The sequence below is a fragment of the Pseudomonas benzopyrenica genome, from assembly GCF_036884265.1.
Classification (GTDB): domain Bacteria; phylum Pseudomonadota; class Gammaproteobacteria; order Pseudomonadales; family Pseudomonadaceae; genus Chryseomonas; species Chryseomonas benzopyrenica.
Map to the genome: position 1 here is coordinate 2,107,501 of NZ_CP145723.1, position 112,933 is coordinate 2,220,433.

Here is a 112,933-nt window from a genome sequence, read left to right on the forward strand (position 1 = left end):
TGAACCAGTACCGTGAGGGAAAGGCGAAAAGAACCCCGGAGAGGGGAGTGAAATAGAACCTGAAACCGTATGCGTACAAGCAGTGGGAGCCCACTTTGTTGGGTGACTGCGTACCTTTTGTATAATGGGTCAGCGACTTATTTTCAGTGGCGAGCTTAACCGAATAGGGGAGGCGTAGCGAAAGCGAGTCTTAATAGGGCGTTTAGTCGCTGGGAATAGACCCGAAACCGGGCGATCTATCCATGAGCAGGTTGAAGGTTAGGTAACACTGACTGGAGGACCGAACCCACTTCCGTTGAAAAGGCAGGGGATGACTTGTGGATCGGAGTGAAAGGCTAATCAAGCTCGGAGATAGCTGGTTCTCCTCGAAAGCTATTTAGGTAGCGCCTCATGTATCACTCTGGGGGGTAGAGCACTGTTTCGGCTAGGGGGTCATCCCGACTTACCAAACCGATGCAAACTCCGAATACCCAGAAGTGCCGAGCATGGGAGACACACGGCGGGTGCTAACGTCCGTCGTGAAAAGGGAAACAACCCAGACCGTCAGCTAAGGTCCCAAAGTCCTGGTTAAGTGGTAAACGATGTGGGAAGGCTTAGACAGCTAGGAGGTTGGCTTAGAAGCAGCCACCCTTTAAAGAAAGCGTAATAGCTCACTAGTCGAGTCGGCCTGCGCGGAAGATGTAACGGGGCTCAAACCAGGCACCGAAGCTACGGGCATCACCTTTGGTGATGCGGTAGAGGAGCGTTCTGTAAGCCTGTGAAGGTGAGTTGAGAAGCTTGCTGGAGGTATCAGAAGTGCGAATGCTGACATGAGTAACGACAATGCGAGTGAAAAACTCGCACGCCGAAAGACCAAGGGTTCCTGCGCAACGTTAATCGACGCAGGGTGAGTCGGTCCCTAAGGCGAGGCTGAAAGGCGTAGTCGATGGGAAACGGGTTAATATTCCCGTACTTCTAGTTACTGCGATGGGGGGACGGAGAAGGCTAGGCCAGCTTGGCGTTGGTTGTCCAAGTTTAAGGTGGTAGGCTGACTGTTTAGGTAAATCCGGACGGTCAAGGCCGAGAGCTGATGACGATCCTTCTTTTAGAAGGAGAAGTGGTTGATGCCATGCTTCCAGGAAAAGCCTCTAAGCTTCAGGTAACTAGGAACCGTACCCCAAACCGACACAGGTGGTCGGGTAGAGAATACCAAGGCGCTTGAGAGAACTCGGGTGAAGGAACTAGGCAAAATGGCACCGTAACTTCGGGAGAAGGTGCGCCGGTGAGGGTGAAGGGTTTACCCCGTAAGCTCATGCCGGTCGAAGATACCAGGCCGCTGCGACTGTTTATTAAAAACACAGCACTCTGCAAACACGAAAGTGGACGTATAGGGTGTGACGCCTGCCCGGTGCCGGAAGGTTAATTGATGGGGTTAGCGCAAGCGAAGCTCTTGATCGAAGCCCCGGTAAACGGCGGCCGTAACTATAACGGTCCTAAGGTAGCGAAATTCCTTGTCGGGTAAGTTCCGACCTGCACGAATGGCGTAACGATGGCGGCGCTGTCTCCACCCGAGACTCAGTGAAATTGAAATCGCTGTGAAGATGCAGTGTATCCGCGGCTAGACGGAAAGACCCCGTGAACCTTTACTGTAGCTTTGCACTGGACTTTGAGCTTGCTTGTGTAGGATAGGTGGGAGGCTTTGAAGCGTGGACGCCAGTCTGCGTGGAGCCATCCTTGAAATACCACCCTGGCAACCTTGAGGTTCTAACTCTGGTCCGTCATCCGGATCGAGGACAGTGTATGGTGGGCAGTTTGACTGGGGCGGTCTCCTCCTAAAGAGTAACGGAGGAGTACGAAGGTGCGCTCAGACCGGTCGGAAATCGGTCGTAGAGTATAAAGGCAAAAGCGCGCTTGACTGCGAGACAGACACGTCGAGCAGGTACGAAAGTAGGTCTTAGTGATCCGGTGGTTCTGTATGGAAGGGCCATCGCTCAACGGATAAAAGGTACTCCGGGGATAACAGGCTGATACCGCCCAAGAGTTCATATCGACGGCGGTGTTTGGCACCTCGATGTCGGCTCATCACATCCTGGGGCTGAAGCCGGTCCCAAGGGTATGGCTGTTCGCCATTTAAAGTGGTACGCGAGCTGGGTTTAGAACGTCGTGAGACAGTTCGGTCCCTATCTGCCGTGGACGTTTGAGATTTGAGAGGGGCTGCTCCTAGTACGAGAGGACCGGAGTGGACGAACCTCTGGTGTTCCGGTTGTCACGCCAGTGGCATTGCCGGGTAGCTATGTTCGGAAGAGATAACCGCTGAAAGCATCTAAGCGGGAAACTTGCCTCAAGATGAGATCTCACTGGAGCCTTGAGCTTCCTGAAGGGCCGTCGAAGACTACGACGTTGATAGGTCGGGTGTGTAAGCGCTGTGAGGCGTTGAGCTAACCGATACTAATTGCCCGTGAGGCTTGACCATATAACACCCAAACAATCTGACCGCAGGTCAGAGCGTGAGGAAGACGACGCCGAAAACGGGCGCGTGGGTTCGCAAGACCCAAGACGAGTTGTCTACTTCGATCACCGACCCAATTGGGCCAGCCAGGTAAGCTCCAACGCCTGGCCAGCCAACCGAATTGCTTGACGAACATAGAGCATTGGAACCACCTGATCCCTTCCCGAACTCAGAAGTGAAACGATGCATCGCCGATGGTAGTGTGGGGTTTCCCCATGTGAGAGTAGGTCATCGTCAAGCGCCTAACACCCAGCACCCCCGCTCAGTTCACTCTGGCGGGGGTGTTGTCTTTGGGGCAGGAAAAGTTTGGCTGGACGCCAAGGCATTTGGGCCGATAGCCCTGCCAGCGGAAGCCGGGCAGTCATGCGGCTGAGGTTGCCCTCACCCTAGCCCTCTCCCGGGGGAGAGGGGACGTGAGCGGAGTGGCTGAGGCTTGAGCTGTGCTTGCTGGATCAGGTGCGGCTTGAGGTCTGCAAGAGCACCGACAGCCCGGCTGCGCCGGGCTGTCGTGTTTGAAACGCGGCACAGACCCGGCGTAGGTTGGTGCTGAGCGCAGCGAAGCCCAACAGGCCGCAGACCACCTGGCTATCGCCGCGATCACGTTGCTGCTGCCAGGGCGCTGCCGAAGCAGATAGAGCGCATCGCCGTATGAAAGACATCGTAATAGTGCTGCGATAGGCAGGCTTCGTCGTACCACTGGTAGGACTGTCGATACTCTAATCTGTAATGATTCTGGATCTGCTTCAATCTCATGCGTTTTTTCGGTATACAATGCCCAGTGGCCTAAGGCCGGTAGGCAAGGGGTGCGCAGCGTCGTACCCCTTTTTTCTTTGCCTGACCAATCAAATTTATAGCGTAGCCTAGGATCCTATCCCTTGAACGTTGGGATCCGCGGACTGTTGTTTAGGTGACGCAAGCGATGAAAGCGCAAGCGAAGGGGATTCGATTTTGATCAAGGTGCTGGTTGTCGACGATCATGATCTTGTTCGTACTGGCATCGTGAGGATGTTGGCGGATGTGGCAGGAATTCAGGTCGTCGGCCAGGCCGACAGTGGCGAAAATGCGCTAAAGCTGGCTCGCGAGCTGGAGCCGGATGTCGTCTTGATGGATGTCCGGATGCCTGGTATCGGCGGGCTGGAGGCCACTCGCAAGCTGCTGCGCAGTCGCTCCGATCTGAAGGTGGTGGTCGTGACCGCCTGTGAAGAAGATCCCTTCCCGACCCGGCTGCTGCAGGCCGGCGCGGCAGGGTATCTGACCAAGGGGGCGGATATCGAAGAGATGATCACCGCCATCAAGCAAGCTTTCGCCGGGCGGCGTTACATCAGTGCGCAGATCGCTCAACAGCTCGCCCTGAAGCCTTTTCAGTCCAAGGCAGAGGCCTCGCCGTTCGATCAGCTGTCCGAGCGCGAGATCCAGATCGCCCTGATGATTGCCGGCTGCCAGAAAGTCCAGGTGATCTCTGACAAGCTCTGCCTGTCGCCCAAGACCGTCAACACCTACCGCTATCGGATCTTCGAGAAATTATCGATTACCAGCGATGTCGAATTGGCCATGTTGGCTGTTCGCCACGGCATGGTAGATGCAACGAGTTGATATGAGTCAATCTTTCGATGCTGCGGCCTTTCTATCCGGTTGCAGTGGACGTCCGGGTGTCTACCGGATGTTCGATGGGGGCGGTAAGCTCCTCTATGTAGGCAAGGCCAAGAATCTCAAGAACCGCCTTTCGAGCTACTTCAGGAAGACTGGTCTAGCGCCGAAAACGGCGTCCATGGTGTCCAAGATCGTCCAGATCGAGATCACCATCACCGGCAACGAGACCGAAGCGCTCCTGCTGGAACAAAACCTCATCAAGCAGTGGCGCCCGCCCTACAACATCCTGTTGAGGGATGATAAGTCCTACCCCTATGTCTATCTCTCCACCGAGGATCAGTATCCTCGGCTGACCATTCATCGTGGCGAGAAGAGAGGGAAGGGGCGTTATTTCGGACCCTATCCCAGCGCCGGTGCCATTCGCGAAAGCCTCAATCTGCTGCAGAAAGCCTTTCAGGTACGGCAGTGCGACGATAACTACTTCCGCAATCGGACGCGTCCCTGCCTGCAGTATCAGATCAAGAGATGCAAGGGCCCTTGTGTCGCGCTGGTCAGCGAGCAGGAGTATGGCGAGGACGTTCGCCATTCGGCCATGTTTCTCGAAGGCCGCAGCAATGCCCTGGCCGAAGAGCTGCAAGCCAAGATGGAAACCGCCTCGATCAACTTGCAGTTCGAGCGAGCAGCGGAGTTGCGTGATCAGGTGGCCCTGGTCAGACGGGTGCAGGATCAGCAGAGCATCGAGGGTGGGACTGGGGATGTCGATGTCATAGCCGCCCTGGTCAACCCGGGTGGGGCCTGTGTGCATCTGGTCAGTGTTCGCGGCGGGCGGGTACTGGGCAGCAAGAATTTCTTTCCGGAGGTGGGGATCGAGGAAGACTCCAGCGAAGTGCTGGCCGCCTTCCTGGAACAGTACTACCTCGCCTACCTGGAGCGGGACCTGCCGGACGAGATCATCGTGAACTCCGTCCATGAGGACTTCGCCACCCTGATCGACGCCTTTGCCGAGGTTCACAAGCGCCAGCTGGTCATTGCCCATCGCGTCCGGGGTACCCGGGCACGCTGGCAGCAGTTGGCGGTGACCAATGCGGAGCAGGCCTTGAATACGCGTCTCGCCAATCGTCAGCACATGGGGGTGCGTTTCGATGCCCTGGTGCAGGCGCTGGATCTGCCAGAACCTCCGCAACGGCTGGAGTGTTTCGACATCAGTCATTCCAGCGGCGAAGCGACGGTGGCGTCTTGCGTGGTCTTCGGGCCGGAAGGGCCGCTCAAGTCGGATTATCGTCGCTACAACATCGAAGGTGTGACGGCCGGTGACGACTATGCGGCCATGCACCAGGCGCTGACGCGGCGCTTCAGCCGGCTGAAGGCCGGCGAGGGCAAGTTGCCCGACATTCTGCTGGTGGATGGCGGCAAGGGCCAGTTGGCTATGGCCCGCGAGGTGCTCAGGGAGCTCGCCGTGCCGGACCTGGTCCTGCTGGGGGTCGCCAAGGGCGTTACTCGCAAGCCGGGGCTCGAAGTGCTGTATCTGGACGATCCTTCCAACGAATTCACCCTGCCGGCTCATTCCCCCGCGCTGCATCTCATTCAGCAGATTCGCGATGAGGCGCACCGTTTCGCCATCACCGGACACCGCGCACGTCGCGGCAAGGCACGCAGGACGTCCTCGTTGGAGGAGGTCGCCGGCATCGGACCCAAGCGCCGCCAGGAGCTCTTGAAGCACTTCGGCGGACTGCGTGAATTGCAGCGCGCCAGTATCGAGGAGATCGCCAAAGCGCCAAGCATTAGCAAAAAGCTGGCCGAGCAGATTTATGCGGCCTTGCACAGCGAGTAGAATCGCCTCACGTTCACCAATAGCCGCGCCAATGAATATTCCAAATCTGCTTACCGTACTGCGCGTCTTCCTCATTCCGCTCTTCGTCATCCTGTTCTACCTGCCAGTCCATTGGAGTTACTGGACCGCCAGTGCCGTCTTCGCCATCGCCTGTGCGACCGATTGGCTGGATGGCTACCTGGCCCGTCGCCTGGGGCAGAGCACGCCCTTTGGCGCCTTCCTGGATCCGGTGGCGGACAAGCTCATCGTCGCCGTGGCGCTCGTGCTGCTGGTGCAGGAGCATGCCAACGCCTGGCTGACGTTGCCTGCCGTCATCATCGTCGGTCGCGAGATCGTGGTGTCCGCACTGCGTGAGTGGATGGCCGAGCTGGGTGCGCGTGCCCAGGTGGCGGTATCCAATCTGGGCAAGTGGAAGACGGCGGCGCAGATGCTGGCCCTGGTCATTCTGCTGGCCAATCCGCCGCAGATGACTTTCTGGGTGATCAGTGGTTATGCCTTGCTCATCGTCGCGGCGGCCTTGACCCTGTGGTCCATGTGCACCTATCTGATGGCGGCCTGGCCGCACCTGATGAGCGCCGAAAAAAAGAAATAAGTTTTTTGAATCAATGGCTTGACATAAAGGGTAGCTCAGATAGAATGGCGCCCGTCACCAAGCGGGAATAGCTCAGTTGGTAGAGCACGACCTTGCCAAGGTCGGGGTCGCGAGTTCGAGTCTCGTTTCCCGCTCCATGTTTTACATGAGTGTCGCAAGACATTCAGGTTTGAGGCCGGGTGGCAGAGTGGTCATGCAGCGGATTGCAAATCCGTGTACGCCGGTTCGATTCCGACCTCGGCCTCCACTATTGAAAGCCCCGTAGATCAACGATCTACGGGGTTTTTCATTTGTGCCTTGGAAAGGTCGGTTTCCGCAACTATCGACATCGTTTCCGCAACCGACCGTTACTTGGTCGGTGCCACGACCTCGCCCAGGCGCCGATACACCCGTTGGGTGATGGCCTCCTTGGTGTGCCCGAGCAGCTTGCTGGCATGGCCAAGGTCCTCGATCTCTGTCGCCGCTTTCGGCCGGATGTCCCTGAATTGGAATTGCCGGATCTGACCGGCCAGCGGGCCGTCGCCTTTCTCCTCGGCTGCCTTCGCAGCTGCCTCTCGCGCCTCATCCCATCGGTTCCTCAGCATCGCGGCACTCATGCGCAAGCCAGTCGCGTTGGTGATCAGCGTCGAGGTCCGGATCCCCGCCAGGGCGCGCCGCTCCATCAATCCTTCCAAGAACACCCCCAGGCCTGTTGCCGCCTCACCATCTCGCAGGCAGATCCGGAGCCGCTTGTCCGTCTTGTTCTGGCCCACGAGCAGGTAGCCGCCGGCAATATCGGTGGTCGCCATCTTGATCGTGTCGGCTGGGCGCTGGCCCGTCAGGTAGGCCAGGTCCATGGCATCCCGCAGCTCAGGCGGAGCCGTCTGGTATACGGCGGCCCACACCTGCTCGCCAGCGTAGTAGTCGCGGACCTTCTCCTTGTTCCGACGGACCCTGGTGCAGGGGTTCTCCTTTTCCGTCAGGCCCCATTCCCTCGCGATGTTCCAGACGTGAGAGAGCAGGGCGATCTCGCGGTTGCCCCGAGTCTTCGCTGTCCTGGCGTCCCGGTACTGGGCGACGACCTGGGGCGTGATAGCGTCGATGGGGGCCTGGTCGAATGCCTTACGCAGTTGCTTCATCTCGGCGCGGTTGTCGTGCTGGGTCCGCGGCGACTTCGTTGGAATGATCTCCCGTTCGTACCGATCGAAGACGGCACCCATCAGCCGCATCAGCTTCGGCTGCGTTTGGCGCTCCAGACGAGCCCACTCGACACGAGCTTCGTCCAGGTCGGAGCCGAGCGGAATCTCCTTGCGGTTTCCCTGGTCGTCCCGGCCGTTGTAGTAGTAGCCGATCCAGATTTTTCCGGACTTCAGTGTCCGTTCGCGCTTCACCATCCGCGGTGGTAGGGCGCGGTTCCCTGCTTTCTTCGGACGCATGTCAACTCACTTTCGATAGATCCAGGGCCCAGGTCTCAGCCGCTGCGTTGGCGGCGTTCGGTTTGACGCCAGCCAGCTTCAGCCGGGCATACACACGCCCGACGACGGGCCGGCCTGCGGCATTGATCTCGTAGCGCCAGCCGTGGGAGTCGAGCCATGCACGCTGGGCGCGGGTCTGCTTCCGGCCGATCATGGTGGCCAGCTCCTGGCCGTCGAGGAACTCAGATACTTCAGGCATAGGAAGTCCTTCGCCGGCCTGTGGTCGGCGGTGCAGGATGATTGGAGAGGGGTTAGCCGAAAAGCGGGCGCATTCAGCGCAAACAATCAGGAAGCTAGAACGGGGTCTAGCAGCAGGCATCTGGATAGCGGGGCGCGATGGCGATGGTTCGCCATGCCTCGCGCGTAGCGTTACTCTGACGAGGTGAGGCCTTTACAAATGGCGTCCGACTGCGATCGAAGGCGTCGATCTCGAGGTATCTCAAATTTCTAGCGGGGACGGCTACACAGCTAATGCACTAGCTGTGTAGCGCTTCATCATCCAGCTGATGCTCGACGTCGTGATATATTTCCACCGCGAGGCTGATGGCGCAATCCAGACGCCAGCATAGGAAACTCTATTGAAATAAGTGCCAGGTATTGGGTGAGGGGCGGCGATGCTTCGTCCTTTACAGTTGTAGTCATATTTTCGTCAGGAGTTTGAGTTTTGAGAGTTAATAAAAAGCGCGCACGGATGGTGCTTTCTGTATTGAGTTTTGTGGTCATCGTATTTTCACTTGCTGCAACTATCGGTGCTCAGACTTATGAGGATATAGCTAGAAGGAGTTCTCTAGCGACGACACTGGAAGCTGTCGAAGGCAAGCTGGGAGATACTATCGGAAACTCAGGCTTGGAGTTGCAGGATGCGTGCAACAAGACCGCTCGGGATGAGACCTCTGAGAAGATAAGGCTTTCTAAGCAGGCAGATGATGAGCGCGCCAGAATTGTAGGGTTTAGGACCTCTAATATAGATTACGAAGGTGAAGATGACCGCCTTTATCGAATGGCTTTTAAGGATTGTGCTGAGCATGATCCCAGATATACGGCCTATCTTTATAAAGGTTATGAATCGGCCGCGAATTATAGAGGGATGATAAAGGAGTCTATTTCAAAAGCAGGTCTGATTTCAGCAATTGCCCTTATATTCGCCACGATAATATCAACCGGTATCGGGTATCTGGTTGTTAACTGGATACCGGCTGCAATAAAAGCTGCTTATAAGTGGATTGCTGCACCAGAGAATAGCTAGCAACTCTTATGAGTCAGCCTTGTAGGCTTGCTTGCACTTTATAAGAAGGCAAGCCACGCGCTCTAATGCATTGGTGGCTTTAAATGATTGGGTTTTGCAAGTTGTGCGGTTTAGAAAGAGCGCTTAAGAACAGTCATCTAATTCCTAAAGCTGCCTATCGCTTGATTCGGGGGCCTACTCAAGGAGGTGATTCTAATCCTGTGATGCTATTGCCTGGAGAAGGGGTTGCGATCCAAACAACGGAGCAGATTGCTGACTATCTCCTATGCGAAGACTGCGAGCAGCTTCTATCACGCCAAGGAGAAAACGATTTAGGACGTCTATGGGCAAATCGCGAGTCTTTTCCTGCCCTAGAGCTTATAGACGGGAAGCTGCCGGTAGCTAAGTTAGGAGATGTGGATGTTTTCCATCCGGATTTACTCGGCGATAAGTCGAAAAGGGCGCTTTACTACTTCGCCGTAAGCGTTTTCTGGCGCGCGCATGTTTGGGATTGGAAAAGGCAAAAGGTTAGCTACGGTCGAGCGTTAGGCACGACCCACGAACAGAGCTTTCGAAGTTTCCTACTCGGCGAGTCTACGAGTGTAAATATGCTGCTTAATCTGTCAATAAATAAAGACGACAGCACTAGGTTTGCAGTGCACTTTCCTAGAAAAACTCGAATCTATGGCACTTGGCTGCATCGATTTGAGGTTCCTGGGTTGAAGTTTGTTGCATATGTTGGCGGTAACGTCTCTCCTGTCTTTAGTAGTGTTTTCGAAAGTCTTCAAACTAACATGATTTTGACGGCATATGATTTCAGAAGCGGAGGGCTGTACCAGGACGCGGCTAGGGCCGCACCTGGCTTGAAACTGAAAGGTAGACTTTCAAAAGACCTCCGTTTTAGTAGCTGAGGTCACAGCTTCGAAACTATGCCGCCGCCTGCTCCTGGTTGGTGATGACGCCACCCTGGATCCACACCTGCTGGATGCCCGCCGGCACCTTGGCCATGGGCTCCTTCATCGTCCCGGCCATGACCGCGCTATCGAGGTCGCCGGAGCGGGTCAGGGCCAGCAGCAGCTTCAGTGCCTGGGGGCGGGCGGTGGGCTGCAGCACGTCGAAGCGATCCAGCAGCACCAGGCGGATGCCGGACAGCCGCGCGATTGCGATGGCCAGCAGGGTGTCGGCGCGCCACTTCTCCGATTCCGAGAGCAGGCCGTAGAGGCGCCCGCCGTAGGTGATCTCGATCTCGGGGGTGATGACCACTGGGTGCCAGGTGGCCACCGCGGCCTGGGCCGCCAGCAGCTCATTGAACGGGTCCAGCGCGCCGGCGAGGATCTCGGCCGGGATGCCGGTGGGCGCCAGGGCCTCAGCGATCAGCGACCAGGCCACGACATCGGCATGGTGCTGGGCGGCATTGGCGATCGCCGCGTCGCGGCCGGCGATGGCGCCGTGAGCCTCCACCAGGGCCTGGTGCTTGGCCCGGGCCTTGTCGCGCTCCTGGCGGAGTTCGCTGATGGCTTGCTCGGCGTTCTGCATCGCCTCGGAATCAGGCGCCGCGGCGGCCTGCTGTTCCAGGCTGGCCAGCTGCTCGGCCGCGGCGCGGCACTGGTCGACGTCGCGCTGGCTGTTCGCCACGGCGCGCTGGGCACTCTGCAGGTAGCCCTGGTATTCGGTCAGGCGGCGGGCGGCCTCGGGGTCGGCGACCTTCTCCGATGCCACATAGGCCACCAGCTGGCCGCGCTCCATCAGCACCTGGCCCTGGCAGTGCGGGCAGGCCAACGGATCGTGTGCCGGCTCGCCGGCGGCGGCGCGCTGAGCCTCGGCTACCTTCGGCTCCCACTCGGCGACCCGGGCCTGGTCGGTGCCGAGCTTCTCCTGGCGCCGTTGCAGCAAGTCCGCGGTGTCGCGCAGCTCGGCCATGTGCGCCTGGCGCTGGGCGGCGGCCTGGGCGTTGGCCTTGTGCCCGCCCAGGGTCTGCTGCGCCTCGGCCAGATCGCTGTCGAGATCGGCCAGGGCCTTGGCGGCCTCGGCGATCTGCTCCTGGGTGACGGTGGTGGGCGGCAGCTCCGGCTTCCAGGTCTCTGCCTTCTGGCTGCCGTAGTTCTCGCCGGTGATGGCCTTCCAGGCGCCGCGCGACTCAGCGGCATATTCCTTGGCCTGGGCCTCGGCAGCAGGGAAGCCACCGCGCAGCAGCGGCTTCACCTTCTCGAACTTTGCCAGGTCGGCGCCCTTGGCTTCCAGGCGCCTGGCGACTCCGGTCGCTCCGGGGCTCGCACCGGTCAGGTCGAACAGCACTTTCCGGCGCTCCTTACCATCCAGGGCCGCGAACCTCGCGGCTTCCAGGACAAAGGGAAGGAACGGCGCATCAGGAAGCACCGCCGCTTTACCACCCGGTAGCATGATCCAGGCGGTCTGGCTTTCGCCGGCGGCGTCGACGTAGGCGACGTGGGCCTCGCCTTTCTTGGCATCGTCATTGACGAGCTGGCCCAGGTCCTTTTTCAGGGACACCCGGCGCGGCTGGCCGGTGAACGCCATGCTGATCGCGTCCAGCAGGCTGGACTTGCCGGCGCCGTTGTCACCGGACACCAGCAGCAGGGGCTCAGATACGGCAAGGGCTGCATTTCGCAGCCCCTGGACGTTGGTAACGGTGATATTCGTGATGCGCATGCTGGTTACTCCATCGAGACGACTTCGTCGAGGTCCTTGGTGACGCGGTAGGTGTTGTGCAGCGGGTTCTCCGCCTCGCTATCGACGGCGATGACCTTGTCATCGAGCAGGCGGACCACCAGGGCGCGGGCGGCGTCGCTGCCGATGGCGAATCTGCTCTGCAGGTAGTCGATGGTGACCACCGGGGTGGCGCGGGCCAGGACGGCGCAGACGTCGGAGTAGGGCACGACGCCGTAGGCCGCGGGCTGCGGTGCGGCGGCGTCCTCCGGGGTGTCGTCTTCCGGCTCGGCCTCGTTGGCCTGGCCGTCTGCGGCGCCGCCCTCAGGAATAGGGGCGATCACCTCGCGGCCGCCGGTGCTGTCCATGGCCGAGACGGTCCCGGCGATCTCCATTGCCTCGACCAGGCGGGCGGCGCGGTTGTAGCCGATCTTGAGCGCGCGCTGGATGGCAGAGATCGATGCCCGGCGGCTGCTGATGACGAAGCGGGTCGCCTCTTCTAGCAGGACGTCGTCTTCCAGGTCGTCGCGGTCACCGCCGCCACCTAGGCGCTTCTCCAGCTCCTCTGGGCTGCCCAGCAGGTCGGCAGCCGCCAGCGGCAGGTCCGACTGATCGCGGTCGGGCTGGATGCCGTCCAGGCCATCGTTGTAATCGTTCGGCGCTAGCACCAGCAGGCAGAGCTTGCCGGCGGACTTCGTCAGCTCGGCGTTCGATGGCTCGTTGGCGTCGACCTTGGCCGTGACGGTCAGGGCCTTGGCCTCCACCTTGATCGAACGGATGTCCATCGGTACCGACACAACGTCGCGCGCGGCGATGATCCGGACGGCCAGCTCCACGGCTTCCTCGACCTTCTCGGTGAGGCGGTCAATCACCTCCTGCTGCTGGCCCTCGTTCAACTTGTGATAGGGCGCCTTGAGGTTGTGCAGCTCGAAGCGGCAGGTCTCGATTAGGTCGTGCACCAGCAGCTGGTGGGCGAGTTCGGAGGGGCGGCAGCCGTGGCGCTCTGCGCTTTCGATGATGGCGCGGTGTTCCATTTTCATGGGGCGGGTTCCTACTGGTGGGCGATCTTGTTGAGCGACTGCAGCTGGGCGTCGCTGAGGTAGGTGTGGGCGCCGTAGCGCTCGAACTGGTCGCGGATATCGGTGGTGAACTGGATCTCCCAGTCGGTATCCGCGCCGTCCTCAGCGGCGGCCAGCAGGGCGGTGAACTGCTCGGCGCGGTCGAACAGCTCCTCTACGGTCCGGCTGGCCATGGCCATCACTCCATGCTGATTTCGTCGTCGACGACCTGGCCGGCACCGGTGTCAGCCTTTTCCGGCTTTGTGTCAGCCTTTTCGGACGATTTGTCGCGTTTCTCGGCCTCGGTGTTAACCAATTCGGCCTTTTCGTCACGCTTTTCCGGCTCGGTGTCCAGGATCTCGCCGGTGGCGGTATCGACGTTCAGGGGCGCGGCCTCGGCCTGGCGCAGGGCGTCGATGTCCACCGCGTAGTTCCCGCCGGCATCAGGCTTGGCGTCGAAGACGTCGCGGACCTCTTCCTCGGTCTGCAGGCCCATGCCCAGGTCCGGCGCGTAGGCGCGCTGCCAGAACGCCGCGGCGCGGTAGACGAACATCTGGTCGGGCATCGTCTTCCACTTGCTGCCGCTCTTGCTGGCCCAGCCCTCGGCGTTGACCATCTGCCAGGTGACCCAGATACCGTCGAGGCGCTCGCCGGTCTCCTTCTCGATGGCCCAGGCGCGGCAGCCGAAGTCCGGCTTGCCCGCTTCGCCTTTCCACTCGTAGCGCAGCGCGCTGAAGCGGCCGCAGGTGTTCACCGTGGCGATCAGGAATTTGCTCGACCAACTCGGGGTGCCGTGCACCACGTAGAGGTTCTGCATGACCATCAGCGGGTTCGCGCCGATACGCTGGGCCATGTCTAGGGCGATCAGGCAGTTCGGCAGGTTGCCCTGGTACTGTTTGGGCACCAGATCGGACTGCACGAAGGCCTTGGCGATGCGCTGCATCAGCTCGAAGCCTTCCAGGTTGAAGAAACTCATGGACACCGGCATCTGCTGGCGCGCCGGGCCTTGCTGCAGCGACTGCAGCGTCTGGGTGTTACTCATGGGGTCACCCCTTGTAGGGACAGGTGGGATAGCGCGGGCAGTACCGTGCGGAGCACAGCACCGATTTCGGGTTGCCGTAGAACAGCCCGCCATGGATCAGGCGGGAGGCCATCTGGAGCAGGCCGGGGTTGTCTTCGTCGCCGACCAGGGCCTGACGGGCCCCGGTGACCTCACCGCGGCCTACGCACGGGCCGGCGCCGGTCTTCAGGCCGATGATCTCGGCCGGTGCGGTCAGTGGCTGGCCGATGGCGAACTCGGCGAGTAGCTCGTAGACGCCAAGCTGCGGCCGGTGGCCGGCGGTGACCGCGACGCCGGTAGAGCCCACGGCGCGGGCGCCGCTTTTCAGGTCGCTGATGCCCAGTTGGCCATCCACCCGGCGGATGCGGTCAGTGGTGCCGGTGAGCGCCAGGCCCAGGTCGCTAATCTCCAGCCGCTCGCACGTCACCTCGATGCCGACATAGTCCTGGGTGGGCGCGATGTCGGCGCAGTAGCGGCTGTGCAGCGTCAGGCCGATGCACTCGACCTGCTGCGGCCCACTGTCTTCCCAGTCGACCTCGTGCTCAGGGTTGTAGAGGGTGTCGACGAACAGGCCGGCCGCGTCGTCCGCACTTATCGGCGCGCCGTCCATGATCGCCTGGTCGAACAGGGCGGTGGATGCGTGGATCGACGTGCCCAGGTGCGCGGCGCCGCTGGAGCGGCTGCGCATGCCGAGGAGGTGCTTCGCCTCCCAGCGCGCCGGGCAGTCGAACAGCTCGGCCAGCGAGCTGGCGCGGATCGTCACGATTTGCATTGTCGCTTCTCCTGCCGCGCCTGGATGGCGCAGGTCGCGTGCTGGGTTCGCCATCCACCCTGGTGCCGCTCGAAGTGGCCATCGCCTTTCGGGACGTGGCCGCCGCAGCGGTAGCAGGTGCCGGGGTACTTGTTCCTCACGACGCCACCTCCACCGACCAGCGCCGACCGGGCCGGCGCATCATCGGGGAGCGGATCGGGGTGTCGATCAGCCGGGTCTCCGGCGGCAGGCCCAGGGCCTCGGGCAGCGACTGCCTGGCGCGCAGCAGCAGGGTGTGGCGCGCTTCGGCCTCGGCGACCTGGTCGGCGGTGATGGCGGAGGAGGGGGAGGCGGTCATGACATCGACCTCCCTATCTGCGCGGCGGCGAGGACGATCGCGCGCCGGGTCGCGGTAAGTACGCAGCCCCGAACCGCGCATGAGGTGGTGCTGCTCGCGGAACGGCTTGGATTCCCATCTGCGGGAAACCAGACCTGAACAACTCTGCCGATCGATCTGGCTTTGCTGGGCCGCCGAACTTCAATTCCCAGCTTTACCGCCAGCCGCAGAGCGTCACCATCGTCATCCAGGGGATTCCACCAATGGCCGGTGTCAGCAGTGCCCACCCACGCGGAGAAGACGCCGTGCTGGTCATAGGGCGGTGCCAGACCGGCAGCTTTGGCCGCTGGCTCCAAGATCTTCCGCTCGCTGCTCATGCTGCAGCACTCCCAAACACTCGGCCGCGATACAGCGTGTCGGCCTGATTCATGAACAGCAGCCACTCGCGGCTGCTGATGAGGAGCTGGTCGCTGGCCAGCTCGATCTTGGCGTCCGCCCGGGCCTTCACGATGGAAGGCTCGATAGCGGTATCAATGGCGTTGATCTCGCGGCGGATCGATTCACGGGCGCGCTCGGCGCGTTCGATGTGGTCCATCAGGCGGCATCCTTTCTGCGTTGGTATTCGATCCAGCCGCGCTCGTCTTCCTCGTCGACCAGATGTTTGGTGTAGGCGCGGTCGGCGTGCGGCTCGCACAGGCCGGCGGCGATGGCCAGCACTTCGGCCCGACCGCCCATGACGGCAAACAGGTGGCCGTCTGCAGGGTCGCCGCGGCTGTTCAGCACCGCGCCGAGTAGCAGGGCCTCGCGGTCTGCCTGGAAGTGGTTGTCGGCTTCGCGCTTGGCGTCGAAGGCGAGCAGCAGGGCCATGTAGAAGTCGAGCGGTTCAACAGCGGTGGCGCCGTCGATCTTCACCGGGTGGCCGGCGAGCAGATCCTCGGCCGCCTCGTCGAGCCATTGCTCGACCCATGCGGTCTTGGTCATGGTTGGGGTCTCGATGGGCGCCGGACGGCGCGGGGGGAATGGGTGATGCAGTGCCAGCACCTGTTGGCGTTGCTAGCTGGCGCGACGTCCCGTCTTCTGCATCGGGGTGTGATCTGTGCGGAAGGCAAGCCCCGCTTGACGCCTCAGAAGTGCGCCCCCTCAAGCCACGCTCCGGTGATTGCTCACTGCCTGGTCGTGGTCTCGCTTTCTTCCCGAGGTTGCGAACCCTCGTGTCTCGGCTAGGTGCCAGCGCCTTAATGTCTGCTGGCGGTTCAGATGACACCCCGATGCAGCCTGGCGAACCAGGCGATCGGTATTGCTGGCCTCCGTTTTAGGCCACGGTGGGCTGGGCGCTTGTTGCTCTCCACCACGCGCATCGCCCGGGTCGTCCCTCTGGTCATCGCGCCTGCTGGGCGGTGGATGACTGGCTTGCGTGGATTCGCTCGGCAGGGTGGATTGCCGAGGCCAGTTCCAGAGCTGGCATGGATGACGGTTTAGCTTGGTCGCCACCGGCCGGGGCCGGTACGTCATGGGGTCACGTCGAATTGTCGTAAAGAGCAGGGGCGGTTGAGCTGCCCAGCCAGTGGTTGCTGGCGATGGGTGAACATTACGCAATGTAATTCATTCGGTCAATACGTCGTGTAATAAAAATGCTTGTGACATGAAAAAGCCCGCACTTGGCGGGCTTCTATTAGGGTTTCAGGCTACCCATTCAGCTCCGGATTCTCCCACGCGAACTCCACGTCATCCCCTCGGCATGTCACCTGGACGATGTCCACCTCTCGCATCTCGTCCAGCACGCGCTCCCAGTCGTCCTCGCAGTCTGTGTCTAAGCGCCTGACAGTGCATCGCTGTTCGAGCTGGGCATGGGGCTCGGCGATATGGGCATTGATCCGGCGTGACAGGCGCTCATAGCTGGTGGTCATGGACTGGGCGGCGATTGCAGGGGTATTGCGACGGGACATCGGACATCTCCTCTCTGTGATACTGTTCAAATATACAGTATGCGACAGGAGGCGAAGCGGCTAGGTTCCGGGCATGAAAAAGCCCGCGCGGGGCGGGCTTACTAAAGCTTGTCACCTACTTGGTCGCATCGAGAACCTGTCGGATACCTGCCATGTCAGCTTTGCTCACGACCTGTTCGTCATTGCACACCTTGTACTCTGCCACTTTAGCCGATGCCAACTTCTCAAGCGTTTCCCGTGATGGGCGATACACGAAACGCTCGACGGTCGCCCCACCAGCCATGCTGTGGTCGTATTTGGCTTCCAAGCTTTCCTCACGATTGCCGTCCAGTAGCCAGGCGTCAGAGTTACAGTCTAGGTATCGCCACTCGTTACTCCATGTGAGGATCTCCATCACGTAGGTCGGTGTGCGATCGTCTTTCCCGTAGTAGGCCGCTAGGGAGACTGTGTAGCCATCCTTCTTCGGCAGTGCGCTGTAGCTGACGGACCTCACGCCAGTGAACCGGTCCGTTTTGTCTTGGATAGAAGCCGCGCTGGCCGCTCCGACAGAAAACGCGAAGATTGCAGCCGCTGCGAGTACCCTCATCGTACCTACCTCCATGGCATAGAAGCCCTCAGTCTAGCCGTTCGATCCGACCTGGGCCCAGAACGTGACGGGCTGTGCAGATAGCGGAGTGGGCGGTAGATACAGAAAGCCCGGCGCGGTGCCGGGCTTTACTAGCGGTTGACTGGTATCACCGGAGGCCTTGAATCTTCTTTACGCCCGTCCTCGCGCCCCATCTGATAGGACGATTGGACTGTCTGTGCAACGCTCTGATTAGATTGATGAAGCGCAAAATATCCACCGACCACAATCGCCGCCACGGCCAGCAGCTGCACGCCCACCGCAGCCCAGTAATTTGATTTCACTGTGGCAGCAGACTCTGCAGCCTTGGTTGCCCTGGCTGCGATGTCTTCCATCTGCTTGTCACGTTCTACCTGAGCAGCATAGAACCCAGAGAACCGTGCATCCAAGGCCTTATCGCGCTCGGCTTGAGCAGCGATAAAACCGGCCAGCCGTTCATCTAGGGCTTTATCGCGGGCAGCCTGCTCCTGCCTGGCATTCTCATGACGCAGGTCCAATTCGCGCCGCAGTTGTTCGTCGCGAAGTGAAAGCTCGTGGCGGTAATCATCGTTGGCCATAAGGGAAGTATCCGTTTTCCGTAAGGGCGTGTCAGCCATAGTTTCGCGACTGTTGGGTTTAGGTCGAACAAAGCTACTAGTGCAACGCTCTAGCTGGGCCTGGATGTCTTCAGGCCTACGATAGTTGCTAGTCACTCCCTTTCTCTCCGGCGGAAGGCGTGTCTGGAGTGGGGTTTTCGTCGAGCCAATCCTTGATGACTCGAGCCGCATGCTGCCTTATAAAGCCACAGTTTTCGCATTGTACGCCGCAGACAGGCAAATGCTCTTCGACGCCCCCATCAAGCGCTGGTATCGCTAGCTGAACGCAGACGTTTGATTCTGAATTTCCAATCAGGACCCACTTATCATGAGAACAGGACGGGCACTTGGAACTGCTGGATTTCGCCATCAAAAATCTGATGAAGTCGTCCATGCTGATTGGGTTCAGAAGGACAGTTTCTCGACCGGATGCCACTCTGTAGCTCCTCCAATAGGTTCGGTTAACCGCTACTGCACGATCTTGCTCGGCGCCACGATGAAAGGCACCGGGTGGATGTATTCAATGTCGGCCAGGGCCAGGGTCCGCCGGCCAAAAGCGTCGTTGATCGACATCACGCTGATCTCCTCCTCATTGGCGTAGAGGAGCTCCTTGACCATGCTCTCGCCCTCGCCATCGAAGCCCTTGAGCTTGATGTGCACGTACTCGCCTGGGATCAGCTGGGAGTTCGGCTCGCACACTGCCACCCAGCCGGAGCGGATCGCAGGGGACATCGAGTCGCCGCGGAGGCGCAGCGCGTAGGCGTCCTTGTCCTTGGTCGGGATGTCGACGTGGCCATCACTGGGCGAGAGCGCCGTCCAGTAGCCTTCAGCGCCGAGCTGGGCCGTTCCCGCGATCTTCACTGACCGGAACGGGGTAGTGAGCGTGGGGCCAGGGTCTGCGTTGGAGTCGCTCCCCATCTGCAGCTCTGGCAAGCCCACAGCGGTGAGAATGCGATTGATCGTCGCCAGGTCCGGTTCGCGTCGTCCACTTAGCCAATGCGCGATAGCGCCCTGAGTTACGCCAAGCGTTTCCGCCAGCTTCTCCTGGGTGAGCTTCTGCTCTTTCATCCTGGCCTTAGCCAGCTCGTTCCATTTCTTCATGGTCGCAACATTACGCTGCGTATTTACCTCTACCAGCGACATGGCGTAATAATCCCTTGCGATCAAAAATTACCAAACGTAATATCTCCGCATCCAACCGGAGAAACCCCCATGACGACCCTGAAGCAAATCCGCGAGAAGGCAGGGATTACCCAGCTAGCTCTCGCAAAGGAGGTCGGCCTCACTCAGGGCGCTATCGCGCACTACGAGATAGGCCGCCGAACCCCTGGCCTCAGTGCTTGCCGGCGAATCGTCGCCGCGCTGAATGCACTGGGCGCTGAGTGCAACCTGGCCGACGTGTTCCCCGAACCGGGCCACGAAGACCAAGCCCCGGCTGCCTGACCATGAACACAACCGCATTGAGCCCTACCAGGGATGACATAGCACGGGAGATCGAAACCCTGATCTTGCAGCGCGTTCCGCGCGTAAGTCAGAAGCAGATCGCCCTGGAAGTCGGTTGCAGTGAATCGACGGTTTCTCGATGGAATGAGGACGAGTACCAGCGCTGGGCGAAGGTGCTCGCGCTATTGGGCCTGCGTGTCGTTCCAGATAGTGCGGTGGTGGTGACGGCCGAGTACCTCTCGGCGCTCGAAACCATGGCACGCATCGGCCTCAAGGCTGAGAAGAAGCGCCCAGGACCCCTGGGCTGGGATTGAGTCATGACCGCAGTTCTGGTCAACGATGATGAATGGGCCCTGTTCGCTGGCGAGCCGGCGGAGCTGCTGAAGCTCTACGTGGCCCTGAAGCGCCGCATGGACTTCGCATCTGGCATTGCCGGGCTCCAGACCAAGATCAACGAGATCGTCTTGCGCGAAGGCTTCACTGTCGACCCCATTCCTGGGCGGCCGGCACCGAAGACCATCACGCGGGAGCAGTACCGATCCGCCGTGCGCCGCATGGAGAAGATCGGTGCGGTAAAGGTCATCGGGCCCCTGGTGTTCGAGTTTCCCCATGCCCGGACGGATCAGTCCGCCCAAAAGAGCTACAACCGAGCTACAACCGAGCTACAACCAGGGCAACAACCGAACAACAACCAGCCAGAACCCAGCAATGGCGCGGGTTCTAGCAAGGAAGAGGGCGGAGCTGCAACCGGGTTATTTTTTGAGCAACCCGCTAGCAGCAACCTACTTCCGGAGTCCGGTAATACACCACCACCATCACCGCGTGCGTGCGCAACCGACTCCCGCACCAGGTTCGCCATGACGGCGGACTGGGAGCCGAACCCGCAGACCTTCAAGGCCACGCTGACGATGAACGCCATGGCCGGCGTGCAGATCCATCCCGACCAGCTCCTCGAGTTCCGGTCGTTCTGGATCGCCAACCCTGATGAACACAGAACCCAAGCCCGCTGGGAGCACGCGCTCGCCCAGCATCTGAAACGGGAGCACCGCCATGCACAAGCCGACCCCGGAAGAACACAAGCCCAAGCCGGTGCTCATGCTGGTCGACAACGCAGCCTCTCTGCTGTCGACCGGGTCCGCCAAGGCATCGCCGACCGAAAAGCCCGAGAAGCTGCGGCAGGAGCTGCTGGACAAGCTCTGGATGAAGATGGCGGAGATGTACGGCCACCGCTGGACGTCGAGTTTTGGCGAGAAAGCTGACCAGGACAGCGTCTGGGCGACCGTGCTGCACGACGTGAGCGGCCGCCAGATCGCCAACGGGCTGACCCTGCTGGTCGAGAAGGGCGACGAGTTCGACTGGCCGCCGCCGGCGAACGTCTTCCGCCAGCTGTGCCTGTATGTGCCCGGTCTGCCCACCGAGGAGGAAGCCTGGGACCAGGCGCTGCGCGGCGAGTACAAGCACGACGCTGTCCGCGTCGCCGCCAAGCAGACAGGTACCTACGACCTGCGCACAGCGCGGCCAGACAACAACACCCTGCGCAAGACCTTTGCGCGGAACTACTCGATCGTCCGGGCCCGTGCCGTCATGGGCAAGCCGCTTGAGGACACGATCCCCCTGGGCATCGAGCACGAGCACAAGTCGCCGATGCAGGTGCAGTTCGCCCACAGCCATCAGCAGGCCCGGGACCTGATGCAAGCCCAGGGCATTCCCAACGACCCCAAGCAAGCCCGCGCCATGCTGCTGGCCAAGATGGGCATCCGGAGAGACAACCATGCGTGACTTCAAGCCAGAGGACCTGGCCCTGGTGACCGGCTGCCGCGTGTCGCCCCATCTGATCGGCTCCACCGTCGAACTGTGGCTCCGCGCCGAGCCGGGCGAGGACTTCATCGGTCCGGACGGGAAGTGGTGGGTCAGCAAGGGCCAAGGCGCTGCCTGGGTGGTAGTCGTCAACAGCAATGGCGGCTGGGACTTCGTGGAAGAGCGCCACCTGATGCCGCTGCGCGGCGACTGCGCCCCGGCGCGCCAGGCTGCCAAGGAGCAGGACCATGCGTGAGTTCGCCGCGGTGGAGTTTGTGGTGCCGGGCAAGCCCCAAGGGAAGGGCAGGCCTCGGATCGGCCGCATCGGCAATAACGCCCGGATGTTCACGCCCAAAGAGACGGTCGCCTACGAAGGGCTCATCTCGCACGCAGCGCAGCTGGCGATGGAAGGGCGGGAAATGCTGCAGGGCCCGGTGCTGCTGGAGATGCACATGTGCCACCCGGTGCCCGCCAGCTGGTCGCGGAAGAAGCAGGCCCAGGCCCTGGCCGGTGAGGTGATGCCGACCGTGAAGGTCGACGCTGACAACTGCATCAAGGCGGTCTGCGATGCCCTCAATGGGGTCGCGTGGCGCGACGACGTGCAGGTCGTAAACCTGGTGCTGAGCAAGCGGTATGCGGCGACGCCTTGTGTCCGCGTCCGAATCGTCCCCCTGATGACGGAGGCAGCATGAGCACCGAGCATGACTTTTCGCTGTACATACAGCTCATCGCAGAACGTCGGTTCGAGGAGCTCGCGGTCCGCGGAGTGACTATGAGCGGCGGCCCAACAGAGGCCCTGAAAGGCTGGCTTCGTGCGCCGTTGACCGGCATGCGCGCTCACTACTTCAAGCAGGTCCGGGCCGACATGATTGGCCCGGACGGTCATGGCCGGCTTCGCTTGTGGGAAGCGATGTGCGGTGTGGAAGCGGTCACCTCGGACCGAGTGCCGATGTTCGAGCCCGGTAACTGGCCGCAATGCCAGCGCTGCCAGCAGAAGCTCCGGAGGAAGCGTCCATGACCGAACGGATCAGCGTCAACTCCAGCGCCAAGCTATCGGAGGCCGTTTCCCGCCTGACGAAGCTCTGGCGCGACAGCCACTACGTGGTGGTCTCGCTGCGGGTGGGCAAAGATCGCACCCTGGACCAGAACGCTCTCTGGTTCTCCCTGTACCAGCGCATCGCCGAGATGACTCAGATCGGTGAGGTCGAGGACGCCAGGCGCTTCTGCAAGCTGCACCACGGTGTCCCGATCATGCGTCGCGACGATCCCGACTTTAGGGACGGCTGGAACAGGATCTTCCTGAACCTGACCTACGAGGAAAAGCTGACGCTGATGGGGGAATGCTCCCTGTTCGGACCGGATGGCTTCCCGGTCACTCGCCTGTTCAACCGCGCCCAAGGCGTCCAGTACACCGACCGGGTGCTCGATGACTTCCGCGCGAAGGGCGTGTTCTTCGACGACCTGCTCAAGGACAAAGCAGCTTGATGCCAATGGCAGGGACGCCTGCAGTTGTCTGCGCCGCCAGGTGGCCGCGCAAGTCGCAATCCAGATTTCCGAGGTATCCCCGATGCGCCTGAGTTCAGCCCGAGAAGAGTGGCACAAAGCGTTCTACCGCCCGGGCGATGGCACCAATCGCCATTGCGAGTCCCTCGCCCTGGTCGGGCAGTTCCAGGACACCGAGCGCGTGCGCGGCGTTGCCGGCCTGGTGAACGAGACTATCGGCGCCCACGTCCGCAACGTGGTCGATCGCCTGCCGGCGGACCTGTTCGCCTTCGGCAACCACATGTACCACCCGGAGAATAACGACCTCTGGCGCGAGGCGGCCGAGGAGTTCGTTTTCCAACTGGCCTACCAGCGCGGCGCCCGGATGTACGACAAGAAGTACCGCAAGGCCGAGTTTGTGGCCATGGCCGTTCTCTATCGGTACCGGCGCCAGCACCAGGGCGGACAGAGCGCGGCGCCGGATCCGCTGCCGACGCCGGAGCGGTTCAGGGACTACCTGGATTACACCTATGGGGTGGAGCTCGATAGGCGCAACTGGGACAGGGAATGGGGGGGCTTCGTCCAGGCCTGTTTCGATGCGTGCAACGACCTTGATCAGCTGGCGCTGAGGCCTGTCGCGACACTGCTGAGAGAGATGAAAAGCGCCGCTTGACAGAAATGTGCCACATATCGCACTATTTTCTCACGTTGCGAAGTTGCACCCAAATCCTAGAAACCCGGCTCCGGCCGGGTTTTTTATGCGCGCTGTTTCGCCTCAATGCGCGATTTCCGCGGACCAGTCGCCTGATCCGCGAGCTGGTTGCACATGCGCGCCGCAATATCTCCCATCGAACAGATATCGAGGAGCGCAAGCAGCGGGCCTTCGAATGTGGCTGTGTTGTGAGTTATGGCGTCACGAACGGTCAGGACCCGATCATCTAGGTCCTTGCGGCTGCGCCTGAGGCTCACCTCAAAATTAGATGGGAAAAACGCCTGGGCATAGGAGAGCAGACTTAGCCGTTGTATTTCGTTGCGCATCGCTCTGTCCCTTCTCCATTGAGGAGTTAGTCTGCCTGCGATAGGTACGCTTCGATCAAGCGTAAGCGAATTGAAATGCACGCGACGATGCGCAAACCTTCAGACCACCGGTGATAGTGGCCACTGAACGGTGCAGCCATCGACCCTTCCCATGCAGGGCACATATCGCAAACATGGGAGACGATGATGTCTGATATTCGAAGACCTAGAATTGATGCAGGGGCGGCGCCTGAAGACCTCCCGCCTACGCTGGAGGAAACTCAGGCGAGGAACGCTCAGATCCGTTTGACGAAAATTGCAAAGCTTCGTCAACAAGCGCTTTCCGACCGTTCGAAGGCAGCCGATAGGAACGAGAAAGTGGATCCCTAACAATAAGGACCATCGGTAATAGTGGCCACTGAACGAGCGGGTGCTTTCCACTTCCAACCTTATGAGGCCATCCCCGGCCTCAATGTGAGGTGGTAAATGATCACTACGTCCAGAGTCTTCCAACGCTTCAGTTCGCCGATTGCCCCGGCCATGATAGCGAGATCGCTATTTGGAGTTGACGCGGCTATCGCAGGTTCTCGTTTCGCTCAGGCTACTGAGCCTGACACGATCGAACCCCTGGACCCTGATCAGGCCGACCCAGAAAATCAGCCTGATTCTGATTCGGACGTTCCGGAAGATCCGGTGACGGGCGATATCGACGATCAAGAGCCAGCGCCCCGCTAGCTCTGTTGCAAACCAATCAAAGCCCGGCCACTGCGCCGGGTTTTTTCGTTTCTGGAGTACGCAAATGGACCCATCTGACCTGGGCGGTGGAAACCCGGTCGGGTGGTTCACGGCCGGAGGAATTGGCCTGGCCTGGGGCCTTACCTGGCTCCGCAAATTCTTTTCGAGCACGAACGCCGCTGTCGCCAACGACCGCGCCGAGAAGGACATGCTCGAGCGCCTCACCGACGAGAACAAGACGCTTCGGACGGACTTGGAGACGGTGACGAAGGAGCGCAACGAGATGTACCGGACGGTGGGAGAGCTCACCGGCACCATGAAGGCGATGAAGTCGCAGCTCGACCTGCAGGAAGCCCAGATCAGCCAATTGACCAGCGAGGTCTCGCAGCTACGGCAGGCCTTGCAGAGGACCGGTTATGAACGGCGAAACCCTGAAGCGAGCTAAAGCCTGGTGGCGCCGCTACGAGCTATGGGCGCTTGCTGCGCTGCTGGTGCTCAGTGGCGCCACAGTCGGCTACCAGGCCGCCATGTACAACGCCCACCGCATCATGCTCGTCGAGCTGGCGGCCATTCGTGCTGCCTACGACCAGGCCCTGGGCAAGAAAGATCAGCGCCTCGAAACGCTGGCCAGCCAGACCGGCAAGGCCGCGCAGGTCGCCGCCGATGCAGCGAAGCAGGCCAGTGAGGCCGCAAGCAAGGCCGCAGAGGCCGCGGTGACCCCGATCCCCGATACACCCTAACCAGTAGCGGCCCGAGCTGTGCATTCCGGCGCCCACAACCCCCGGAGTGCAAGCACCATGACCGACGCCGTAGGCGCTGCCAGCGCGAAGCTCGCGCAAGCCATCGCTGATGTCCAGACCGCAGGCAAGGGCCTGATAGAGGCAGCGCTCGCCGCGGCCCAGCCCGTGACCCCTGACCCGGTACCGGAGCCGACGCCTGATCCGGCGCCAGTGCCACCCGCCGCCAGCCTGCCGCTGACCACCGAGGTCATCAACGCCTACGACAAGTCGCTGATGCTGCCCATGAGCGAGCTCATCGTCGCCGACCGGGTCGTGGTGCAGCTCGCAACCGGCCAGGCGGTGAACGTGCTGGGGGTCGTCGAGGTTCAGCCGCTGGCAAACCGTGACCCCATGTTGCTGCTGGCAATCGACCAGACCATCGCCAACCCGGGCAAGGTGGTAGGCAAGCCCGCCACTGTCCGCGAGCGCTACGCCAAGCCCGCGCCAACCCTAGCGCCGCAACCGGTACCGGAGACGCCCGTTGTGGTGACCCCGGCAGATCCGAAGCCGGACCCGGTCGCTGGTCCTGCGGTGCTGCGCAACATCCCGTTCCTCGGTATCAACCTGGCCGCGCACTCGAATGCCAACCAGGTGCTGCCAGGCGAGGCGGGGACCCACTTCAAATGGCCGAGCCGCGCAGATGTCCGCCTCTACGTGCGTGACCTGGGCGTCCGGCTGATCCGTTTCCCCTATGCGCTCCAGCGCGCCACGCTGATCGACTCGACCGGCCTGCCGGTGAAGGGTGGCCAGCTTGATCCGACTTTCGTCGCCAAGATGAAGACCGTGCTCGGCTGGATTCGTGAGGACTCGAACGGCGAGGCGCTGGTCATCTTCGACCCGCACCACTACTGGCGTATCTACCGCAACCAGACCGCGCTGGTGGATGGTGTGCGCAAGCAGACCGGCGCGCTGCTGCCGGCCGGTGAGGCAGCCGGGCAGGGCGGTCGCTGGAAGCGCCAAGAGCAGGTGCTGATCGACGACGCCAACGGCTGGGGCGCGGCTGATCTCGGCGACCACATCGCCTCGATGGCGGCGACGTTCGATGAGGCGATGATCCTGGGCTACGGCCTAGGCAATGAGCCCTACGCATCGGGCGGCGCCCTGGACAGCCTCACGGTCACGGCGATGGAAGCCAAGGTGGTCGCCGATGTGAACATCATGCTGCCGATCATCCGCAAGGTGACGAGCAAGCTGGTGTTCATCTGTGGCAACCAGTGGGCCTCCGCTCGCAACTGGGCAGCCGTCAGCGGCTCGTTCGCTGCTGGCATCAAGGACCCGGCGAACAACTGGATCCCGGAGGTTCACGGCTACGGCGATCTCGACGGCGGTTCGAGCGGCAGATACTCCAGCGGCAACCTCAACGCCTTCCCGGCCGAGCAGGTCGCCCAGGTGTTCCGCCCGGCCTACAGCCACTTCGCCGCCAAGGGCCTGCGCGCCTTCGTCGGTGAGACCGGCATCCCGCCCACCGACTCTGGTCGTGCGGCACTGGCCCGGGCGCTGAATGAGGCCAAGGCCAACGGCGTCCCGGTCACCCTGTGGATCGCTGGCGGCGATGGCGCAATGGGCGGCGAGAAGATGAACCTGGACGACGCTGTCCATGCTGCGACCCGCGACCTGATCAAGGCCCGCGCCGGTGAACGCATGGCCGAGTGGAAGGCGCCCAGGTCGTAACGCACCACCAGGAGCCCCCATGGATCGTCCTCAGCCACCCGCCGCGCACTGGCCGGAGATTGTCCCGGCGCCCGAGCTGCGGGAATGGGCCATGGACACCTTTGTCCGTGAGGGTGGGAGGCTGCGCAACGAGGACCACATCCACCTGCTCGATGCCGACATCGGTTTCCTCTGGGCCAGGACAGGCTTCGTCAAGGCGAGCCGCCTGGTGCTGGGCCAGGCCGAGCAGGTCGCGTTCCGGGCCGGCGGCTGGCAGAAGGCGAGGGCAGAGCAACAGATGGTGGAGTGGTTCGGGGACATCCCGGACTTCCTCATCACCCTGGCCGCCGACTACTGCGCCGAGTGCAGCGACACCGAGTTCTGCGCCCTGGTCGAGCACGAGCTCTACCACATCGCCCAGGAGCTGGATGGCTTCGGTGCTCCAGCATTCACCCGGGACGGTATGCCCAAGCTCAAGCTGCGCGGCCATGACGTCGAGGAGTTCGTCGGCGTGGTGCGTCGCTATGGCGCCAGCCCGGACGTGCAGCGCCTGGTGGAAGCCGCGAACAGCCGCCCCGAGGTGGAGAAAATCAACATTGTGAGGGCCTGCGGAACCTGTCTGCTCAAGTCGGCTTGACCTCTGACAGACCCTTGACGGAAGTAGAACCATGGCCACCCTGAGCAACGATGTGAAAGCCTTCATCGTTCAGGCCCTGGCCTGTTTCGACACGCCCTCCCAGGTGGCAGCAGCCGTCAAAGAGGAATTCGGGATCGAGGTCAGCCGCCAGCAGTGCGAAAGCCACGACCCCACGAAGTACGCCGGGCGGGACCTGGCCAAGCGCTGGAGAGTCCTGTTCGAGGACACCAGGAAGCGCTTCCGCGAGGAGACCGCCGACATCCCGATCGCCAACCGGGCGCACCGTCTCCGCACCCTGGGTCGCATGGCCGAGAAGGCCGAGGGGATGCGCAACCTGGCGCTGACTGCTCAGCTGCTGGAGCAGGCCGCCAAGGAAGTGGGCGATGTCTACGTCAACCGTCAGACCAAGGCCGAGATGCCGCACGACGATCTGCCGCCGACCCGCGTGCAGGTCGAGGTGGTGGACGCGAGGGTCCGCGATGCCGACGCTTAACGTGCCCCAGGCGCAGTTCCTGCAGCTGCCCAACAAGTTCCGAGGGTTCGTGGCGGGGTTCGGTTCGGGCAAGACCTGGGTGGGCTGCGCCGCACTGTGCAAGCACGTCTGGGAGTGGCCCCGGATCAACTCCGGCTACTTCGCCCCGACCTATCCGCAGATCCGGGACATCTTTTTCCCGACCATCGAGGAGGTCGCTTTCGACTGGGGCCTCAAGGTCCGGACGAAGGAGAGCGACAAGGAGGTCGAGTTCTACAGCGGCGGCCAGTACCGCAGCACCACGATCTGCCGATCCATGGAGAAGCCCCAGACCATCGTCGGCTTCAAGGTGGGCCACGCCCTGGTGGACGAGCTGGACGTGCTGCCCGCGGCCAAGGCCCAGCAGGCCTGGCGCAAGATCATCGCGCGCATGCGCTACAAGGTGGACGGACTCAAGAACGGGGTGGACGTCACCACGACCCCCGAGGGCTTCAAGTTCGTCTATCAGCAGTTCGTCAAGCAGCTGCGCGAGAAGCCGGCGATGGCCGGCATGTACGGGCTGGTGCAGGCCAGCACGTTCGACAACGAACTCAACCTGCCGGACGACTACATCCCCTCGCTGATGGAGTCCTACCCCGAGCAGCTGATCATGGCCTACCTCGATGGCCAGTTCGTGAACCTGACCTCAGGCACGATCTACACCGCCTACGACCGCAAGCTCAACGGCAGCCAGGAGACCATCCAGGCCGGGGAGCCGCTGTTCGTGGGGATGGACTTCAACGTCGGCAAGATGTCGGCCATCGTCCACGTCAAGCGCCTAGGCCTGCCGCACGCGGTCGACGAGATCATCAACGGCTACGACACGCCGGACATGATCCAGAAGATCAAGGAGCGGTACTGGCTCTACACCGGGACCGAGTACCGCAACACCCGCCAGATCCGGATCTACCCGGACGCCAGCGGCGACTCGCGCAAGTCGGTGCGCGCCAGCGAAACGGACATCTCCCTGCTCAAGCAGGCCGGGTTCATCGTGGTAGCGCCAGGCGCTAACCCCCCGGTCAAGGACCGCATCAACGCCATGAACGCCATGTTCCGCAACGCAGCGGGCGAGCGGCGCTATCGCGTGAACGCGGACCGGTGCCCGACCTATGCCGACGACCTGGAGCAGCAGGTCTGGGCCGAGAACGGCGAGCCCGACAAGAAGCAGGGCAACGACCACCGGCCCGATGCCGGCGGCTACTTCATCCACAAGGAATACCCGATCACCAGGTACTCCCTCGCAGGCGTCGCATAATGGGTTTCAAACAGTTCCTCTCCGACAAGCTGGTCAATCTCGTGGCCAACCTGGGCACCGAGCGGGACAAGGCTGCACATTCCGGCTACGCGCTGCCGATCCTGACGGACGAGCAGATGCTGGCGGCCTACCGCGGCAGCTGGCTGCCCAGGAAGATCGTCGACATCCCCGCGCTCGACGCCTGCCGGCGCTGGCGCGGGTGGCAAGCCTCCAAGGAGCAGATCCAGGCCATCGAAGCCGAGGAGAAGCGCCTGGCCCTGGTGGCGCGCATCCGTACCGCCATGATCCGGGGGCGCCTGTTCGGTGGCGCCGCGGTGTTCATCGGCACCGGTGACCGCGACACGTCGACCGAGCTACGGCCGGATCGCATCGGCAAGGGCGGGGTGAAATACCTCACCGTGATGAGCCGGCGCCAGCTGCAGGCCACCGAGATCGAGCGGGACGTGATGTCGCCGCTCTACGGCAAGCCCAAGGCCTACCGGCTGGCTGGCTCCCAAGTCGCCATCCACCCCTCGCGGCTGGTGGTCTTCCAGGGCGCCGAGCACGCCGACCCCGAGCTGGTGCAGGGCGAGGCCTTCGGCTGGAGCGACTCGGTGCTCACCGCGATCATGGAGGCGATCAAGCAGAGCGACGGCACGATGGCCAACGTGGCCAGCCTGGTGTTCGAGTCGAAGGTCGACATCATCAAGATTCCGGACCTGATGCAGAGCCTGCAGGACCCACGCTATGAGCAGCAGCTGCTGGAGCGCCTGCGCCTGGCGGCAATGGCGAAGGGTATCAATGGCTCCCTGATGCTGGATTCCATGGAGGACTATCAGTCCAAGACGGCCAACTTCAGCACGCTGCCCGACATCATGGACCGCTTCCTCCAGGCAGTGGCTGGCGCCGCTGACATCCCGGCTACCCGACTGCTGGGCCAATCGCCCGCCGGCATGAACGCCACCGGTGACAACGACCTCCGCAACTACTACGACCGGATCCAGGCTGGCCAGGAGCTGGATGCCCGGCCCGCGATGGCGGTGCTCGATGAGTGCCTGATTCGCTCCGCCCTCGGCAGCCGGCCCCCGGAGATCCACTACAACTGGAACAGCCTCTGGCAGCCCACAGCGACCGAGCGCGCCACAATCGGCAAGACCATCGCCGACACCCTCAAGGTGATCAAGGACACCAGCCTGTTCCCGGAGGCTGCGCTCTCCCAGGCCGCCGAGAACGTGCTGGTAGAGAACAGCGTCCTGCCCGGTCTGGAGGCAGCCATGGAGGAGTACGGCACAGCGCTGCCAGACGAGGAGGGCGGCGAGGGCAACGAGGAGTTACCACCTGGTGGTACCCAGCTGCAGGACGCCGCGCCGCGCCCGCTGTACGTGCAGCGCAAGGTGGTCAACACCGCCGAGCTGCTGGCCTGGGCCAAGGGCCAGGGCTTCGACGTCACGGTCCCTGCGGACGAGCTCCACGTCACGATCGCCTACAGCAAGCAGGCGGTGGACTGGATGAAGGTGGGCACTGCCTGGAGCGACGGCCCGGATGGTTCGATGACCGTCCCACCAGGTGGCGCGCGGCTGGTCGAGCCGCTGGGTGACGAGGGCGCCGTGGTGCTCCTGTTCAACAGCTCCGAACTCGCCTGGCGCCACATGGCCATTCGCGAGGCTGGCGGGTCCTGGGACTTCGAGGACTACCAGCCCCATATCACCATCACCTACCAGCCCGGCGCGGTAGACCTGGCCAAGGTCGAGCCGTACCGCGGCCGCATCGAGCTGGGCCCGGAAGTCTTCGAGCCCCTCGACGACACCCTCTGACTAGGCGGATCACGCCAAGGAAAACGCCATGCTGCTGCACGACTCTGTGTCGGTTTCGGCTGTCCGCCGAACCACTGACGGCTACCTCGTGGCCGAGGCCCGGGTAGCGCGCACTGGCATCCAGGACTACCTCGGCACCGAGGTGGGCAAGCCTGAGATGCCCATCGTTCGGCTGTACCGCCCGCCCGAGGCCGTGTTCGCCGAGGACGCCATGCGCTCCTACGCCTACCGCCCGATGACCAACGGCCACCACGGCGACGTCAACGCCGCCAACTGGAAGCAGCTCGCCGTGGGCCAGACCGGCGCCGAGGTGCTGCGCGATGGCGAATTCGTCCGCGTCCCGATGGTGGTCATGGACGCCGCGGCGATCCAGGACGTCGAGGACGGGCGCCGCGAGCTCTCCATGGGCCTGGAGGCCATCGTCGTCTTCGAGGACGGCCTTACCCCCGAGGGCGAGCCCTACGACGCCCGCGTGGAAAGCATGCGGATGAATCATCTGGCGCTCGTCGATCGGGCGCGAGGTGGCGAGCAACTACGGATCGGGGACCAGCGCAGCCCCGGGCCGAATACCCCTGCGCACCCCACTCACAACGGAGGCCATCCCATGGCTGATTCTATGCGCACGGTCTTGGTCGATGGCCTGTCCGTACTGACCACCGACCAAGGCGCCCAGGCGATCGAAAAGCTGACCAAGCAGCTGGCCGACGCAGGCTTCAACGTCAAGACGCTGACCGACGCCCATACCGCGGCTATCGCCGGCAAGGACCGCGAGCTGGCTGGCAAGGACAACGAGATCGAGAAGCTGAAGGGGCAACTGCTCACCGACGCCCAGATCGATGCTCGCGTCCTGGCGCGTGGCGACCTGATCGGCAAGGCCAAGTCCATCGCCGACGCTGACTACAGCGGCAAGAGCGACGACGAGATCCGCAAGGCTGCCGTGGTGGCCAAGCTGGGTGACGCCGCGGTGGCCGGCAAGAGCGCCGACTACATCACCGCCCGCTTCGACATCCTGGTCGAGGACTCCAGCGATCCGGTGCGCACGCACCTGAAGGCGCAGGACGGCCAGATCCAGAACCCCAACGACAACGGCCAGGCAGCCTACGAGACCCGCCTGACTGATGCCTGGAAAGGAGGTGCCCAGTAATGCCTGCCATTCAGACGAACTATTCCGAGAACATCCGCGCCAGCGTGCCGGGCCACATCCCGGACATGACGCCCGCCGACCTGGTGTCCCGCACTGTTCAGGACGCTGCCGGCCTGGGCTTCGGCCTGCCGGTATTCCAGGGCACCACTGACAAGTCGGTCCGCGCCTTCGCCGCCGGCGACACCGCGGCCAAGTTCGTGGGCGTCTCCGTCCTCGATCGCTCTGCTGGTGGCCCGAACGGGTACCTGCAGTACGAATCCGCGCGGATCCTGCTCACCGGTCCGATCAGCGTCACCGCGACCGTCGCAGTGGCGGCGGGTGACCCGGTCACCGTCAGCGCTGCCGGCTTCAGCAACACCGGTGGCATCACTGTTCCGAACGCACGCTGGGACACCAGCGGCGCGGCCGGCGCCGTCGCCAACATCTTCATCAAGTAAGGAGCGAACATGCGCGCCCCCTTTCAGCTGCTGGACGCCCAGGCCGCCCTGGCGTTCGTGATCTCCCAGGCCACGCACATCGAGCGTGGCGTCAACGCCATCGTGTACCCGGATATCCAGTATCCGGAGCTTGTGCCGGTGGACACCTCCGCCAACCCCTGGGCCAAGACGGTCACCTACTTCTCCTCGGACAAGTACGGTAAAGCCGGCTGGATCAACGGCAACGCCGACGACATTCCCCGCGCCGGCACAGAGCTGTCGAAGTTCGAGACCTCGGTCTACACCGCAGGTATCGGCTACGGCTTCGGCCTCGAAGACATCAGCCAGGCCCAGATGCTGGGCTACAACCTTGACGCCGAGGAGGCCTCCGCGGCTCGTCGCGCCTACGAGGAGATGGTCGACCGGGTCGCGATCTACGGCGATGCCGAAAAGAACTTCTACGGCCTGATCAACTGCCCAGCCGTGACTGCTGGCAGCGCGACCTTCGGCAACTGGTTGACCGCCACCTCGGACAAGATCCTGGCCGACGTGAATAACGCGCTCACCGGCCAGGCCCAGGGCACGCTGTACATCGTCGTGGCTGACACCCTGCTGATCCCCCAGGCCCACTGGAATCTGATCGCCACCCGCATGGTCACCGAGCTGTCCACCCAGACCATCCTGGCCTGGCTGCAGCAGAACAACGCCTACACCGCCAAGACCGGTCGCCCGCTGACTATCCGTGCCGTCCGCGGCCTGGAGAAGGCTGGCGCTGGTGGTACCGCGCGGATGGTCGCCTACCGCCGCGACCCCTCGGTAGTGAAGATGCACATGCCGATGCCGCACCGCTTCCTGCCTGTGTACCAGGCCGGTCCGCTGCGCTTCGAAGTGCCCGGCATCTTCCGCCTGGGCGGTGTCGACGTTCGCCAACCCACCCAGATGCGCTACATCGACGGGATCTAAGGAGATCGCCATGCCTGTAATCACCAACACCAGCACCACCCCCATCGGCCTGCCGGACGGCGGCGTCATCGGTCCCAAGCAAAACCTGGACGTGGACAACTGGGACGACATCAAGGACCGGGTGAACCTGGCCCATTACGTCCGCATCGGCGTGCTGACCGTCGAAGGCGGCCAGGTCGACGGCGATGGCTCTTCGGTGGAGGACATCGAGAAGCAGGACCTGACGGCCAAACTGAAGGCCTTCGGCGTGAATCCGCACCCGAACACCGGTGTGGAGAAGCTGCGCAAGCAGCTGGCCGATGCCCAGGAAGCCCAGGAGCGCGAGGCTGTCGTCTCCGCGCTGCAGGCCAAGAACGTCGAGTTCGACGCCAAGGCCAAGCTGGACGACCTGAAAAAGCTGTTGGCCGAGCAGCCGCAGTAACACCCCGGGCGGTTCGCCGCCCACCTATTCGAGATCGACGCCATGGCAGACTTTTACGGCTCCCTGCTGGGCGCCGACGCCTATCACGCCGCCCGCGCCAACACCGGCTGGGCGGGTGACAACGACCACAAGCTGGCCGCGCTGCTGCGGGCGTCCGTCTACATCGACGGTCGCTACCGGAAGCACTACCCATCCGGCCGCTGGGTCTCCCTGTTCCCTGGCGAGAAAGCCCAGGGCAGGGCCCAGGCCCGCGAATGGCCGCGCACCGACGCCCAGGACTACACCGGGGCCGCCATCAGCGCCACCGAGGTCCCGGCCGAGGTCGAACAGGCCACCTATGAGGCCGCGCTGCGCGAGCTGGTGACCCCGGGCAGCCTGAGCCCCGACTTCGTGGCCACCAGCCTGATCAAGAGCGAGAAGCTCGGGCCGCTGGAGACCACGTTCGCGGTACCGGACGCCAGCGCGCCAGGTGCGGCGCCGACCCGGCCGGTCATCACCCTGATCGACGAGATCATCGCCCCGGTGCTGGTGGCCCGATATGAGCTGCCCGCCATGGTGGTGGTGTGAACGAGGCCGAAATCCTGGCCGCGATGGATGGCATGACGCCAGCCCTGCAGCGCGCCTACCTGGACCAGATCCGGGCCACGGTGGACGCGGCGACCATCGTCGAGGTCGAGCGCCTGATCGCACAGCAGGATGACCAGGGCTTGGTGGCCACGCTGGCGCTGGGCGCCTTCGCCGCGCTGCTGGAGGCGATCCGGACGACCTACATCAAGGGCGGCACCCTGGTGGTGATCAAAATGCCAGGCGGGCGCCGAGTGCAGTTCGATCAGCACGCGCCGGTCGCGCAGCAGTGGCTGACCCAGAACGCCACCGACCTGATCGCGACGATTGCGCGGGAGCAGGCAGAGGCCATCCGAGTGACAACCGCAGCAGGCCGCGCCGCTGGGCGAACGCCGCGGCAGATCGCCCTGGACGTAGTGGGGCGCCTGAATCCCAGAACCGGCCTACGAGCTGGAGGTGTGCTCGGCCTGTCGGCACCCGAAGCCCAGGCCATCGCCAGCACCCGCGACCAGCTCAGCAGCGGCGTCGCCGAACGCATGCGCCAGTACCTGGCCAAGGCCGACCGCGACCAGCGTCTGGACGGTATCGTCCACCGCGCCATCCAGCTGCAGAAGCCGGTGGCCGCCGCAGATGTCCAGAAGATCGCCACGGCCTACGCCGACCGCAAGATCAAGACCCACGCGCTGCTGGTGGCCAAGGCCCAGGCCCACGAGGCGCTGAACGCCGGCTTCAACCGCCTGCACGCCCAGCTGCTGGAAAACCCGGTTCGCCCGGTGAGCGTGGAGAAGATCTGGCGCAACAAGGGCGACCTGCGCGTCCGCCATGCCCACGTCACCCTGGGCGGTGTCCGCGTGGGCTTCAACCAGCCGTTCCAGTCGCCCACCGGCGCGCGGCTGAACTATCCCGGCGACAAGACGCTGGGCGCTTCCTGGGCCGACCTGGCGAACTGCCGGTGCACGGTCTCCTATCGAGTGACCTGGAAATGACCGACATCCACGACCGCGGCCGGGCGATGGCCATCCGCATGCTGGCGCCGCGCCCGAAAGGCAAGGGCATGGCGCTGGTGCTCACCCAGGCCACCGTCGGCACCTATGACCCCGTCGCCGGCGGCTCGGTCATCGGCTCCAAAGCCTATGACGGCTCGGGCCTGCGCTACAGCTACACCCAGGACGAGATCGACGGCACCGCGATCCAGCAAGGCGACGTGAAGCTGCTGGTGTCGCCCGTGCAGCTGGCCGGCATCGATCTGCCGAAGCCTGCCACCGGCGACACCGTTCGCTTTGACGGCGTGCTCTACCGCGTGATCAACGTGAAGGCCTGGAACTTCGCTGGAGTCGACTGCGGCTACGAGGTCCAGGGGAGGGCGTAGGCCATGGCCAGGCAGCACCACATGACCGCGCGCTATGGCGACCTGTCCGGCGACTTCGAGGCGGATCTGGATCAGTTCCGGCTGCAGGCCCTGGCCGCCATCGAGCAGACCATCCAGGACATCGTGATCCAGATCGGCGAATCGCTGATCAACCTCAGCCCGGTAGACACTGGACGTTTCAAGGGAAATTGGCAGTTCACCATTGGCTCCCCAGCGGACAGTAGCCTTATCACTACAGATCCAGAGGGCGACGCGACGATAGCCAAGCTGGTCGCCGCGGTGAACGCGCTGGAGCCCGGTCAGGTGGCCTACATCGTCAACACCTTGGTGTACGGCATCCCTCTGGAATATGGACATAGCCAGCAGGCGCCACTTGGGATGGTGAGAAGAACCGTCGCTGAATTCGAGCGGATCGTCGCAGACGTTGTCGCCGGGAGAGCCGTATGAGTCATGCACTGGCACGCCAGGCCATCGAGACCAAGCTGGCGGCCTGGGCCACGGCGAAGGGCATCGGTGTGGCCTATGGCGTCGAGCCATTCAAGCCGCAGGCGGACCAGCTGTACCTGCGCGCCTTCCTGTTGCCGTCCAGCACCACCTGCCGCTACCTGCACGCCGATGCGCTGGAATACCGCGGCATCTACCAGATCAGCGTGGTGACGCCGAAGGGGCAGCCACAGAGCGTACCCGAGGGCCTGATCGCCGAACTGAATACCCTGCTACCGCTGGACTCATTCCTGGACCAGGGTGCGTTCGAGGGCCAGGTGGTCGAGCCGCTTGCCCAGGGCCCGGTGATCCCGGAAGACGCCGTCTACACCATCCCCGCCACCCTGACCTACCAGGGCAGCGCCCCGACGTAGGTGACCCATGCAGAAGATCCTCCCGCTACCCAACGGGACAACCGTCTACGTGTCGGCGAGCATCGACCCCAGGTCAATGCTGGTGCCTGAGCCCACCGATTCAACCTGGGTCGAGGTGAAGAAGGTCACCGGCTCCGGCCTGAGCCCCTCCGGGGGTGAGGAGAAGTGGTCGTCCTACCAGCCGCTCTCCGGTTACGAGGACAAGCGCTTCCCGACTGGCCGCAGCCTGCACGACATGGCCTTGGAATTTCAGGACGACCCTGACTCCATCCACGCAACCCTGATCACCGATGCCCGCGACGTCCGGCGCCTGCTGGCGTGGCAGATCAAGTTGCCCAGCGGCGCGCTGATCACCTTCCCGGCCTACGCCACGGGCGGCTACATCCCGACCCTGAACCGAAACGAGCTGATGGTGGTGACGTTCACCCTCGGCCTGACCGCTATGCCGAAGCGCCGCCGCCCGGCCTGAGGCAATCCCTCCGCCCCGGCGGAACACCCCGAAGAAGCCCGCCTTGTGCGGGCTTTTCCATTTCCAGATAGAGGACCGCCTCAATGGCAACCCGCATTCCGCTTCCCAACGGCTCCATCATCCAGGTCGCCAACACCCTGTCGGCGGCCAAGACCATCACCGCGATCAGCAACGCCGTGCCGGCGGTCGTCACCTCGACGGCGCACGGCCTGAGCAATGGCGACATCGTCGTGCTCTCCAGTGGCTGGAGCAAGCTGGACAACCGAGTCGCCCGGGTCGCCGGCGTGACCACTGACACCTTCCAGCTGGAGAAGGTGGACACCTCGAATATCCAGCTCTACACCCCGAACGGTGGCGCCGGCAGCTTCAGCAAGGTGATGACTCGTTCCGAGATCACCAAGGTGACCGACTTCACCACCAGCGGCGGCGAGCAGCAGTTCCTGACTGTCGGCTACCTGAGCGAGGACGACGATCGCCAGTTCCCCAGCAACCGGAACCCGATGAGCGTCTCCATCCCCGTCCAAGACGATCCAGATGCCCCCTACGTGGCCGTTGTCGAGGGCTACCAGGAGGCGAAGCTGGGTACCGTCCTGTTCGTTGTTCTGCCTGGCGGCGGCCTGATCCTGATCCCTGGCTCGATCAGCATCACTCAGCTCCCCACCATGGGCCGTAACCAGCTGATGACCCGCACCATCAGCTTCGCCCTGTCCAGCCGCAGCACCCGCTACACCGCCTAACCGGCGGTGTGGTACCCCCTCATTCCCTTCGGAGCCCAGTAAATGGCCAAGATCAGCATCAAGCAAAAGCCCACCTTCCAGCGCGAAGTCGAGATCCCGCGCGTCGGCGACAAGCCCATCAAGGTGCTCTTCACCTTCACCTTCCTGGATCGGGCGAAGGTCGCCCAGATGATCGACAGCGAGATCCTGCACTCGCAGAAGGTCGCCGAGCAGCTTGCTGCTGGTGGCATTAGCGCCGCCGACATCGCCGTGCAGATGGAGGACTTCCAGGTCTCCTACTTGACCAAGATCGTGGCCGGCTGGGGCTTCGAGGAGGAATTCAACGAGGAGAACCTACGCGAGCTCGTCAGGGGCTGGGACGCCGTACCCACGGCGATCATCAACACCTACAAAACCTCGTACCAGGCGGCGCGCGAGGGAAACTGACCGAGGTCGCCCACCTGCTCTACGTGACCACCGCCAGCACCGACCAGCTGTCGGCGCTGGGCTTCCTGCCCGAGGACATGGGCGAGGAGGTGATCGAGATATGGGCGGCCAACGAAGAGTCGTTCGCGGTGTTCGAGGGGATGATGACCCAGTGGCGCACCGGCATGGGTGGCGCCACTGGCCTCGACTACAGCGCCGTGCCAATGGTCATGGACATGGTCGGCGTCAAGGGTAAGGTCCGACGCCGCGAGGTGTTCCGCGACATCCGGGTGATGGAGAAAGAAGCACTGCGGACCATGGCTGATAATCGTCAGGAGTGATATTGGCGAACGTCTTGCTCGACATCCCGGCTACTATCATCACCTCTTTGGAAGGCCCTAGGGCGGCACTCGCAGTGAAGCGAAGCGGGCGGTAAAATCGTCACTCCAGCAAAGGAGCGCCACCATGCCACGCATGTCCATTTACGATGAGAATGACGACCCCGTGTACGTTGGCGAGGCAGTCGAGCCTGCAGGCTCCGACCCCTCTTTTACGGTTGCCTTCGCCTCGGAAAGCCCTGGATATGCACTCATGCGACAAGCCGCCGATGATCGCAGGAATCACAATTACACCTTTGCCCTTGAGTCGTACGGTAAGACAACCCTCTTCGAGGGGAAGGTGTTTTCGTTCAAGAAGTCAAACGGCGTCATTACCTCCCGGATCATCTTCGACTTTAAGCGATAACGTGATTCCCACCCGGGCGGCCTGAGCAGCCATATAAATAAAGATCCTTGACCATCAAACTGCCCAAACCTGGGCAGCAAACTGAAACCCGCTTCGGCGGGTTTTTTTATGCCCGGAGAAAAGCATGAGCGGACCGTCCATTGCACAACTCGGCATCCGCGTAAATTCCGAGGAGGCCGATCAGGCCTCTGATGCGCTCGACAAGCTGGTCCAGTCTGGCGCCCGCACCGCCCAGGAGATGGCGGCGCTCAATCTGAAGCAGCGCGAAGCCGCGAAGTCGGCTGGCGATACCGCTCGGGCGATGGGTGAGGTGGCGCAATCCGCCAACCGTGCCAACGCCGAATTGGCCGCGCTGAACCTCAAACAGCAGTACGCCGCCCAGGTCCTGGGCGACCTGGCCAAATCGTCTGGCCTGACCGTCACCGAGCTGCGGGAGCTGAATGCCCAGCAGCGCCAGACCGCGCAGCTGCTGCAGAACCTGGGCACCGTGGTGGGCCAGTCCACGGCCGAAATCCGCGCCATGACCTTCTCTCTGCAGGCAGTTGCCGCGCAGAACCAGGCAGTGGCCACCACCGCACCCAAGACCACGCGCGCCATCAAGGAGCAGGGCGACCAAGTCGCACGTCTGCTCGGCCAGATCGACCCTACTGTCGCGGCCCTGGACCGCCTGGATGCCCAGCAGCGCAAGCTCCAGAGCTTCAAGAAGTCGGGCCTCATCGATGCCGACACCTTTGACCAATACAACAGCCGCCTGGAGCAGACCCGCGCTGGCCTGGGCAGCTTCGACACCCAGCTCGACCGCACCGGCATGTCTGCCAAGGCGACCGCCGCGGCGATGCGTGGAGTGCCTGCCCAGCTGACCGACATCGTCGTCAGCCTCCAGGCCGGCCAGGCCCCCCTGACCGTACTGCTGCAGCAGGGCGGCCAGCTGAAGGACATGTTCGGTGGCGTAGGGCCGGCTGCGAAGGCTCTGGGCGGCTACGTCCTCGGCCTGGTGAACCCGTTCACCCTCGCGGCCGCTGCTGTGGCGGTCCTTGGCGTGGCCTATTACCAGGGCAGCGAAGAGGCAACGCGCTACAGCAAGGCGATCATCCTGACCGGCAATGCCGCTGGGATCTCTACGGACCAGATGGCCGACATGGCGGCGTCGATCTCGCGCACCACCGGTACCACTGGACAAGCCTCCGAGGCATTGGTCTTGCTGGCCGAGAGCGCCAAGATCCCCGCCTCTCAGTTCGAAATCATCGGGAGGGCTGCAGTCGCCTTCTCCAGCGCCACTGGAAGGGCAATCGAAGATGTGATCGGTGAGTTCGTCCGTCTTGCGGATGAGCCATCGAAGGCTGCGGCCACGCTCAATGAGAAATACCGCTTCCTCACCCTGGCTGTGTACGAGCAGATCAAGGCGCTGGAGGAGCAGGGCAACAAGCAAGAAGCTGCTCGGGTCGCCGAGGAAGCCTATGCGAAAGCCCTGACAGAGCGCTCGGCCGAGATAAAACGGAACCTCGGGGGCATTGAAAGCGCCTGGGCTTCGCTCGGCAACATGGCCAAAACCGCATGGGATTCCATGCTCAACATCGGCCGTCCTGACACCATGCAGGACAAGATCAACAATCTGAAAAAGCAGATTGCTGAACTGGAGAGCGTCACCAGTAGCACGGGCGGACTGCAGGCGTCCCGAGAGGATGCAAAGCGCAAGGTTCAGATTGAGCAGTTGCGCGCTCAGCTGGTTCTGGCTGAGCAACAAAGGGACACCGAGGATGCCATCGCGAAGGCCCGCGGAGTTGCTGCGGACAATCAGGCGAAGGCCATCAAGGCCTCGGACGATTGGTCAAAGCGGGAGGAGGCGAACCGCTCCAAAGAGCAAAGATTCGCTGATGAAGAGAAGAAGATCCGCCAGGACGCGCTGCTGCTAGGCAAATCCGAGCTCGAGATCACCAATCAGGTAGCAGCCGCAAGGGCGAAGATATTCGGCGATGCCAGGAAGGCGAAGGCAATCGCCCTTGATACCGCTTCCGTCAACCAGCTGCAGAACAACCTCAAGCTGATCGTCGGCGAATACGACTCGGCCGAGAAGAAGATCGAGGCCCTGGGTCGTGCCGGGCTGATCAGCCAAGCCGATGTCTATCAGCAGCGCGTCACGCTGCTGGACCAGGAGCGCGGCAAGGTCACCGAGGCCTATGGCGCCCAGATCGCTGCGATTGAACAGCTGCAGGGTCGTGCCAACCTGTCGGCCCAGCAGCGCATCCAGCTGACCAACCAGCTCAACGATGCGGAAACCGCGCGAACCAAGGCTCTCGCCGATCTCGACACCAAGCGCGCCACGTTGCAGACCGAGGAGGAGGGCAGGCTCCGCAAGCTGACTCTGGCATCGAACGCCTATACCGCTTCGCTGCAGGCCCAGGTGGAAGCGCTGCGCCTGCAAGGTGAACGGGCAGCTGCAGCAGTCGGCATGGGTAAAGATCAGGCCGCTCTGTTCGAGCAGCTCAATCGCCTGAACGATCGCTATATCGAGGACCTCAAGGCACTGAACCGCCAGCGGGACGAGGGTTCGATCAGCGCCGAGACCTATGCCAAGCGCGAGCAGGAGCTGCGCGAGAACCAGATCGCCCTTGCCAAGCAGGTCCAGGACAACTACGCCCAGCTGCAGGTGGCCCAAGCCGACTGGGCGAACGGTGCCCGTGGAGCCTGGCAGGACTACCTGAGCAACGCCCGAGACGTCGCCGGCCAGACCCGCAGCGCCTTCACCGATGCGCTGAAGGGCATGGAGGACTACCTCCTCTCGTTCATCACCGGGACCAAGGCATCGTTCAAGGACCTGGTGAAATCGATCATCGCGGACTTCGCGCGGATCGAGCTGCGCAAGCTGATCAGCAGCGCGGGCGGGTCGGGTGGAAGCGGCGGCGGTATCGTCGGCAGCATCAGCGATCTGTTCGGAAGCTTCACCACTGGCGGCGGCTCTTCGGGCGGCGGCCTGAATCTGGCCAGCCTCTACAACTACGGATCCAGCGCCTACAACTTCATCACCGGCACTGGCGCGAACCTGTGGAACGCCTACAGCACCGGTGGGTTCACCGGTCTCTACAACTACGGTGCGTCTGCTGTTGGCAATCTGCTTGGGAATGGCGCCGCCACGGTTGGCGCCAACACCATTGGGGCCACTGCCGGCAGTACTGGCTACGCACTCGGCCAGAACCTGGTCCAGGGCGGTGTCAGCGGCGCGAGCTATGCGGGCACCGGGGCAGCTGCGGGTAGCACCGCGGCGAATGCCGGCTTGTCCGCCATCGGCGCCGTGGGCTATGGCATTGGCGGTGCCATCTCGGGCTATCAGCAGGCGGGCGTCAAGGGCGCGGTGACCGGTGCGGGTGGTGCCGTGGCCGGCGCCTACGCAGGTGCTGCCATCGGCTCGGTGATCCCGATCATCGGCACTGCCATCGGGGCCGCCATCGGCGCGTTCCTCGGCGGCACCGTGGGTGGGTCGCTCTGGGGCGGGGACTGGCAGACCAAGGACACCGGCTTGATGCTGGGCGTCTCTGGCGGCGAGCTCGACGCCCAGCAGTACGAATACCAGAAGAAAAAGGGCGGCCTGTTCGGCAAGAACAAGAAGCGCACCCGCTACAGCGACCTGGAGGAAGACAACCAGAACGCGCTGGATGCCACGTACTACGCCGGTCTGCTGGGCATCGAGAACGTCTATAAGCAGTTCGGGATCGATCTGACCGAAAGCGCCATCGACGGCCTGACGGTAGCCACCACGACTTTCAGCACCAAGGACAAAACCTCGGAAGAGGTCCAGGGGCTGATCAACGACTGGTTCAATAAGACGTTCGACAGCATCACCGACCAGCTCAACGTGGCCACCGGCAGCCAGTTCCGCGAGGGGCTGACCTTCAGCGGGCTGACGTCGCTGCTGAATAACCTGGTGGCGGTGAATACCGGGCTGGAGCAGATCAACGTCACGACGTTGAAACTGAGCCCGGCTAGCGCCTATGCCGCCGATGCCCTGCGCCAGTTCGCTGGTGGCATGGAGCAGTTCGGCGCCAATGTGAACACCTACTACCAGGGTTTTTTCTCGCAGACCGAGCGTGAGGACGATGCCCTGGGTGCGCTGCGCAAGCAGTTCGAGGCGTTCAATCTGGTGCTGCCGGATACGCGCGAGCAATACCGCAAGCTCGTCGAGTCTATGGATGTGACTTACGACGCCGGCCAGAAGACGCTCAGTTTTCTGCTGGGCCAGGCGGGATCCGCTGCCTCGGCCTACGACGTGCTCGAGCGCCGCGCCAAGGAGGCCGCGGATGCCCAGCAGGCCCTGGCTGACGCCCAGGCAGAAGCGGCCAAGTCCGCAGCCGATGCTGCTGCCAAGCAGCTGGAAGCGGCTCGCCAGGCGCGGATCAGCTACGCCGATGCGATGCAGCAGGCCTACACCGCCGACGTGCAGCGGGCGATGTCGGCAATCACCAACGCCATTAAGGCCGAGCAGGATGCGCTGACCGAGAGCTACAAGGCTCAAGCCGACGCGCTGAGCGCCCGGATCTCGGCGTCGAGTGATGCCGTCAGCAGCCTGACCTCTATGACCGGCGGGCTCAGCAGGGCTCTGCGGGATCTCTTGGGTCAGAGCGACGCGGCGACGGCCATGCTGTACCAGCAGGGCCGGGCGACGCTGGAGTCGGCTGCAGCCATCGCGAAAGCGGGTGGCTCGCTGGCCAACTTCGAGGGTCTGGACCAGGCGCTGGACGCGGTCACCGGCAACTCTGCCGATCGTTACAGCAACTGGGAAGACTTCGCCCGGGACCAGGGCCGGGCCGCCAATCTCATCGATGAGCTGAACAAGGCCGCCGGCGGGCAACTGTCGGTGGAGCAGCGCACCCTTGAGACGCTGAAGGCCCAGTTGGACCAGGGCAAGTCGACCTACGACGCGCAGATGAAGGCCTTCCAGGGCCAGATCGACCTGGCGCAGCAGCAGCTCGACACGCTCAATGGGATCAATGGCAGCGTGATCAGCGTCAAGGACGCGCTGGCACAGTTCGCCACCGCTCTGGGCGCCGCCTATGCCGGCCAGAAGAGCCAGAACGAGGCAGGCAGCACCGCCTCCCTGGATAGCCAGATCAGCCGGATCTACAGCCAGCTGCTCGGCCGCAATGCCGACGCCGGTGGCCTGGACTTCTGGAAACAGAAGGTCACCAGCGGCGCGCTATCGGCCGGCGACCTGCAGAAGGCCATCGCCGCCGGCGCCCGCGACTACATCTCGGTCTATGGCATCGACGCCTATCGCCAACAGTACGGCGACAATGCGGCCGAGGCGGCGCTGAAGATTCCGGCCTTTGCCGATGGCGGGCTGTATTCGCCTGGGGCTGCTCTGGTCGGCGAGCGCGGGCCGGAAATCATCAACTTCACAAAGCCAGGTTACGTCCATACCGCAGCGGAGACCTCACGCATCCTCGGCGGCTCTGGTAGCGCTGAAGTGGTTCGCGAGCTCCAGGCCCTGCGCCAGGAGAATCGGGATATGCGTATGGCGCTCAGTGAGATCGCCAAGCACACCCGCGGTACCCGCGATGAGCTGCGGCAGCAGAACGACACCGGCGTCAAACTGGAGACAGCATGAAGCTCATCAAACCCGCTCCAGTGACGGAGGCCTCGCTGACCAGCAACGTCGCCGAGGACGATGCCCCCGGGTGGAATCCCGCCAAGACCAATGGCTATGCGGTCGGCGACAAGGTCATGGATGCGCACCACGTCTGGCAGTGGCAGGGCGAGGCAGGGAAGAACACCGCGGTTGCACCCTCGGCCGACGCGACGCTACCGGCGAAGTGGCTGGATCTGGGCGCCAACCGCCGGTGGCGCATGTTCGACAAGAAGGCCGGCAACACCTGGCGCATCGGTACCGCTACGACCAACGCTGAGACGATCGACGTGACGCTCAAGCCCGGGCAGGTGGTGAACTCCATCGCGCTGTTCGGCATGGAGGCGGCCACGGTCCAGATCATCATGACGGCGCCAGGTGGTAAGGAGGTCTACAACGAGACGTTCCGCCAGCAGCGCCGGGGCGTAAACAACTGGTACGAGTACTACTTCACGCCGATCGACCGGGCCGAGACGATGGTCAGGACCAACCTGCCGGCCTACGGCCAGGCCACGGTGCGCGTCATCGTGAGCAACCCAGGCGGGCAGGCTCGGGTGGGCCTGCTGGTGCTGGGCCGCCTGATCGCCATTGGCGAGTCCATCTACGGCACCAGCGTGGGGATCCAGTCCTACAGCCGCACCGACATCGACGACTTCGGCAACGAGACGATCATCGCCAGGGGCTCGCGCCGCACGGTGGATTACGACGTCCGGATCCCAACCGATGACCTATCCCGCGTCACCCGCATCCTCGACCAGCTGCGCGACACCGTGTGTCCGTACATCGGCACCGAGGGCATGGAAGCCACGATCACCGTAGGCCGTTTCGAAAATCTCGGCATCAACATCGCCAACCCGGCGTATTGCGAAGCCACCGCTGAAGTCAGGAGCTTGAACTGATGGCGATCTCCAAACTCACCCCGCTACCCCCGGCGCCGAGCCAGGATGACACCGAAGAGGTATTCGTCTCGCGCGCTGACGCCAGCCTGACAGCTCAGCGGGGCATGGTCGGCGAGCTCAACCAGATGCTGGACGCGCTCAATCCGGTGCTGCCCAACATCGAGACTGCGGGTTCCAACGCCGCGCGCGCAGAAGCCGCTGCGCAGCAGGCCCAGACCTACGCCGCGGCAGCGGGGGCTTCCGCAGGTATCCCTGCATTGGTCGGGAAGAAGGGCAAAGCGCTTGTCGTGGCTCCAGACGAAAAGAGTGTCCTGTTCGGCGACGTGGGGCAAAAGGTAGGTGACATCCTGCTTACTGCAGGAAACCCTGGTTCAACTTACATTCAAACCGGGAAGATCTACCAACAAAAAGCATATCCAGACCTTTTCGCTAAGATCGGATTGCTTGGAGACAACTTTACTACTGGCCCGATCTTGACTTCTGGCTCGAGTAGCTTCTCCATCGGTAGTTCATTGTCGAACCCGATCGCCGAGGGTAAATCCGGAGTAAGACTATATTTCAAGTCGAACACTGTAATCAGCATCGAAGCCACACCTAAAACAAAGTTTACTATCCCCAATTCTCCGGGCGGCAGCATCGCGTCGATTGACACCGACGGCAATGGCGTGTGGCTAATTGGCACGACCACCGGCACACTGCACCGCTCTCTTGATAACGGGGAAACATGGTCTGCCGGTATCGTTCTTACGGGCAGTAGCAACAGCAATGTTCTGGTGAGAAGTAATAGAAACGGGAGTTGGTTGATCCTGGTTTCTACGAGCGGTTCTTCTACGGCTTCTTACTCCGTGCTCTCGGACGTCACCGGCACCATAGCCCAACCCTCCTATCAGTTTCAGCAAACTGCGCAAATTAACCAAGTCGAGGTGGATCTCTCGCTGGATTTTGTGGCGGCATGCTTTAGATCGACGAACGACGCCACATTTATCGTCATCCCTGCGTCCAATCCAGGGAGTCCAGTAAGATTTACTCCCCTCATCCCATCTGGGTCTGCGGCAGGATCATTCGCGATCAGTGATCGGTACATCCTGATGTTTTCTGGTGGCAGCGGTGTTGCTGGCGAAATACTGTATTTCCCCTACACCTCTAAAACAGCGAACAGCCCAAGCAGAACCAATAAGACAAGCGTTAACCCCGCACTAACGGCAATATCATACAGTCGGGCCAGCTTGTATATGGGTGCCAGGATCAAAGATGGGGTTTTTGTTGCCACCGCCGTCCTTAGCCAGAGCAGCGGCAACCCAGTAGCGGCAACTCTGATATCAAGGGATGGCGGCGTTAATTTCGACCTTCTGGAGAATATAGGAACAATTTACAGTTCGGCGAAGCTCATTGCTTTCGGCCAGAACAGCTTCGACATTGCGTGGGAGACTGATGGGACCAACGGTCGTATCCGCAGGTACAACGCTTCATATAGCTACGACACAGCGACACAATTCTTGACGCCAACCGTTCAAGTAGGTGGGGCGGTACTTCCCTATATCAAAGCTTTGGAGAATGTTTGATGGAATTGCTCAAGCTGTACGTTTGGGACGACCGCGGCTATTACTCTCACGTCACCGAAGTCGACCCACTCGGGCCGCTTCCTGAACGAAGCACGCCCACTGCGCCGCCCAGTGAGTTGGCGCGATGGGACGGGCAGGGCGGCTGGGAGGTAGTAGATGAGCGAGATCCGGAGCCCGTGCCCCCTCCGGTGTCCCCCGAGCAACTGACGCAGCAGATCGCGGCCCGGCGTTACGAGGCGCAAGCTTCGGGAACCACCCTGGATGGTATGCCGATCGATACCAGCACCGACAGCCAATCGCTGATTACCGGCGCCGCTTTGGCCGCCGTGCTGGATAGCAGCTATGTGTGCCGGTGGAAAATGGCCGATGGTGCTCGGGTCGAGCTAGACGCCAAGATGATCATCGCTGTCGCATCTGCCGTTCGCGATCACATCCAGGCTTGTTATGACCGGGAGGACAAGTTGCTGACGGCTGTTTCCGATGGCACTTACACCAATGCCATGCTCGATGAGCGGTGGCCCGGGTGATCGCCGTCGGCAAGTTCGACCGGTACCCGCTGATGCGGCAGACGGCGCGCTGGGAGTGGGTGGTGGAGGAGGTGTTCTCCTTCCACGACCCGGTGGTGGGCGTGATTACCTGCCCGGCGCCATCGCCCACTGACCTGGCCAGCATCCGCTTCCTCCGGGAGGTGTTCCGCTGGGGCGCGATCATCGCCGTGGTGTTCGGCATCTTCAGCGCGGCGTTCGGCCTACCGCTGGTGCTGGCCATCGTCGCCGCGGTGATCGCCCTGGTGGCGGTCCTGCTGTACGCCTATATCGCCGGCTACGGCAACCGCATGAGCGCCATGCACGACTTCCTGTACCGCACGATGCTTTTCCCGAAAGAGGTGTGCGACCAGATCCTTTGGCGCATGGCTCGGACCGGGGAGGGCATGGCGCGCCCGCGTGCCGCCGTTTTCTACCTGGGCCCGGTCCTCGGCGGCCGGCGCCGCTACGGTCGGCGCTGAATCCTCACGCTCGCGCGGAATCGCCCGCCAAATAGCACTATTACCCACTGAATCCTCGCGCTCGTGAGGACACCCAACCCGATCAGCCCGCCACTGCGCGGGCTTTTTTTTGCCCGGAGAAAATCCATGCGGACATCCGCCGAGGGCGTCGCCCTCATGCACCACTACGAAAGCTGTCGCCTGATTGCCTACCCCGACCCGGGCAGCGTAGATGGCCGGCCCTGGACCATCGGCTGGGGCCACACCGGCCCTGAGGTCAGACGCGGCCTGGTTTGGACCCAGTCCCAGGCCGATGCCGCGTTCCTACAGGACCTGGCTAAGACCGAAGCGGGTGTCCGGCGCCTGGTGAAGGTGCCGCTGAACCAGAGCCAGTTCGATGCCCTGGTCTCGTTCGCTTACAACGTGGGCTTGGACGAGAACCAGAACGGCAAAGCGGAGGGCCTTGGTGAATCGACGCTCCTGCGCAAGTTGAACGCCAAGGACTACGCCGGCGCCGCCGAGCAGTTCCTGGTGTGGAACAAGAACGATGGGGCGGTGATGTACGGCCTGACCCGGCGCCGTACCGCGGAGCGATCCATGTTCCTGGGTGCAACCTCCGCCGTTGCGATCGCCGACGGTGACCGAGCCAAGCGCGCTACCGCCTGATCCACCCATCCCGCTGTACCCACCGCGTTACCTCAAGGAGAGGGACCATGCCCCTGCCTATCTCGGATCTACCGTTCCAGCGCCTGTTCGGCGACCTCTACAAGCGGCTCGACGACCAGGGTCGCCTCGATGGCCTGATGACTACCGGGACGAACGTGCTGACCAAGCACCTGTTCGGCCGGATGAAGACCCAGGACGCTGCCAACGCCATCACCTTCAATATGCAGATCGAACTGGAGGCGCCGTTCATGGCCTTCCGGATCGGCATCCCCAACATCCACACCGCGGCGGTTACCGGCGTGAAAGCCTGCGCCGGGCTCTCGGCCTCGGCGCCCGCCGCGAACTACCTGGTGCAGACCTCGCCCGAGGGTGGCGAGTGGATCGATTGCACCTTCAACGGCGCGGCCTCGGTCGACCTCCCGGCACGGATCGCTGAGGAGCGCTACAGCATGGCCTGGTCCGACCTGATCTATCTGCCCAGCGTCGCGCGCACCGATGTCGTCAACGGCCGGCCCATCGTCATGGTCCGGATCGAATTCCCGGCCGGCTCCAAGCTGACCACGCCGAACAACGATCTGTATTTCTGGCGCTCGATCGGCCCACGCATCTACTGCTGCTCGAACCAAGAGGTGCAGGGCGTCACCAACAAGGGCGCCTTCACCCAGAACAACGTCTATTCCAGCGGCGGCGATGCCAAGGCCGTGGTGCCGGCGATCCAATACGTCAGCCAGGCCCGTGGCCACCAGCTGATGCTCTGCGGCGACAGCATCGTCGAGGGTCTCGGTGGCGATGTCCGGGACTATGGCGCCATCCAGCGCGCGGCTTATGAGCTGAGCACGCCGGCACGGCCCATCGAATACTGGAACGCCGGCTTGCATGCCCAGGCGCCCGCGGTCTACAGCCGGATGGTGGACGATCACATCGATCGCGTGCGGCCCACGGTGCTGTTCTATGCGCCTTGGTCGGTGAACGATGTGGCCGCCGGCGGCATCACCACTGCGGCGCTGCGCCGGACGAAGGGCGAGATGGCCAGAGTGATGGCGACGCTCCAGGGCAAGGGTCAGCGGCCCCTGGTGGCGATCCTCGAGGCGCTGCCGTGCAACACCGAGTACCGGGCGGTGGGCGCCGCGGACAGCATCCGGCGGGACTTCAACGCGAACTACCTGCCGAGCCTGTCCGGGGTGGTGCTCATGTCCGGCTACGCCGCGGCGATCACCGGCACCCGGGACGCCAGCGGTCAGGACCAGCTCCGTGATGGTGCGACCATCGACAAGGTCCATCCCAACGACGTGGGCTACATCCTGCTCAAGGCCATCCCGAAGGCCTTCCTGACCCTGCTGCTGGATCGGGTGCAGTAATGGCCATCGTCGAGCAGTACAGGGTGGCCGTGCTATGGGTCGCCGCAGTCGTGTTGCTCGCCGTGGGTGCGCTGGCGGGTGCCGGCGCTGCCTACTGGGTGACCGCCAGCCACTACCGGCCCATCGTCGACGCCAAGACAAGAGCAGCGGAGGCCTCGGCCAGCATCCTGGCGTCCTGCCGTACCACCAGCAGCACGCTGGAAGGGCAGGTCGGGCAGCAGAACCTGGCGCTGGCGGATCTCCGTTTGGCCGCCGAGAAGCGCGCCAAGGAGGCCGAGCCGATCCAGCAGCAGGCCGCCAAGGCCGCCGGCGAGGACTATCAGGCCGCCAATCGCCTGCAGCAGGAGCGCACCGGAGGCGACCCGGCAGCGGCCGCCGCGGCCATCATCGACAAGGAGCTGGGGCTATGAGGTGGATCATCGTGGGAATGGTGGTCGCGCTGGCAGGGTGCGCTGGCCAGCCCGTTGCCGAGCCAGAGCCGCGCGTGGTGCGCGTAGAGGTGCCGATCCAGGTGCCGTGCCGAGTGAAGGCGCCGGCGGTTCCGGCCTGGGCGGCGGAGGGGCTGCGCCGGGAAGACAGCCTAGAGGTGAAGGTACGGGCGCTGCTGGCGGAGCGCCGGCAACGGATCGGCTATGAGCGGGAGCTGGTGGCGGCAGTGGCCAGCTGCCAGTGATTGCCGTTCGTCGCTGTCAAGCTTGCTGGCCCAGTCCGGCCTGACTACTGTATGGAAAACCAGTATCGGGCTATGCCATGGAACAAGTCGACGAGTTCGGCAGCTTCGGGGGTGACGACTTCGACCCTGACTGCCTGGAGATGATCAGGAACCAGCGCGACCTCTACGTCGAGGAGATCGCGATCATGCGCGGGATCATGGGCCGCCTGCGCCAGAACCTGCTCGCGGTGCTGGCCGAGCGCGACCACCTGTGGACCGAGGTCCGAATAGTCAGGGGTTTCAAGCAGCTCAGTGTCCAGCAATGGATGGCTGGCGGTGGCGATGGTGCTCCCGCGCCAACGCTGGAAGAGATCGACGTGAAGTATCACGAGCTGCTGCTGGCAGTGATCGTCACGCAGAAGGAAAGCGAGCACCTGCGCCGGGAGCTGGCTACGGCCAGGGCGATGGCTATCGACGAGAAGATGGACGCCGATCGGCTGCGCAGCCAGGTCAGTTGGCTGCAGGGAAAGCGGTAGGCTATCGGACGGCTCTAGGCCGCATGAATGCTGCGTTCTGGTAGCAGTGTCCCGCAAAAAAATACCCCGTTTGGCATTTGCCAATGCGTTTTCTCAAGCTATTGTCCAAATAGTAATACTGTCTGGGAGTGGCATATGGAGAAGCTGGCAGCTCGTTTAGCTTCGTTGCATCCTCCGGTTGGACACTTTCTGGAATGGAGGGCAGACGGTAGCTTGTTGGTCACCCTGATAGATCCTTCAGTGCCAGCTAAGGTGTCCAGGTTAATCGACCGAAAGCACATGCAGGACGTCCACTACCTCAATCTGGTAGTGCTTCACGCGGTGAATGAGCTTCGGAGAAAAGGATCCAGGGTGCCGCTGGAAGCAGATACCGTTTTGGTGAAGCAGGGAGGCGATCAGCTAGAAGCGTTCGCTTCACCAGAAATCGAAAAGCAGGACAGATAGGCCGAGGGTCGCGAGAGCACCCGCTACAACACAAAAGACCAGGCCGAACGCGAATGATGTGCTCTTTGGCATACGGTCTCCTGGCCGGTCATTCTCAGAGGTAATCGACCACCGCTCCTATGAGCGGTTGCTTGGCGCGCTAACTTTCCCTCGAAAGTCGGACGATTGGTGTCAATGTCGCTGCAGGGGAATCCGTAGAGGATTGGGTGTCGGCAGAACGCCGGAGCAGGGGGTAAACCTGTCTAATTGAAACCGGCGAAACCGCGCCAATACTGGGGCAAAGTCGGCCAAGGCGGCGAAACCGGATTAGACAGCTTCCGAAGCGAAGCCAGCACCTAGACACAACTACTACTGCAGTATGGATGGGTGAAATTTGGCAGCTTTCAGCAGTCGTCTATCACCACAATAGTGCGATGTGGTGATAGACGACTGGCTAAATCTGCAACCAGATACAACGTGGCGCAGGTTCGGCGGATTAGAGATCCCAGACAGCAGATCTGGTCCGATGACCAGCATCGTCTTTCAGCCGGACATCACCAGAACGATGGATCCCAAGATCCTCAGAAAGCACAGATAGCGTCCTACCGATTCCAGCATTCCAAGATCTGTGAACTGGAGTTTCGTAATCCGAAAGGAACTGCCCCTTCAGAAGCCGAATCACTTGGACAGTAGTCATTTGCTGGCAGCCATTTTCACGTTGACCTTTAATGATCAACGCGAGTAGGTTTTGAAACGCTTGTTTTTTTTGCATGTGGTTTCTCCATAAGGTAAGGGGGCCGGAAAAACCTAGCTCCCATACTATATGGTCTTGAGCGAGGCGATCCTGAAGCACCGCTTATCGGAAAGCCACATTTCCAGCATTTTACCGAAGAAGATCCGCTCAGCCTGGCGGTTCGCGCAAGGCTCCTACGCCGTCAGTTTTATGCCGTCCAGGCACTCATTCACTGAATGCCGGGGCCTGCGGGTGAGATGGGTTACTGACGCTCGACCTTCGCGAGGGCTTTTTCGGCGCCATCAGCTTGTGGTCCCTCGCCGGTGGCCAAGTTTTGTACGACGGATCTCTGAGCAAAACTCATCGAGGCTTCGGCTACTGGGCGAATGGCTTTGGTGGCCTGGCCGAGGGCGGTGTCCTCAGCGAGGACAGGGGCGGCGAGAAAGAGGGTGACCGAGCTGGTCAGGAGGTATCGCATACAGGCTTCCTTGCTGTGTGATCGCCAGGGTATCGGCATCCTGCCGGCTAGCTTGAGGTCATTTGTGCAAGCGCATCAGTATCGCAACGAAAAGGGCCGCCATGCCAATCGTACTCACTACTGCGATGGACGCTAGGATTCGAATTTCTCTGTCCGTCATTAGGTTCATAAGCACCTCCAGTGCTACGCGAATCCCTTGCACCAATCTAGCCATATGCGCTCATCCGTAGAAAGCGTTTCCGTAGGTCTAGATTCTAGGGTTGCCACGATAGAGGCGCGGATCACAGGGTCTCGGATCGCCTCGCTCATGACGGTATTTACGTTTGCTGCTACAAGCTGAGCAAGGCGGCTAGCTACGTCCAGGTGCGCCGGCGACTTAACTGCTTCGGGCATGTGGTAGCCATCCTTTGACGACGTAGCTAGAGGAAATCGAACAGCAAGAATGAGATGGCGACGAGGCCTACAGCACCCGCCGCCATGAAAAAGACAAGACCGCCCACGTAAGCTGCGCTCTTTCTGGACATAGGCCTCTCCTGCGCCGATCTCTCAGAACTGCTAAAGCTATGCTCTCAGATCGCCATCATTACTGACATGATGTGAAATTTTCGTCGGCACTTGAGGGTGCGATGGTTGAGAGCTGACGGCCGATTCAGAGCATTCCCAACCACTTCAAGCCGCACTCTTTCCAGAAAAAAGCCAGGCAAAATCGTTTCCGCATCGGTTTTGTTACCCTGCGCCAGCACTGGCTTTCAGAACACAAAATGGCAAAAGCTTGCGGAAACGATTCGAGTGTAAGACAATGATTTCGCTAGATTTTGGAGACGGATTGCAAATCCGTGTACGCCGGTTCGATTCCGACCTCGGCCTCCACTATTGAAAGCCCCGTAGATCTCAGGTCTACGGGGCTTTTCATCATCCAGGGATGTGTGAATACTGGATCAGGTTCTGCGGACTCGGAAATTGCTGAGTCCGGCTATGCCCGAGTGGTGAAACTGGTAGACACAAGGGACTTAAAATCCCTCGACTTAGCGGTCGTGCCGGTTCGATTCCGGCCTCGGGCACCATCCAAAGAAAAAGGCCACTCACGCATGAGTGGCCTTTTTTCGTTTAGGAGGGAATCGTCCAGTAGGGTGTTTCATCCGCGTCGCGTTCGATGCGGGAGCGGCTGTCGAGAATGAAGGCCTCGAGCATGGCGGCGTCGAGCAATTCGGTGCGGGCGATAGGGCGGTTGAGCACCGACTGACCGCTGCGGGAAAAGACCTCGACATCGTAGGCACGCTGATCGCGCGTGGAGATCACGCAGCGCAACGGCTCGAATCCGCCTTTCAGGGTGTTGAAGGCACTGGCGAGTTCGACATAGAGGGTCATCCGGAAGAGCTTCCTGTTCAAAGGTGGCACTGTGACAGCATTGGCTGCTACAGGGTTTCACCTTTGCAGAAAAGTGCCGTCATATCGCGATGCTAGTCGCAAAATCCCGGCGCTGCTTTCGGATTTTCATTGCCAGCCTTGCAGCCAGCATTCTGCATCCTGCAGCTCGTGCCAGTCCAGCGTCCAGGTGCGGCGAGTGAGAACGGCTTGTATATCTATCTGCGAGATGGGGTCGGTCTCGACGTCCGGGGTGTGGACGCGGGTGACGATGAAGTGCTTTTGCCGTTTCCGCGGCTGGACGGCAGTCCATTTGCTGAGCAGCAGCTTGTTGGGGTTGATCTGACGCTGCTTCATCCCTGCATGGCCTCCAGCAGAGGGGCGCTGCGATAACGCTGCAGCAAGGCTTCGAGGTTGCGATCGGGCATGGCGTGGGCCCTAAGCGCCGTGATGGTGCGCTCGACGTACTCCAGGGTGGTGCCGAAATGGCCGCAGGCTTCGGTCAGGACGCGATTGAGGATGTCATCGGAGAGGCTGCCGGCATAGCAGGGGAGATTACGTTTGAGCACGAAGCCAAGCGCCTGGACCTTGCTGCCGTCTTCGAGGTGACATTGCAGCCAGCGGGGGCGGTAGGAGCCATCTGGCATCTCCCGTTTCCAGAGCGCCAGCAGATGATCGTCCAGCTGATCATCGGGCAACTGGTAGGCGAAGCCCGAGCAGGAGCCGCCGCGATCCAGGCCCAGTACCAGGCCGGGCTGCTCGGGGGTGCCGCGGTGTAGCTGGGACCAGAGATAGAGGCCACGGTGATAGCCATGTACCCGAGCCCGGCGCACGGCGACGGCGGGGCACTCGGGGCGCCAGATCAGCGAGCCGTAGGCGAACAGCCACACCGGGCCGGGTTGGCGTTGGGCCAGGGTGGCCTCCAGAGAGGCTACGAGTTCAGGATGGGTGAGCGGGGTGGCGGGCGCCAGCTTGGGGGGATAGGAATCGTGGGTGCTGGAAGAAATCTGTCTATGCATATGTCGCCTGGTCCTCAACCGCTGGAGCTGCCAGGTCTAGGAACCCGGCACTAAGATCCTAACGAAAGTCCGGGAAGAACTCCTAGACCGTTCGTGCCCATCTTTATGACGCCTGGTTAGGTTGCAGCGAGAAACATGCCAGGGCGCACCGGAAAAGCGCCAGACGAAAAAAAGCCCGGCGGTTGCCGGGCTGAGAAAAGAGCACGAGACCAATCAGACGCTGGTGCGGATCAGGTGATCGAAGGCGGCCAGAGAAGCCTTGGCGCCTTCGCCCAGAGCGATGACGATCTGCTTGTAGGGCACGGTGGTGACGTCGCCTGCGGCGAAGACGCCGGGCAGGGAGGTCTGGCAACGGGCGTCCACTTCGATCTCGCCGCGCGGCGACAGCTCGACGGTGCCCTTGAGCCAATCGGTATTGGGCACCAGGCCGATCTGTACGAAGACGCCTTCCAGGTCGATGTGATGGAATTCGCTGGAGTTACGATCCTTGTAGACCAGGCCGTTGACCTTCTGGCCGTCACCCTTGACTTCACTGGTGAGGGCGCTGGTGATGACGGTCACGTTGGGCAGGCTGAACAGCTTGCGCTGCAGCACGGCGTCGGCACGCAGCTGGCCGTCGTACTCGATCAGGGTCACCTGGGCGACGATGCCGGCGAGGTCGATGGCGGCCTCGACACCCGAGTTGCCGCCACCGATCACGGCGACGCGCTTGCCCTTGAACAGGGGGCCGTCGCAGTGCGGGCAGTAGGCCACGCCGCGGTTGCGGTATTCCTGCTCGCCCGGGACGTTCATTTCGCGCCAACGGGCACCGGTGGCGAGGATCAGAGTCTTGGCCTTGAGCGAGCCGCCATCGGTGAAGCGAACCTCGTGCAGGCCGCCGGCTTCGTGGGCCGGGATCAGCTGCTCGGCGCGCTGCAGGTTCATGATGTCGACTTCGTACTGCTTGACGTGCTCTTCCAGCGCCATGGCCAGTTTCGGACCTTCGGTCTCCTTGATGGAGATGAAGTTCTCGATAGCCAGAGTGTCCAATACCTGACCGCCGAAACGCTCGGCGGCGACGCCGGTACGAATGCCCTTGCGTGCGGCATAGACGGCGGCTGCGGCACCGGCTGGGCCACCCCCGATGACCAGGACATCGAAGGCGTCCTTGGCATTGAGCTTGTCGGCGGAGCGGGCGGCGGCGCCGGTGTCGAGCTTGGCGACGATCTCTTCCAGGCCCATGCGGCCCTGGCCGAAGGGTTCGCCGTTCAGGTAGACGCTGGGCACGGCCATGATCTGGCGGCGCTCGACCTCGTCCTGGAACAGGGCGCCGTCGACGGCGACGTGCTTGACCCGGGGATTGAGCACGGCCATGAGGTTCAGGGCCTGCACCACGTCCGGGCAGTTCTGGCAGGAGAGGGAGAAATAGGTTTCGAACTGGTAGTCGCCGTCGAGGGCCTTGACCTGCTCGATGACGTCCTGGCTGGCCTTGGAGGGATGACCGCCCACCTGCAGCAGGGCCAGGACCAGGGAAGTGAATTCGTGGCCCATGGGCAGGCCGGCGAAACGCAGGTCGATGTTCTGACCAGGGGTCAGCAGGGCGAAGGAGGGGCGACGCGCATCGCTGCCGTCGGTGCTGAGGCTGACCTGATCGGACAGGCTGGCGATGTCCTGCAGCAGGCTGTGCATTTCACGGGACTTCGCGCCATCGTCGAGGGACGCGACGATCTCGATGGGGCGCGTGACGCGTTCGAGGTAGGTCTTGAGCTGGGCTTTCAGATTGGCGTCCAACATGGCGACGTGGCTTCCGTAAAAAATGGGCAAAAAAAGAGCGCGCGGGCAAGGCGCCCGGGCGCTCGGGCTAGATCAGGCGGGCGTTAGATCTTGCCGACCAGGTCCAGCGAGGGGGTCAGGGTCGCTTCGCCTTCTTTCCACTTGGCGGGGCAGACTTCGCCCGGGTGGTTGGCGACGTACTGGGCGGCGCGGACCTTGCGCAGCAGTTCGCTGGCGTCACGGCCGATGCCGTTGTCGTGGATTTCGCACAGCTTGATCTGGCCTTCCGGGTTGATCAGGAAGGTGCCACGCAGGGCCAGGCCTTCTTCTTCGATCAGTACTTCGAAGTTGCGTGCCAGGCGAGCGGTGGGATCGCCTACCAGCGGGTAGTTGACCTTCTTGATGGCTTCCGAGGTGTCGTGCCAGGCCTTGTGCGCGAAATGGGTGTCGCAGGACACGCCGTAGATCTCGACGCCCAGCTTCTGGAACTCGGGGTACAGGTCAGCAAGGTCTTCCAGTTCGGTGGGGCACACGAAGGTGAAGTCGGCCGGGTAGAAGACGATGGCGGACCACTTGCCCTTCAGATCGGCCTCGGTCACCTGGACGAATTTGCCGTTGTGGTAGGCGGTCGCGGTGAAAGGCTTCACTTCGGTGTTGATCAGGGACATTGATGACTCCTTGATGGGTTTAAGTCAGGGTTGAAATCGATAGGACGCATACTAATCGCATTTTGACGATTCACCTCATTGTTAAAGGCGATGCCAACGATTGGGCGTCTCTATCGGATACTACAGGTATTGAGTCAAATCAGTGACTTAGCCTGCCTCAGGCCGGGCCCAGCGCCTTAGTCGTAGCCGGATGCTGACCCCATTCGCTCCAGGAGCCGTCGTAGAGTCGACCATCCGGCAGGCCGGCGACGCTGAGGGCGAGCAGCAGCACCGCGGCGGTGACGCCACTGCCGCAGCTGGTGATTACCGGATGCAGGCCATCTATACCCAGGGCCTGGAAGCGCTGGCGCAGCTCCTGGGGTGGCAGCAGGGTACCGGCCGCGGTCAGCAGGCTGTCGTAGGGCAGACTCTGGCTGCCGGGCATATGGCCAGAGGCCACGCCTGGGCGTGGTTCGGGGGTTTCGCCAGTGAAGCGCTTGGCGCCGCGGGCATCAAGGACCTGGGTCTGGCCCAGGCTGAGCGCGGTCTGCACATCGCCCAGGCCACACAGCAGGCGATTGTTGAAGATGACCGGGTAGGGCGGCTGCGGGCTGGGCTGGTTTTCACCGGCCTCCAGCGGCAGGCCCTGTTCCCGCCAGAGTGGCAGGCCGCCATCGAGCACCATCACCTGGTCGTGGCCGAACAGGCGGAACAGCCACCAGGCCCGGGCAGCGGAGAAAAGGCCCTTCTGGTCGTAGACCACCAGGGTCGTCTCGGGGGTGACGCCCAATTCGCCCGCGAGGCGGGCGAAACGGCCCGCGCTGGGGACCATGTGCGGCAGCGGAGTGTCCGGATCGGAGAAGTGTTCGATATCGAAGCGCAGGGCACCCGGGATGTGCTGCTGTCGATAGGTCTCGTCGGCGATCTGGGGTTCGTTGGGCAGGTAGAGACTGGCATCGAGGATCAGCAGATCCGGGCGACCGAGTTGCTCCTGCAGCCAGGTGGCGGTGACCAGCGGGGAGGCGATCATGGGCGGCGTTCCTTGATGAACAAAGGGCGACAGCTTAGCGCGCCTGGCGCGACGTGGGCTGTCAGGGATCAGCGGATACTTTATCCTCGTCAGCCTGGCAACTGGATAGATGACTTATGAGCGAACTTAACGGGCAATCCACCGGCGGCAACGACTGGCAACTAGGACGGATCGTCGGTGAACTGCATGAGGCGCGCAGCCAATGGCGCGAGACCCATGGACGCTTCCGCGAATTCAGCGGCCGCGAGCTGCCGTCCCGCAGCGTCATGGCCAGCGTGATCGAATCCCTGAGCGGTGCGCTCTTTCCGCTGCGCCTCGGTCCGGATCAGTTGCGCCAGGAAAGCGAGGACTTCTATGTCGGCTTCGAGCTGGAGCGCGCGCTCAATGCGTTGATGATCCAGGCGAAGCTGGAGCTGGACTATTTCGCCAAGCAGCGTGGCGAGAATGGCGTCAATCGCGCCGACGAGGCGCGCCGGCTGGTGCAGGCCTTCGCCCTGGCGTTGCCGGACCTGCGCCGTCTGCTGGATACCGACGTGATCGCCGCCTACCAGGGCGATCCCGCGGCGCGCAGCGTGGACGAGGTGCTGCTCTGCTACCCGGGCATCCATGCGATGATCCATCACCGCATCGCCCACCACTTCTATCGCAGCGGCTTGCCGTTGCTGGCGCGCATGGTCAGTGAGCGGGCGCATTCGGCGACCGGGATCGATATCCATCCGGGCGCCCAGATCGGCGAAGGCTTCTTCATCGACCATGGCACGGGCGTGGTGATCGGCGAGACCTGCATCATCGGCGACCGGGTGCGCATCTACCAGGCGGTGACCCTGGGCGCCAAGCGCTTCCCAGCCGATGCCGAGGGCAATCTCAAGAAGGGCCACCCGCGCCACCCCATCGTCGAGGACGACGTGGTGATCTATGCCGGGGCGACCATCCTCGGGCGCATCACCATCGGCCAGGGCTCGACCATCGGCGGCAACGTCTGGCTGACCCATGGCGTGCCGGCCAACAGCAACGTCAGCCAGGCCAGCCTGCAGGGCTGCGCCGGTCTGGCTCAGGAGTAGTCGGCGGCGTTGTCACGAGCGAACTTGGCGAGAAAGCGCCGGGTTCGTTCCTCGCGTGGGTGATTGAACAACTCGGCCGCCGGGCCCTGCTCGACGATGCGCCCACCGTCCATGAACAGCACCCGGTGGGCGACGTCGCGGGCGAAGGCCATCTCGTGGGTGACGATGAGCAGGGTGCGACCCTCCTGGGCCAGCCCGCGGATCGTTTCCAGCACCTCGCCGACCCGTTCGGGATCCAGCGCCGAGGTGGGTTCGTCGAAGAGGATGGCCTGGGGGCGCATGGCCAGCGCCCGGGCGATGGCGACCCGCTGCTGCTGACCACCCGATAGCTGCCCTGGATAGCTGTCGACCTTATCGGCCAACCCGACCTTTGCCAGCAGCTCGCGACCGCGGACGAGGACGGTATCGCGCGGCTCGCCCTGGACGATGAGGGGACCCTCGATCACGTTCTCCAGCGCGGTGCGATGGGGAAACAGATTGAAGTTCTGGAAGACGAAGCCCATGCGCTGGCGCAACGTACGAATGCTGCCCTGCTGGGCCTTGAGCGGCCGGTTGGCATCGATGCGCAGGTCGCCCAGGCGGATGGTGCCGGCCTCGGGGGTCTCCAGCAGATTCAGGCAGCGCAGCAGGGTGGTCTTGCCCGAACCGCTGGGACCGATGATGGCCACCACCTCGCCTTGAGCCACCTGGAGGTCGATGGCCTGGAGCACGGTCTGCTGTTGAAAGGACTTGGATAGCCCCTGCACCTCGATCATGACGGGCCTCGTTCGTTGATGTGGCGTCCGTAGTGCCGCTCCAGGCGGTTCTGCAGGGTCGACAGCAGGCTCGCCAGCACCCAGTAGAGCAGCGCGGCGGCCAGGTACAGACTGAAGATCTCGAAGGTGCGGGCAGTGATCAGCTGGGCCTGGCGGAACAGCTCAGGCACCTGGATGGTGGCGGCCAGCGAGGTGTCCTTCACCAGCGAGATGAAGCTGTTGCCCAGCGGCGGCAGGGCGATGCGCAGGGCCTGGGGCAGGATGGCGCGCCTCAGGGTCTGCAACGGCGTCATGCCGATACTGGCAGCGGCTTCCCATTGGCCGCGGTCGATGGCGCCGATGGCCGAGCGGATGATTTCCGCGGTGTAGGCGGCCATGTTCAGCGAGAAGCCGATCAGCGCCGCCGGCAGCGGATCGAGCTGCAGGCCCAGCTCAGGCAGGCCGTAGTAGATGACGAACAGCTGCACCAGCAGCGGCGTACCCCGGAAGAACGAGATGTACAGCCGCGCCAGGCTGCGTAGCGGCAGACTCCGGGAGCGACGCAACAGGGCCAGGCCGAAGCCCAGCAGCAGGCCGAAGAACATGCCGCCGAGGCTGAGGACCACGGTCCAGATCGCGCCCTTCAGTAGGAAGGGCAGCGAATCGAGCAGGAGCTGTAGCGTGTCGCTCATTGGGTGACGTCGGCCTTGAACCACTTCTCGGAGATCTTGGCCAGGGTGCCGTCGGCGCGCAGCTTGGCGATGGCCTGGTCGACCGCGGCATGGAATTCCGGATTGCCCTTGCGCTCGGCGATGCCCGATTCCTGGCGGCTGAAAGGCTCACCGGCCAGGGCCAGCTTGTCCTTGGTCTTGGACAGCAATTCCAGGGCGGCCAGGCGGTCGACGAGGATGGCGTCGATACGGCCGACGCGCAGATCCTGGTACTTGGTCGGATCGTCTTCGTAGGTGCGCACGTCCGCCTTGGGTACGTTCTGGCGCAGCCACTGCTCGTAGTTGGTTCCCAGGCCGACACCGACCTTCTTGCCGGCGAGATCGGCGGCGGTCTTGATACTGTCGACGTCGTCCTTGCGCACCAGGGCCTGGATGCCGGAGACGGTGTAGGGGGTGGAGAAATCGTATTTCTTCTTGCGCTCGTCGCTGATGGTGACCTGGTTGATCACCACGTCCAGCCGACGGGATTCCAAGGCGGCCAGCAGGCCATCCCACTTGCCGGGCTGAATCTTGGCATCGACGCCCAGCTCCTTGGCCAGGGCCTTGGCGAAGTCCACTTCGAACCCGGTCAGTTGGCCCTGTTCGTTCTGGAAGCTGAAGGGTGGGTAGGTGCCTTCCAGGCCGACGACGAGTTCGCCGCGCTGCTTGACGGTCTGCAGGAGGTCTTCCGCCTGGGCGGTGGCCTGGTGGGCCAGGCCCAGGGCCAACAGCAGGGCGGCGCTACGGAGCAGACGCTGGGGGAGAGGCTTGCGCATGAAGGAAATCCTTGAGGTTGTGAGGGTGCGCCACTATGGGGGTGTCTGATCTGACATCCCAAGTCCGAAAACTGCTGACGTTATGCCATCGTCCAGTTCGTTGGCTAGCCGATCACGCCAACCAGTCGCCATAGGCGAAGGTGCCCGGCGCGCCGCCGGTGTGCAGGAAGACCAGCGGGCCGGGTGGCAGGGCGCCGCTCGCCACCAGGTCCAGCAGGCCGGCCATGGCCTTGCCAGTGTAGACCGGGTCGAGCACCAGGCCTTCCAGTCGGCCCAGCCGGCGAATGGCCGCCAGGGTGCCGGCATTGGGTTCGCCATAGCGGGGGCCGAAGTAGCCGTCGCGCAGTTGCGGCGGATCCTGGGGCGGCGCGACGCCCAGCAGCTCGGCCAATTGCTGGCGCAGCTGGGTGACCTTGGGCAACTGGTCGGCCTGGGTACGGGAGACGGTGACGCCGATCACTGGCAGGTCGGGGCGCAAATGGTGCAAGGCCAGATCCAGGCCGGCCTGGGTGCCGGCACTGCCGGAGGCCAGGATGATGGCCGCGGGTTGCAGGTCCAGGGCGTCCAACTGAGCGTCCAGTTCCAGACCCGCACGCACATAGCCGAGGGCGCCCAGGGCGCTGGAGCCGCCAATGGGGATCACCCAGGGCTTGCGCCCTTGTTGGCGCAGGCGCGCGGCTTCGGCCTCCAGCTGGCGGATCGGGTCATCGAGTGCAGCGACCGACCTGATCTCGGCACCGAACAGTTCCAGCAGCAGGCGATTGCCGCCGTGCAGATAGCCGTGATCCGCGGTGGCGATGGGATTTTCCAGCAGGGCGACGCAGGCCAGGCCCTGTTGCGCGGCGACGGCGGCGGTCTGACGGACATGATTGGACTGGATGGCCCCGGCGGTCACCAGGGTGTCGGCGCCGGCGGCCAGCGCCTCGGCGACCAGGTATTCCAGCTTGCGCACCTTGTTGCCGCCCAGGGCCAGGCTGGTAGTGTCGTCGCGCTTGCAGTAGACCGGTCGGCCCAGCTCCGCCGAGAGCCGCGGCAGGACCTCCAGCGGGGTCGCCGAGGGTTGCAGCGTCAGGCGCGGAAAGCGGGCGAGGGCAGTGGCGAGCATGGCGGGACCCTGGGCAGTGAAGAGGGCATCACTCTAGGGCCAAGCCTCGCCCGCCAGCAATCCTGGCCTCAGGCGAGGTCCGGACGACGCGCCCAGGCCTGGGGCACCAACGAGCGCAGCAGCACGCCGTAGAGGGGGACGAAGAGCAGCAGGCTGACCGTCAGCTTGACGCCGTAGTCGACCAGGGCGATCTCCGGCCAGTGGCTGGCCATGAAGGGATTGTCGCTGTGCCAGAAGGCGATGGAAAAGAAGGCCAGGGTATCGAGGGCGTTGCCGAACAGGGTCGAGACCGTGGGCGCCAGCCACCAGTGGCGCGAACGCCGCAGCCGGTCGAACACCTGGATGTCGAGCAGCTGGCCGAGCACATAGGCGCAGAAGCTCGCCAGGGAGATGCGCAGGACGAAAACATTGAGCGCGGCCAGCGCCGCCCAGCCCTGGAAGCTGCCGTCCTGGAACAGCACCGAGACCGCGTAGGAAACCACCAGCGCTGGGATCATGACCCGGGCGATGACCTGGCGGGCCGGCGCCTTGCCCATCACTCGGACGGTGAGGTCGGTGGCGAGAAAGATGAAGGGAAAGCTGAAGGCGCCCCAGGTGGTGTGCCAGCCGAACAGCTGCAGCGGCAACTGCACCAGGTAGTTGCTGGCGATGATGATGAGGATATGGAAAGCGACGAGCGCGGCCACCAGGGCACGCTGTGGGGTGGCAAGCAAGGCAGACATGGGCAGTCCTTTTTTGGTTACCTGGGGTGAGGGAACCCAGGGCGCTGAGGCAGGGCGGCATTCTACGGATTCGCGGCGCGCCTGGCGAGGGTGCGGTGGTCGGCGCCCGATCGAAAGGCTCATCGGCGCGATGGGCAGAGCGGGCAGCCTCCTGCTAACTTGTACGACTTCCGCACCGACAGAGAGCTTCCTGATGCACTTTCGATCGCTGGGTCGTACCGATCTCAAGGTTAGCGCCATCGCGCTGGGCACCATGACCTGGGGTGAGCAGAACACCGAGGCCGAGGCCTTCGAACAGCTGCGTGCCGCCAAGGCCGCTGGGGTCAACTTCATCGACACGGCGGAGATGTATCCGGTGCCGCCACGTGCCGAGACCTATACCCGCACCGAGACCATTATCGGCAACTACTTCCGTCGGCATGGCGATCGCGCCGACTGGGTGCTGGCCAGCAAGGCGGCCGGTCCGGGGCGCGACATGGACTATATCCGCGAGGGCGGTCTGGCCTTTACCAAGGCCAATCTCACCGCGGCGTTGGAGGCCAGTCTCCAGCGGCTCAACACCGACTATCTGGATCTCTACCAGCTGCACTGGCCGGATCGCCGCACCAACTATTTCGGTCAGCTGGGCTACGAGCACAGCGAGGCGGCCTTCACGCCCCTCGAAGAGACCCTGGAGGCCCTCGACGGCCTGGTGCGCGCGGGCAAGGTCCGCCATGTGGGGCTGTCCAACGAGACGCCCTGGGGCGTCCAGCAATTCCTGCAGCTGAGCGAGACCCGGGGTTGGCCGCGGGTGGTCTCCATCCAGAATCCCTACAACCTGCTCAATCGCAGCTTCGAGGTGGGCCTGGCCGAGCAGGCCATCCGCGAGCAGGTGGGCCTGCTGGCCTATTCGCCGCTGGCCTTCGGCGTGCTGGCGGGCAAGTACCTGCAGGGCGCGCGCCCGGAAGGGGCGCGGCTGACCCTGTTCGAACGCTTCCAGCGCTACAGTAATCCCCAGGCGCAAAGGGCTGCCCAGGCCTATGTCGAGCTGGCACGGGAACGCGGTCTGGATCCGGCGCAGATGGCTCTGGCCTTCGTCACCAGCCGGCCCTTCGTGACCAGCAACATCATCGGCGCCACCTCGCTCGTTCAGCTGGAAAGCAACCTGGCGAGCAGCGAATTGGTACTGGACCAGGACACCCTGGCCGCCATCGAAGCCATCCACGTCGACCAGCCCAATCCGGCGCCCTGATCGCGTGGTATCCGGCGCCCGGTACAGCAGCGGTACCGGGCGCTTTTTTTGGCTCGCCTGACTGGACGGTGACCAACAGGGCAGTGGCGCAAGGCCTGCTGTCCGCGACGCCTATTAAAACTGCGGCCTCGACGCCCTAGAGTCGGTCGGACCTCCTACGCCTGCAGGTATCCGTCATGACGTCGTACGAAATCGTGCTCCTGGGTGACCAGGACGCTTCCATCGTGGCTCATCAGGCCATCCCCCAGGCCCTGGCGCTGACCGCCAGGGCATTGGGCATCACGTTGCGATCACGCTGGCTGCCGAGTGTGGCGGCCGATGGCGCCCTGGCTGAGTGCGATGGCCTCTGGTGCGTGCCGGGCAGTCCCTACCGTAATCGAGACGGGGTGCTGGCGAGCATTCGCACCGCCCGTGAACGGCGGATTCCCTTTCTCGGTACCTGTGGCGGGCTGCAGTACGCCCTGCTGGAGTACGCTCATGCCGTGTTGGGCTGGACGGACGCGGCCCACGCCGAGGAGGATCCGCTGACGTCGCGAGCGCTGCTGGCGCCCCTGAGCTGTGCCCGCATCGAGTATCACAATGAGCTCCGCCTGGAGCCCGGTTCGCGCCTGGCGGAGGGCGAGGGCGGTCTGCGGGCGCAGGCCAGCTATCACTGTCGCTTCGGCGTGAATCCCGAGTACCTGCCGGCCTTGCTCGCCGCCGGCTGGCGGGTACTGGCCTGGGACGAGGAAGAGGTGCCCGTGGCCTTCGAGCTGGCCACCCAGCCCTGTCACTTCGGCACCCTCTATCAGCCCGAGCGTGAAGCGCTGACCGGCCGGGTGCCCGCCGCGGTGCGCGCCTGGCTGGAGGCCGTGGTCGCAGCGCGGAGACTACAACCATGAGCCGGCCGGACCTACCGCCCGATTGCGTGGTGATCGCCTTCGTCTCGCAACGGGCAGACGACGATCCGGCCTATGAGCGCATGGCGGCGCGCATGCTGGAGCTGGCGCAGGCGCAACCGGGCTTTCTCTGGGTGGAATCGGTACGCGGCGCCGATGGCCTGGGCATCACCCTGTCCTATTGGACCGACCAGGCCGCGGTCGCGGCCTGGGGTGCCCATCCGGAGCATCGCCAGGCGCAACGGTTGGGCCATGAACGCTGGTATCGCTGGCATGACACCCGGGTCCTGCGATTGCTGTCGTCGCGCTCCGGGACTGGCGTCATTCCAGGCGGATCGCGCCCAGCGCTGGAGTGACGCGAATCCAGCCGATGCGACTGTCTTCGCCGATCAGCATGACCTTCTTCCAGGGGCGGAAGGGCGCGCTTTCCAGGACCAGGATGCGATCACCCGGTTCGAGCATGGCGAGCAGTTGGCGATTGGCGACCACGCTGCGCTCCGGCATCGAGGGATACTGCATCAGCGGAATCTGGCCGCCACGGATCTGCCAGGTTTCGCCACTGGCTGCGTTGATGAAGGTCGGCAGCCGCGTCAGCAGGATGGCCAGCGCGAAGAACCCGATCAGCAGCAGGACCAGCCGCTGCGTCACGGTGCGGGCGGCAACGATATCGGGTGACAGCTTGCCAAGCGAGGACATGGGAATGGCTCTGGGCGGCGGACGGTAGAGGCTCGATGCTACCGTCGTGCGGCCCATTGACATCATTCACATGAAGGAAAGGTCAACGGCTGCTCATTCGCCAGTGCCAGACTGTGAACGGCCGCAAAGCGGCCGGCTAGAGGGGCGGCTCAGGGCGCCAGCTGGCGGGTGACTTCCACGGCCTTGTCGAAGGACGGATAGCCACTCTTGGCCACCGCCAGCTCGCCATAGGCGCTCTTGTAGGTCTGCGCCTGGATGGGATCCGCTTCAGGAACCAGGAAGGGATCGGTGTACAGGCGATAGAGCAGGGCATAGGCCAGCGGATAACGATGATCGGCAGAGGCGTTCAGCAACTCCAGGACATCATCGGTCTGCGGGCCCTGCTTGATGGCGATCACCGCGCGATAGAACTCCACCTCGCCATCGGCACTGGTCCCGCCGTTGCGCAAGAGCAGGGCATCCGCGAGCTTGAGCTGTTCTTCGCTGCCACCCAATACCAGCAGCTTGGCCTGCAACAGGTCGTTCTGGCGCAGCAGGGTGGTCTGTTCCGCGCTGAGCGGCCGCGTTTCCGCTACCTCGTGGTGACCGCCCAGGGAGCAGCCGGCGAGGGAAACACACAGCAACGGGAGCATCCATTTCTTCATGTCGAGATCTATCCGCGGAGTCGTGACGCTGGTTCCAAACTTTGGACGATAGCAGTTCTTTGCAGCTTTGCGCAGAACCGGAAGGCAATCCTGGAGTCGTATCCGCACGTCCACAGAGCGCCCATGCCTGGCTATTTCCAGCGTCGCGCGCTTCGGGCATTGTATGCGACAAGCGGCTGGATAGACCGCCGTTCGTTTTGCCTTCACGTACAGATCAAAGGACTCCCATGATCACCAAATGTCTGTTTCCGGCAGCCGGCTATGGCACTCGTTTTCTCCCTGCGACCAAAGCCATGCCCAAGGAAATGCTGCCCATTGTGAACAAGCCGCTGGTGCAGTACGCCGTGGAGGAAGCTCTGGAGGCGGGCCTGCATCAGATCGGGATCGTCACCGGTCGTGGCAAGCGCTCGCTGGAAGACCATTTCGACATCAGCTACGAGCTGGAAAGCCAGATCAAGAACACCGACAAGGAAAAGTACCTGGTCGGCATTCGCAAGCTGATCGACAACTGCACCTTCTCCTACACCCGTCAGGTGGAAATGAAGGGCCTGGGTCACGCCATCCTGACCGGCCGCCCGCTGATCGGTGACGAGCCCTTCGCCGTGGTCCTGGCGGACGACCTCTGCCTGAACCTGGAAGGCGACAGCGTCCTCAAGCAGATGGTCAAGCTGTACAACCAGTTCCGCTGCTCCATCGTGGCCATCCAGGAAGTCCCGGCCAACGAGACCAACAAGTACGGTGTGATCGCCGGCGAGATGATCCGTGATGACATCTACCGGGTGAACAACATGGTCGAGAAGCCCAAGCCGGAAGATGCGCCGTCCAACCTGGCGATCATCGGCCGCTACATCCTGACCCCGGACATCTTCGACCTGATCGAACAGACCGAGCCGGGCAAGGGTGGCGAGATCCAGATCACCGACGCCCTGATGAAGCAGGCCCAGGACGGTTGCGTACTGGCCTACAAATTCAAGGGCCAGCGTTTCGATTGCGGTAGCGCGGAAGGCTTCGTGGAAGCCACCAACTTCTGCTTCGAGAATCTGTACAAGGCGCTGTAAGACGCCCTGTACGATGGACGAGGCCACCCTGCGGGTGGCCTCGTCGTTTCTGGCGGTCGGCCAGCCGTGCCGCTGCCCGGGGTGGCCTTGCGTTATGCTGGCGCCAGCAGCAGCAGAGAGAGAGCTCCATGACGACCTATGATTTCGACCTCTTCGTGATCGGCGCCGGTTCGGGCGGCGTGCGCGCGGCGCGTTTCGCCGCCGACTTCGGGGCCCGGGTGGCGGTAGCGGAAAGCCGTTACCTCGGCGGGACCTGTGTGAACGTGGGCTGCATGCCCAAGAAATACTTCATCTACGGCGCTTCCTTTCGCGATGAATTCCGTCAGGCCCGGGGCTACGGCTGGGACGCCGAGGTCCCGGCCTTCGACTGGAATACCCTGGTCGCCAGCAAGGATCACGAGATCCGCCGGTTGAACGGCATCTACCGCGCCCTGCTGGTCAACAGCGGAGTGACCCTGCTGGAGGCCCATGCCCGCATCCTCGATCCCCACACCGTCGAGGTGGAAGGCCGGTGTTATCGCTGCGAGCGCATCCTCATCGCCACCGGTGGCTGGCCGGACGTACCGGATTTCCCTGGTCGCGAGCATGCCATCACCTCCAACGAAGCCTTCTACCTGCCGGAGCTGCCCAAGCGGGTGGTGGTGGTGGGCGGTGGCTACATCGCCGTGGAATTCGCCTCGATCTTCCAGGGCCTGGGCGCCAAGACCACCCTGCTGTATCGCCGCGAACTGTTCCTGCGCGGCTTCGACCAGGGCGTGCGCGAGCACCTGCGCGACGAGATGCTCAAACGTGGCCATGATCTGCAGTTCAACGCCGACGTGGCGCGGATCGACAAGGTCGCCGATGGCAGCCTGCAGGTGACGCTCAAGGACGGGCGCGTCCTGGAAGCCGATTGCGTCTTCTATGCCACTGGCCGCCGGCCGATGCTGGATGACCTGGGGCTGGAAAACACCGGGGTCGCCCTGGACGAGCGGGGCTTCATCGAGGTCGGCGAGACCTTCCAGACCACGGAGCCATCGATCTACGCCATCGGCGACGTCATCGGTCGGGTGCAACTGACCCCGGTGGCGCTGGCCGAGGGCATGACCCTGGCGCGACACCTGTTCAGCCCCGACAGCTATCGCCCGCTGAACTACGACCTGATCGCCAGCGCGGTCTTCAGCCTGCCCAACCTGGCCAGCATCGGCCTGAGCGAGGAAGAGGCGCGCGAGCGTGGCCACCGGCTGAAGATCTTCCAGAGCAGCTTCCGGCCGACTAAGCTGAGCTTGACCGAGGTGCAGGAGCGCACCCTGATGAAGCTGGTGGTGGATGCTGACAGCGATCAGGTGCTGGGTTGCCACATGGTGGGGCCGGACGCCGGCGAGCAGATCCAGTGCCTGGCCATCGCCCTCAAGGCCGGAGCGACCAAGGCCTGCTTCGACGACACCCTGGGCATCCACCCCACCGCCGCGGAAGAGTGGGTCACCATGCGCAAACCGGTTCGCGAGGACGAGGCGCGCTGATCGGGCGCCTCGCCGCCGCGCGCATTACTTGGGTAGCGGCGCTACCACGGGCGTGACAGGCGCTACCGCCTCACGCTTGGCGTAGCGCTGGGCCAGCACCGCGCAGACCATCAGCTGGATCTGGTGGAACAGCATGATCGGCAGCAGCACCGGCCCCATGGTGCTGCCGGCGAACAGCACCTTGGCCATGGGCACCCCCGTGGCCAGGCTCTTCTTGGAACCGCAGAAGACCACGGTGATTTCGTCTTCCTTGCTCATGCCCAGCAGCCGCGCGCTGTAGCGGGTGGCGAGCAGCACCAGGGTCAGCAGGGTGGCGCAGATGAACACCAGGCCCACCAGCGACAGGATCGGCGTCTCCCGCCAGAGGCCTTCGATCACCGCTGCACTGAAGGCGGTATAGACCACCAGCAGGATGGAGCCCTGGTCGACGAACTTGAGCTTGCCCTTGTGGCGGTCCACCCAGTGGCCGATCACCGGGCGCAGCAGCTGGCCGGCGACGAAGGGCAGCAGCAGCTGGACGCAGATCTTGACGATGGCATCCAGGGTGCTCTGGCCATCCGAGCCGCCATGGGCGTCGAGCAGCAGCCGGACCAGCAGCGGCGTGAGGAAGATACCGAGCAGGCTGGACAACGACGCGCTGCAGACAGCCGCCGAGACATTGCCGCGGGCCATGGAAACGAAGGCGATGGAGGACTGCACCGTGGCGGGCAAGGCGCACATGAACAGCACGCCCAGATAGAGCTCGGGCGTCACCAGCGGCGCCAGCAGCGGCTGCAGCGCCCAGCCCAGCAGCGGAAAGCTGATGAAGGTGAAGGCGAACACCAGCAGGTGCAGCCGCCAATGGGTGATGCCGGCCACCAGTGCCTGGCGCGACAGCTTGGCACCATGCAGGAAGAACAGCAGGCCGATGGCGATGTTGGTCACCACGTTGGCGATCTGGGCGGCGAGGCCCCGGCAGGGCAGCACGCTGGCGAGAATCACCGTGGCGACCAGCATTAGGGTGAAGTTATCGGGCATCAGGCGGGGACGAGCCATGGTCTCTCTCGGGTTGTCTGCGAATAGCCCCAAGGCTATCGTCTCCTGCCCTAGCCGACTAACGCGAAAAGCCCCAATGATGTCGTCAAACGGACAGTCTGCGGTCGAACGTCCCGTTCCCGAACTCGCCAACCTGCCACGGCGCCTCTATGCCCGGGTCGAATCCCTGGCGCAACCGGCCTGGACACCCTGGCACCGGCATCCCTGGGGGCAGCTGTCCTATGCCATCAAGGGCGTGCTCACGGTGACCACCGCCGAAGGCAGCTATGTGGCGCCACCGCAGCGGGCGGTGTGGATCGCCGCCGATGTCGAGCATCAGGTGCGTTCCTCGCCCAGGGCGGAGATGCGCAGTCTCTATGTCAGTGCCGAGGCGGCGCCCTATGTCGGTGAGCGCTGTCGGGTGGTGGCGGTGAGTCCCTTGATCCGTGAGCTGATCAAGACCTTCAGTGGCTTCGCCCGGGAGTATGACGAGGACGGCACCGAGGGAAGGCTGGTGTCGGTGATGCTGGATCAGTTGCAGGCGGCGCCCGAGGTGGGGCTATCGCTGCCGGCGCCCCAGGATGGCCGGCTGCGCCTGCTGTGCGAGGCCCTGGCGGCCAATCCGTCGGACGATCGTACCCTGGCGCAGTGGTCCGGGGTGCTGGGCGCCTCGGAAAAGACCCTGAGCCGGGCCTTTCTGCGGGATACCGAGCTGACCTTCAGAACCTGGCGGCAGCGGTTGCGGCTGATCAGTGCCCTGGAGCGCCTGGAGCAGGGCGCCGCGGTGACCGAGGTGGCGCTGGATTGCGGCTACAACTCGCCGTCGGCCTTTATCGCCGCCTTTCGCCGGCAGTTCGGCGCGACACCCGGGGCCTTCGCCCTGGGGGCCTAAGGGTCAGGCGGTAGCGCCAAGCAGATTCAGGTAGTCGCCGAAGCCGCCGCGCGCGCGGCAATCCAGCCGTGAGCTGGTACGGACGCGTACGCTGTTGCTCCAGGCGATGCGTGCGCCCTGGGTCTTGAGCGCGGTGACCAGGCTGACGTCTTCGTCCACGGTCATGGACGGAAAGCCGCCGGCTTGCAGATAGGCTGCGGTAGAAATGCCGAAGTTGGCGCCATGGATGTGCTGATGGCCTTCGCGGTCGTGATAGGCCGCCTCGTAGCGGGCTCTCAGACCAGGCGAATGTGGCGTCCAGTCATCCACCTCCACTACGCCACAGACGGCATCGGCGCCATAGGCGAGCTGGGCGGCGAACCAGTCCGGCGCCACCTCGGAGTCCGCATCGGTGCAGGCCAGCCAGCGAGCGCCACGCTGGATCAGGTGCGCCGCACCGGTCGCCCGGGTCAGGCCGACGTTGCAGGCCCAGACCTCCAGGGCGGTCACCGGCAAGCGGTGAACGATGTCGGCGGTGCCGTCGGTGCAGCTGTCCAGCACGATGACGATCTCGACGGCTTCACCCAGCAGCGCCGGATGTCGCGCGGCGCGCAGCACCGATTGCAGGCAGCGTTCGACGTGTTGCTCTTCGTTATGAGCGGGTATCACGGCACCTATCATAGAAGCTGCTCCCGGCGGGCGACGGAGGTGGGGTCGGAGGACCAGAGGGTGAGGAGAAAATCGGATTCTTCGAGGTGGCTCAGGCGATGCAGGCCGGGCAGGGCGGCCATGCGTTCGTGGACCTGGTCGCCGGTCAGGGCGCAGCCTTCGATGGGGTGGCGCCAGTGGCAACCGAGCAGGACGCCGCCGGGTAGCAGGGCGCTGTGAGCGCGATCCAGCAAGGCCGCCAGGCCGTTCTCGCCGAGGTAGTAGCCGATCTCGCTGATGACGATGAGATCGAAGGCGCCTGCCGGCCAGGCGTCCGGCAACAGCAGGTGGCGTACCTCGACATGGGCCTGATCGGCCAGGCGCTCGCGGGCCGTGGCGACCGCGGAGGCGTTGCCGTCGCTGACCAGCAGGCGTTCGCAACGCTCGGCCAGCCGCCTGGACAGCTCACCGGTGGAACAGCCCGGCTCGTAGCCCTGGGTGTAGCGGCGGTGGGGCAGCATGGCCAGGGTCAGGTCCCGCTTGCGCGCCTCGTACCAGCGATGACGATAGTCCCAGGGGTCTTCACTGCTGGCGTACAGGGAGTCGAAATAGCTCATGGAGACGGTCACGTCAGATAGACCTCCCAGGCACGGGTGAGACGGGCGACCACCGCAGGCGGCAGGATCGGCCCCTGTCCCGTGCTGGCATCCTCGGTCAACTGACTGCCGAAGGCATTCACCGCATGCTTCTTCAGCGCCAAAACGTCTTCTTCCAGATCCAGGCGGCGCGCTCTTTCCCAGGGCACCCGTGGGTCACCCGGAGTGGCCCAGTGCCAGGTCCAGACCGGTACTTCGATGCAGCGAGCGCCACGCAGCCGGCAGGCTTCCACCGCGGCGCGGCCGGTGGCTTCGTGATCGGGATGGCCATCCAGCCGCCAGGTGGCGAAGACCACGTCCTCGGGCGTGATGAATTCCAGCAGCCGCTGTTGCAGGACGGCTTCCTGCTCGCTCACCTGGCCATCCGGAATCGCCAGGCGCGTCACGGTGGCGCGCTCCAGGCGCAGGCGGCGCAAGGCTTCGCGGGTCTCGAGCGGACGGGTATTGCGCAGTCGGGTGGTGGGCCAGAGGGTGGATCGCGGATGACTACCATCGCCATCGGTGACCGCCACCAGCGCCAGGCGGCGCCCCAGTTCACCCAGCTGGCAGAGCAGGCCGCCGCAGCCCAGGATCTCGTCGTCCGGATGAGGCGCGACGACCACCGCGCGATGTCCGGGCGGGACCAGTTGCGACGCCTCGATGGCCGGCATCTCGCCAAAGCCGGACCACTGTAGCCAGGCCTCGGGCGTGGTGCCGGCTCCTTGAATCTGACGATCGCCTACAGTTGCCAAGGGGCACCCTCCAGCAGATTGAGGTCACCCAGTACCGCCAGATCACGCTCGGCATGACTCTGGCGCAGGTAGACCGGCAGGTCCGCCATATGGCGGGCGCAGTAGGCGTCGCGGCATAGCGGGGCGGCGCCAAAGGCCCGGCCGGTATGGCGGACGACGATTTCGGCGCACTGTTCGACCAGGGCCCGTAGCTGGCAGATGGGATAGCGGGCGTCCGCTACAGGCTCCTGATCTATCCAGTGGGCCGCCTGACGCAGCGCGGTCGCGGCGCCGAGCAACGCGGCATCCACGTGGCCCAGATGGGCCAGGGCATGGGGCTCGCGATGGCGTTTGCAGTAGGCGCGCAGGGTGTCGGCCAGGGCGGTGGCCGAGCCATACCAGCAGGCGGCAATGCCCCCGCCGCCGTGCCAGAAGCCAGGGCGATGCAGATAACGGCCAGGGGCACCGACCAGTACGCCGGCTGCACCATCGAACAGCACGTCGACGCTGCCCGTATGCTGCATGCCGATCGCCCGCCAGCCGTCCTGAGTGACCTCGACGCCGGGTTGATTCATTTCCACCGCCACCAGCATCGGATGGTCGTCCATCCAGGCGGTAACTAGGGCGTGACTGACCAGAGCGGCACCGGAGCACCAGGACTTGCGGCCGTGCAGGGTGACCATGCTGTCGGCGCCATAGCGCACCAGCAGCCGGGCATCCGGCGGCTCGGCGGCCCAGACACCCCAGAGGCTGGCGGGAGGCGGCACGAAGCCATCCAGTTCGCTGAGGATGGCGAGGGCGTCGGTGTGGCCTTCGTACAGCTTGACCAGGCCCAGGTCGTGATTGGCTACCTTGGCCAGGGCGCGCCAGCGCTCCAGGGTCTGCCCCTGGCCTGGCAGCGGCAGGCGATCGAGGCCGCGCTGGTTGAGAATCTGGAGTCGGTGTTGCAGCAGTGCAGGAGTGACCTCGTCATAGGCCCACTCGTCCAGGGTGTCCTGAAGGTTATCCAGATCGATCGACATCGGCTCCATCCCGTGGCTGGCGACGGCGCTGTCCACGACAACGCTCGTTAGTGCAGACCACGGGCAACGCGGAGGGGTTTCGCTTAGGCGGTACGTTGGCCGACGGCAGGCGCGTCGCTACTCGACGCCCAGCCGTTTGCGCCGTGCCGCCGTGAGGCCCTGGCGCACCTTGGCATACCCGGCCCAGGGATCGTCCTTGAGCGCTTCGAGGCGTGGCAGCAGGGAGTCGAAGCGCCATTGATCGCTCGCCTCCAGGGTCGACAGCTCCTCGCGAGCGATGGGCACCGAAACGCCAAGGTGCGGACGGGCGCGCAGGGAAAAGGCGCTGACCGTGGTGGCGCCATGGCGATTGCGCAGGTAGTCGACGAAGATCCGCCCCTGGCGATTCTGCGCGCCCATCTTGGCGGCGAAGAGCTTGGGCAAGGTATTGGCCAGGTGCTGCGCTGCCGCCTGAGCGAAGGCCTTGACGATCTCCCAGTCCTGGCGCCGATCCAGGGGCACCACCAGGTGCACGCCGCGACCGCCGCTGGTCTTGACGAAGGCCTGCAGCTCCAGTTCGTCGAGCAGGGTCAGTACCAGTTCCGTCGCCTCCACCATGCGCGACCAGGGCAGGGTGGGATCAGGGTCGAGATCGAGGATGAAGCGGTCGGGGCGCTCGATACGGTCAGCGGTGGCATTCCAGGTATGGAGTTCCACCGTACCCATCTGGGCCGCACCGATGAGCGCCTCGCGGCTGTCGATGACCATCAGGGGAGCGTGGCCGGGATCCAGTGCCGGATCCAGTTCGCGGATGTGGGGGATCGCCAGGGTCTGCTTGTGCTTCTGGAAGATCTGCTCTCCGGCGATGCCCTCGGGCGTGCGGACCAGGGCAACGGGGCGGTCGGCCAGGTGCGGCAGGAGCCAGTCGGCGACGGCGGCGTAATAGCCGGCCACGTCGAGCTTGCGGGCGCCGCTGGCGTCGTCGATGACCCGCTCCGGATGGCTGATGCGTACCCCGGCCACGGTGGCATCCCTCTGCTTGCCTGCGGACGGGCGGCGTGAGGCAGAGTGGCGCGCCGCCTCGGCCTCCCGGGCCGGAGTCGCCTCCTCCAGCCCGATCTCCCGGGCTGGCTTGTCGTCGCGCAGGCCATGGAAGACGCCCTGGCGGACGATGCGATCCTGGGTCATCTCGGCGTAGGCGATTTCGCACAGCTGTTCGGGCTTCAGCCAGGTCACCTCGCGGTAGGCGGCGCCCTTGGGCGGATCCACCACGGGTGGCCGCTCTACGATCAGCGGCTGGAATCTGCCATGCAGTTGTTTGAGCATCGCTGCGGTGAAACCGGTGCCGACCTTGCCAGCATAGTGCAACTCCCCTTGCTCATCATGCAGCGCCACCAGGAGCGCGCCCAGGTGCTGCCGCCCGCCCTTGGGCGGGGTGTAGCCGACGATGATGAATTCCTGGCGGTGGGCACACTTGAGCTTGATCCAGTCCTTGTTGCGCCGAGAGCGATAGGGGCTGCCCAGGCGCTTGCCGATAACCCCCTCGAGACCGAGTTCGCAGGCACTCGCCAGGATGCGATCGGCGGGCACCTCGAAGGCGGCGGAAAAGCACAGCAGGTCGCTGTCGTTGCTGTCCTCCAGCAGTTTGCCCAGCAGCTCGCGGCGCTGCTCGACCGGGACCTCGCGCAGGTCTGCACCGTTCAGATAGGGCATGTCGAATAGGTAATAGGCGATGCGGGTGGCCTTGCCGGTCTCGAAGGCATTCTGCAGCGCTTGGAAGCTTGAGACGCCCTGGCCGTCGTTGACCACGATCTCGCCGTCCAGCCAGGCGTTGTCGAGGCCCAGCGCGGCCAGCGCCCGGGCCTGTTCCGGCAGGCGCTCGGTCCAGTCGTTGCCGCTACGGGTGAAGAGGCGCACCTCGCCGCCTTCGATGTGGGCGAGCAGGCGGTAGCCGTCGTATTTCACCTCGTACAGCCAGTCGCCGGCGGGTGGACTGTCGACCAGGGTGGCCAGTTGCGCCTCCAGGGTCTCCGGTAATTCGGCCTTACGCGCCTTGGCCCTGCGTGCCGGCGGCTTGGGACTGGTCGAGCGGGTGCTGGCCTTGGTCTGCTTGCCCTGACCCAGGCGCGGCAGGGTCTTGTCGCTCAGCACGCTGTCGGGCTCGGCGGCGGTCACGTCGTAGTCGGCGATGTCACGGGCCTGGTCGTCGCGTTCCTTGATCAGCAACCACTGAGGCTTGTCGCTATGGCCCTGCAACCGGGTGCGCACCAGGGTCCAGTGGCCGCGCAGCTTTTCGCCCCTGAGTTCGAACTTGAGTTTGCCGGCGGCATAGCCCTCGGCCGCATCGCCATCGGCCTGCCACTCGCCGCGATCCCAGACGATGACGTCGCCCGCGCCGTACTGACCTTCGGGAATGCTGCCCTCGAAACTGCCGTAGGCGAGGGGATGATCCTCGACCTGCACCGCCAGGCGCTTTTCACCCGGGTCCAGGCTGGGCCCCTTGGGCACCGCCCAGCTCTTGAGGGTGCCGTCCAGTTCCAGGCGGAAGTCATAGTGCAGACGGCGCGCGTCGTGCTTCTGGATGACGAAGCTCATGGCGCCCTTGGCCTTGCGTCGACGTGGGTTGTCCTCGTCACGCGGCTCGGCGGTGATGTCGAAGTTGCGCTTGCGGTTGTATTCGCTGGTCGAAGGAGCCATGGCAGCGATCCTCACTTGGCCTTGCGACGGGCGGCAGGGCTACGCCGACTGGTCGAGCGGCCAGAACTCTTGGGCTTGGGTGCATCCTTGGCCTTGTCCTGCTTGCCACCCAGGCTGCGGCGCAGCAATTCGGTGAGGTCGATGACGTCGGCGCCACTGTCTTCGGGTTCGGGTTCTTCAGCAACGGCTTCGAGCTTGCCATCCTTGAGCTTGCGCTCGACCAGGGCCATGACGTTGTCCTTGAAGGTGTCGTGGTACTGGTCCGGATCCCATTGCTCGGTCATGTCGTCCACCAGGCGCTGGGCCATGTCCACTTCCTTCTTGCTCACCTTGGCATCCAACCCTTCGAGTCCGACGTCTTCCGCGGACCGCACCTCGTCGGCCCAGCGCAGGGTATTGAGTACCAGGGCATCGCCCAGCGGCATGATCACCGCCAGGTGCTGCTTGGAGTGCATCACCAGGTTGGCCACCCCGACCTTGCCGGCGGCGCTCAGGGTGTCACGGAGCAGGGCATAGACCTTTTCGCCATTCTTGTCCGGCGCCAGGTAATAGGGCTTCTCGAAGTGCAGGATGGAGATCTCGCGCGCCTCGACGAAGGTCAGGATGTCGATGGTGCGGGTGGCCTCGGGCAGGGCGTTGTGGATCTCGTCCTCGCTGAGCACCACGTACTTGCCCTTGCCATGTTCGATGCCCTTGACGATGTGTTCGCTGGGCACCTCCTTGCCGGTGGTCTTGTTGATGCGCTTGTAGCCCACCGGGTCGAGGCTGCGTTCGTCCAGCCAATCGAAGTCGATGCCCGACTGCCGGGTCGCCGAGACCACCGAGACGGGGATGTGCACCAGGCCGAAGCTGACGGCGCCTTTCCAGATCGAGCGGGGCATGGACGTTCTCCTTGAGGGGTGTTCCTCTATGGATAGGCCGGCGATCCACCCGGTTCCGCCCCGGGGAACCCCGCTTCGTTGTTGGGTTCTACCCCCCGAACGACGATTTTGCCGTTGCAGGTGCAAGGTAGAGAGGAGCAGGGCGTGGACAGTGTCGATCAGGAAGTTTTGCGCAAGACCCTGGCCTGGCGACGGGAGGGCCATGGCGTCAGCCTGTTCACCGTGGTCCAGACCTGGGGCAGCTCGCCGCGGCCGCCGGGCGCCATGCTGGCCCTGCGCGACGATGGCCAGGTCTGTGGCTCCGTGTCCGGTGGCTGCATCGAGGACGATCTGATCGCCCGACTGCACGCCGGCCAATTCGCCGGGGAACGCCCGGAGATCATCACCTACGGTGTTTCCGGCGACGAAGCGGCGCGTTTCGGGCTGCCCTGTGGCGGTACCTTGCGCCTGGTCCAGGAGCAGGTCGACGACTGGCGCTGGGTGGAACAGCTGCTACAGCGCTGCGACGATCATGAACTGGCCCTGCGCGAGCTGGACCTGGCCACTGGCGAGGTGCGGATCTCCAGCACCACGCGCGACGAGCCGGTCACCCTGGACGAACGACGCCTGCGCCTGGTGCATGGGCCACGCTGGCGCCTGCTGCTGATCGGTGCCGGTCAGCTGTCGCTCTATGTCGCCGACATGGCCGCCATGCTCGATTTCGAAGTGCTGGTCTGCGATCCCCGTGAGGAGTTCCGCCAGGGGTGGGAAACGCGCCAGGCGCGTTTTATCTCCGGCATGCCGGACGATGCGGTGCTATCCATCCGCCCGGACGAACGCACCGCGGTGGTGGCCCTGACCCACGATCCGCGCCTGGATGACCTGGCGTTGCTGACGGCGCTGCAGTCCGATGCCTTCTATGTCGGCGCCCTGGGTTCGCTGCGCAACAATGACCGCCGTCGTGAGCGACTGCTGCAGCTGGAGGTGCCAGTGGCGGCCATCAACCGCCTGCATGGCCCCATCGGCCTGCATATCGGCAGCCATACGCCGCCGGAGATCGCGCTGTCGCTGCTGGCGGAGGTGGTAGCGGTCAAGAACGGCATCGCCCTAACCCAGAAGAAGCGGGCCCTGGTGGCGGTGGAACAGGTCGCCTAGGGATGACAGGGGTACAGGTGCTCGTCCTGGCAGCCGGAGCCGGTAGCCGTTTCCGCGTAGCGGGCGGTGACGACAAGCTGCAGGCACCATTGCCCGGTCACCCCGAATCGACGGTATTGCAAGCCACCTTTCGCCTCTGGAAGAGCCTGGATCTGCCCTGCCTGGCAGTGGTCGCGAGCGGGGCCCCCTGGCGCGCCGAGCTGGCCCGAGAGGAAGGCCTGGAAGTGCTGACTCTGCCCACCACCGGCATGGGCGACAGCCTGGCCGCCGCGGTGCGAGCGACGCCGGACGCATCTGGTTGGCTGGTCGCCCTGGGCGACATGCCCTTCGTGCAGCCCGCTACGGCGCGACAGCTGCTGGCGCTGCATGACCCCGCGCGCGTCGTCGTACCCGTTTTCCAGGGAAAGCGCGGTCACCCCGTGCTCTTTGGTCGGAATTTTGCCGCTGCGCTGGGCGACCTCCAGGGCGACGAAGGAGCGAAACGGCTCTTGCGCCAGGCGTCGGTGCTAGAGCGGAAGGTGACGGACGTCGGTATCCACTTTGACATCGATACCCCCGCTGACCTTGAAAAAACACCCTCGATGGCTCTCGAACTTCCTCATTTCGCTGTTCTTCCAACGCAGGAGAACGCTATTCGGGGCAAGACGATCATGAACACCATCGAGTCCATGCTGGACTATCTCAAGGATCACGAGCTGCAGCTCACCACGGCGGAATCCTGCACCGCGGGCAAGGTAGTAGGGTTGCTGTCGGAAATACCTGGCAGCGGCAGTTGTATCGAGTCCGGTTACGTCGTCTATTCGCCCGAAGCCAAGCAACGTCTGTTGGGCGTCAAGCCGGAGACGATCGAGCGGCATAACCTCACCAGCGAAGCCGTGGCACGAGAGATGGCCGCGGGCGCCCTGCGCGACAGTCCGGCCCAGGTGGCCATCGCCAATACCGGGCTGGCCGGGCCGGGCGGGGCGGATGGCATTCCCCAGGGAACCGTCTGTTTCGCCTGGGGCTACCGGGTCAGTGACGACATCGTGCTCTATTCCGAAACCCAGCATTTCGCCGGCGACCGCGAGGCCGTGCAGCTGGCCGCGGCCCGGCACAGCTTGAACGCCGTAGTGCCCTATCATCAACGTCTCGAACGCGAATCAGAGGAGAATGCCCGATGACCGAAGCCCTTCAGCGCGACATCATCCAGGCCCTGCAGGTACCCGAGCAATTCGATCCAGCCCAGGAGGCCGAGCGGCGCATCCAGTTTCTCAAGGATTATCTGCTCAACAGCCGCCAGGAGAGCTATGTGCTGGGCATCAGTGGCGGTGTGGATTCCTCCACCGCCGGCCGCCTGGCGCAGCTGGCCGTAGAGCGCGCGCGCGAGGAGAGCGGCAACGCACGTCTGAGATTCATCGCCATGCGCCTGCCCTATGGTGTCCAGCGTGATGAGGAAGATGCCCAGCGCGCGCTCAAATTCATCCAGCCGGACGAGACCCATACCGTCAACATCAAGCCGGCCAGCGACGCCATGCTCGCCTCGGTGCGCGAGGCGCAGGTGGCCTTCGATGACGAGCTCCATGAAGACTTCACGCTGGGTAACATCAAGGCGCGTCAGCGCATGATCGCCCAATACGCCGTGGCCGGCGCCCGTGGAGGGCTGGTGATAGGCACCGACCATGCGGCGGAGGCTCTGATGGGCTTCTATACCAAATTCGGCGATGGCGCCTGCGATCTCACGCCCTTGCACGGCCTCAACAAACGGCGGGTCCGGGCCGTGGCCGAATGGCTGGGGGCGCCGGACGATCTGGTACACAAGGTGCCCACCGCTGATCTGGAATCCCTCTCACCGGGCAAGGCCGACGAAGATGCCTTCGGCATCACCTACGCCGAAATCGACGACTTCCTCGAAGGCAAAGCGGTGAGCCCGGCAACCCTGGAGATCATCCTCAACACTTACCGGCGCAGTGCCCATAAGCGTGATCTTCCCTATACCCCTTTCTAATTGATTCAAAGGGTTAGGACGTTTTATAAAGGTTTTTTCTGACGTCCGTTCCTGAATATTGCCCGCCTTTCAGCCTGCGTCCCGGTATATCCCAGCGAATACCGGGACACAGGCTTCTTTATTTATAAATAACTTTATATTCCTGTCATAAGCAGATGATATTTATGGATTTTATCCATTTTTCAGAAGCGATCGGTCATTGCCGTTTGGCTGAACTTTTGCGCGCCCTCGGTGCTCAGACTCTTTCAGACACACCCGCGTGAGTGCTTCCGGTTGCAGTTGGGCCGCGGCTGTCTGGAGTGGTGTCCTCCTGGGCATCGCTACGGGTTACCGATCCCTCTGCGAGGGGTTGGCCAGCCGGGCCTCTTTGGCGGAAAGCCAAGCAGTAGTGGGTTCATGACCTAGGTCGCAGCGCTTGAGCGCTGCGACCTTTCACGCGTCTCTAGATGGAGTCAGGCTCGATGTCGAACACCGATCTCCCCGGTTCTTTTTCCGCGCTTTCCCTCGATCCCGCCACGGCTGCCCAGACCCCGCGCATCGCCATCGAATCGGTCACCCCGGCCGTGGACAATGGCCAGTTTGCCGCCAAAGGTATCGCCGGTCGGGTCGTCGAGGTGACTGCCAAGATCTTCGCCGATGGCCACGACAAGCTGGCTGCCAGCGTGCTCTGGCGTCAAGAGGGCGAGGAGAACTGGCAACAGGCTCCGCTGACCCTGGAAACCAACGATCTCTGGCGCGGCCGCTTCACACCGCCGGCCGTGGGTCGTTACGAATTCGTGGTCCAGGCCTGGTGGGACGTCTGGGGTACCTATCGCTACGAGATCGAGAAGAAGTACGCCGCGGGTGTCGGCCTGAACCTGGAGTTGCAGGAAGGCCGCATCCATGTGGAACAGGCGCTGTCTCGCGCTGAAGGCGAGCAGCGCGGTCCGTTGGAGGCGCTACTGCAGCGCCTCGATCAGGCGGGCAGTGAGGGTGACAAGGTCGCCGTGCTGCTGGCGGGTGAGGCCAGCCAGGCCATGGCACCTGTGGATGCCTATGTGCATCTGACCCACAGCATCGAATACCCGCTGGACATCGAGCGCCTGCGCGCCGAATTCGCCAGTTGGTACGAACTCTTCCCACGCTCGATCACCGATGACCCCCAGCGCCACGGCACCTTCCGTAACGTGATCGGCGAATTGCCGCGTGTCCGCGACATGGGTTTCGATGTCCTGTACTTCCCGCCGATCCACCCGATCGGCCTGGCCCACCGTAAGGGCAAGAACAATACCCTGGGGGCGGGCGCGGATCAGCCGGGCAGTCCCTATGCCATCGGTAGCCCCGATGGCGGCCACGATGCCGTGCATCCCGAGCTAGGTACCCTGGAGGACTTCCGCGCCCTGGTGGCCGCGGCCGCCGACCACGGTCTGGAGATCGCCCTGGACTTCGCCATACAGTGTTCGCCCGACCATCCATGGCTCAAGGAACATCCGGGCTGGTTCTCCTGGCGGCCGGATGGGTCCATGCGCTATGCGGAGAACCCGCCGAAGAAGTACCAGGACATCGTCAACGTCGACTTCTATGCCAAGGATGCCGTGCCGGATCTGTGGCTGGCGCTGCGTGACGTGGTCTGGCACTGGGTGGAGCAGGGCGTGAAGATCTTCCGCGTAGACAACCCCCACACCAAGCCGCTGCCGTTCTGGGAATGGCTGATCGCGGACATCCGTGGGCGCGACGCCGATGTCATGTTCCTCGCCGAAGCCTTCACCAAGCCAGCGATGATGGCGCGCCTGGGCAAGGTGGGTTATAGCCAGAGCTACACCTATTTCACCTGGCGCAACACCAAGGCTGAGCTGACCGAGTATTTCACCCAGCTCAACGAAGCGCCGCTGCGCGATTGCTACCGGCCGAATTTCTTCGTCAACACGCCGGACATCAACCCGGGCTTCCTGCAGACCAGTGGCCGTCCCGGCTTCCTGATCCGCGCGGCCCTGGCCACCATGGGTTCCGGTCTGTGGGGCATGTACGCCGGCTTCGAGCTCTGTGAGGGCGCGCCCCTCACGCCCGGCAAGGAGGAATACCTGGATTCGGAGAAGTACGAGCTGCGCCCGCGCGACTTCTATGCGCCGGGCAACATAATGGGCGAGATCGCCCAGCTCAACCGGATCCGCCGGCAGAACCCCGCCTTGCAAACCCATCTGGGGCTCAAGGTCTACACCTGCTGGAACGACCAGATCCTCTATTTCGGCAAACGCACCGACGACCTGGGCAACTTCATCCTGGTGGCAATCAACCTGGATCCCTTCAACGCCCAGGAAGGCCATTTCGAACTGCCATTGTGGGAGCTGGGCCTTGACGATCACGCCACCACCTATGGCGAAGACCTGATGACCGGGCACCGCTGGGCCTGGCACGGCAAGACCCAATGGACACGGCTGGAGCTGTCGATGCCCTTCGGCATCTGGCGCATCCAGGCGGGCCACTAGCGACCTCGCAGGCGGGTCGACCAGGCAGCGGGAGACATCCCGGCGTGCCTGGTCCGATCCGTCCCCATCGCCGGGCGGCATGGACGACCGGCGCACGCATCTGATTCAGACGCCCTGTTAAGGACCTGACGACATGGCAAAACCCAATAAAGCTCGTTCCCGCAAACCTGCCGCCTTCATCGACGATCCGCTGTGGTACAAGGACGCGATCATTTACCAGGTGCACGTGAAGTCGTTCTTCGACTCCAACAACGATGGCATCGGCGACTTCCCCGGCCTGATCGACAAGTTGGACTACATCGCCAGCCTGGGCGTCAACACCATCTGGCTGCTACCGTTCTATCCCTCGCCGCGCCGCGACGACGGCTACGACATCGCCGAGTATCGTGGCATCCATCCCGACTACGGCACCATGGCTGACGCCAAGCGATTCATCGCCGAAGCCCATGCCCGTGGCCTGCGGGTGATCACCGAGCTGGTCATCAACCACACGTCCGACCAGCACCCTTGGTTCCAGCGCGCCCGCCGCGCCAAGAAGGGCTCGGCGGCGCGCAATTTCTACGTCTGGTCCGACGATGACCAGAAGTACGATGGCACCCGCATCATCTTCCTCGACACCGAGAAGTCCAACTGGACCTGGGACCCGGTCGCCGGCCAGTACTTCTGGCACCGCTTCTATTCCCACCAGCCGGACCTCAACTTCGACAATCCCCAGGTCATGAAGGCCGTCATCTCGATCATGAGGTACTGGCTGGATCTGGGTGTCGACGGTCTGCGTCTGGATGCCATTCCCTATCTGGTGGAGCGCGACGGCACCAATAACGAGAACCTGCCCGAGACCCACGTGGTGCTCAAGGAGATTCGCGCCGAGATCGACGCCAACTATCCGGACCGTATGCTGCTGGCCGAGGCCAACCAGTGGCCGGAAGACACCCAGCTGTATTTCGGCGATGGCGACGAATGCCACATGGCCTTCCACTTCCCGCTGATGCCGCGCATGTACATGGCCATCGCCCAGGAAGATCGCTTCCCCATCACCGATATCCTGCGCCAGACCCCGGAGATCCCGGCCAATTGCCAGTGGTCGATCTTTCTGCGCAACCACGATGAACTGACCCTGGAGATGGTCACCGACCGCGAGCGGGACTATCTCTGGAACTACTACGCCTCGGATCGCCGCGCGCGCATCAACCTCGGCATCCGTCGTCGCCTGGCGCCGCTGCTGGAACGCGACCGTCGCCGTATCGAGCTGCTCAACAGCCTGTTGCTGTCGATGCCCGGTACCCCGACGATGTACTACGGCGACGAAATCGGCATGGGTGACAACATTCACCTGGGCGACCGCGATGGCGTACGGACCCCGATGCAGTGGTCGGTCGACCGCAACGGTGGCTTCTCCCGCGCAGACCCAGCCAGCCTGGTGCTGCCGTCGATCATGGACCCGCTCTACGGCTACCAGGCGATCAACGTCGAGGCCCAGTCCCGCGATCCCCATTCGCTGCTCAATTGGACGCGGCGCATGCTGGCCGTGCGCAAGCAGCAGAAGGCGTTCGGCCGCGGCACCCTGAAGATGCTGTCGCCCACCAACAGACGCATCCTGGCCTACCTGCGCGATTTCACCAATGCCCAGGGTGAGCACGAGACCATCCTCTGCGTGGCCAACGTTTCCCGTGCCGCCCAGGCGGTGGAGCTGGACCTGTCCAACTTCGCCGGTCAGGTGCCGGTAGAAATGATCGGCGGCAGCGCCTTCCCGCCCATCGGCCAGCTGCCCTACATGCTGACCCTGCCGCCCTATGGCTTCTACTGGTTCTACCTGGCCGGCAACGAACAAATGCCCGCCTGGCACACCGAGCCCCCAGCGCCGATGCCCGACTACCAGACGGTGGTCATCAAGCGCAATCTGCAGGAGCTGCTCGACGGTGAGCCGCGCCGCATCTTCGAAGAGGTGCTGCCGGTCTATCTGCCCAAGCGCCGCTGGTTCGGTTCCAAGGACGAGGCCATCACCGGCGTGCGTCTGGACTACGCCGCCCAGATCAATACCCCCAAGCTGCCGGTGATGTTCAGCGAAGTGGTGGTGACCAACGCCAAGGGCGAGGAGCGTTATGCGCTGCCCCTGGGTTTCCTTGCTGAGGAAGACCAGCACTGCAGCCCGCTGGCGACCCAACTGGCCATTTCTCGCATCCGTCATGTGCGCCGCGTGGGCCTGGTGACCGACGCCTTCGCCCTGACCAGCTTCGTGCATGGCGTGTTCGACGCCTTCCACAAGGGCGCCAAGCTTGCCGTGCCCGCGGGTGAACTGCGCTTCGAGGTCTACGATCAGGCGGAGGACTTCGCCCTGGATCCGGACATCGAGATCAAGCACCTGGGCGTGGAGCAATCCAACAGTTCGCTGATCGTCGGCGATCACCTGATGCTCAAGCTGATCCGCAAGGTGGCGCCGGGCATCCATCCGGAAGTGGAGATGGGCCGCTATCTGGCCCAGGCCGGATTCGCCAATATCGCCGCGACCCACGCCGTGGCCCAACGCGTCGCCGCGGATGGCACGCCGCACGTACTGATGCTGGTCCAGCAGCACATCCACAACCAGGGTGATGCCTGGACCTGGAGCCTGGACGGGCTGGATCGCGTCACCCGCGATCTGCTCAGTGGCGGCATCTCCGACGTGGAGAACGAATTCACCGCCATGGGCGATCTGACGGTCTTCGCTGGCGTACTGGGCAAGCGTCTCGGTGAAATGCATCGGGTGCTGGCGCAGCCCACCGAGGATGCAGCCTTCGCCCCCGAGACCGTGGACGCCCAGGCGGCCAAGGAACTGGCGCATCGCGTGCGCGTCCAGGTCGACGGCGCTCTGGATACCCTGCAGGGCATGGGCGACCAGCTCGATGCTACCGGCAAGGAGCTGCTGCAGCGCCTGGTCGGCAAGCGCGAAGCCCTGGCCAAGCGGATCGAGGCCCTGGCCGCCGACGTCGAGGGTGGTCTGCGTATCCGTGTCCACGGCGATCTGCACCTGGGTCAGGTGCTGGTGGCCCAGGACGATGCCATCCTCATCGACTTCGAAGGCGAGCCGGCGCGGTCGCTGGAAGAACGCCGCGGCAAGTACGGTCCGCATAAGGACGTCGCCGGGGTGCTGCGCTCCTTCGACTACGCGGCGGCCATGGTCACCCAGTCGAGCAACGCCGGCGCCGATACCTCGGAAGAGCATCTGCAACTGCGTGCCAAGGCGGCAGAGACCTACCGCAATGCGTCCTACGCAGCCTTCCTGGAAGGCTATCGCACTGCGGCGGCCGACATCGGCCACCAGTGGAGCGAGCGGGGCGAGCAGGCGGCGCTGGATCTCTACAGCCTGGAGAAGGCGGTCTATGAGATAGGCTACGAGGCTGCCAATCGACCCACCTGGATCAACATCCCGCTACGTGGCGTCGCCGCCATCGTCGAGACCCTCTTGTCCGGAGCCCGCGCATGACCGATCACAATACCGCCCCCGTCGCTCCCCTGGACGACGCCCGGCTCTCGGCTGCCGAAGCCGAGTCGCTGGCCCGCGGCGAGCACGGCAATCCCTTCGCCGTGCTCGGTCCCCATCCCGATGGCGAGGGCGTGATCGTCCGCGCCTTTCTGCCCAGTGCCCTGGGTGTCGAACTGGTCGATCGCGTCAGCGGTCGGCCCCTGGCCCAGATGCAGCCCGGGCGGGTGCCCGGCCTGTTCGTCGCACGGCTGGAGTACGCCGCGCCCTACAAGCTGATCATCCGCTGGCCCAGCGGCGTTCAGGAAACCGAGGATCCCTATTCCTTCGGCCTGTTGCTTGGGGAGACCGATCTCTACCTGTTCAACGAAGGCCGCCACCGCAATCTCGGCGAGACCTTTGGCGCCCAACGCTGCCAGGTCGACGGCATCGAGGGTGTGCGCTTCGCGGTCTGGGCGCCCAATGCCCGGCGCGTCTCCGTGGTAGGCGACTTCAACAGCTGGGATGGCCGCCGCCTGCCCATGCGTCTGCGTGCCAACAGTGGCGTCTGGGAGCTGTTCGTCCCGCGCCTGCCGGTCGGCACGGCCTACAAGTACGAGATCCTCGGCCAGCACGGCGTGTTGCCGCTCAAGGCCGACCCCATCGCTCTGGCGGCGGAGTTGCCACCGCGCACTGCCTCGGTGGTGGCCGACAACAAGCCTTTCACTTGGCACGATCAGGACTGGATGGCTCGCCGTCGCGAGTTGCAAGGCGTGGAAGCGCCTATCTCGGTCTACGAATTGCACGCCGGTTCCTGGCGCCGCGAAGGGGGTGACGAGGGGCGCCAGTACAACTGGCGCGAGCTGGCGGAGCGCTTGATTCCCTACGTCCGCGAGATGGGCTTCACCCATATCGAGCTGCTGCCGATCATGGAGCATCCCTTCAGCGGTTCCTGGGGCTACCAGCCGCTGGGCCAGTTCGCGCCCACCTCGCGCTTCGGCACCCCGGCGGATTTCGCTGCCTTCGTCGATGCCTGCCACCAGGCGGACATCGGTGTCATCCTCGACTGGGTCCCGGCGCATTTCCCCACCGACGAACACGGCCTGGCCCGTTTCGACGGTACCGCCCTGTACGAATACGAGCACCCCTTCGAAGGCTTCCACCAGGACTGGAACACCTACATCTACAACCTGGGGCGCCACGAGGTGCATGGCTTCATGCTGGCCTCGGCCATGCATTGGCTCAAGCACTTCCACATCGACGGCCTGCGGGTGGATGCCGTGGCCTCCATGCTCTACCGCGACTATTCGCGCAAGCACGGTGAGTGGATTCCCAACATCCACGGCGGTCGCGAGAACCTGGAGACCATCGCCTTCCTGCGTCACCTCAACGAGGTGGTCCACGAAGAGGCGCCAGGCGCGCTGGTGATCGCCGAGGAATCCACCTCCTGGCCGGGCGTCAGCGCACCGGTCAGCGAAGGGGGGTTGGGTTTCGACTTCAAGTGGAACATGGGCTGGATGAACGACACCCTCCACTATGTGGAAGAGGATCCGGTCTATCGCCAGTACCATCACCACCAGATGACCTTTGGCCTGGTGTACGCCTGGTCCGAACGCTTCATGCTGCCCATCTCCCATGATGAGGTGGTGCACGGCAAGGGCTCGATGATCGAGAAGATGCCGGGCGACGTTTGGCAGAAGTTCGCCAACCTGCGTACCTACCTGAGCTTCATGTGGACCCACCCGGGCAAGAAGCTGCTGTTCATGGGCTGCGAATTCGGTCAGTGGCGCGAGTGGAGTCATGATCGCGAGCTGGACTGGTTCCTGCTGGAGCACGGTACCCACCGGGGCGTGCAGCAGCTGCTGGCCGATCTCAACCACCTCTATCGTCACGAGCCAGCCCTGCACGAGCGCGATCACTTGCCGGAAGGCTTCGACTGGGTGGTCGGCGACGACAATGGCAACAGCGTCTTCGCCTGGCTGCGCAAGGACGCCCAGCAGCGACCGCTGCTGGTCATCGCCAACTTCACCCCAGTGCCGCGTCACGACTACCGAGTGGGCGTGCCTGCACTGGGCCACTGGCAGGAGATCTTCAACAGCGATGCCGAGCGCTACGGTGGCTCCAATCTGGGCAATGGCGGCGGCGTGACGGCCGAGGAAATCGGCGCCCACGGCCAGCCGGCCTCGCTGAATCTGCAAGTGCCACCGCTGGGTCTGCTGGTGTTCAAGCCGCAGGGCTGATCCGGGAGCGCCCCATACGGGGCGCGTTCCGCTGACAGGCATCCCCGTTCTGGGCGATGCTTGTCAGGCATCTGGCCACCGAGAACCCCATGATCGATCTCGCCGAATGGAATCTGACGGTTCCCGTACCCATGCCCGTGGCCCAGGTACAGACCGCCGAACTCAACAGCAGCGCCTTTCGCAGCCCCTACCTCACGCGCGGCGAGGGGGGATCGCTGGTGTTCTGGGTCCCGGTGACCGGCACCCCGCAGCCCTTCAACAGCTATCCCGCCACCGAGCTACGCGAGACGCGTCCGGACGGCAGTGCCTATGCCTGGAAGTACCGTGAGGCGGATGCCCTGCTGCAGGCCGAGGCGGCGGTGCAGCAGGTGCCGTCACGCCCTGAGGTCATCATCAGCCAGATCGAGGACCAGACCCCGATACCGGCCGCGCCTCAGGCACTGTTGCAATTGGTCTATCGGGTGGAAAGTCAGGCCATGGGCAATGGACAGGTCGCCCAGGGTCAACTGATCGCCCGGTTGCGAGAGAGCCCCAGCGACAGCCCCAAGGACGTCATTCTGCTGGAACACCTGCCCCTCAACAGTCGCTTCAGCTACGACATCAAGCTGGCGCGCAGTGGCGTGCTCACCATACGTGCCCATGGTGCCGGTTCACGAAATGGGGATCTAGGTCTGCAACTGGACAACGCTTGGAGCAACCATCACCTGTATTTCAAGGCGGGCGCCCACTTACGTGACGGGGAAGGAGCCGCCACCGAGGGCGGACGGGTACTCTTCTACCGGCTGATTTCCATGCACCAGCCCAATAATCGGTAGGCCCGTCTCAGGTGGCATGCTTTTCCTGCTGCTTGCGCTCTTCGCGCCGATCATTGCTCACCTTGAGCTTCTTGGCACGACCTTCCAAGGCGAAGTAGAGCACCGCAGCGATCAGCAGCGGGATGATGAAATACAGCGTCCGATAGCCGAGCAGGGCGGCGATGATCTTGCCCTGGCTGAGGCCGTCATTGGCCAGCAGCGCGATGAAGACCGTCTCCAGTACGCCGACGCCAGCCGGGATATGCACGATGACCATGGCGATGCTGGAGAGCAGCAGTACGCCGAGCACATGCAGATAGTCCACCTGACGGCCGAGGAAGAGATAGACGATGGCGGCCATGGCCATCCAGTTGATCGAAGACACCAGCAGTTGCAGGCAGGCCATGCGCAGCGAGGGCAGGGCGAGCCGCTGCTTGCGCACCGTCCATTCGCGCTGTTTGGCGAAGGCGCAGACACCCAGGTAGAAGACGATGAAGGTCAGCAGGCCGAAGCCGATCAACCGTAGCGTGGTGTCGCCGACGAACCAGTTGGGCGGCATGTCCACCACACCGCTGACGAAGATGCCACCGGCGAGCAACACGTACCCCAGCCAGTTGGTGGCGATGCTCAGGGAGAAGATGCGGGTAATGGTGCCACTGGAAAGACCCAATCGCGAGTAGAGGCGATACCTCATGCCGATGCCGCCGACCCAAGTGCTCAGGGTCAGGGTAAAGGCGTAGCAGATGAAGGACACCAGGAACACCTGGCGCTTGACCAGCTTGTGCCCGCAATAGGCCCGACCGATGAGGTCGTAGCAGCCGTACATGATGTAGGACAGCACCACCAGGCCACCGGCCATGGCCAGCGTCGTCCACTTGTAGCCGGTAAAGACCTTCCAGACCTCGCCCCAGTCGACCTTCCGGGCGTAGATCACCAGCAGCACCACGACCGCGATCAGAAACACCCAGGTCAGGATCTTCTTGGCCAGGACCCAGCGGCCGTTCTGCGGCTTGGCGGCAGTCTGCCCGTCTTCCTGGTCGTCGGCGTGATCCAGGGTGTCGCTGTGGCTGCTCATCGTTGGGGATACCTTGAAATCGGGGAATCGACCCGGTCCTGGGTTTCCAGCTCGGGCTGCACCGGTGGACTCACCAGTTCGATCTTGGGGGTATGACCGGGCAGCCAGCCGACCCAGGCGGGGAAGTGGCGCAAAAAGTGGAAGACCAGCATCGTCTTGGCCAGGTGCCAATAGGTGCGCTTGGGCACCTTGCTGCTGTCGACGTGCTCGCAGTGATGCTGGATCAGGGTCTCCAGGCGACCGCGCAATTCACGGTTGAAGGCGTGGTCATGGAAGATCAGGTTGCATTCGAGATTGAGCGAAAGACTCAAGGGGTCCAGGTTGCTCGAACCCACGGTGGACCAGTGCTCGTCCATGGTCGCCACCTTGCCGTGCAAGGGGCGCAGGCAGTATTCGTAGATCTCCACCCCGGCCTTGACTAGGTAGTTGTAGAGCATCTGGGCGCCGACCTTGACGATGGCCATGTCCGGCTCGCCCTGCACGATCAGCACCACTCGGACGCCGCGCTGCGCCGCGTTGCGCATCTCCCGCAGCAGGCGATAGCCCGGGAAGAAGTAGGCGTTGGCGATCACCACCTCGCGTTTGGCGTTGCGCAGCATTTCCAGGTAGTGCTTTTCGATGTCGGCGCGATGTTCGTCGTTGTCGCGGTACACCAGCAGGGCCTGGGCATTGCCCGGGTTGCGGTTGTTGGCCGGCTTCTGCGAGCGCTTGCCCCACCAGCGGTGGGTTTCCTCAGGCGAGTTGATGGCGTCGCGAGCGAAGCGATGGATATCGTCGACGATGGGGCCTTCCACCTCGACGGCGTAGTCCTGCTTGGCTTCCGGCCCGAAGTCACCCAGGTGCTCGGCGGAATAGTTGATGCCACCGATGAAGCCCAGGCGGGCATCCACCACCACGATCTTGCGATGCAGGCGGCGGAAGAGGTTGGTCCTCATGCCCATGACCAGCGGGCGCGGATCGTAGTAGCGGAAGCGCACGCCGGCATGGACCATCTCATCGATGAAATCACGCGGCAGATCGGGCGAGCCATAGGCGTCCACGGTGATGTCCACCTGGACACCACGCTTGGCCGCCGCCACCAGTTCTTGCTGCAGGCCCTGACCCACCTTGTCGTAGAACAGGATGAAGGTCTCGATGATGATCTCGCGCTCCGCCTCGCGGATCGCCTCGAAAACCCGGGGAAAGAAGTCCTCGCCGTTTTCCAGCAAGGCGATGCGGTTTCCGTCCCGCCACTCGAAGTTCATAGGTGAAAGTCCGCAGCCAGGGGTGCGTGGTCGGAGAGGTGCGACCACGGCTGATTGCCCAGCACCTGTGGGCGACCGACGCTGACGTTACGGGTATAGATGCGATCCAGGCAGAGCAGGGGACGCTTCGCCGGGAAGGTCTTGGGCAGCCGCCCTGCGGTCTTCATGAACACCTCTTCGAGTCCCGCGCCCTGGCCAAGGATGTCGTTGGCCTTCTGGCGCCAGTCGTTGAAGTCCCCCGCCACCACGACGGGCGCGTCGCTGGGCAGGGAATTGATGTGTTCGCAGATCAGCTTCATCTGCATCTGGCGATGCTTTTCCCGCAACCCCAGATGGACACAGATGACATGCAGATCCACCCCTTGATCCGGTACGCGCAGGACGCAATGCAGCATCCCGCGTTTTTCCGGACCGGCGATGGAAATGTCGAAGTTGTCGTAACTGACGATGGGAAACTTCGACAGCACCGCATTACCGTGATGGCCGTCCGGGTAGACCGCATTGCGCCCGTAGGCGAAATCGGTCCACATCGAATCGGCCAGGAACTCGTACTGCGGCGCCGCCGGCCAGTTCTCGAAGCGCAACGGGTGCTTTTCGTGGGTACCCAATACCTCCTGCAAGAAGACAATGTCCGCTGACACCGTCCGCACCGCCTCGCGCAATTCCGGCAAGATGAACTTGCGGTTGAAGGACGTGAAGCCCTTGTGCGTGTTGATGGTCAGGACCTTGAACGAAAAACCCTGTTGCGCGTTCGTCATGCCTGGCGCTTCCTCCGCTTGGTCTGGGTCAGCTCGAACAGCAATACCGAGCGTCCGGTGACCTGATAGGTGTCTCCGAAATTGAAGACGTCGCCGGCATCCAGGTCAGGCTGATTGGTATCCAGCTGCAGGGACCAATGCTCGCCCATGGGGACTTCCGGCAGGGTGAAATCCACCACGTCATAATGAGCATTGACCAGAATCAGCAGCGAGGTATCCGCGCCCTTGCGACGAATGCCGGTCGGCTGGGCACGGCCATCGAGCAGGATGCCCATGCACTTGTTGCTGCCGTCCTGCCACTGCTCGTCGCCCATCTCGGTGCCGCCGGGCTGCAGCCAGGTGACATCCTTGACGCCCAGTTCCTCGTTGTAGGCACCGGTGAAGAAGCGGCTGCGACGCAGCAGCGGATAGCGACGGCGCAGGTCGATCAGGTTGCGCACGTATTCCTGCAGTTCGGCGCTCTTTTCGCTGATCTCCCAGTTGACCCAGCCGATCTCGCTGTCCTGGCAGTAACCGTTATTGTTGCCGCCTTGGGTACGGGCGAATTCGTCACCGGCCAGCAGCATCGGCGTGCCCTGGGAGAGGAAGAGGGTGGCCAGCAGGTTGCGCATCTGGCGATAGCGCAGTTCGATGATTTCCGGATCGTCGGTCTCGCCTTCGACACCACAGTTCCACGACAGATTGTGGGAATGGCCGTCGTTGTTGCCTTCGCCGTTGGCCTCATTGTGCTTGTCGTTGTACGACACGGTGTCGGCCAGGGTGAAGCCGTCGTGGGCGGTCACGAAGTTCACCGACGAATAGGGCTTGCGACCGCGACGGTTGAACTTGTCGCCGGAGCCCAGGAAGATCTTCGCGAAATCGCCGATCTTGTCTTCGTCACCCTTCCAGAAGGCCCGCGCGGTATCACGGAAGGTATCGTTCCACTCCATCCAGCCGGGTGGGAAGTTGCCGACCTGGTAGCCGCCGGGACCGCAGTCCCAGGGTTCGGCGATGAGCTTGGTCTCGGCCAGGATCGGATCCTGACGGCAGGCGTGCAGGAAGCCGCCGCCTTCGTCGAAGCCATCCGGCTCGCGGCCCAGGATGGTGGCCAGGTCGAAGCGGAAGCCGTCCACGCCCATCTCGGTCGCCCAGTAGCGCAGCGAATCGGTCACCATCTGCAGCACGCAGGGATGGCTCATGTTCAGGGTGTTGCCGGTGCCGGTGTCGTTGATGTAGTAGCGCGCATCATCGGGCATCAGGCGGTAGTAGTTGGCGTTGTCGATGCCCTTCAGCGAGAGGGTCGGGCCCATCTCGTTGCCTTCCGCGGTGTGGTTGTAGACCACGTCGAGAATGACCTCGAGGCCGGCATTGTGCATGCGCGCGACCATCACCTTGAATTCGCCGATGGACTGGCTGGCCATGTAGCGCGAATGCGGCGCGAAGAAAGCCAGGGTGTTGTAGCCCCAGAAGTTCTTCAGGCCCTTTTCCAGCAGGTGGTTGTCGTCCAGGAAGTAGTGGATCGGCATCAGCTCGACGGAGGTTATGCCGAGGGACTTGATGTAGTCGATGACCTCGCTTTCCTGCAGGCCGGAGAAGGTACCGCGGGCACTTTCCGGGACGGCCGGGTGCTGCATGGTGTAACCCCGGACGTGGGTCTCGTAGAACACGGTGCGATCACGCGGGACCCGCGGATGGGTGGTGTTGCCCCAGGTGAAGGCGGGGTCGATGACCCGGCAGCGCGGCATGAAGGGCGCGCTGTCACGCTCGTCGAAGGACAGGTCGCCATCGGCGTGGCCGATGGTGTAGCCGAACAGGGCGTCGTTCCACTCCAGCTCGCCGACGATCTGCTTGGCATAGGGATCGATCAGCAGCTTGTTGTGATTGAAGCGATGGCCGTTCTGCGGCTCGTACGGGCCGTGTACCCGGTAGCCGTAGAGGGTGCCGGGACGGGCATCGGGCAGATAGCCGTGCCAGATCTCATTGGTGAATTCCGGCAGTTCGATGCGCTCGATTTCTTCCTTGCCTTCATCGTCGAAGAGGCAGAGTTCGACCTTGGTGGCGTTGGCGGAAAAGATGGCGAAGTTCACGCCGGAGCCGTCCCAGGTAGCGCCCAGGGGATAGGGCAGGCCTTCACGAACACGAGACTTGGACTTACTGATGAAAGTGGTTGCTTCGGTTAACGGCTTGTTGGACTCAGTTGAAGTCATTTCGACGCTCTCGGGATAGCTAGGAAGGAAGTAGCTCTGACTCGGCTCTCAATACCTGCCGGTGGCTGAATCGATACAGATCCGGCTACCTGCATATGAAAGGCCCGGCGCAGCGCAGTTCCGAGCTCCCATGGCGAGCCGACAAAGCGTTGTTTTTGCAGGAAAAATCAGAAAACCAGGGATAACGCAGACGCCGCAGCGAGGCGGCAGAGAGAAGGCCTGGCCGAGTGGCCAGGCCGGAACATCACATCACTCGCTGGCGGCGGGCTTGGCCGTCGTCGCCTTGGCCCGGGAGGCACGCGGCTTCTTCGGCGTAGCCGGTGCCACACCTACGCCGGTAGCCTCGACGTTGGCATCGGCCTTGGCCTTGCTGGCCGTGGTCTTGCTCGCGGTGGTCTTGCTGGCACTGGGCTTGACCGCCTGCTTGACCTTGGAGGCGACCTTCTTGGCAGCCGACTCGACCTTCTCGGTCACGGACTCACCGGTAGCTTCCGCCTCGGTGGCCGCCTTTTCGCTGCCACTCTTGGTCTTGCCAGCGGTGCGGGCCTTGCTCGCCACGGGCGTGTCCGCGCCCGCAGTGGTCTTGGTTGCACGAGGCTTCTTGGTCGCGGTCTTCTTGGCCACGCCTTCCTGTTCGGCTTCGTACAGTCGGGTCGCCATTTCCCAATGGCGATCGTGTTCGTGGGCCGGCCGTCCTTCGGACTCCCAGATCTGATAGGCGAGCTGCTGGATGCGTTCGTCTTTTTGGGTCATTGCGGTACGGCTCCTTGAGTGATGTCTTGTGTGCTGAGCAATCCAAGCGGAAAACGTGCCAGAACCTCGCCGACAGAAAGCTCTTTCTTCTGGTCATGGACAGACGAAGGGGCGAAAGTTTCCCCAAAACGGTACATGGACAAGGTTTCCGGGAGTTTTATCCGGGTATCACCCCAGGCCGCTGCAGAAAAGCGCAATGTTTCGCTGTTCTCCAGCAGGTCGGAGGCATGCACCGGCACGATGACGATCACCGCCTGCTGCTCCCAGGTACGGGCGAAGGCCAGTACCTGATCGGCGTGGGCGCCCGCAACGGACAGCGGGAGGTAGCTACCTTCGGTGAACAGCTGTGGCTGCAGCTTGCGCAGTTGCAGCACGCTGGCCAGCACCTGTTGTTTGATCTCGCCGTTCTGCCAGGTATCCAGAACCGCGTCGGCAGTGGTGTGCTTGGCCAGGGCCTGCTGCCGCGGGGCGTAGTCCACGGCGCGGCGATTGTCGGGCTCCACCAGGCTGAAATCCCAGAATTCACCACCTTGGTAGAGGTCGGGCACGCCGGGCGCGGTATTGCGCAGCAACATCTGCACCAGGCCATTCAGGGCGCCGGCCGGGGCCAGTTCACGGACGGCTGCAACGATCTCGCGGCGCAGGGCAAGATACTTGTCGTCGGTGAGGAGGCCTTCCAGGAAGGCCTTGCAGGCCGCTTCGTAGTCGCCATTCGGCGCCCACCAGTCGGACTCCAGCTTCTCTTCACGCAGGGCCTTTTCCTGCCACTGCAGCAGGCGCTCCAGATAGGCCTGCAGGCCTTGCTGGTCATCGGCCTGCAGCTGTAGCGGCCAGCTGGCGAGCAGGGTCTGGTAGAGCATCAGCTCATCACCTGGGGTCGGTGCGGGTGCATCGTTCCACTGGCCGCGCAGAGGAGCAGCCTGATCCATCCAGCCATTGACTTGGGCGATATAGGCTTCCGGACGTTCCGAGACCACCGCCAGGCGGGCACGGGTGTCTTCGCCACGCTTGTGGTCGTGGGTCGCGGTGGTCAGCATGTTGCGCGGGAAGTGCTCGGCACGCCAGCCGCTGGCCTGGTGGAAGGCGCTGACCGGCTGGGCAAAATGCTGCGGATCGAAGCCCACGTCGTTACGCGACAGCAGCGGTGCGGAGCGATAGCAGGCGGTGTCTTCCACGGCCTTGGCGGCGATGGGCGAGGTGAGTTGCTGGAATTTGGTGATGGCGCGGCGCTGTTCGCGTCGGGCCACGCTGCCCACCGGCTTGTGGCGCGGCGCATCGCCACCCAGCCAGGCGCGTAGTTGCTCCAGCAGCGGCTGCTCCGCTTCGCTGACATGGGGGCGGGCGGCCTCCAGCGCGGTATCGAACCACTGGGCATCGGCGCCGACGAAACCCGCCGCGCCGGCATAGGTGCGATAGACCTTGAACTGCACGATCAGCTCCAACAGCACCCGGCGGATGGCGCCCTGGCTGGTGTCGCGGGTACGCCAGTCCTGTTGGGCCAGCAGGTGCAGGGTGTGCACGGCCGATTCGAACTCGCTGGACAGTGCGCCGGTGAGCACCAGGCGCCGTGCTTCCCGTACCTCTTCGAGGAAGTCCTCGGTACGACCGGTCTGCTCGGCCCAGAACCGGCGCAGCGGCGCTTCACCGCTGGCCGCATGCTGCACCGCCGAGACCTCGTTCATGAACTCGTAGCCGGTGGTGCCATCGATGCCCCAGCCTTCGCGCAGTTGCTCGCCTTCGGCCAGGATCTTCTCGATGTAGATGGGGAAGCCATCTTCCGGCGCACCGCCGGTACGACTGGCACAGAGATCGTCCACCCGGCGGCGCAACTTGCGGCAATAGGCGCGCGGATTGGCCAGGCCGTCGATGTGATCCAGGCGCAGGCCGTCGAGCAGGCCTTCACTGATCAGGCGGAAGATCAGCGAATGGGTTTCCTCGAACACCTCGTGGCGTTCCATGCGCAGGCCGCCCAGTTCGGTGATATCGAAGAAGCGCCGCCAGTTTATGTCGTCCGAGGCGGTGCGCCAGCTCGCCAGGCGATAGTGCTGGCTCTCCAGCAGGGTGTGCAGGCGTTCCTGATTGGCCGCTTGGCTACCGTCGAAGGCAGCGACCGCCTTGTCGATGGCGGCTGCCACGGCCGGGTCCTTGGCGGCGTCCGCCAGCTGGCGCTGGGCGCCGCGGGCTTCTTCCAGGTCCTTGGCACGCGCTGAAAAGGCGTCGGCGAACAGGCTCAGCTGGGGCAGGTCGCTCTCGCGCAGGATCTGGCCGTAGGTACCTGGATTGATGGGGAAGTGGTGGGCGTAGTATTCCACGCGGAAGGCGCCTTGCTCGGCGTCGAACACCAGCTTGAGCTCACCGGCCTGCAGCACGTTGCCGTAGGCGTCACCCAGGAAGGGCAGCAATACCTGGCCCTGTAGATCAGGGTCCGGCCCATACCAGTTGATGTCGTAGAAGCCGGCATAGCGGCTCTGGCGGCCCCATTCGAGGATGTCCAGCCACCAGGCGTTCTCCGAGCCGCCCACGTTGGTGTGGTTGGGCACGAAGTCGGCGATCAGGCCCATGCCGTGTTCGCGCAGGCGGGCGACCAGGCGCCGCAGCGCCTCTTCGCCGCCCAGCTCCGGGTTGACCCGGGTCGGATCGACCACGTCATAGCCGTGCACGGAACCGGCGCGCGCGGTGGTGATGGGAGAGGCATAGAAGTGACTGATGCCCAGCTTGGCGTAGTACTCCACCAGGGGCAGGGCGTCGTCGAAGGTGAAGTCCTTGTGGAACTGCAGGCGTACGGTAGCGCGCAAGCGACTCATCGAGTGTTCTCCGGATTGTTACGAGCAGTGCTCAGCACGCGTAGGCGTCGTTCAGGGGTAGCGGCATCCAGCAGGCGCTCGGCGGGGTCGTCCCAGCGGCGCAGCCAATTGGGGTGTTCCTTGGTGGTGCCGGGCAGGTTGGCCTGCTCCAGCTGACCCAGGGCGTCTTCCACCGGCAGGATGATCAGGGGCGCCGGGGTACGGCCGATGAAGTCGATGGCGGCATCGACGGCTTGTTCGACATTGCTTTCACGGCTGTCGTCCAGCTCCAGGACCTTGGCCAGGTATTGGCGATCCTCGGCGCGTTCGTCGAGCCGGTCCTGGCGCGAAGTACCGTCGGGCAGCAGGCCGAGCTCTTCCTGCCAGTCGGCGTCGCGACCCTGCCACCAGCCGGTGAGCGTCGGCAGGTCGTGGGTGGTGGGCATGCCCATGGCCGTGTCCGACCACTGCGCGGCCTGCTTGAACGCCTTGTCGTCGCGCTCGAACAGCAGTACCTGCATGCCCATGATGGCGCGTTCGGCCAGGCGTTCACGGAAGCCCTCGGGCACCGTACCCAGATCTTCGCCCATGACCACGCAGCGATGCCGCCAGGATTCCAGGGCAACCAGGCGCAGCAGGTCGTCGATGGGGTAGGAGAGATAGGCGCCGTCGGCCGGGGAGGCACCCTCGGGCACCAGCCAGAGCCGTTGCAGACCCATCACATGGTCGATGCGCACACCGCCGGCGTGCGCGAAGTTCGCCTTGAGCATCTCGATGAAGGCGCGGAAGCCGTGCTGGATCATGCCGGTAGGCGAGAAGGCGGATATGCCCCAGCCCTGGCCTTTCTGGTTGAGCAGGTCCGGCGGACAACCGACGGTGACCGAGGCCAGCAGCTCTTCCTGACGACTCCAGGCCTGGCTGCCACCCCCATCCGCGCCCACGGCGATGTCGGCGATCAGGCCGATTTTCATGCCGGCTTCGCGGCACTGCGTCTGGGCGGCGGACAGCCCTTCGCTGGCCAGCCATTGGGTGAAGGCATAGAACTCCACGTCCTGGGCGTGGCGTTCGGCGAATTCGGCCACGGCAGGATTCTTGGGATCGCGATACTGCTGCGGCCAATGCTGCCAGCTGGGCGAGGCATCGCCCTGGGTGAAGGAGGCATGCAGCGCCTCAAAGCGGCAGTGGTTCTCCAGCGCTTCGCCACCGTCGCGGCGGAAGGCCTCGAAGCGCTCGCGCAGATCGCCACTGGCGGTACGGAAGTCCAGGTGCAGGGTACGTAATAGGCGCAGGCGCAGCTTGGCCAGGGCCGGCCAGTCGATCAGCTCAAGCTGTTCGAGGCGCTCGGCTTCCGCCTGCAGGCCGGCACGCTGCATGGCCTGGCGCACCGGATCGGCGCCCAGCACTAGCTCTGGCGCTGCATAGAGCACATTGAAAAACACCCGACTCGACGGCGAATAGGGGCTGTAGCGACTGCCATCGGCGCTGAACATGGCGTGCAGCGGGCTGATGGCCAGGGCGTCGGCGCCCTTGCTGCCGGCAGCCTTGGCGAGTTGCACCAAGCCCTGCAGGTCGCCCGCGCCGCTGCCACCCTCGCGCCTGAGGCTATAGAGCTGCACTGCCAGGCCCCAGAGGCGGGCCTGTTCGTCGCCTGTGGCGTCGGCGATAGTAAAGCAGCGCTCCGGCGCAACGGCCAGGATCAGGGCTTCACCACCGATTTCCGCCTGGTGATAACCGGCGGTGCTGATGGGCGCGAGCTGGCCCTGGTCATCTACCTGACCTTCCAGGCGCTCGCCGTCTTCCAACTGCACCTTATAGCGGACGCCACGCTTGAACTGGTCAGGTGTCCCGACGGGTTTACCGACCACGGCCGTGAGGAGGGGTGGCAGATGATCCTTGTCGCCGACCTCGGCCAGCTTGCGCAGGCTGGCGTCGATGTCAGCATCACTGTCCGCGGGCAGCTCGATGGCCTTGAGCAGATTGCGCAGCGCCTCGGGACTCACCCGTTGGCGCTTACCGTCGTAGGCGGTCCATTCGATGGCGATACCGGCGGCCTTGGCCAATTGTTCCAGACGATCGCCACTCATGCCTGTTTCTCCAGCCAGACCAGTGCGCAGTGGGCAGCCAGCTGACCGTCCTGCCGGGCTGGCGCCGCCGCCGCGTCGCTGCTGTGCAGCAATTCACCCTGGGGTGCCTCGTCCACCTGCACGGCGTTCTCGCTCAGGTTGAGTTCGATGATCAGGCGGCTGCCATCGGCCAGGCGCCAACGTGCCCGTACGGCGCGCTCGGCCAGAGCTTCGGCGCCCTCGGCACGGGCGCCTTCCAGACGCGGGAAGAGTTCCCGGTGCCGGATCTCCAACAGTTCGCGATACAGGCCGACCCAGGCCGCATGATCGGGCTGATCGGCCTCGCCGAAGTTCGGCTTGGAGTCTTCGAAGGTCTTGGGTGCGTTCGGATCGGGGATCTGCTGGCGATGCTCTTCGCTGGTGAAGAAATCGAAGTCCTTGAATTCGTTACGGCGACCGTCGCGGACCAGTTCGGCCAGCTCGTCGTTGTGGCTGGTGAAGAACAGGAAGGGTTGGCGGCTGCCCCATTCCTCGCCGATGAACAGCAGCGGAATCATCGGGCTGAGCAGCAGCAGGGCAGTAGCGGCCTTCAGCGCGGGCTCCGGCGCCAATCGGGTCAGGCGTTCACCGAAGGCACGGTTGCCGACCTGGTCATGGTTCTGCAGGAAGATGACGAAGGCCGAGGCCGGCAGGTCCTTGCTGGGTTCACCCCGGGTCTTGCCATGGCGGGTCTGCTCGCCCTGGTAGATGAAACCCTCGCCCAGGCATCGCACCAGCTTGGCCGTGGCGTCCTCGGTGAAGTCCTGGTAGTAGCCTTCGTTCTCGTCGGTGAGCATGGGGTGGATGACGTTGTGCCAGTCGTCCGCCCACTGCGCGTTGTAGTGCTTGCCGCCGAGCAGGGTCGCGGTGTTGTCTTCGTTTTCCAGCATCAGGTGGATGTGGCGACCCGGTTCGACGGTGCTGCGGATCTCCTCCGCCATCTCTTCGAGGAAACCCTTGTCGTTGATGGCATGGACCGCGTCGAAGCGCAGGCCGTCGAAGCGATACTCCATCAGCCACAGCAGGGAGTTGTCGATGAAGTAGCGGCGCACGGCGTCCTGGCGGAAATCGATGGCGGCGCCCCAGGGGGTATGGATGTCTTCGCGAAAGAAGCGCTCGGCGTAGGCGTGCAGGTAATTGCCGTCAGGGCCGAAGTGGTTGTAGACCACGTCCAGATAAACCATGACGCCATGGGTGTGGGCGGTATCGATCAGCGACTTGAGATCGTCCGGGGTGCCATAGGAGGCCTCCACCGCATAGGGCAGCACGCCGTCATAGCCCCAGTTGCGGCCGCCGGGAAATTCCGACAGCGGCATCAGCTCGATGGCGGTGACGCCCAGCGCGGCCAGACGCGGCACCAGCTTCTCGACGCCGGAGAACCCACCCAGGGTGCCGACGTGCAATTCATAGATGACGCTTTCGTGCCAAGGACGGCCTTGCCACTCGACGCTGCGCCAGTGGTAGGTGGTCGGGTCGATGACGATGCTCGGCTCGTGCACGTCGCCGGCCTGGGCCCGAGAGGCCGGATCCGGGACCAGCAGGTCCTCGATCTGGTAGCGATAGCGGGTACCGGCGCCGCATTGGGCTTCTACCGCGAACCAGCCGTCTTGCTCGGCTTCCATGGGAAGGGTCATGCCACCTTCCAGGACCACCGACACGGCGTCGGCGCTGGGCGCCCAGAAGTGAAAGAGGGTGCGGTCCTTGCTCACCAGGGTGGCACCGGCACGGGTCTGCCAGGCATAGCCCCCGGTCACCGCGGCTGCATCGCGCGAAATATCAGTCATGGATAGAGAACTCCCGAAACCGGACGGCAGAAAAGACACTGCGGCCCAGTTGGCCGCAGTTGCTGTTATGACCGGTGAGAGCTGCTCAAAGTTGGGCGGGGGAAGCGCTTTTCGTCGGCCTTTTGCCGAAGGAAAAGCGCTTGGTAGCCACATCGAGCCTCAGGCGCCGACGTGACGCTCCTGGTGAGCGGTGGTCTGGAGCAGATCGAGGTACAGCGAGGCATAGGGCTTGGCGCATTCGGACCAGAAAAATGGTCCCTGCATCGCCCGGTGACGCATGGCCAGCAGCAAGCCCTGACGTTCGAACACACCCAGGGCGCGGTCGATGGCGCCAAGGTAGTTTTCCAGCGACAGCGGGGCGAACAGGAAGCCGGTGGTACCGTCCTCGATGCTGTCGGCCAGGCCGCCAGTGCGGGTGGCGATCGGCAGGGAAGCGAAGCGCTGGGCGTACATCTGGCTCAGGCCGCAAGGCTCGAAACGCGAAGGCATCAACAGGAAGTCGCTGCCGGCGTACATCCGCCGGGCTTCGGTTTCGCAGAAGCCGATGTGGGCACTGACGCGACCCGGATAGCGCAGGGCCAGGGCACGCACCTGGCGCTCGATATGGGGCTCGCCGCACCCGATGATCATCAACTGGCCACCGCGGGCGACGATGTGATCGGCGGCCTGGATGGTCAGATCGATGCCTTTCTGCTGGACCAGACGCGAGACCACGGCGAACAGTGGGCCATTGGACGGCTCGAGGCCGAATTCTTCGCGGATGCGGGCGGCGTTGACCGCCTTGCCGTCCCAGTCGGATTCGTGGAACTGCTGGCAGAGGTGCGGATCGCTGCAAGCGCTCCAGCCATCGTCGATGCCGTTGAGCAGGCCGGTCAGCTTGCCGTCCCGCGCCTTGACCTGCAGCAGGCCTTCCAGGCCACAGCCGAATTCCGGCGTGGTGATTTCCTGGGCGTAGGTGTGACTGACCGTGGTGATATGGTCGGCATAGACCAGACCGGCCTTGAGAAAGGAGACCTTGCCCCAGAATTCGAGGCCTTCCATCTGGAAGGCGTGGGCCGGAATGTCCAGGTCGGCCATGACCGAGGCCGGGAACAGGCCCTGATAGGCCAGGTTATGGATGGTGGTCAGGCAGGGAGTGCTGGCACCCTTCCAGCGCAGGTAGCCGGCGGCGAGGCCGGTCTGCCAGTCGTTAAGGTGCAGCAGATCCGGAACCCAGCGAATCGAGGCATCGCCCAGGGCGAAGTCAGCGGCAGCGCTGGCCAGACGACCGAAACGGATGTGGTTGTCAGCCCAGTCGGCGCCGTTCAGGTCGCCGTACGGGTTGCCCGAGCGCTCGTACAGCTCGGGACAGATCAATACATAGACGACCAGCCCGTCGTCCAGATTGACGCGACCAATGTCACAGGCGGGCATGGCGGCACGGGCAGCGATGCGGCCGACCATCTGCACACGGTCCTTGATCGCAGCCATCACCTGACGGTAACCGGGGATCAACACCCGGACATCATGGGAGGCCGCGAGGGCGCGCGGTAGGGCGCCCGAAACCTCGCCCAGGCCACCGGCCTTGACGAAATCGGAAATCTCCGGGGTCACGAAAAGAATGCGCTTGCGGCTTTCGACAACGGAGCTCAGCGTCAGCTGAGGCTCTTCGACACGCTTGCGAGGAGAGCTGGATGTGGTGGTGCGAGTGGCAGTTTCTACGGGCTCCAGAGCCCCAAATTTCCCCACGACGGCATTTGCCATGGTGCGCTCCCAATGCAGCAAGTTCGAGACTGAGGTTTACCTGATTGCTTCTTCCTGAAGCTCGATGCTCCTGGTTCAAAAACGCCTACAGCCGAGCTGCTACAGCCTTTTTGCCGGTCACCTCTTCTGAGATGTCTGGATTTGGGCGAGAACTGCTTCGCGGATTTCCAGATTGCTCTCGCACTGACTCACGGACGACGTCACAAGTTTCCCGCGGGAATGTTGCGGTCTTGCTTCGCGTTGCCAAATACATGCCCAAAAGGTGACGCTCATTCTTGGTGCGCTAAGAAATAAGGGCCAGGTGAACCGCTTTATGGGCGCCTGATCGCTGCAATTGGCCGAAAAATCAGACTTCTGGCTGGCGTACGACTGGCTCCTGCCTTTCGTCGGATCGCGGCGTGGGAAGGGCATCGCGGCGTCCCAGTTCAGTCCGTAGCTTGGGCAGACAGAGGGGGAATTCGCGATTGATATAGGTGATCAGCCGTTCCCGCACAAAGCAGCGCAGGTCCCAGTTCTTCGAGGAATCGCCCGAGCTCACCAGTACCCGGATCTGGATGGAATCATGGGACGCATCGGTCACCTGCAACACGCAGACACGCTCGTCCCATAAATGGGGCACTTCGGCACAGGCGCGTTCCAATTCGGTGCGGATCGGCGCCAACGGCAGGGAATAGTCAACCCATATGAAGACCGAGCCAATGAGACTGGACGACGAGCGTGTCCAGTTCTGGAAAGGGGTTTCGATGAAATATTGCAGGGGCACTACCAGGCGGCGGTCGTCCCAGATGCGTACCACCACATAGGTACCGGTGATCTCTTCCACGCGCCCCCATTCACCCTCGACGATGACCACGTCATCCAGCCGGATCGGTTGGGTCACGGCGATCTGCAGGCCGGCGATGAGATTGCCCAGGACCGGGCGCGCGGCGATGCCTGCCACCAGGCCGGCGACACCGGCGGAGGCGAGCAGGCTCGCACCTACTTGGCGCACCGCCGGAAAGGTCATCAGCATCAAGGCGATGCCCACCAGCAGGACGATAAAACTGAGGCTGCGTACCAGCACCCGGTTCTGCGTCTGAATCCGGCGGGCCCGCAGGTTGTCCACCACATCCACCGGATTGCGCAGGGCGATGGTGGCCCCGACGGCCTTGACCGCCCGGAGGCCCAGCCAGGTAAAGGCAGCAATGCTCAGTAGACCGGTGACGTGCTGTACGGCGCGCAACAGTGGCAGGGCATCGGGTGCGGAATTCCAGACACCTTGGAGCACCACCAAGGGTACGGCGAGGCGTGCGGGTTTTTCTGCGTACTTGACCAGGTTGCGAGCGAGCAGGAAGGGACTGGCCAGGCGGCGGATGGCGGCGAATGCCAGCGTCAGGGCGATGATACTGATCAACAGGGCGACCGCCGCCGCAATCAGCGCGGTGACCCAGGGGGCGTTGAGCCAACCCGTCCAATCGATGGCCGTCATGCGCATTTTCCTCCGGCAGACGGCTCCCCGTGATCCTGAAAAGCTGACACGCCGGGAATCGCGAGGGAGCCTTTCGAGATACCTGTTTTCCGACTGAGGGGCTCCGGTACGGTTCCCTGGAGGAACCAAGCTTTCTAGTAATACCACCCCTTAAATAGAAGGCTTTGGTTACCGGACAATTTTTTTGTAATCAGTGAGGCAGGATGTCGCACCACACGACTAAGCTCAGGGGAGACTGCGCAGCTGACGCCAGATAGGAGTAGAATTCGCGCCCCAACGAGATACGTCCAGTCAGATGGCGGACCTGCGGAGATCGAGCGGATTTATGAAACCAGTGGTAGTGGTCGTCGAAGACGAGAACATGTTGCTCGGGCTGATGGAAGAGGTGCTCGAAGGTGAAGGCTTTCAGGTGCGCACCTTTGGTACCGCGGATCAAGCCTGGGAGTACCTGTCTAGTGCACGTCCGACGCCGGATCTGCTGATCACCGATGTCCGCATGCCAGGTGCCATCGATGGTCTGGAGCTGGCGCGCCGCGTCAAGCAGCAGCTGCCGGGTCTGCCCATCATCGTCTCTTCGGGTTATTTCGAAGAACTCCAGCCCGAACGCGCCCCCGATATCTACTATCTGCCCAAGCCCTGGCGCTTCGACGATCTGCTGGCTGGCTGCTTCCGCTTCCTCAATCAGCGCAAAGGCTGATCCCTGTCTCTTGCGGCCTGGTTCCAGGCCGCGGCTCGCTGTTCGGGACGGTTACCTTGCCAGCCGGTAGATGACCTTCCGGCTCTCTGCCTAAGCTGATTCCATGTAGTTATTTATCAAGCGATCTTTAGATCGTTTAGCTTGGCCTCCAACAGGCATCGCGTTGATGCCGAGGACGCGCTTTGGCGCGTCTGCCGACAAGGAGGCCTTTGTGAATTCGCTGATCAAATCCCTGGTTCTGGCTGTAGGCATGGCAGCGCTCGCGGGGCAGGCGTCCGCGGTCGATCTGGTGGTGGGCTACCAGACCGGTGTCGATCCCTCCAAGGTCGCCCAGGCCGATGGCCTCTACGACAAGGCGGTCGGTCACAAGATCGACTGGCGCCGTTTCAACAGTGGTCCCGAGGTCGTCGCCGCACTGGCTTCGGGGGATGTGCAAATCGGCAATCTAGGTTCCAGCCCCCTGGCAGCGGCCACCTCGCGCAAGCTGCCGCTGGTGACCTTCCTCGTCGCCGCACAGATCGATTCCGCCGAAGCCCTGGTGGTGCGCAATGGCAGCGGTATCGACCAACCCGAGCAACTGGTTGGCAAGACCATCGCCACCCCCTTCGTCTCCACCTCGCACTACAGCCTGCTCGGCGCGCTCAAGCACTGGGGCGTGGACCCGACCAAGGTCAAGATCGTCAATCTCAATCCCACCGAGATCGCCGCGGCCTGGCGCCGGGGCGACATCGATGGCGCCTTTGTCTGGTCACCGGCGTTGGGCGAGATCAAGAAGAACGGCAAGGTCCTCGCCGATGCGGCCCAGGTAGGCAGCTGGGGGGCACCGACCTTCGAGGTCTGGGTGGCGCGCAAGGACTTCGCTGAAAAGCACCCCGAAATCCTCGCCCAGTACGCCAAGGTCACCTTGCAGGCCTTTGCCGACTATCAGGCCCACGGCAAGGACTGGAACGCCGGGTCCGAGCAGGCCAAGAAGATCGCTCGCCTGACCGGCGCGGACGCCGCTGATGTGCCTGAGCTCCTCGCCGGGTCCCGTTATCCGGACGCCGAGGCCCAACTGAGCCCTGAGCTGCTCGGTGGTGGCACGGCCAAGGCCATCGCTCGTACCGCCGAATTCCTCAAGGAACAGAAGCGCATTCCCACGGTGCTCGACGACTACTCTCCCTATATCAGCGCCGAATACGTCCGCGCGGCCCAGTAACGACCCTTCTTCACGCCACGACTCGCCCCTCTTTGGAGGGGCTTTTTTTCCCTGCCGACAGGAGCCGGTCATGAGTCGACTCACCCTGGAACAGGCCAGTCTCGGATTCGTCCGCGGTGGTCGCCGTCAACCGATCTTGCAGCAGCTCGACCTCGCGGTGGAGAAGGGCGCTTCCCTGGTGGTACTGGGGCCGTCCGGTTGCGGTAAATCCAGCCTGCTCAACGTCCTCGCCGGGTTCCAATCGCTGGACGCGGGGCGTGTGCAGCTCGATGGTCGTACCTTGGCGGGACCGGGCGGCGAGCGCGGCGTGGTGTTCCAGGACGATGCCCTGATGCCTTGGCTCAATGCCCTCGACAATGTCGCGCTCGGCTTGCGCCTGCGGGGGTTGAGCCGGCGTGAACGCGAGGACAAGGCCCGCGAGATGCTTGACCTGGTCGGGCTGGCGCACCATGCCGGCCATGGCATCGGCGAATTGTCCGGGGGGCAGCGCCAGCGCCTGGGGCTCGCCCGCGCCCTGGCGGTGGATCCGGATTTCCTGCTGCTGGACGAACCCTTCGGCGCCCTCGACGCCCTGACCCGGGAACGGATGCAGGTGCTGCTGCTGGAGGTATGGAAGCGCACCGGCAAGGGCCTGTTCCTCATCACCCACAGCGTCGATGAGGCGCTGTTTCTGGCCACCGATCTGCTGGTGTTGGACGGGCCGCCGGCGCGCATCGTGCGGCGCCTGGACGTGCCTTTCGCCCGCCGTTATCTGGCAGGGGAGCCCGTTCGCCGGATCAAGGCCGATCCCCGTTTCGCCGAGCTGCGCCAGGAGTTGCTCGACCTCTTTCTGCAGGAGTCGCCCGATCATGTCCTCTGACACCCTCGTTTCCACTCTGCAGGACTCCCGAGAGCGCCGTCGATTGCGCCTGGATCGCCGTCGCGTGGCGGCGCTAGGCACCTTGGCCGGCGTGGCGACGCTCTGGTGGAGCGCGACCCATCTGGGCTGGGTGGACACCCTGTTCCTGCCGTCGCCCGAGCAACTGCTGGTCGCCCTGCAGGGGCTGCTCGCCGAGGGCTACCTGGATGCCAGCCTCTGGCAACACCTGGGCACCAGCCTCCTGCGAGTCCTGGCTGCGCTACTGGCAGCCGTGTTGACCGAGGTGCCCCTGGGTATCGCCATGGGCCTCAATCCCACGCTGAATGCCGCACTGGATCCGCTGGTGGAGTTCTATCGACCGATCCCGCCGCTGGCCTATCTGCCGCTTATGGTGATCTGGTTCGGTATCGGCGAGTTGTCCAAGGTGCTGCTGATCTATCTGGCGCTGTTCGCACCGTTGCTGATCGCCACCGTGGGCGGGGTGCGGCGGGTCGATCGAGCGCGTCTCCAGGCAGTGCGCTGCCTGGGCGCGTCGCGAGGGCAGGTGGTGCGTCACGTCATCCTGCCCAGCGCCTTGCCGGACATTCTCACCGGCCTGCGTATCGCCCTGGGTGTGGGCTGGTCGACCCTGGTGGCGGCCGAGTTGATCGCCGCCAATCGCGGCCTGGGCTTCATGGTGCAATCGGCGGCGCAATTCATGGCCACCGATGTGGTGGTGGTGGGCATCCTGCTGATCGCCAGCATCGCGCTGTCCATCGAGCTCGGCTTGCGCGCCCTGCAGCGACGCTATGCCGGTTGGCGCTGAGGAGCTCGTGATGGCCATCACCTTCGAACGTCTCGGCTCTGCCTTGGGTGCGCGCGTCCATGGCCTGGATTTGCGCGAGGCCCTGGATCCCGCCAGCCATGTCGCACTGCATCGGGGATTGCTGGAGCACCAGGTGCTGTTCCTCCGTGACCAGTTGCTCACGCCTCGCCAGCAACGGGACGTAGCCGCCCATTTCGGTGATCTGCACATCCATCCGATCTATCCCAAGCATCCCGAGCAGCAGGAAATCCTGGTGCTGGATACCGAGTTGAACGATCTGCGGGACAATGCGCTCTGGCATACCGACGTCACCTTCATCCAGACGCCACCCCTGGGATCGCTGCTGAGCGCACGCCAGGTGCCGGCGTACGGCGGCGACACCCTCTGGGCGAGCAATTCGGCGGCCTATGCGGCCTTGTCCGCGCCGCTGCGCAAATTGCTCGACGGCCTGAGCGCCTGGCACGACCTGAGCAAGTCCTTTCCACTGGAACGCTTCGGCCATACCGCGGAAGGCCTGCAGAGCTTCAACGCGGCACGCGCCGCCAATCCGCCGGTACGCCATCCGGTGGTACGGGTACATCCGGAAAGCGGGGTCAAGGGATTGTTCGTCAGCGCCGGCTTCACCACCCGGATCCACGAGCTGGAAGAGGCCGAAAGCGATGCGCTGCTGCAGCTGCTGTTCGCCCACGCCGCCCGACCGGAGTTCCAGGTGCGCTGGCAATGGCGGGTGGGCGACCTGGCCTTCTGGGACAATCGCATCACCCAGCACTATGCCTGTGACGACTATCGTCCCCAGCGTCGCGTGATGCACCGGGCGACCATTCTGGGTGACCGTCCGCGTGGCCCCGGCGAGGCGCGGTGATGGCGCGTGCCGCGACCGGGAGCGGCGGGATCAGTTGCCCAGGACGTCGACCAGCCCCAGGACGAAGAACAGCACGATGCACACCGCCGCCACGACGACAGGGATGAAGCGCGGATCCTTGATAGCCTTCCACATGGCCTGACGATTGCTGCGCGACCTTTCCATGACACCGCTCCTGGGGGAAAGCCGGCGAGCTTAAAGCATCGCCGGGGGCGGCGAACAGCGGGGCAGGGCCGCTCTCGTCGGCGTTTCCGGCTGCTTCGGCAGCCTAGGCGACGCCGATCTTCCATTGCGGCGGTGGCGGAGTGCCGTTGACCGCGAAGTCACCGACGATACGATCCTTGTAGATGCGCGGATTGTGGGAGGCGAGGGTGCGGGCATTGCGCCAGAAGCGATCCAGTCCCAAGGGTCTCAGCGTGGCCGAGGCGCCCAAGGCATCGAACAGGCGGCCGGAGGCGTCGATGATCAGGTCCGTGACCACATTGAGCGATTGGCAGACCTCCAGTTCGGCCAGTGCCACGGCGCTGTCCTCGGCGGCCTGGTCGTCCGCCTGCCGGAGGTCATGCACGCGCTGCAATGCCTCGGCATTCTTCAGCGCGATCACCCCGGCACAATAGGCGGCGCTGCGTACCTGGCCCACCACGGCCAGCACCTGCGGATCCTGGCTGACACGGTCGGCGTTGCCGATGGTGAAGGTGCGGGTACGGGCCGCGACCGCGGCGGCCACCTCGCTGCTCATGGCCCGGCCCAGGCCCGCCAGATTGGCGAGATGAAAGACCTGGAAGAAGCCGGGCGAATAGCGGAAGCGCTCGCCCACGGTGACCACATCGGTGGGTTCCACCCGCACATTGGTGAAGGTCGCCGTGCCACTGGCGGTCAGGGTCTGGCCGAAACCGTTCCAGTTGTCCACCACCTCGACGCCGGGTGCCTCGCGGCGGACAGTGGCCATTACGCGGTCGCCAGCGTCGTCGGTGGCACCCACGTCGATCCAGTCGGCATAGAGCGAACCGGTAGTGTAGAACTTGGTGCCGGAGAGCAGCAGGGCGTCTCCCTCCCGGCGCAAGCGGGTGCTGAATTCGGCCCGCCGGGCATCGCCGACTTCGCTGGACGCCGGACCCAGGGTTTCGCCGGCAGCAATACGGGCGAACCAGCGTGTGCGGCGTGCCTGGTCATCGCTGTTGAGCAACCCTTCGACAAAGCCCATGTGACCGCGCAGCGCCTGGACCAGATTGGAATCCGCCTCGCCGAGCTCGATGAGCAGGGCGAACAACTCTGGCAGCGTGACACCGGCGCCACCGTGCTCGATCGGTACCGGCAACGCGGTGAAGCCGGCCGCCTTCAGCCAGTCCAGTTCTGCGACCGGCAGCCGCCGCTGCACCTCGCGCTCGATGGCACGTGCGCGAATGCGCTGGAACAGCGGCTGGAAGCGCGCTGAGAGTTCGGCATGGCGTTCGGAAGGGCCGGCGCCCCAGCCTGCGGAGAGGGTGCTCATGGGATAGGAGATCCTTGTGGTCGTGTCGGGCGGGATTCAGGGCAAGCGAGGCCAAGACGGGCCATTTCGATGTGGGCGGCGTTGGTGCGACCGATCAGCAGGATCGTCGCGACCAGGCGATGAACCAGGTCGTTCAGCGCCGGTAGCCTCGTTACCGGGCGACAGCCAGGGGATATGGCCTGTCCGTGAGCGGCTGCCCGCCGCACCTTGACCCGGCGCGGGTGGAAGGCCCGCTGGCTCGCAGGACCCTTCGCCGCGAAAAAGGGCGCGGTCTTAGTGCTAGGGAAAATATCGATAAAGAAGCGCATGGCCACTTCTGGCAGAACGAAAGTCCAACGAGTCTAGAAGACTCGCGGAGAGCGCTGCC

110 protein-coding genes, 3 tRNA genes, 2 rRNA genes and 2 pseudogenes (1 of these 117 cut by a window edge) are annotated in these 112,933 nt (G+C 63.5%); 69 read left to right on the forward strand and 48 right to left on the reverse strand.

Annotated elements, in window-relative coordinates:
- The 7 genes from V6W80_RS09840 to V6W80_RS09870 all read left to right on the forward strand — a co-directional run.
- A 23S ribosomal RNA gene (locus tag V6W80_RS09840) occupies positions 1–2,452 on the forward strand; it begins 441 nt to the left of the window's first position.
- A gap of 160 nt (positions 2,453–2,612) precedes the next feature.
- Positions 2,613–2,728 (forward strand): 5S ribosomal RNA (gene rrf, locus V6W80_RS09845).
- 708 nt (positions 2,729–3,436) lie between these two features.
- Positions 3,437–4,081 carry a response regulator transcription factor GacA gene (gene gacA / locus V6W80_RS09850; protein WP_064308816.1) on the forward strand — a complete coding sequence of 215 codons (645 nt, stop codon included), beginning with the start codon at positions 3,437–3,439 and terminating at the stop codon, positions 4,079–4,081.
- A 1-nt stretch (position 4,082) separates the two neighbouring features.
- Complete coding sequence (uvrC, locus tag V6W80_RS09855) at positions 4,083–5,909, forward strand: excinuclease ABC subunit UvrC (RefSeq protein ID WP_338546817.1); 1,827 nt, start codon at positions 4,083–4,085, stop codon at positions 5,907–5,909.
- 31 nt (positions 5,910–5,940) lie between these two features.
- Complete coding sequence (pgsA, locus tag V6W80_RS09860) at positions 5,941–6,501, forward strand: CDP-diacylglycerol--glycerol-3-phosphate 3-phosphatidyltransferase (protein WP_017639981.1); 561 nt, start codon at positions 5,941–5,943, stop codon at positions 6,499–6,501.
- A gap of 61 nt (positions 6,502–6,562) precedes the next feature.
- A tRNA-Gly gene (locus V6W80_RS09865) sits at positions 6,563–6,638 on the forward strand.
- 36 nt (positions 6,639–6,674) lie between these two features.
- A tRNA-Cys gene (locus tag V6W80_RS09870) sits at positions 6,675–6,748 on the forward strand.
- Positions 6,749–6,848: 100 nt separating this feature from the next.
- Here V6W80_RS09870 and V6W80_RS09875 read toward each other — a convergent pair.
- Together V6W80_RS09875 and V6W80_RS09880 are read right to left on the reverse strand one after the other, a co-directional pair.
- The gene (locus tag V6W80_RS09875; RefSeq protein ID WP_338546819.1) at positions 6,849–7,916 is read right to left on the reverse strand and encodes a tyrosine-type recombinase/integrase; all 1,068 of its coding nucleotides are present in this window, start codon (positions 7,914–7,916) and stop codon (positions 6,849–6,851) included.
- A gap of 1 nt (position 7,917) precedes the next feature.
- On the reverse strand, positions 7,918–8,154 hold the full coding sequence (locus tag V6W80_RS09880) for a DUF4224 domain-containing protein (protein ID WP_058790124.1): 237 nt from the start codon (positions 8,152–8,154) through the stop codon (positions 7,918–7,920).
- Between the two features lie 465 nt (positions 8,155–8,619).
- Between V6W80_RS09880 and V6W80_RS09885 the strand changes: the two genes are divergently transcribed.
- Entirely contained in the window at positions 8,620–9,201 is a 582-nt protein-coding gene (locus V6W80_RS09885) for a hypothetical protein (RefSeq protein ID WP_338546822.1), read from the forward strand.
- A gap of 906 nt (positions 9,202–10,107) precedes the next feature.
- Here V6W80_RS09885 and V6W80_RS09890 read toward each other — a convergent pair.
- The 12 genes and pseudogenes from V6W80_RS09890 to V6W80_RS09945 form a co-directional block, all read right to left on the reverse strand.
- Positions 10,108–11,847, reverse strand: coding sequence for an AAA family ATPase (locus tag V6W80_RS09890; protein ID WP_338546824.1), 1,740 nt, complete (start codon positions 11,845–11,847; stop codon positions 10,108–10,110).
- A 329-nt stretch (positions 11,848–12,176) separates the two neighbouring features.
- Positions 12,177–12,428, reverse strand: a pseudogene (locus V6W80_RS09895) (DNA translocase FtsK); the annotation flags it as partial.
- Between the two features lie 467 nt (positions 12,429–12,895).
- A complete protein-coding gene (locus tag V6W80_RS09900) occupies positions 12,896–13,096 on the reverse strand; it encodes a hypothetical protein (RefSeq protein WP_338546826.1) in 201 nt (66 codons plus the stop codon).
- 5 nt (positions 13,097–13,101) lie between these two features.
- Positions 13,102–13,944 carry a hypothetical protein gene (locus tag V6W80_RS09905; RefSeq protein ID WP_338546828.1) on the reverse strand — a complete coding sequence of 281 codons (843 nt, stop codon included), beginning with the start codon at positions 13,942–13,944 and terminating at the stop codon, positions 13,102–13,104.
- Between the two features lie 4 nt (positions 13,945–13,948).
- A complete protein-coding gene (locus V6W80_RS09910) occupies positions 13,949–14,734 on the reverse strand; it encodes a RecB family exonuclease (protein WP_338546830.1) in 786 nt (261 codons plus the stop codon).
- Positions 14,735–14,870: 136 nt separating this feature from the next.
- Positions 14,871–15,071, reverse strand: coding sequence for a hypothetical protein (locus V6W80_RS09915; protein ID WP_338546831.1), 201 nt, complete (start codon positions 15,069–15,071; stop codon positions 14,871–14,873).
- Between the two features lie 352 nt (positions 15,072–15,423).
- Complete coding sequence (locus V6W80_RS09920; protein ID WP_338546832.1) at positions 15,424–15,645, reverse strand: hypothetical protein; 222 nt, start codon at positions 15,643–15,645, stop codon at positions 15,424–15,426.
- Positions 15,645–16,031: a hypothetical protein gene (locus V6W80_RS09925; RefSeq protein ID WP_338546834.1), complete on the reverse strand. Its 387-nt coding sequence runs from the start codon at positions 16,029–16,031 to the stop codon at positions 15,645–15,647. The genes V6W80_RS09920 and V6W80_RS09925 overlap by 1 nt, the downstream gene beginning before the upstream one ends.
- Before the next feature lie 704 nt (positions 16,032–16,735).
- On the reverse strand, positions 16,736–16,996 hold the full coding sequence (locus V6W80_RS09930; RefSeq protein ID WP_338546836.1) for a DUF1654 domain-containing protein: 261 nt from the start codon (positions 16,994–16,996) through the stop codon (positions 16,736–16,738).
- Between the two features lie 115 nt (positions 16,997–17,111).
- Entirely contained in the window at positions 17,112–17,582 is a 471-nt protein-coding gene (locus tag V6W80_RS09935) for a hypothetical protein (RefSeq protein ID WP_338546837.1), read from the reverse strand.
- A 131-nt stretch (positions 17,583–17,713) separates the two neighbouring features.
- Entirely contained in the window at positions 17,714–18,178 is a 465-nt protein-coding gene (locus V6W80_RS09940) for a hypothetical protein (protein WP_338546839.1), read from the reverse strand.
- Between the two features lie 486 nt (positions 18,179–18,664).
- Positions 18,665–19,339, reverse strand: a complete 675-nt coding sequence (locus V6W80_RS09945; protein WP_338546841.1) for an XRE family transcriptional regulator — start codon at positions 19,337–19,339, stop codon at positions 18,665–18,667.
- 69 nt (positions 19,340–19,408) lie between these two features.
- On the opposite strand from V6W80_RS09945, the gene V6W80_RS09950 reads away from it, so the two are divergent.
- From V6W80_RS09950 to V6W80_RS09990, 9 genes are all read left to right on the forward strand, one after another.
- Positions 19,409–19,639 carry a helix-turn-helix transcriptional regulator gene (locus V6W80_RS09950; protein ID WP_312380515.1) on the forward strand — a complete coding sequence of 77 codons (231 nt, stop codon included), beginning with the start codon at positions 19,409–19,411 and terminating at the stop codon, positions 19,637–19,639.
- Positions 19,640–19,641: 2 nt separating this feature from the next.
- Positions 19,642–19,953 (forward strand): CII family transcriptional regulator, encoded by a 312-nt coding sequence (locus V6W80_RS09955; RefSeq protein ID WP_108582068.1) that lies wholly within the window; start codon positions 19,642–19,644, stop codon positions 19,951–19,953.
- Positions 19,954–19,956: 3 nt separating this feature from the next.
- The gene (locus tag V6W80_RS09960; protein WP_338546844.1) at positions 19,957–20,898 is read left to right on the forward strand and encodes a DnaT-like ssDNA-binding domain-containing protein; all 942 of its coding nucleotides are present in this window, start codon (positions 19,957–19,959) and stop codon (positions 20,896–20,898) included.
- Complete coding sequence (locus V6W80_RS09965) at positions 20,855–21,418, forward strand: hypothetical protein (RefSeq protein ID WP_338546845.1); 564 nt, start codon at positions 20,855–20,857, stop codon at positions 21,416–21,418. The genes V6W80_RS09960 and V6W80_RS09965 overlap by 44 nt, the downstream gene beginning before the upstream one ends.
- Positions 21,411–21,692 carry a hypothetical protein gene (locus V6W80_RS09970; protein WP_338546847.1) on the forward strand — a complete coding sequence of 94 codons (282 nt, stop codon included), beginning with the start codon at positions 21,411–21,413 and terminating at the stop codon, positions 21,690–21,692. The genes V6W80_RS09965 and V6W80_RS09970 overlap by 8 nt, the downstream gene beginning before the upstream one ends.
- Positions 21,685–22,128, forward strand: coding sequence for a RusA family crossover junction endodeoxyribonuclease (locus V6W80_RS09975; protein WP_338546849.1), 444 nt, complete (start codon positions 21,685–21,687; stop codon positions 22,126–22,128). Before V6W80_RS09970 ends, V6W80_RS09975 begins: the two co-directional genes overlap by 8 nt.
- Positions 22,125–22,454: a hypothetical protein gene (locus V6W80_RS09980; RefSeq protein ID WP_338546850.1), complete on the forward strand. Its 330-nt coding sequence runs from the start codon at positions 22,125–22,127 to the stop codon at positions 22,452–22,454. The genes V6W80_RS09975 and V6W80_RS09980 overlap by 4 nt, the downstream gene beginning before the upstream one ends.
- Positions 22,451–22,921, forward strand: a complete 471-nt coding sequence (locus V6W80_RS09985; RefSeq protein WP_338546851.1) for a hypothetical protein — start codon at positions 22,451–22,453, stop codon at positions 22,919–22,921. Before V6W80_RS09980 ends, V6W80_RS09985 begins: the two co-directional genes overlap by 4 nt.
- A gap of 82 nt (positions 22,922–23,003) precedes the next feature.
- Positions 23,004–23,591, forward strand: a complete 588-nt coding sequence (locus tag V6W80_RS09990) for a hypothetical protein (RefSeq protein WP_338546853.1) — start codon at positions 23,004–23,006, stop codon at positions 23,589–23,591.
- Positions 23,592–23,674: 83 nt separating this feature from the next.
- Here the strand turns inward: V6W80_RS09990 and V6W80_RS09995 are convergent, their stop codons facing one another.
- Positions 23,675–23,956 carry a hypothetical protein gene (locus V6W80_RS09995; protein ID WP_338546854.1) on the reverse strand — a complete coding sequence of 94 codons (282 nt, stop codon included), beginning with the start codon at positions 23,954–23,956 and terminating at the stop codon, positions 23,675–23,677.
- A 778-nt stretch (positions 23,957–24,734) separates the two neighbouring features.
- Between V6W80_RS09995 and V6W80_RS10000 the strand changes: the two genes are divergently transcribed.
- The 31 genes from V6W80_RS10000 to V6W80_RS10150 all read left to right on the forward strand — a co-directional run bounded on the left by V6W80_RS10000 (position 24,735) and on the right by V6W80_RS10150 (position 51,659).
- Positions 24,735–25,115: a hypothetical protein gene (locus V6W80_RS10000; protein WP_145150857.1), complete on the forward strand. Its 381-nt coding sequence runs from the start codon at positions 24,735–24,737 to the stop codon at positions 25,113–25,115.
- Positions 25,087–25,410 carry a hypothetical protein gene (locus V6W80_RS10005; RefSeq protein ID WP_338546857.1) on the forward strand — a complete coding sequence of 108 codons (324 nt, stop codon included), beginning with the start codon at positions 25,087–25,089 and terminating at the stop codon, positions 25,408–25,410. The genes V6W80_RS10000 and V6W80_RS10005 overlap by 29 nt, the downstream gene beginning before the upstream one ends.
- 57 nt (positions 25,411–25,467) lie before the next feature.
- Positions 25,468–27,120, forward strand: coding sequence for a cellulase family glycosylhydrolase (locus V6W80_RS10010; protein WP_338546858.1), 1,653 nt, complete (start codon positions 25,468–25,470; stop codon positions 27,118–27,120).
- A 19-nt stretch (positions 27,121–27,139) separates the two neighbouring features.
- Entirely contained in the window at positions 27,140–27,736 is a 597-nt protein-coding gene (locus V6W80_RS10015) for a putative metallopeptidase (protein ID WP_338546859.1), read from the forward strand.
- A 31-nt stretch (positions 27,737–27,767) separates the two neighbouring features.
- Complete coding sequence (locus V6W80_RS10020; protein ID WP_338546861.1) at positions 27,768–28,229, forward strand: DUF2280 domain-containing protein; 462 nt, start codon at positions 27,768–27,770, stop codon at positions 28,227–28,229.
- Entirely contained in the window at positions 28,216–29,502 is a 1,287-nt protein-coding gene (locus V6W80_RS10025) for a terminase large subunit domain-containing protein (protein WP_338546863.1), read from the forward strand. Before V6W80_RS10020 ends, V6W80_RS10025 begins: the two co-directional genes overlap by 14 nt.
- Positions 29,502–31,295, forward strand: a complete 1,794-nt coding sequence (locus V6W80_RS10030; RefSeq protein ID WP_338546864.1) for an anti-CBASS protein Acb1 family protein — start codon at positions 29,502–29,504, stop codon at positions 31,293–31,295. The genes V6W80_RS10025 and V6W80_RS10030 overlap by 1 nt, the downstream gene beginning before the upstream one ends.
- A gap of 28 nt (positions 31,296–31,323) precedes the next feature.
- Entirely contained in the window at positions 31,324–32,439 is a 1,116-nt protein-coding gene (locus V6W80_RS10035; protein WP_338546865.1) for a DUF2213 domain-containing protein, read from the forward strand.
- Positions 32,439–32,876 (forward strand): structural cement protein Gp24, encoded by a 438-nt coding sequence (locus V6W80_RS10040; protein ID WP_338546867.1) that lies wholly within the window; start codon positions 32,439–32,441, stop codon positions 32,874–32,876. The genes V6W80_RS10035 and V6W80_RS10040 overlap by 1 nt, the downstream gene beginning before the upstream one ends.
- Positions 32,877–32,885: 9 nt before the next feature.
- Positions 32,886–33,818, forward strand: coding sequence for a DUF2184 domain-containing protein (locus V6W80_RS10045; protein ID WP_338546869.1), 933 nt, complete (start codon positions 32,886–32,888; stop codon positions 33,816–33,818).
- Between the two features lie 10 nt (positions 33,819–33,828).
- Positions 33,829–34,239 carry a hypothetical protein gene (locus tag V6W80_RS10050; RefSeq protein ID WP_338546870.1) on the forward strand — a complete coding sequence of 137 codons (411 nt, stop codon included), beginning with the start codon at positions 33,829–33,831 and terminating at the stop codon, positions 34,237–34,239.
- A 42-nt stretch (positions 34,240–34,281) separates the two neighbouring features.
- Entirely contained in the window at positions 34,282–34,806 is a 525-nt protein-coding gene (locus tag V6W80_RS10055) for a DnaT-like ssDNA-binding protein (RefSeq protein WP_338546871.1), read from the forward strand.
- Positions 34,803–35,789 carry a hypothetical protein gene (locus V6W80_RS10060; protein ID WP_338546872.1) on the forward strand — a complete coding sequence of 329 codons (987 nt, stop codon included), beginning with the start codon at positions 34,803–34,805 and terminating at the stop codon, positions 35,787–35,789. The genes V6W80_RS10055 and V6W80_RS10060 overlap by 4 nt, the downstream gene beginning before the upstream one ends.
- Positions 35,786–36,172 (forward strand): hypothetical protein, encoded by a 387-nt coding sequence (locus tag V6W80_RS10065; protein WP_338546873.1) that lies wholly within the window; start codon positions 35,786–35,788, stop codon positions 36,170–36,172. The genes V6W80_RS10060 and V6W80_RS10065 overlap by 4 nt, the downstream gene beginning before the upstream one ends.
- Positions 36,173–36,193: 21 nt before the next feature.
- Complete coding sequence (locus tag V6W80_RS10070) at positions 36,194–36,619, forward strand: HK97 gp10 family phage protein (RefSeq protein ID WP_338546874.1); 426 nt, start codon at positions 36,194–36,196, stop codon at positions 36,617–36,619.
- Complete coding sequence (locus V6W80_RS10075; protein ID WP_338546875.1) at positions 36,616–37,029, forward strand: phage tail terminator-like protein; 414 nt, start codon at positions 36,616–36,618, stop codon at positions 37,027–37,029. The genes V6W80_RS10070 and V6W80_RS10075 overlap by 4 nt, the downstream gene beginning before the upstream one ends.
- 7 nt (positions 37,030–37,036) lie before the next feature.
- Entirely contained in the window at positions 37,037–37,498 is a 462-nt protein-coding gene (locus tag V6W80_RS10080) for a phage tail tube protein (RefSeq protein WP_338546876.1), read from the forward strand.
- Between the two features lie 83 nt (positions 37,499–37,581).
- A complete protein-coding gene (locus V6W80_RS10085; protein ID WP_338546877.1) occupies positions 37,582–38,235 on the forward strand; it encodes a phage tail protein in 654 nt (217 codons plus the stop codon).
- Between the two features lie 42 nt (positions 38,236–38,277).
- Positions 38,278–38,661, forward strand: a complete 384-nt coding sequence (locus V6W80_RS10090) for a phage tail assembly chaperone (protein WP_338546879.1) — start codon at positions 38,278–38,280, stop codon at positions 38,659–38,661.
- Positions 38,662–38,684: 23 nt separating this feature from the next.
- Positions 38,685–38,981 (forward strand): DUF1799 domain-containing protein, encoded by a 297-nt coding sequence (locus tag V6W80_RS10095; RefSeq protein ID WP_338546880.1) that lies wholly within the window; start codon positions 38,685–38,687, stop codon positions 38,979–38,981.
- A gap of 124 nt (positions 38,982–39,105) precedes the next feature.
- Positions 39,106–39,384: a hypothetical protein gene (locus V6W80_RS10100; RefSeq protein ID WP_338546882.1), complete on the forward strand. Its 279-nt coding sequence runs from the start codon at positions 39,106–39,108 to the stop codon at positions 39,382–39,384.
- 124 nt (positions 39,385–39,508) lie between these two features.
- Positions 39,509–44,983 (forward strand): phage tail length tape measure family protein, encoded by a 5,475-nt coding sequence (locus V6W80_RS10105; RefSeq protein WP_338546884.1) that lies wholly within the window; start codon positions 39,509–39,511, stop codon positions 44,981–44,983.
- Positions 44,980–45,900, forward strand: a complete 921-nt coding sequence (locus tag V6W80_RS10110) for a hypothetical protein (RefSeq protein WP_338546886.1) — start codon at positions 44,980–44,982, stop codon at positions 45,898–45,900. Before V6W80_RS10105 ends, V6W80_RS10110 begins: the two co-directional genes overlap by 4 nt.
- Entirely contained in the window at positions 45,900–47,462 is a 1,563-nt protein-coding gene (locus V6W80_RS10115) for a hypothetical protein (protein ID WP_338546888.1), read from the forward strand. Before V6W80_RS10110 ends, V6W80_RS10115 begins: the two co-directional genes overlap by 1 nt.
- On the forward strand, positions 47,462–47,989 hold the full coding sequence (locus V6W80_RS10120; RefSeq protein WP_338546889.1) for a DUF4376 domain-containing protein: 528 nt from the start codon (positions 47,462–47,464) through the stop codon (positions 47,987–47,989). The genes V6W80_RS10115 and V6W80_RS10120 overlap by 1 nt, the downstream gene beginning before the upstream one ends.
- Complete coding sequence (locus tag V6W80_RS10125; RefSeq protein WP_338546890.1) at positions 47,986–48,468, forward strand: hypothetical protein; 483 nt, start codon at positions 47,986–47,988, stop codon at positions 48,466–48,468. The genes V6W80_RS10120 and V6W80_RS10125 overlap by 4 nt, the downstream gene beginning before the upstream one ends.
- Positions 48,469–48,594: 126 nt before the next feature.
- Positions 48,595–49,113: a lysozyme gene (locus V6W80_RS10130; RefSeq protein WP_338546891.1), complete on the forward strand. Its 519-nt coding sequence runs from the start codon at positions 48,595–48,597 to the stop codon at positions 49,111–49,113.
- Positions 49,114–49,160: 47 nt separating this feature from the next.
- Positions 49,161–50,471, forward strand: coding sequence for a hypothetical protein (locus tag V6W80_RS10135; protein WP_338546892.1), 1,311 nt, complete (start codon positions 49,161–49,163; stop codon positions 50,469–50,471).
- On the forward strand, positions 50,471–50,881 hold the full coding sequence (locus tag V6W80_RS10140) for a hypothetical protein (RefSeq protein WP_338546893.1): 411 nt from the start codon (positions 50,471–50,473) through the stop codon (positions 50,879–50,881). Before V6W80_RS10135 ends, V6W80_RS10140 begins: the two co-directional genes overlap by 1 nt.
- Complete coding sequence (locus V6W80_RS10145) at positions 50,878–51,144, forward strand: hypothetical protein (RefSeq protein ID WP_338546894.1); 267 nt, start codon at positions 50,878–50,880, stop codon at positions 51,142–51,144. Before V6W80_RS10140 ends, V6W80_RS10145 begins: the two co-directional genes overlap by 4 nt.
- 77 nt (positions 51,145–51,221) lie before the next feature.
- Entirely contained in the window at positions 51,222–51,659 is a 438-nt protein-coding gene (locus V6W80_RS10150; RefSeq protein ID WP_338546895.1) for a hypothetical protein, read from the forward strand.
- Between the two features lie 1,418 nt (positions 51,660–53,077).
- On the opposite strand, the gene V6W80_RS10155 is transcribed toward V6W80_RS10150, so the two are convergent.
- A complete protein-coding gene (locus V6W80_RS10155) occupies positions 53,078–53,293 on the reverse strand; it encodes a hypothetical protein (protein ID WP_338546896.1) in 216 nt (71 codons plus the stop codon).
- 977 nt (positions 53,294–54,270) lie between these two features.
- Here V6W80_RS10155 and V6W80_RS10160 point away from each other — a divergent pair.
- A tRNA-Leu gene (locus V6W80_RS10160) sits at positions 54,271–54,357 on the forward strand.
- A 43-nt stretch (positions 54,358–54,400) separates the two neighbouring features.
- On the opposite strand, the gene V6W80_RS10165 is transcribed toward V6W80_RS10160, so the two are convergent.
- The 6 genes from V6W80_RS10165 to sseA form a co-directional block, all read right to left on the reverse strand.
- The gene (locus V6W80_RS10165) at positions 54,401–54,661 is read right to left on the reverse strand and encodes a hypothetical protein (RefSeq protein ID WP_007161858.1); all 261 of its coding nucleotides are present in this window, start codon (positions 54,659–54,661) and stop codon (positions 54,401–54,403) included.
- Positions 54,662–54,787: 126 nt separating this feature from the next.
- The gene (locus V6W80_RS10170; RefSeq protein ID WP_338546897.1) at positions 54,788–55,015 is read right to left on the reverse strand and encodes a TIGR02450 family Trp-rich protein; all 228 of its coding nucleotides are present in this window, start codon (positions 55,013–55,015) and stop codon (positions 54,788–54,790) included.
- Entirely contained in the window at positions 55,012–55,677 is a 666-nt protein-coding gene (locus V6W80_RS10175) for a gamma-glutamylcyclotransferase (RefSeq protein WP_017639979.1), read from the reverse strand. Before V6W80_RS10175 ends, V6W80_RS10170 begins: the two co-directional genes overlap by 4 nt.
- Before the next feature lie 213 nt (positions 55,678–55,890).
- On the reverse strand, positions 55,891–57,450 hold the full coding sequence (gene ahpF / locus V6W80_RS10180) for an alkyl hydroperoxide reductase subunit F (protein WP_068384018.1): 1,560 nt from the start codon (positions 57,448–57,450) through the stop codon (positions 55,891–55,893).
- A gap of 83 nt (positions 57,451–57,533) precedes the next feature.
- Complete coding sequence (gene ahpC / locus V6W80_RS10185; protein WP_007161854.1) at positions 57,534–58,097, reverse strand: alkyl hydroperoxide reductase subunit C; 564 nt, start codon at positions 58,095–58,097, stop codon at positions 57,534–57,536.
- 157 nt (positions 58,098–58,254) lie between these two features.
- The gene (gene sseA / locus V6W80_RS10190; protein WP_338546899.1) at positions 58,255–59,106 is read right to left on the reverse strand and encodes a 3-mercaptopyruvate sulfurtransferase; all 852 of its coding nucleotides are present in this window, start codon (positions 59,104–59,106) and stop codon (positions 58,255–58,257) included.
- 116 nt (positions 59,107–59,222) lie between these two features.
- Between sseA and epsC the strand changes: the two genes are divergently transcribed.
- Positions 59,223–60,167, forward strand: coding sequence for a serine O-acetyltransferase EpsC (epsC, locus tag V6W80_RS10195; RefSeq protein WP_017639976.1), 945 nt, complete (start codon positions 59,223–59,225; stop codon positions 60,165–60,167).
- Here the strand turns inward: epsC and tcyN are convergent.
- The 5 genes from tcyN to V6W80_RS10220 all read right to left on the reverse strand — a co-directional run bounded on the left by tcyN (position 60,158) and on the right by V6W80_RS10220 (position 64,214).
- A complete protein-coding gene (gene tcyN / locus V6W80_RS10200) occupies positions 60,158–60,922 on the reverse strand; it encodes an L-cystine ABC transporter ATP-binding protein TcyN (RefSeq protein WP_338546901.1) in 765 nt (254 codons plus the stop codon). The genes epsC and tcyN overlap by 10 nt on opposite strands.
- Positions 60,919–61,593: a cystine ABC transporter permease gene (tcyL, locus tag V6W80_RS10205; protein WP_160922313.1), complete on the reverse strand. Its 675-nt coding sequence runs from the start codon at positions 61,591–61,593 to the stop codon at positions 60,919–60,921. The genes tcyN and tcyL overlap by 4 nt, the downstream gene beginning before the upstream one ends.
- Positions 61,590–62,387 (reverse strand): cystine ABC transporter substrate-binding protein, encoded by a 798-nt coding sequence (tcyJ, locus tag V6W80_RS10210; RefSeq protein ID WP_338546902.1) that lies wholly within the window; start codon positions 62,385–62,387, stop codon positions 61,590–61,592. Before tcyJ ends, tcyL begins: the two co-directional genes overlap by 4 nt.
- Positions 62,388–62,499: 112 nt before the next feature.
- Positions 62,500–63,492, reverse strand: a complete 993-nt coding sequence (locus V6W80_RS10215; protein ID WP_338546903.1) for a D-cysteine desulfhydrase — start codon at positions 63,490–63,492, stop codon at positions 62,500–62,502.
- Positions 63,493–63,560: 68 nt separating this feature from the next.
- On the reverse strand, positions 63,561–64,214 hold the full coding sequence (locus tag V6W80_RS10220; RefSeq protein WP_338546904.1) for a 7-cyano-7-deazaguanine/7-aminomethyl-7-deazaguanine transporter: 654 nt from the start codon (positions 64,212–64,214) through the stop codon (positions 63,561–63,563).
- A 193-nt stretch (positions 64,215–64,407) separates the two neighbouring features.
- Between V6W80_RS10220 and V6W80_RS10225 the strand changes: the two genes are divergently transcribed.
- From V6W80_RS10225 to V6W80_RS10235, 3 genes are all read left to right on the forward strand, one after another.
- Complete coding sequence (locus tag V6W80_RS10225; protein ID WP_338546905.1) at positions 64,408–65,445, forward strand: NADP(H)-dependent aldo-keto reductase; 1,038 nt, start codon at positions 64,408–64,410, stop codon at positions 65,443–65,445.
- A 176-nt stretch (positions 65,446–65,621) separates the two neighbouring features.
- Positions 65,622–66,326, forward strand: a complete 705-nt coding sequence (locus V6W80_RS10230) for a glutamine amidotransferase-related protein (RefSeq protein ID WP_338546907.1) — start codon at positions 65,622–65,624, stop codon at positions 66,324–66,326.
- Positions 66,323–66,679: an antibiotic biosynthesis monooxygenase family protein gene (locus V6W80_RS10235; protein WP_338546909.1), complete on the forward strand. Its 357-nt coding sequence runs from the start codon at positions 66,323–66,325 to the stop codon at positions 66,677–66,679. Before V6W80_RS10230 ends, V6W80_RS10235 begins: the two co-directional genes overlap by 4 nt.
- Here V6W80_RS10235 and V6W80_RS10240 read toward each other — a convergent pair.
- Both V6W80_RS10240 and V6W80_RS10245 read right to left on the reverse strand, forming a co-directional pair.
- Positions 66,645–67,019 carry a hypothetical protein gene (locus V6W80_RS10240; protein ID WP_064308804.1) on the reverse strand — a complete coding sequence of 125 codons (375 nt, stop codon included), beginning with the start codon at positions 67,017–67,019 and terminating at the stop codon, positions 66,645–66,647. The two genes, V6W80_RS10235 and V6W80_RS10240, sit on opposite strands and share 35 nt — an antisense overlap.
- A 149-nt stretch (positions 67,020–67,168) precedes the next feature.
- A complete protein-coding gene (locus V6W80_RS10245; RefSeq protein WP_231355378.1) occupies positions 67,169–67,651 on the reverse strand; it encodes a hypothetical protein in 483 nt (160 codons plus the stop codon).
- 239 nt (positions 67,652–67,890) lie between these two features.
- Between V6W80_RS10245 and galU the strand changes: the two genes are divergently transcribed.
- Positions 67,891–68,721, forward strand: coding sequence for a UTP--glucose-1-phosphate uridylyltransferase GalU (gene galU, locus V6W80_RS10250; protein ID WP_007161840.1), 831 nt, complete (start codon positions 67,891–67,893; stop codon positions 68,719–68,721).
- A 128-nt stretch (positions 68,722–68,849) separates the two neighbouring features.
- Complete coding sequence (gorA, locus tag V6W80_RS10255) at positions 68,850–70,223, forward strand: glutathione-disulfide reductase (protein WP_257706155.1); 1,374 nt, start codon at positions 68,850–68,852, stop codon at positions 70,221–70,223.
- 24 nt (positions 70,224–70,247) lie between these two features.
- Here gorA and V6W80_RS10260 read toward each other — a convergent pair whose 3' ends face one another.
- Positions 70,248–71,258 (reverse strand): bile acid:sodium symporter family protein, encoded by a 1,011-nt coding sequence (locus tag V6W80_RS10260; protein ID WP_068384035.1) that lies wholly within the window; start codon positions 71,256–71,258, stop codon positions 70,248–70,250.
- 76 nt (positions 71,259–71,334) lie between these two features.
- On the opposite strand from V6W80_RS10260, the gene V6W80_RS10265 reads away from it, so the two are divergent.
- Positions 71,335–72,129 (forward strand): AraC family transcriptional regulator, encoded by a 795-nt coding sequence (locus V6W80_RS10265; RefSeq protein WP_338546913.1) that lies wholly within the window; start codon positions 71,335–71,337, stop codon positions 72,127–72,129.
- 3 nt (positions 72,130–72,132) lie between these two features.
- On the opposite strand, the gene V6W80_RS10270 is transcribed toward V6W80_RS10265, so the two are convergent.
- From V6W80_RS10270 to V6W80_RS10295, 6 genes are all read right to left on the reverse strand, one after another.
- Entirely contained in the window at positions 72,133–72,789 is a 657-nt protein-coding gene (locus V6W80_RS10270) for a glycosyltransferase (protein WP_017639962.1), read from the reverse strand.
- Entirely contained in the window at positions 72,786–73,385 is a 600-nt protein-coding gene (locus V6W80_RS10275) for a class I SAM-dependent methyltransferase (RefSeq protein WP_017639961.1), read from the reverse strand. Before V6W80_RS10275 ends, V6W80_RS10270 begins: the two co-directional genes overlap by 4 nt.
- A complete protein-coding gene (locus V6W80_RS10280; RefSeq protein WP_338546916.1) occupies positions 73,382–74,143 on the reverse strand; it encodes a PIG-L deacetylase family protein in 762 nt (253 codons plus the stop codon). The genes V6W80_RS10275 and V6W80_RS10280 overlap by 4 nt, the downstream gene beginning before the upstream one ends.
- Positions 74,131–75,144 carry an acyl-CoA dehydrogenase gene (locus tag V6W80_RS10285; protein WP_371913893.1) on the reverse strand — a complete coding sequence of 338 codons (1,014 nt, stop codon included), beginning with the start codon at positions 75,142–75,144 and terminating at the stop codon, positions 74,131–74,133. Before V6W80_RS10285 ends, V6W80_RS10280 begins: the two co-directional genes overlap by 13 nt.
- Before the next feature lie 117 nt (positions 75,145–75,261).
- On the reverse strand, positions 75,262–77,820 hold the full coding sequence (ligD, locus tag V6W80_RS10290; protein ID WP_338546919.1) for a DNA ligase D: 2,559 nt from the start codon (positions 77,818–77,820) through the stop codon (positions 75,262–75,264).
- Between the two features lie 11 nt (positions 77,821–77,831).
- Positions 77,832–78,701, reverse strand: a complete 870-nt coding sequence (locus V6W80_RS10295; protein WP_064308800.1) for a Ku protein — start codon at positions 78,699–78,701, stop codon at positions 77,832–77,834.
- Positions 78,702–78,845: 144 nt separating this feature from the next.
- Here V6W80_RS10295 and V6W80_RS10300 point away from each other — a divergent pair, with 144 nt between their 5' ends.
- The 8 genes and pseudogenes from V6W80_RS10300 (at position 78,846) to V6W80_RS10335 (ending at position 90,778) form a co-directional block, all read left to right on the forward strand.
- On the forward strand, positions 78,846–79,835 hold the full coding sequence (locus V6W80_RS10300) for an XdhC family protein (protein WP_338546921.1): 990 nt from the start codon (positions 78,846–78,848) through the stop codon (positions 79,833–79,835).
- Between the two features lie 2 nt (positions 79,836–79,837).
- Positions 79,838–80,275: pseudogene (locus tag V6W80_RS10305) on the forward strand (nucleotidyltransferase family protein); the annotation flags it as partial.
- Positions 80,276–80,485: 210 nt separating this feature from the next.
- Complete coding sequence (locus tag V6W80_RS10310) at positions 80,486–80,995, forward strand: CinA family protein (protein WP_338547399.1); 510 nt, start codon at positions 80,486–80,488, stop codon at positions 80,993–80,995.
- Positions 80,992–81,819: an ammonia-dependent NAD(+) synthetase gene (gene nadE / locus V6W80_RS10315; protein WP_338546923.1), complete on the forward strand. Its 828-nt coding sequence runs from the start codon at positions 80,992–80,994 to the stop codon at positions 81,817–81,819. The genes V6W80_RS10310 and nadE overlap by 4 nt, the downstream gene beginning before the upstream one ends.
- Positions 81,820–82,280: 461 nt before the next feature.
- Positions 82,281–84,284, forward strand: a complete 2,004-nt coding sequence (locus V6W80_RS10320) for an alpha-1,4-glucan--maltose-1-phosphate maltosyltransferase (RefSeq protein WP_338546925.1) — start codon at positions 82,281–82,283, stop codon at positions 84,282–84,284.
- Positions 84,285–84,417: 133 nt separating this feature from the next.
- On the forward strand, positions 84,418–87,747 hold the full coding sequence (treS, locus tag V6W80_RS10325) for a maltose alpha-D-glucosyltransferase (protein WP_184288495.1): 3,330 nt from the start codon (positions 84,418–84,420) through the stop codon (positions 87,745–87,747).
- Positions 87,744–89,963: a 1,4-alpha-glucan branching protein GlgB gene (glgB, locus tag V6W80_RS10330; RefSeq protein WP_338546928.1), complete on the forward strand. Its 2,220-nt coding sequence runs from the start codon at positions 87,744–87,746 to the stop codon at positions 89,961–89,963. The genes treS and glgB overlap by 4 nt, the downstream gene beginning before the upstream one ends.
- An 89-nt stretch (positions 89,964–90,052) precedes the next feature.
- The gene (locus tag V6W80_RS10335; protein WP_338546930.1) at positions 90,053–90,778 is read left to right on the forward strand and encodes a polysaccharide lyase family 7 protein; all 726 of its coding nucleotides are present in this window, start codon (positions 90,053–90,055) and stop codon (positions 90,776–90,778) included.
- Between the two features lie 7 nt (positions 90,779–90,785).
- Here the strand turns inward: V6W80_RS10335 and V6W80_RS10340 are convergent, their stop codons facing one another.
- The 10 genes from V6W80_RS10340 to V6W80_RS10385 all read right to left on the reverse strand — a co-directional run bounded on the left by V6W80_RS10340 (position 90,786) and on the right by V6W80_RS10385 (position 106,653).
- The gene (locus V6W80_RS10340) at positions 90,786–91,832 is read right to left on the reverse strand and encodes a lysylphosphatidylglycerol synthase transmembrane domain-containing protein (RefSeq protein ID WP_338546932.1); all 1,047 of its coding nucleotides are present in this window, start codon (positions 91,830–91,832) and stop codon (positions 90,786–90,788) included.
- On the reverse strand, positions 91,829–93,076 hold the full coding sequence (gene clsB, locus V6W80_RS10345; protein WP_338546934.1) for a cardiolipin synthase ClsB: 1,248 nt from the start codon (positions 93,074–93,076) through the stop codon (positions 91,829–91,831). Before clsB ends, V6W80_RS10340 begins: the two co-directional genes overlap by 4 nt.
- Positions 93,073–93,834, reverse strand: coding sequence for an endonuclease/exonuclease/phosphatase family protein (locus V6W80_RS10350; RefSeq protein ID WP_017639947.1), 762 nt, complete (start codon positions 93,832–93,834; stop codon positions 93,073–93,075). The genes clsB and V6W80_RS10350 overlap by 4 nt, the downstream gene beginning before the upstream one ends.
- Positions 93,831–96,020 (reverse strand): glycogen debranching protein GlgX, encoded by a 2,190-nt coding sequence (gene glgX / locus V6W80_RS10355; protein WP_231893088.1) that lies wholly within the window; start codon positions 96,018–96,020, stop codon positions 93,831–93,833. The genes V6W80_RS10350 and glgX overlap by 4 nt, the downstream gene beginning before the upstream one ends.
- A 249-nt stretch (positions 96,021–96,269) precedes the next feature.
- A complete protein-coding gene (locus tag V6W80_RS10360) occupies positions 96,270–96,773 on the reverse strand; it encodes a DUF2934 domain-containing protein (RefSeq protein ID WP_160922336.1) in 504 nt (167 codons plus the stop codon).
- A complete protein-coding gene (treY, locus tag V6W80_RS10365) occupies positions 96,770–99,577 on the reverse strand; it encodes a malto-oligosyltrehalose synthase (RefSeq protein ID WP_338546937.1) in 2,808 nt (935 codons plus the stop codon). Before treY ends, V6W80_RS10360 begins: the two co-directional genes overlap by 4 nt.
- A complete protein-coding gene (malQ, locus tag V6W80_RS10370; protein ID WP_338546939.1) occupies positions 99,574–101,640 on the reverse strand; it encodes a 4-alpha-glucanotransferase in 2,067 nt (688 codons plus the stop codon). Before malQ ends, treY begins: the two co-directional genes overlap by 4 nt.
- Positions 101,637–103,442: a malto-oligosyltrehalose trehalohydrolase gene (gene treZ, locus V6W80_RS10375; protein ID WP_338546942.1), complete on the reverse strand. Its 1,806-nt coding sequence runs from the start codon at positions 103,440–103,442 to the stop codon at positions 101,637–101,639. The genes malQ and treZ overlap by 4 nt, the downstream gene beginning before the upstream one ends.
- Before the next feature lie 159 nt (positions 103,443–103,601).
- Positions 103,602–105,185 (reverse strand): glycogen synthase GlgA, encoded by a 1,584-nt coding sequence (gene glgA / locus V6W80_RS10380; protein WP_237509563.1) that lies wholly within the window; start codon positions 105,183–105,185, stop codon positions 103,602–103,604.
- Positions 105,186–105,531: 346 nt separating this feature from the next.
- On the reverse strand, positions 105,532–106,653 hold the full coding sequence (locus V6W80_RS10385; RefSeq protein WP_338546945.1) for a mechanosensitive ion channel family protein: 1,122 nt from the start codon (positions 106,651–106,653) through the stop codon (positions 105,532–105,534).
- A gap of 325 nt (positions 106,654–106,978) precedes the next feature.
- On the opposite strand from V6W80_RS10385, the gene V6W80_RS10390 reads away from it, so the two are divergent.
- The 5 genes from V6W80_RS10390 to tauD all read left to right on the forward strand — a co-directional run bounded on the left by V6W80_RS10390 (position 106,979) and on the right by tauD (position 111,074).
- Entirely contained in the window at positions 106,979–107,350 is a 372-nt protein-coding gene (locus V6W80_RS10390) for a response regulator (RefSeq protein WP_017639939.1), read from the forward strand.
- Positions 107,351–107,516: 166 nt separating this feature from the next.
- Complete coding sequence (tauA, locus tag V6W80_RS10395) at positions 107,517–108,548, forward strand: taurine ABC transporter substrate-binding protein (protein ID WP_338546948.1); 1,032 nt, start codon at positions 107,517–107,519, stop codon at positions 108,546–108,548.
- Between the two features lie 70 nt (positions 108,549–108,618).
- Positions 108,619–109,407: a taurine ABC transporter ATP-binding protein gene (locus V6W80_RS10400; RefSeq protein WP_338546950.1), complete on the forward strand. Its 789-nt coding sequence runs from the start codon at positions 108,619–108,621 to the stop codon at positions 109,405–109,407.
- Positions 109,397–110,212 (forward strand): taurine ABC transporter permease TauC, encoded by an 816-nt coding sequence (gene tauC / locus V6W80_RS10405; protein WP_338546952.1) that lies wholly within the window; start codon positions 109,397–109,399, stop codon positions 110,210–110,212. Before V6W80_RS10400 ends, tauC begins: the two co-directional genes overlap by 11 nt.
- Before the next feature lie 10 nt (positions 110,213–110,222).
- Positions 110,223–111,074 carry a taurine dioxygenase gene (tauD, locus tag V6W80_RS10410; protein WP_338546954.1) on the forward strand — a complete coding sequence of 284 codons (852 nt, stop codon included), beginning with the start codon at positions 110,223–110,225 and terminating at the stop codon, positions 111,072–111,074.
- Positions 111,075–111,104: 30 nt separating this feature from the next.
- Here the strand turns inward: tauD and V6W80_RS10415 are convergent, their stop codons facing one another.
- Together V6W80_RS10415 and V6W80_RS10420 are read right to left on the reverse strand one after the other, a co-directional pair.
- Positions 111,105–111,239, reverse strand: a complete 135-nt coding sequence (locus V6W80_RS10415; RefSeq protein WP_017639934.1) for a hypothetical protein — start codon at positions 111,237–111,239, stop codon at positions 111,105–111,107.
- Positions 111,240–111,342: 103 nt separating this feature from the next.
- Positions 111,343–112,566 carry an acyl-CoA dehydrogenase family protein gene (locus V6W80_RS10420; protein ID WP_338546957.1) on the reverse strand — a complete coding sequence of 408 codons (1,224 nt, stop codon included), beginning with the start codon at positions 112,564–112,566 and terminating at the stop codon, positions 111,343–111,345.
- Between the last annotated feature and the right edge of the window lie 367 nt (positions 112,567–112,933).

Coding starts and splice junctions, on each gene's coding strand:
- clsB (WP_338546934.1), bottom strand. CDS start 93,076: ATGAACTTCGAGTGGCGGGACGGAAACCGCATCGCCTTGCTGGAAAAC.
- gorA (WP_257706155.1), top strand. CDS start 68,850: ATGACGACCTATGATTTCGACCTCTTCGTGATCGGCGCCGGTTCGGGC.
- V6W80_RS10260 (WP_068384035.1), bottom strand. CDS start 71,258: ATGGCTCGTCCCCGCCTGATGCCCGATAACTTCACCCTAATGCTGGTC.
- V6W80_RS10340 (WP_338546932.1), bottom strand. CDS start 91,832: ATGAGCAGCCACAGCGACACCCTGGATCACGCCGACGACCAGGAAGAC.
- V6W80_RS09910 (WP_338546830.1), bottom strand. CDS start 14,734: ATGCAAATCGTGACGATCCGCGCCAGCTCGCTGGCCGAGCTGTTCGAC.
- V6W80_RS09975 (WP_338546849.1), top strand. CDS start 21,685: ATGCGTGAGTTCGCCGCGGTGGAGTTTGTGGTGCCGGGCAAGCCCCAA.
- V6W80_RS10130 (WP_338546891.1), top strand. CDS start 48,595: ATGCGGACATCCGCCGAGGGCGTCGCCCTCATGCACCACTACGAAAGC.
- V6W80_RS10045 (WP_338546869.1), top strand. CDS start 32,886: ATGCGCGCCCCCTTTCAGCTGCTGGACGCCCAGGCCGCCCTGGCGTTC.
- V6W80_RS10085 (WP_338546877.1), top strand. CDS start 37,582: ATGGCAACCCGCATTCCGCTTCCCAACGGCTCCATCATCCAGGTCGCC.
- V6W80_RS10080 (WP_338546876.1), top strand. CDS start 37,037: ATGCAGAAGATCCTCCCGCTACCCAACGGGACAACCGTCTACGTGTCG.
- V6W80_RS10040 (WP_338546867.1), top strand. CDS start 32,439: ATGCCTGCCATTCAGACGAACTATTCCGAGAACATCCGCGCCAGCGTG.
- V6W80_RS10140 (WP_338546893.1), top strand. CDS start 50,471: ATGGCCATCGTCGAGCAGTACAGGGTGGCCGTGCTATGGGTCGCCGCA.
- ahpF (WP_068384018.1), bottom strand. CDS start 57,450: ATGTTGGACGCCAATCTGAAAGCCCAGCTCAAGACCTACCTCGAACGC.
- V6W80_RS10030 (WP_338546864.1), top strand. CDS start 29,502: ATGGGTTTCAAACAGTTCCTCTCCGACAAGCTGGTCAATCTCGTGGCC.
- pgsA (WP_017639981.1), top strand. CDS start 5,941: ATGAATATTCCAAATCTGCTTACCGTACTGCGCGTCTTCCTCATTCCG.
- V6W80_RS09900 (WP_338546826.1), bottom strand. CDS start 13,096: ATGGCCAGCCGGACCGTAGAGGAGCTGTTCGACCGCGCCGAGCAGTTC.
- V6W80_RS10295 (WP_064308800.1), bottom strand. CDS start 78,701: ATGCCCCGCTCGATCTGGAAAGGCGCCGTCAGCTTCGGCCTGGTGCAC.
- V6W80_RS10335 (WP_338546930.1), top strand. CDS start 90,053: ATGATCGATCTCGCCGAATGGAATCTGACGGTTCCCGTACCCATGCCC.
- V6W80_RS10235 (WP_338546909.1), top strand. CDS start 66,323: ATGAGCCGGCCGGACCTACCGCCCGATTGCGTGGTGATCGCCTTCGTC.
- V6W80_RS10050 (WP_338546870.1), top strand. CDS start 33,829: ATGCCTGTAATCACCAACACCAGCACCACCCCCATCGGCCTGCCGGAC.
- tcyJ (WP_338546902.1), bottom strand. CDS start 62,387: ATGCGCAAGCCTCTCCCCCAGCGTCTGCTCCGTAGCGCCGCCCTGCTG.
- tauA (WP_338546948.1), top strand. CDS start 107,517: ATGCCGAGGACGCGCTTTGGCGCGTCTGCCGACAAGGAGGCCTTTGTG.
- V6W80_RS10245 (WP_231355378.1), bottom strand. CDS start 67,651: ATGCTCCCGTTGCTGTGTGTTTCCCTCGCCGGCTGCTCCCTGGGCGGT.
- V6W80_RS09990 (WP_338546853.1), top strand. CDS start 23,004: ATGCGCCTGAGTTCAGCCCGAGAAGAGTGGCACAAAGCGTTCTACCGC.
- V6W80_RS10070 (WP_338546874.1), top strand. CDS start 36,194: ATGACCGCGCGCTATGGCGACCTGTCCGGCGACTTCGAGGCGGATCTG.
- V6W80_RS10075 (WP_338546875.1), top strand. CDS start 36,616: ATGAGTCATGCACTGGCACGCCAGGCCATCGAGACCAAGCTGGCGGCC.
- V6W80_RS10055 (WP_338546871.1), top strand. CDS start 34,282: ATGGCAGACTTTTACGGCTCCCTGCTGGGCGCCGACGCCTATCACGCC.
- V6W80_RS10135 (WP_338546892.1), top strand. CDS start 49,161: ATGCCCCTGCCTATCTCGGATCTACCGTTCCAGCGCCTGTTCGGCGAC.
- tauD (WP_338546954.1), top strand. CDS start 110,223: ATGGCCATCACCTTCGAACGTCTCGGCTCTGCCTTGGGTGCGCGCGTC.
- V6W80_RS09940 (WP_338546839.1), bottom strand. CDS start 18,178: ATGGCCAACGATGATTACCGCCACGAGCTTTCACTTCGCGACGAACAA.
- V6W80_RS09925 (WP_338546834.1), bottom strand. CDS start 16,031: ATGACCAAGACCGCATGGGTCGAGCAATGGCTCGACGAGGCGGCCGAG.
- V6W80_RS10065 (WP_338546873.1), top strand. CDS start 35,786: ATGACCGACATCCACGACCGCGGCCGGGCGATGGCCATCCGCATGCTG.
- V6W80_RS10265 (WP_338546913.1), top strand. CDS start 71,335: ATGATGTCGTCAAACGGACAGTCTGCGGTCGAACGTCCCGTTCCCGAA.
- malQ (WP_338546939.1), bottom strand. CDS start 101,640: ATGAGTGGCGATCGTCTGGAACAATTGGCCAAGGCCGCCGGTATCGCC.
- V6W80_RS09995 (WP_338546854.1), bottom strand. CDS start 23,956: ATGCGCAACGAAATACAACGGCTAAGTCTGCTCTCCTATGCCCAGGCG.
- V6W80_RS10220 (WP_338546904.1), bottom strand. CDS start 64,214: ATGTCTGCCTTGCTTGCCACCCCACAGCGTGCCCTGGTGGCCGCGCTC.
- V6W80_RS09880 (WP_058790124.1), bottom strand. CDS start 8,154: ATGCCTGAAGTATCTGAGTTCCTCGACGGCCAGGAGCTGGCCACCATG.
- tcyN (WP_338546901.1), bottom strand. CDS start 60,922: ATGATCGAGGTGCAGGGGCTATCCAAGTCCTTTCAACAGCAGACCGTG.
- V6W80_RS10090 (WP_338546879.1), top strand. CDS start 38,278: ATGGCCAAGATCAGCATCAAGCAAAAGCCCACCTTCCAGCGCGAAGTC.
- uvrC (WP_338546817.1), top strand. CDS start 4,083: ATGAGTCAATCTTTCGATGCTGCGGCCTTTCTATCCGGTTGCAGTGGA.
- V6W80_RS09915 (WP_338546831.1), bottom strand. CDS start 15,071: ATGACCGCCTCCCCCTCCTCCGCCATCACCGCCGACCAGGTCGCCGAG.
- V6W80_RS09905 (WP_338546828.1), bottom strand. CDS start 13,944: ATGAGTAACACCCAGACGCTGCAGTCGCTGCAGCAAGGCCCGGCGCGC.
- ahpC (WP_007161854.1), bottom strand. CDS start 58,097: ATGTCCCTGATCAACACCGAAGTGAAGCCTTTCACCGCGACCGCCTAC.
- V6W80_RS10120 (WP_338546889.1), top strand. CDS start 47,462: ATGGAATTGCTCAAGCTGTACGTTTGGGACGACCGCGGCTATTACTCT.
- V6W80_RS10225 (WP_338546905.1), top strand. CDS start 64,408: ATGCACTTTCGATCGCTGGGTCGTACCGATCTCAAGGTTAGCGCCATC.
- V6W80_RS10415 (WP_017639934.1), bottom strand. CDS start 111,239: ATGGAAAGGTCGCGCAGCAATCGTCAGGCCATGTGGAAGGCTATCAAG.
- treZ (WP_338546942.1), bottom strand. CDS start 103,442: ATGACTGATATTTCGCGCGATGCAGCCGCGGTGACCGGGGGCTATGCC.
- V6W80_RS10400 (WP_338546950.1), top strand. CDS start 108,619: ATGAGTCGACTCACCCTGGAACAGGCCAGTCTCGGATTCGTCCGCGGT.
- V6W80_RS10285 (WP_371913893.1), bottom strand. CDS start 75,144: ATGTCGATCGATCTGGATAACCTTCAGGACACCCTGGACGAGTGGGCC.
- V6W80_RS10390 (WP_017639939.1), top strand. CDS start 106,979: ATGAAACCAGTGGTAGTGGTCGTCGAAGACGAGAACATGTTGCTCGGG.
- V6W80_RS09890 (WP_338546824.1), bottom strand. CDS start 11,847: ATGCGCATCACGAATATCACCGTTACCAACGTCCAGGGGCTGCGAAAT.
- V6W80_RS10240 (WP_064308804.1), bottom strand. CDS start 67,019: ATGTCCTCGCTTGGCAAGCTGTCACCCGATATCGTTGCCGCCCGCACC.
- V6W80_RS10360 (WP_160922336.1), bottom strand. CDS start 96,773: ATGACCCAAAAAGACGAACGCATCCAGCAGCTCGCCTATCAGATCTGG.
- tauC (WP_338546952.1), top strand. CDS start 109,397: ATGTCCTCTGACACCCTCGTTTCCACTCTGCAGGACTCCCGAGAGCGC.
- V6W80_RS09985 (WP_338546851.1), top strand. CDS start 22,451: ATGACCGAACGGATCAGCGTCAACTCCAGCGCCAAGCTATCGGAGGCC.
- V6W80_RS10110 (WP_338546886.1), top strand. CDS start 44,980: ATGAAGCTCATCAAACCCGCTCCAGTGACGGAGGCCTCGCTGACCAGC.
- V6W80_RS10320 (WP_338546925.1), top strand. CDS start 82,281: ATGTCGAACACCGATCTCCCCGGTTCTTTTTCCGCGCTTTCCCTCGAT.
- V6W80_RS10420 (WP_338546957.1), bottom strand. CDS start 112,566: ATGAGCACCCTCTCCGCAGGCTGGGGCGCCGGCCCTTCCGAACGCCAT.
- V6W80_RS10000 (WP_145150857.1), top strand. CDS start 24,735: ATGGACCCATCTGACCTGGGCGGTGGAAACCCGGTCGGGTGGTTCACG.
- V6W80_RS10035 (WP_338546865.1), top strand. CDS start 31,324: ATGCTGCTGCACGACTCTGTGTCGGTTTCGGCTGTCCGCCGAACCACT.
- V6W80_RS10020 (WP_338546861.1), top strand. CDS start 27,768: ATGGCCACCCTGAGCAACGATGTGAAAGCCTTCATCGTTCAGGCCCTG.
- V6W80_RS09935 (WP_338546837.1), bottom strand. CDS start 17,582: ATGAGGGTACTCGCAGCGGCTGCAATCTTCGCGTTTTCTGTCGGAGCG.
- V6W80_RS09945 (WP_338546841.1), bottom strand. CDS start 19,339: ATGTCGCTGGTAGAGGTAAATACGCAGCGTAATGTTGCGACCATGAAG.
- glgX (WP_231893088.1), bottom strand. CDS start 96,020: ATGACTTCAACTGAGTCCAACAAGCCGTTAACCGAAGCAACCACTTTC.
- V6W80_RS10150 (WP_338546895.1), top strand. CDS start 51,222: ATGGAACAAGTCGACGAGTTCGGCAGCTTCGGGGGTGACGACTTCGAC.
- V6W80_RS10145 (WP_338546894.1), top strand. CDS start 50,878: ATGAGGTGGATCATCGTGGGAATGGTGGTCGCGCTGGCAGGGTGCGCT.
- epsC (WP_017639976.1), top strand. CDS start 59,223: ATGAGCGAACTTAACGGGCAATCCACCGGCGGCAACGACTGGCAACTA.
- V6W80_RS09965 (WP_338546845.1), top strand. CDS start 20,855: ATGTACGGCCACCGCTGGACGTCGAGTTTTGGCGAGAAAGCTGACCAG.
- V6W80_RS10005 (WP_338546857.1), top strand. CDS start 25,087: ATGAACGGCGAAACCCTGAAGCGAGCTAAAGCCTGGTGGCGCCGCTAC.
- tcyL (WP_160922313.1), bottom strand. CDS start 61,593: ATGAGCGACACGCTACAGCTCCTGCTCGATTCGCTGCCCTTCCTACTG.
- V6W80_RS10155 (WP_338546896.1), bottom strand. CDS start 53,293: ATGCGATACCTCCTGACCAGCTCGGTCACCCTCTTTCTCGCCGCCCCT.
- V6W80_RS10025 (WP_338546863.1), top strand. CDS start 28,216: ATGCCGACGCTTAACGTGCCCCAGGCGCAGTTCCTGCAGCTGCCCAAC.
- V6W80_RS10010 (WP_338546858.1), top strand. CDS start 25,468: ATGACCGACGCCGTAGGCGCTGCCAGCGCGAAGCTCGCGCAAGCCATC.
- V6W80_RS09930 (WP_338546836.1), bottom strand. CDS start 16,996: ATGTCCCGTCGCAATACCCCTGCAATCGCCGCCCAGTCCATGACCACC.
- V6W80_RS10170 (WP_338546897.1), bottom strand. CDS start 55,015: ATGAAGCAGCGTCAGATCAACCCCAACAAGCTGCTGCTCAGCAAATGG.
- V6W80_RS10215 (WP_338546903.1), bottom strand. CDS start 63,492: ATGCTCGCCACTGCCCTCGCCCGCTTTCCGCGCCTGACGCTGCAACCC.
- treY (WP_338546937.1), bottom strand. CDS start 99,577: ATGAGTCGCTTGCGCGCTACCGTACGCCTGCAGTTCCACAAGGACTTC.
- galU (WP_007161840.1), top strand. CDS start 67,891: ATGATCACCAAATGTCTGTTTCCGGCAGCCGGCTATGGCACTCGTTTT.
- V6W80_RS10310 (WP_338547399.1), top strand. CDS start 80,486: ATGAACACCATCGAGTCCATGCTGGACTATCTCAAGGATCACGAGCTG.
- nadE (WP_338546923.1), top strand. CDS start 80,992: ATGACCGAAGCCCTTCAGCGCGACATCATCCAGGCCCTGCAGGTACCC.
- V6W80_RS10270 (WP_017639962.1), bottom strand. CDS start 72,789: ATGATAGGTGCCGTGATACCCGCTCATAACGAAGAGCAACACGTCGAA.
- glgA (WP_237509563.1), bottom strand. CDS start 105,185: ATGGCAAATGCCGTCGTGGGGAAATTTGGGGCTCTGGAGCCCGTAGAA.
- V6W80_RS09875 (WP_338546819.1), bottom strand. CDS start 7,916: ATGCGTCCGAAGAAAGCAGGGAACCGCGCCCTACCACCGCGGATGGTG.
- V6W80_RS10175 (WP_017639979.1), bottom strand. CDS start 55,677: ATGCATAGACAGATTTCTTCCAGCACCCACGATTCCTATCCCCCCAAG.
- V6W80_RS10385 (WP_338546945.1), bottom strand. CDS start 106,653: ATGACGGCCATCGATTGGACGGGTTGGCTCAACGCCCCCTGGGTCACC.
- sseA (WP_338546899.1), bottom strand. CDS start 59,106: ATGATCGCCTCCCCGCTGGTCACCGCCACCTGGCTGCAGGAGCAACTC.
- V6W80_RS10105 (WP_338546884.1), top strand. CDS start 39,509: ATGAGCGGACCGTCCATTGCACAACTCGGCATCCGCGTAAATTCCGAG.
- V6W80_RS10100 (WP_338546882.1), top strand. CDS start 39,106: ATGCCACGCATGTCCATTTACGATGAGAATGACGACCCCGTGTACGTT.
- V6W80_RS09955 (WP_108582068.1), top strand. CDS start 19,642: ATGAACACAACCGCATTGAGCCCTACCAGGGATGACATAGCACGGGAG.
- V6W80_RS09970 (WP_338546847.1), top strand. CDS start 21,411: ATGCGTGACTTCAAGCCAGAGGACCTGGCCCTGGTGACCGGCTGCCGC.
- V6W80_RS10165 (WP_007161858.1), bottom strand. CDS start 54,661: ATGACCCTCTATGTCGAACTCGCCAGTGCCTTCAACACCCTGAAAGGC.
- V6W80_RS10015 (WP_338546859.1), top strand. CDS start 27,140: ATGGATCGTCCTCAGCCACCCGCCGCGCACTGGCCGGAGATTGTCCCG.
- V6W80_RS10350 (WP_017639947.1), bottom strand. CDS start 93,834: ATGACGAACGCGCAACAGGGTTTTTCGTTCAAGGTCCTGACCATCAAC.
- V6W80_RS10230 (WP_338546907.1), top strand. CDS start 65,622: ATGACGTCGTACGAAATCGTGCTCCTGGGTGACCAGGACGCTTCCATC.
- V6W80_RS09980 (WP_338546850.1), top strand. CDS start 22,125: ATGAGCACCGAGCATGACTTTTCGCTGTACATACAGCTCATCGCAGAA.
- V6W80_RS09950 (WP_312380515.1), top strand. CDS start 19,409: ATGACGACCCTGAAGCAAATCCGCGAGAAGGCAGGGATTACCCAGCTA.
- glgB (WP_338546928.1), top strand. CDS start 87,744: ATGACCGATCACAATACCGCCCCCGTCGCTCCCCTGGACGACGCCCGG.
- V6W80_RS09960 (WP_338546844.1), top strand. CDS start 19,957: ATGACCGCAGTTCTGGTCAACGATGATGAATGGGCCCTGTTCGCTGGC.
- treS (WP_184288495.1), top strand. CDS start 84,418: ATGGCAAAACCCAATAAAGCTCGTTCCCGCAAACCTGCCGCCTTCATC.
- V6W80_RS10115 (WP_338546888.1), top strand. CDS start 45,900: ATGGCGATCTCCAAACTCACCCCGCTACCCCCGGCGCCGAGCCAGGAT.
- ligD (WP_338546919.1), bottom strand. CDS start 77,820: ATGGCTCCTTCGACCAGCGAATACAACCGCAAGCGCAACTTCGACATC.
- V6W80_RS09920 (WP_338546832.1), bottom strand. CDS start 15,645: ATGGACCACATCGAACGCGCCGAGCGCGCCCGTGAATCGATCCGCCGC.